This is a genomic window from Antiquaquibacter oligotrophicus, assembly GCF_020535405.1.
GTDB classification, from domain to species: domain Bacteria; phylum Actinomycetota; class Actinomycetes; order Actinomycetales; family Microbacteriaceae; genus Rhodoglobus; species Rhodoglobus oligotrophicus.
On record NZ_CP085036.1, the window covers coordinates 2,561,571 to 2,672,740 of the forward strand.

Here is a 111,170-nt window from a genome sequence, read left to right on the forward strand (position 1 = left end):
CTCGAGTCCGCCGAGCGGGTCATGGTCATGCACGAGGGACAGATCGTCGAGGATGCCCCGGCCCTCGACATCCTGAACTCCCCGCACGACGACTACACGAAGATGCTGCTCTCGCACTACGCCGACCCGCGCGCCGAGGTGGTCGAGCTGCCGGGCTTCGAGGACCGCTCACGGCGCTCCGGCACACCTCGTGCGGCCGGCGCGGTGTTCCCGCCGAGTGTGTCTCCGCGCGAGAAGCGCAGCGATCAGAAGGCGCTTGTGCTCGAGCATGTCACCAAGATCTACCCGCCGCCCCGCCGCGGAGAGAGCGAAGTGGTGGCGGTGGACGATGTGTCCTTCACTCTCGAGCCGGGCGCGTCGCTTGCGCTCGTGGGTGCGTCGGGCTCGGGTAAATCGACGATTGGCAAGCTCATGACAGCGGTCGAGAAGCCGACGAGTGGAAGCATCCGTTTCGGTGACCTCGACGTGGGGAAACTTCGCCGCAGTCGGTTCCGCCGTCTGCACCGCGACGTGCAAATGGTGTTCCAGGACCCGTACGCGGCACTGAACCCTCTGCACACGGTCGAGTACACACTCACGCGGCCGGTCATCAACTTCACCAAGCAGCGTGGACAGGATGCCCGCCGCCGTGTTCTCGAACTACTCGAGATCGTGGGGCTCACCCCCGTTGAGGAGTTCGCCGCGAAGCTTCCCCACCAGCTGTCTGGTGGGCAGCGTCAGCGTGTGGTCATCGCGCGAGCCCTCGCATCGGACCCGCAGGTGATCATCGCCGATGAGCCCGTCTCGATGCTCGACGTGTCGCTGCGCGCCGGTGTGCTTGCTCTGCTCGAGGACCTCCGCGAGCAGTGGGGTGTCTCGATGCTCTACATCACCCACGACCTCCTGTCGGCGCGCATCGTGACCGACAACATCATGGTGCTCAACCAGGGTCGGGTCGTGGAGCGCGGCAACACCGCCGACGTGCTCCGCAACCCGCAGGACGACTACACCGTGCAGTTGCTGGATGCCGTGCCCAACCCCCAGCGGACGCGGGTGGCGTGATGGCGAGCTTCCCGGAAGGCTTCCTGTGGGGGGCCGCGACGGCCGCGCACCAGATCGAGGGCAACAACGTGAACTCCAACTGGTGGGTGCACGAGAACGAGCCAGGCACCACGATCGTGGAGCCGAGCGGTGACGCTGCCGACAGCTACCACCGCTACGGCGACGACATCCGGCTCGCAGCCCAGCTCGGGCTGAACTCGTACCGTTTCTCCATCGAGTGGGCACGCATCGAGCCCGAGCGCGGCATGCTGTCGCGGGCATCCGTCGATCACTACCGTCGTATGGTCGACTCGTGTCTCGAGCACGGTATCGAGCCCATCGTCACGTTGATGCACTTCACGGTGCCGCGGTGGTTCGAGCGTGACGGTTTCTGGCGGGCGCCGGATGCTGCGGACCTTTTCGCTCGCTACACCGAGCTCGCCCTTCCCGTGGTGCAGTCCGGGGTGCGCTACATCTGCACCATCAACGAGCCGAACATCGCCGCGATGCTCGCCGGGGGAGAGAACCCGTCGAACCTGGTCGCCTACGGTCTTCCGAAGCCCGATCTCGAGGTCGCCGATGCCCTGCTCGCATCACACCGCGCCTCGAGGGATGTGCTCTCCCAGTTGTCGCACGTGCACACGGGGTGGACGGTGGCGACGCAGGCGTATGAAGCGGCAGACGAGCCGGGCGCCGAGGAGAAACTGCGCGAGGTCGCCTACGCCAGCGAGGACTGGTATCTCGAAGCTGCGCGCGACGACGACTTCGTCGGCGTCCAGGCCTACACACGAAACATCGTGGGGCCGGAGGGTGTTCGCCCGCCCGCGGACGACGTGGAGAAGACCCTCACCGGATGGGAGTACTTCCCGTTAGCGGCATCCATCGGCGTCCGCAACGCGTGGACGGTAAGTGAGCACACACCCGTGATGGTGACCGAGAACGGCATTGCGACGCAGGATGACGCGCGCCGCATCGACTACACACGAGACGCACTCCTCGCGCTCGCCGACTGTCTCGACGACGGTATCGATCTGCGCGGGTACCAGCACTGGTCGCTTCTCGACAATTACGAGTGGGCGTCCGGGTTCGCTCCGACGTTCGGTTTGATCGGCTGGAACCGGGACACCTTCGAGCGCGAGCCGAAGCCCTCCGCCTACTGGTACGGCGAGGTGGCGCGAGCCGGGGGTCTCTGACCTCAGGGCCGCCCGCTAGCGGTGCTTTCGATAGTGCAGATAAACCACGCCACTATCGAAAGTGCGACTTCCGACGAGGGTCAGCCGCGCCGCGGCGCCAGAGGGAAGGTACCGCGTGCCGCCCCCGACGATGACGGGGAACACCACGAGGTGAAGGTCGTCGATGAGATCGAACGCCTGAGCGGCCAATGTTGGGCCGCCGATAGCGATGTCGCGGCTGGCCGAGTTTTTGAGGTTCTCGAGCCATTCGGTCGTGAACTCGCGCAGAATTGTGGTGCGTGCGGATGCCGGTTCGTCTAGCGTTCGGGACACCACAACCTTGTCGGCGGCCCGCCAGATGGCGCCGTACTGATCGGCGATGGGGTTGTCGGGCGGCGCGGTCTCCCAGTAGACCATCGTCTCGTAGAGCTTGCGGCCGTTGACGTGGGTGCCGATGGTGCGATCGAGGTCATTGGCCAACTGGTGGACGTGTTCGTCGGGCATCGCCCAGTCAAAGTTGCCCTCCTCATCGCTGATGAATCCATCGAGGGAGGTGAATGCCGTGTACACAAGTCGAGCCATGTGAACAGTGTACACATCGCGATATACCCCAAATGGGTGGCACAAAGAGAAATTCTCAGGCTAAACTCAGCTTCACACCCTGCCTTAAACGACATGGAGTTACTTTTTCTATGAAGACTTCCCGCAAGATCGGCGCCTCCGCGGCGGCCGGCATCCTCGCACTCGCCCTTCCGCTCGCCGGTTCAACCGCCGCGTTCGCCGACACCCCCATGGTTGTCGACATCACGGTCAAGATGGACCTGCCCCACAACGCCAGCAGCTCGGGCCCCATCGTCTACGCCGTGACCGGCGTTACCGTGGGCGACGGTCCGGAGCTCACCGCCGCCGACCTCGTCGAGAACCCCTCCGGATGGTGCGGCACGCTCGACGTCGACATCGACAACACCACCAAGGCGATCTACATCTACACCGACACCGAGACCGGCGAGGTGTGCGACTTCCAGACGGTGAGCGTCACGATCACCTCCGACCAGATCGGTTCGGTCACCCTCGTTGAGGACACCCTCTTCGACGAGGAGGAGGAAGTCGACGGTGAGGAGCCGCCGGTTCTGACCAACTCGGAGTATGACGCTGCGTTCGCGGAGCAGGTGAACAACGGCGTGTGGACTTTCGACTACAACGTCGCGACCCCCATCGTGCAGCTCGACTGGGCGACGCTCCCCGTCGAGTTCGAAGGCGAGGAGTACTACCAGTCGCTCGACACCGCCGGTTACACCATCCTCTCGTACGCCGCTCCGGCACCCGCGCCGCCGGCACTCGCCGCGACCGGTAGCGAGAGCCCCGCGCTCATCGCAGGCATCGCAGCCGGCATCCTGCTCCTCGGAGCGGCGGCCGTCACGACGACCGCTATCGCCCGCCGCGCAGGCAACTAGTTCCGCAACGACACAGCGCCCGGCCCCTCGAGGGGCCGGGCGCTGCGTTGTTTAAGCAGCGGAACGTCGCCCGCCCGGCCACCACCACGCCGCGCGGCCGAGCAGGGTCATGATCGCTGGCACGAGCAGAAGACGGATGATGGTGGCGTCGAGGAATACCGCGACCGCCAGCCCCAACCCGAACACTTTGATGACGGGTGTGGGATGCAGAGTAAAACTGAGGAACACGGCAATCATGATGATGGCAGCCGCCGAGATCACGCCTCCCGTCTCGGCGAGACCTCGAGTCACCGCATCCCGAGCCCCTACACCTTTCTTCCAATGCTCCCTCACTGCGGTGAGAAGGAAGACCTCATAGTCCATCGATAGGCCGAAAAGCACGGCAAAAAGCATCATGGGCACATAGGGATCTAGGGGTACGGGGCCGTCGAGACCGAAGAACTCGACGCCGTTCCCTTCCTGGAAAACCCACACGATCACCCCGAAGGCCGCCGAGATCGATAGCAGGTTACACAGGGCGGCCTTTAGGGGCAGTAGCACTGAGCGGAAGGCGATCGCCACGAAAGCCATGGAGGCGACGATCACCGCGCCGATGAGCCACGGGAGTCGTTCGGCGATGCGGTCACTCAAGTCAATTCGAGTCGCGACGGTGCCACCGACATGGGCATCCAGGCCGCTATCGGGGATAACCTCCGACCGCAGTTCATGGACCAGCTCAGCCGTGCTCGCAGAACTCGGACCGCCCTCCGGTACAACACGAACAGTCGTGACGCCGTTGGCTTCGCTGGGTGGATTGACGGATGCTACGTCCGCCCTTTCTCCCACGTCTTCGGCCAGTGCGCTCCAGTCGTCGGTGCTCCCGCCCTCGCCGGCAAGCACGAGCACTCCGTTGTGCCCGGCTCCCCAATGCTCGGCCGTGAGATCGAAGTAGGTTCGCTGATTCGACCCGGGCAGTGTGTTTCCGAGGCTCGACTGCCCGAGCTGCAACATGGCCGCGGGTAGCGAGATGATCGTGAGCAGCACAAGAGCCGCGATTCCGGTGAGCCAGGGTCGGGCGGTCAGCCCTGGTGCGATGCGGTGCCATACGCCGGTGTTGGTGGGCAGCGGCGTTACGGCGCTTCGATCGCGTCGGGGTAGTGTGCGCCGTCCTACCACCGCGAGCACGGCGGGCGTAAGGGTGAGAGTCGCCGCCACAGCAATCAGTACAACGATTGCGGTGGCGAAGCCGAGCCAAGCGACAAACGCGACTCCGGAGATCGCGAGTCCCGTGGCACACGCGGCAACGGTGAGGCCCGCAACCGCGGCGGCCTCGCCGGCGCTGTGAGCCGTGGCCGCTACCGCGGGCACAACGCCAGTGCCGTCACGGAGCGCCGTGCGGAACCGGGAGAGAAGAAAGAGCGAGTAGTCGATACCGACTCCGAGGCCCACCATGACGGAGAGCGTCAGAGCGCTCTCCGAGATCGGAAAGCCGTGGCTCAGCAGCCAGGTGATGCCGACTCCGCCCGCGACCGCGATGACTCCTGTGGCGATGGGGATGAGAGCAGCGAGGGCGGAACCGAGAGCGATGAGGAGCACAACGATCGCCACGGCGACGCCGATGGCTTCGCTATTGATGGTGCCCGCCTTGTCGAGCTGCGATCCGAGTGGAGCTCCGGCGGCAACCGTATATCCAGCATCCCGTGCCGGGTCCAGGGCGTCGTCGACTGCCGCTCGCCAGTCGGCACCTTCCACTTTCGGGTCACCGTCGACGACGAACGCGATCGCGTCGCCATCCTCGGCGATGAGCCCGGTCCGCATGGAGGCGGCGGGGTCGTCCAGCGGGTTGGCGACATCGGAACCGGAGGCGGACATCAGGTCGGCGACGAGCACCTCCACGAGATCGACGTCCTCGGCGATTCCTGCACCCGCGACAATGATCCGACTGCTCGGAGTGGTTTCGCTCTCATCCTCCGTCGTCTCGGATGTCTCGGCGATGAGGTCATTCGCAAGCTGGCTGTCGCTGCCCTCGAGAGTGACCTCTTCCTCAAGCGTGGGACCTAACGCCCATGCGCCACCGAAAAGTGTCGCCACCACGACGACCCATGCGGTGATAACCAACCACGGTCGTTCAGCGCATCGGCGGGCGATGGCCGCTACTGCGTTCTTCATTCTTGTTCTCCCTGTGACGATGGCGTCAGACAGCGGGCGAAGGCGCCCGGGTCATCGGTGATGTGTGGTTTCACCCCGTTGGTTTTTGTCGCGGCGGTCAGCGTGAGCAGGCCGTCCCTCGTAGAGACGCCGCTGATCTTCAAGGGGCCGAAGCGATCGAGCGTGACCCCCTCGCGCAGGAGGGCAGCAGCGGAGCCCTCGCCGAGCATGGCGGCCGCTCGCTCGGGTGGCAGCGCAATTCCGGCGGCAGACAGCGAGTCCGCTCGAAGCGTCCAGCCGTCCTCGGTCTGTTCGGGCGTGAGGAGCACCGTGACGGGGATGGTGAACCCTCGCACCGCGCGCTCGATCGTTACTTCGATCCCGTGCACGGTGGATCGTGCCTGCGCATCATCGATTCCTCCAGCACACGAGACGATCGATTGGAGCGCGGAGTCGTCGATGTCTACCTGGAGATCCACAGAACCGCTCGCCACCTGGATCAGCGCCGGGGTGGGGCCGAGCGAGACCTCGAGTCCGTCACGATCCGATATGCCGGTGGCGAGACGCTGGCTCATGGCAGAACGGGCGATCAGTTCTGCGACGAGGAGCGCGACAACTAAGGTGCCAACCGCGATGGCGATGATCCACATCCGACGACGAGTCATGTCAGCATTTCACTGGTGTCACCTCTCGGCCTGCGGACGAAAGTCTGACGGTTCGCTGACGATGTGGGGGCTCAGGCCGCGAGCGGTAGGACTACCCGCACCGTCGCGCCACGACCCGCGGTCGTGTCAATGCCGACCGATCCGCCATGCCCTTCGACGATGCTACGGACGATGGCAAGGCCGAGTCCGCTGCCCTGAGTTCGATCCCCGGTAACGAAACGCTCGAACACGGAGTCGCTAAGCTCCGGTGGGATGCCCACGCCATCGTCTTCGACGCTCAACACGGCATGTGTTCCGACCGCCTCGAGCGCCACCGCGACCGTGACTCCGTCACCTCCATGCGTGAATGCATTGCTCACGAGATTTCGTACAACCTGTACCAACGAATGCTCGTCGCCGCGAACGACGATGCCCGGCTCGACGCGTGCGCTCAGGCCGTCCACGTCACCTTTGGTGATGAGTCTGTTGACGAGGGCGCTCAGATCGAGCGGTGCGAGTCGGGGTGTGGTCAGCGAATCGGCGCTCGCGAGGGCAGAGAGTTGGTCAACCAGTCGACGCATGCGATGCGATTCCTCGACGATGCTCTCCAAAGCCCTCTCCGTGCGGTCCCCGTCGTCCGGATTTTGGAAGTGCAGCTCCGACCAACCCTGGATCTTGGTGAGCGGTGTCTTTAGCTCGTGGGAGGTGTCTGCCACGAAGTCGCGAAGCTCGCGTTCGGAGCGCTGTCGCCTGACGTCGAGTCGCTGAAGCGCGTCAGCGAGTTCGGCCGTCTCCGAGTAGTCGCGCGCCACGTGGGCGATCCCGACCACATCGTCGTTTTCAACGTGATCGGCGAGGGCGGTGAGGGATCCCGTGGTCCGCGTGATGACGAGCCGAGAAGTGACGGCGACGGCGACAATGACCAAACCGAGGAGAATGAGCTCTGCGAGAAAAAGCGCCCGGATGAGGCGATCAGCTCCTTCCGAGCCCACCCCCACGAGAGCTGACTCCAGTGGAACGTCGGTCCCGTCGCGGAACACCGTTCCAGCCTCGAACTCGATTCGCGTAAACGTGGTGCTTCGACCGGCGAGGTCTACGGTGACAGTGGAATCAGCTACTGCACCACTGACGAGCGGTTCGAGCTGTGAGAGCGGGAGGGTTGCATCCGACGATGCCGCCACGATCTCGCCATCGGAACCCAGCAACACCACAACAGCCGCGATCGGAGCGAGTTTCGTCAGCTGTCGCGCATCCACGACGCGCTGACCACTGTCGACTGTGCCCCAGGTGGAGACCGCTTCGCCAGCCAGTGTTGCGGCCCTGTCGGCGTTTGTGTCGACAACGATGCGCAATCCAATGATGCTCGCGGTACCGACGAGCACAACGACGAGCGCCACTATCGTCATGAGCCGCCACTGCAGGGTACGCACCATCGACCGCGGAGCGCCGTCCCGGGTCATGGTGCCGCCAACCTGAGGCAGTAGCCGAACCCTCGGACCGTGTGCAGGAGGGGAGTGCGGCCGTCGTCAAGCTTTCGTCGCAGGTTCGACATGACCTTCTCGACGACGTCGCTGCGACCGCCGAAATCGTATTTCCAGACGTGTTCAAGGATTTGGTGTCGTGACAGAACGCGTTCGGCGTTCTCCAACAGGTACCGAAGCACTCGAAGCTCAGTGGGTGTAAGCGCCAGCGTGTCACCCGCGCGAACAACACGGTGGGCTGCAAGGTCCATCGTGAGGTCGTCGTACGTCAGGAGATCCGGGTTCGAGGCCGAGGCGGCTCCGCGCCGAAGGACCGCCTCGATGCGCGCGAGAACTTCGCTCACATGGAAGGGCTTGGGGATGAAATCGTCCGCTCCCGCCTTGAGCCCTGCCACGCGTGACTCCAGTTCACCAGCCGCGCTCAGCAAAATGATCGCCGCTCCCGGACTAGCTGTGCGCAGCGGACGGATGAGGTCGAACGCGTCGATCTCGGGCAACCAGCGATCGAGCAGGACAACCTGGAACTCTTCCGCACGCGAGAGAGATAGCGCTTCGGCGGCTGACATCGCGAGACGGACTCTGAACCCTTCGGATTCGAGCAAGTTTTGGAGGAGCAACCCGATGCCGTGGTCGTCGTCGACGACGAGGGCGCTGAGCCCTTCCCGCGACATCTCCGGTTTCACGACTCGATGGTATGTCGCGCGCCTCGTCGGCTACTTCGCTTCCTGCCGGGGCCGGATCACACGCTCGAAGATGAGGATGCCCGCCGCAACGACCGGGATGGCCACGAGTGCTCCGAGGATGCCGCCGAGCGAGGCTCCACCGATTGCGGCGACGATCACGAGTGCTCCGGGAACGGATACGGCCTTCGCCATCACCCGCGGGCTCAGCACGTAGGCCTCGATCTGCATGTAGATGAGCAGAAGTACGGCGAGGATGAGGGCTCCGACGGGGTTCACGAACACGGTCGCGACCACGGCAATTGTGGTGCCCAGAATCGGGCCGACCACGGGAATGAGCGCGCAGACGAAGGCCACAAGCGCGAGCACGATCGGCACGGGGCCACCAACCGCGGTCACGAGAATGAAGGTGACGATCGCGTTAACGAGTGCCAGCAGCAGTTGCCCGGCCACGTATTTGCCGACCGACTGGAGGATCTCGTCGGTCACGGAGCGGAATCCATCACGACGTGAACGGGGTACCGCCTGGTAGACCTTCTCCATCACGAGAGGCAGCGTGAGGGTGAAGTACAACGTCAGCACGGTCACCACAATGACGGCCGTCACTGCTTCCCCGAATCCGGTTCCGATCGCCAGCAGCCCGCCTCCGATCGATAGCCACTGGTTGGGGTCGCTCAGGAACGTTGTGACCTGCGAGGTGAGGTAGCTCACGTCGATGTACGACCCGACGTTTGCCGTCAACCACTGCACCCACGCTTGATCGGGCAGACTCGCCGCCCAGCCGGGCGCTGCCGAGATGAGGTGCGTGACCTCTCGCACGATGACGGGCACAACCGCGAGAGCGATGAGGAAGCCGACAAGGAGCCCGAGCACCACGATGGCGAGCGAGGCCGCCCAGCGTGGGATGTTTCGTTCCGTCGCCCAGCGGATGATCGGTTCCAGCGCGAGCGAGATGAAGTAGGCAACACCCATGTAGATGAGCACGGTCGCGAGCGTTCGTACCGCTCCGATGATGGCGATACCGACACCGACTCCGAGCGCTCCGAGAAGGCCGACAACAAACGGATTGAACAGGATGCGCCTGGCCGGAGCAGTCCCGCGTGCTGGGTCGTGGCGCAGCGCCGTTCCGGCGCGGAGTCGGGGTGACGGTCTCATGGTGAGTGACTCTATCGCCCGCGTCATCCCTCGCGATTCCCCCGCTTCGGGGCGGATGCGACGCGATGTCGGGTTCAGCGCAGCAGTAGCGAGGCGAGCAACGCGATGCCCCAGCTGGCGAGGCTGCCGATGAGGAAGTACTCCGGGTCCTTGCTCGGCGCCTCACCCGTCTTGCGCTTGCGCACACTCCGCGAGAGTTCCGGAAAGCGCACAACTCCCTTCGCTGCCAGAACGCCACCGATCGCGGCGAATTGGCCAGCGGCGGCGAGCCCGAACACCATGAGTCTTTCGAGCGGGCCGATGATGCGGCCACCCTTGAGGTCGCTGGAGTCTTCGCTGAGATCGCTGCGTGCTGAGGACTCGGATGCCAGCACCAACCGCACAACGATGTTGGCGGTTTCGAGCAGCACGAGGCCGCAGCCGAGGAGCAGTACGACGCGGGTCGCATCCACCGGAGCAGCGGACGTCGCGAGCCACTCGTCGAGGGGGCCGGGCGTCGCGACCGAGAGCGAGAGGTAGGCGATACCGGCTAGGGAGACAAGAAGCGCGAGGAGCGGCCAGCGTGTGCTCGCCCGACCGCCGGGGGTTGAGGTGACCCACGCCACGGTGAACACGAAGGGTACGAGCATGACGAGCGGGTCGATGCCCGTGAGCTGAACGCCGAGCACGCCGACCAGGAGGGCGAGGAGGAGGCCACGCAGGGCGCCCCAGCGCTGTCGCCCCCGCGGCAGGCCCCGCGTGGCATCCGCGACGCCGAGCATGGCCAGGTAGTAGCCGAGAAGGATCATGGCGTGTTCTCCCTGATGAGGTGTGTAGAGGCGGTGATGGCCGTGGCCGAACCTTTGGCGAGCGCACGGGAAACGGCTGGTTGGCTGACTCCGAGGGCAGCCGCTGTCTCGTGCTGGGTTTCACCGAGGAGGTGCCCGAGGAGCGCACGTCGGCTGTTGGGTGTTTGGCTGCTGAGGAGCTGATCGCGGCAGATCAGATAGGCGTTGGTGATGGCGGCATCCGCGAGGTGTGTGTGCCCCGGGTCGACATCGATCCAGGTTCGCAGCCAGGGTTCGTCGTCGTTTTCTCGGCGTTGGGCTTCGCCGATGGCGGCGCGGGCGCTCCACCACGCACTGCCGTCTCTGATGGGGGTGGGGCCATCACTGATGTCCCGAGATTCGCCGATTCCGATACCGAAGCGGCAGTCGAGGTCGTCCGGGAGGCTGAGGCGGATGAGAAGGGTAGCGGTGAGCGCGTCGTGGATGCTTCCGTACATCCCCTGGAATTCGTCTCCGACTGTGGGCTGCAGGGGTAATAGCGCGGGGATACGTTCGCCGACCGAGTCGAGTGCGTCCACTATCCGCTGTTGGGCGAGAGCGCGATCGGGGTGGTGTCGTGAGCGCACCAGATCGACGATGACGGCCGCTCCGGTCAGATCGTTCATGACCCAAGTCTAGGTTATATTTCGCAAAATATAACTAAATCAGTAATATTTCACCGAATATAACCATCACTTGAGGCGGACAAAACGCAGCGAGCCGTCCTCTTTGGTCTCGACGGCATCAACCGAGCGCACGAAGTCGGTGAAGGACTTGAACCCCAACTTCTTCTCTCCGAACCCCGCATCGAGACGCTTCATCTGCTGTTTCGCCGATGACGCGTTCACCCATCCGTCGACCGTGTCGGCACGCTGAGCGACACGCAGAGCGCGAACCAGCAACTCGGCAGCGGCATGCTGCGGGTCGGGCGGGGGAGCTGCCGTGGTGACGGGGGCGCTCGCTCGACGACGGGTTGGTGCCTTCGCCACCTCGGGTTGCGGCGCATCCGCGATGGGCGCAGCCGCCACGGCCTTCTCGACGGGCACATCGACCGGCGGCGCAGGGTCCTCCACGAGATCCTCGTAAAAGGAGAACTCATCGCACGCGCTCTTGAAGGCGGCGCTCGTTGAGCCCGTGACCCCCACGCCAACAACAACGCGGCCCATGCGTCGAACCCGCTGGGCGAGCGGGATGTAGTCGCTATCGCCCGCGACGATCACCACGTGACTGATGTCCTCGAGGCGGAACAGATCCTCGACGACGTCGATTGCCAGTCGGATGTCGGCGCCATTCTTCGTTCCCGCAGTGTTGAACAACTGCACAAGGTCGACCGCGCGATCGATGAGTTGCTTCTGGTACCGCGTATTGGCGGGGGCGGCCCAGTCCGCGTAGGCGCGACTGATGGCCACCGCCCCGAACGACGATGCGAAGTCGAGAACCTCGCCGATGTCCACCGTGGCCTGCTGGAGCTTTTCCGCCGCCTTGCCCGCACCGTTGCGAGCTTTGTCCTTGGAGAAACTCCCGCGACCGTGGATGTGGTCGTACTGCGAGATCACGATGTTGTCGAAGTCGATGTAGACCGCGACGCGCGGGTCGAGCTGCTCTGCCATGCTGCCTCCCGGAGGTGTCACTGGGGCAAGTCTGGCACGCCCTCCGCGCTCGCCAAGGCTGCCGCGACGTCGCGCTCGACGAGTTCCGCGTTGATCGCGGCCCCCACCTTGCTGCCCGTACCCATGGAGAGGGGCACGTTCGCAGCCGGGTTCACGGAGTTTCCTGCGGCCCACAGGCCGGGAACACTCGTGCGACCCATATCGTCGACCGCGACGAACTCGGCCCCACCGAAGGGGGCCTGAGCGCTCACCGCCGCTCCCAGCGCTCGGAGGAACCCGTCGCGAGGGGCGCCAGCAGGAGCGGTGAACACGATGTCCACCTCCACCGAGCCTCCATCGACGAGGTCGATCGTGATGGCACCGGAATCCTGCGAGTGCACACGCTCGATGTCCGCATCGACTCGCGTAATACCTCGTGCGTCGAGGGCCCGCAGCGCGACGTCATCGAGGGGGATGCCGCGGCTGAAGTAGGTGACATCCGATGACCACTGCCTCAGTAACTGAACCTGGTGCTGCGCCGGTGTAGTGGCGATCACACCGATGCGCTGGTCGCGCTTCTCCCAGCCGTCACAGTACGGACACACGACGACACCGGTTCCCCAGAGTTCCGCGAGCCCGGAGATGGCGGGCAGCTCGTCGGCGAGGCCGGTTGCCACCATGACGTGCGGTGCGCGGTGGATGCCCGCTGTCGAGGTAACCCGGAAGCCGCCCGAAGACTCGGGGGAGAGGTCGGTGACGTCACCACTCAGTACGACGCCGCCGTAGCCCTCGATGTCACGACGTCCCCGAGCGAGCAGGTCGACGGCCGATGTGCCGTCGTGCCCCAGTACGCCGTGCATGTGAGGTGCAACGCCGTTGCGAGGTTTGCCAGCATCGATCACCAGTACCGACCGGCGCGCTCGGGAGAGCATGAGGGCGGCGCTGAGCCCCGCGGCTCCGCCTCCGATGATGATGGCGTCCCACTTGTCTGTCATGAGACCAGCCTCATTCCTGACCGCGTCGGGAGCAAACGAGATTGCTAAACTGGCAACATGTGGGAGGAGAAGCTTTCCGCCGTCGGACCGCGACTGAGGGAGTTGCGCTCGATGGCAGGGCTCACGCTCGCCGAGGCGTCTGCCGCGACATCCATCTCGGTCTCGACGATCTCCCGACTCGAGTCCGGTCATCGCGGCCCCACCCTCGAGCTCTTGCTGCCTCTCGCCGAGCTCTACGGGGTCGCCCTCGACCAACTCGTGCAGCCGGCGGATGCCCGTGACCCGCGTGTTGTGCAGAAGCCCTTCCAGCGCGGCGACTCCACCATCGTTCCGCTGTCGCGCGCCGGAGCGAAGCTCCAGGCATACAAGCAGGTGCTGCACCCTCGCGGTGGGCAGCCCGTACCCGAGCAGCGCGTACACGAGGGATTCGACTGGTTCTACGTTCTCAGCGGACGGGTGCGGCTGCTCCTCGGACCCCACGATATGGAACTGGGTGTGGGTGAGGTCGCCGAATTCGACACTCGGGTGCCGCACGCGTTCTTCAACCCGGGCACCGAACCGGCGGAGATCCTGACCATCTACGGCAAACACGGAGAGCGCCTGCACGTGCGCGCGAGTACGACGTCCAGCGCGCGTTGAGAAAACGTCCAGCACGGTTCGCCCCCTCTCCGAGTGACAATGGGGTGAACGAGTCAAGGGACGGGGACCCCCATGCCGGTGTTCAAAACCAACGCGCGCATCAAAGCCGATCGCGTCGCGGCGATCGTAGGCGTCGCGAGTTTCGCGGCCGGCCTCACACTCATCGCCTTCGAAACCGTGACCGGGCCGCCGCCCGAGCCCTCCGTCACAACCGTGACGTCGCCCCTGCCGGGTGGGCAAACGACCACGACAACGGACACCACCGCTCCTCCCTTCAACTCGACGTCGGAGCCGCGGGTCACGCACGAGACGTCCGTGACAGAGGGAGCGCCCGCCGTCGTCACCGTCACCTCGGGCGGAGCGAACCCGTGGCTCGGGAGCCCTGCCGCCACCGCCGCCGCGCAACTGCTTCTCGTCACGGCCGCCTCACTCCTGCTCGCCTTGGCGACACGACGTGTGCTCCTCGGTGAGTACGGCGTACACGTCGACGCGACAGGCCCCGGATCGACGGATGCCCGCGCCGACACCATCACGGAGCTCGAGGCCGCGGCCACCAAACACGACGTCGCCGCTGCCCGCGAAACCCCAGACCTGTCGCGCCCCCTCTTCGCAGGACCCTCGGTCAACGACCCACGGCTTCGAGTCCTGCAGCACAGGATCTCGCTGGAACTCGACGTGCGCACCCTCGCGCAGAACAACGACCTGCCGAGCGGGCTCACCATCCCCTACGTCGTCGACTGCCTCGTGGCCGCGAAACGGATGTCGCCGCAGTTGGGATCGGCCGTGGTGGCCCTGAGCGAGATCGGCGAACGTGTCGGGCACGGTGCGACGGTGTCCCTCGACGCGACCACGCTGCTCACCGAGGCGTACTCCGGCGCGTTGGCCAAGGTGGGCGGTCGGATTCGCTGACAGCGGCGTGCAGCACTGACATCCGCTCACTCACTAGGCTGGGCGCATGCCGGGGGAGCGTCGCTGGATCGCGTACAAGAGACACTGGATTCCCGTTGTCGCTCTGGGCCTGGGGCTCGCGGCGACCGCGTGGTGGTTGCTCAGCCCGTGGCCGGCGGCGCTTCTCATCCGAGCGATCTTCGATCAGAACGCTCAGAAGACGGTCGAAGAGATGACACCCTTCGTGCCCGTCACCGGAGTGGACGCTCGACGTGACATCGCCTACGGCACGGGGCCGGACGCAACCTTCGACCTCTTCCGCCCGAGCGGTGCGAGCGAGCCATTGCCCACGGTCATCTGGATTCACGGCGGTGCCTGGATTTCGGGCACCAAAGAGAACGTCGATCCCTACGTTCAGATCATCGCCTCGCACGGCTACACAACGGTCAGCCTCGACTACCCCTACGGGCCAGAGCACCTCTACCCGCGCGGGCTCGAAGACCTCAACGATGCGCTCACCCATCTCGTCGAGAACGCCGACGAGTACGGCATCGACCCCGAGCGTCTCGTCATCGCGGGTGACTCTGCCGGTGCCAATCTGACGAGCCAGCTTGCGGTGCTCACAACCAATCCCCAGTACGCGGACCTGTTGGGCATGGATCCGGCGTTGGGCGCCGAGCAGCTTCGCGGTGTTGTGCTCAACTGCGGCATCTACGACGTCAGTGGCATCCCCAATGCCCCTGGGATCGGTGGCTGGGGGTTCCGTATTGCACTCTGGGCCTACCTCGGAGAACGCGACTGGTCGAGAACGGCCGGGGGTCAGGAAATGTCGACCCTCGACTACGTGACGGAGGACTTCCCGACGACCTGGATCTCGGGCGGCAACGGCGACCCGCTCACCGACACCCAGTCCAAGCCCCTCGCCGACAAACTCGGTGCCCTCGGGGTCGACGTCGAGACGGTGTTCTACCCCGCGGATCACGAGCCGGAACTGCCGCACGAGTACCAGTTCCACCTCGACTATGCGGATGCCCAGTCCGCGCTCACCTCGACACTCGAGTACCTCGATCGCGTCCTTCGCGACTAACGCTGCAGAGGGCGCGACGTCGGAGGTGGCACGTAGCCTGTCGCCGTGCCAGAACCGATCGACTCGTGGTGGCAGCGTCGTCAGCGCTCCAAAGGAGTCGACGTGCCCTACGCGGTGGGCAGTTACCGAACGGACTGGGAGCGATATCCCGTTCTCATTCGCCAGTACCACCCCGACCTCAACGGCGGACTCGCCCTGACCCAGGTTCCGCCCGCGGCCGACGTCTGGTTGCTCTGGCAGTGCGAGGTTGGCCACCTCTTCATTGCCACACCCTGGGAACAACGCCAGCGCCCCGGCACGTCGAGGCGGCGCTCGACCTGGTGTCCGGAGTGCGCGACGGGAGCCGCCCCGAAGCCGATCCGGCAAGAGCCCCGCGTTGTCACGCGGGCCCCGGCGCCCGCGCGCCCGCAGAAACGGCTGTGTCGGCACTCGGAGGCGCCGCGTCATCGGGAGGGCGATGCCTTTGCGAGCGTGTGTGCGCCGGCACGAGCATCCGCGGTCGAGGGTGACCTTCACCAGCGCCTCGCCGACCGGCTTGAGTTCACGGGAGGGATGACGGCCGTGCGCACGCGGCATCCGTTTTTTGATCATCTCGAGGTGTGGCCCGACATCGTCCTGCCCGAGCTGAAGGTGGCAATCGAGTACGACTCGACGGGTCGTGACGGGCTCGAGCACGTGGGCCGCCGCGAACACGTCGACCTGCGCAAGGATCGAGCGGCACGAGCAGTCGGGTGGGAGGTCATCCGTATTCGTTCGGCGAAACTCCAACCCCTCGGCCCACACGATGTGCAGGCCTCGACGGTGAGTGAACGCCTGATCTCGCGCATCATCGACGAGTTGCGTGTGATCCGCGGCGATCTCATCGTCGACTGCTACCTGCGCTGAGCTCGCGGCGTAGCAGCGGTCGCGTCGCAAATCAACCGGGGGCACGAAAGCTCCGCGCGGGGGCCGTCGGCTGGGAGGATGGATGCCATGACGCTGCACATCACGGGCGATCCGGCAGCGGATGCCCTCCTCACCGACAATCCGTTCGCGCTGCTCACCGGCATGATGCTCGATCAGCAGGTGACGATGGAGACGGCCTTCGCCGGGCCGCTCAAGCTGGAGCAACGCCTCGGGCAACTCTCAGCGGCCTCCATTGCGGGTACTGATCCCGATCGTTTGGTTGCCGCCTTCAAAGAATCCCCATCGGTCCACCGTTTCCCGGGTTCCATGGCTGAACGGCTGCAGGCACTCGCGCAGGCGCTGGTCGCCGACTGGGACGGCGATGCTGCCGCACTGTGGACGCGCGGTAACCCGGACGGGGCAGAAGTCTTCCGTCGACTCCGAACGCTGCCGGGATTCGGCGAGCAGAAGTCGAAGATCTTCCTCGCCCTCCTCGGTAAGCAATACGGGTTCACCGGTGAGGGGTGGCGCGATTCATCCAGCCCCTACGGTGACGAGGGAACAACGATGTCGGTGGCCGACATCGTCGACAGTGACTCCCTCGCGAAAGTTCGTGAGACCAAGAAGGCGGCCAAAGCGGCGGCCAAGGCGCGATGAAGGAGCGCATCACGCGACTTATTGCCTGGGTGACCGGGCTCTTCCCCGTGAGAGTGTTCACTCACTTCGGCGAGCGGAATGGACCCGTGCTCGCGGCGGGAATGAGCTATCAGGCACTCTTCGCCGTGTTCGCGGCCGTTTACGTCGGATTCTCCATCGCCGGCATCTGGTTGCTCGGCCAACCGGGCGCGATGGACTCCCTCCTCGCCATCGTCAACTCGACGATTCCCGGCCTCGTGGGGGACGACGGTGTCATCACCCCCGACGATCTTGCGGCCGCGGGCGCCGCGAGTGCCGGCCTGCTCACGTGGACGGGGGCGATCGCCCTCATCGGGCTCATCCTGACCGCGACGGGGTGGATCAGCTTCGCGCGGCTCTCCGTCCGTGCCGTCTTCGGACTACCCCGCGAGACCAGAAACCCGGCGCTCGTCATGGCTCTCGACATCCTTGTCGCCATCGCCGTCGGTGTGCTCCTTCTTGTGGCCTCCGTACTGTCGGTGGCGAGCACCGCGGCGCTCGACTGGGTCTTCGGCGCCATCGGACTTGCCACCGAGAGCATCGGGTACGTGGTGCTGGCACGCGTTATCGGACTGGTGCTCGTTCTTGCGATCAACACTGCCGTTCTGGTGATGTTGTTCCGCTTCCTCTCGAGCGCGGCCGTCGGCTGGCGCTACCTCGTGCGGGGTGCACTTGTTGGCGGGGCCGGGATGCTCGTGCTGCAGCTGGCCAGCTCGCTTCTGGCCAGCGGCGCCTCCAGCAACCCGCTGTTGGCCACCTTCGCCGTGCTCATCGGTCTCCTGCTGTTCTTCCGGCTCCTCAACACCGTGATACTCGTCGCGGCGTCGTGGATTGCCGTTGGTGCGGAAGACCGTCACGAGCAACTCGCGCCCCGGGCATCCGTCGTATCGGACGCCGACGACCTGGTCGCGGCGCGCGCACGCGTCGTGGAGGCTCGGCGCGCATACGCGTCCGCGCCGCTGCTGCGCCGTCGCGGCGCCGCACGGCGGGTGAGACAGGCCGAAGACCGGCTCGTCGACCTCGTCGTTGACGATACGGGTACGCTCGCGGGAGTCAGCTGAACTCGATCACGGCGGAGGGGGACATGAAGCGTCGTGCCTCGGCCCTCGTCTTGTGGGTGAGATCATTGCTGCCCGTTCGGGTCTGGATGAACCTCCTCGACCACAACGGGCTTCTCCTCGCCGCAGGCATGAGCTACCAGGCGCTCTTCGCGGTATTCGCCGCCGTCTACGTCGGTTTCTCGATCGCGGGCATCTGGCTCGCGGGGGACCAACAGACCCTCGAATCCCTTGTTGTCATCGTGAGCACCGCTGTCCCGGGACTTGTAGGCGACAACGACGGCGTCATCCACGTCGACGACATCGTGGCCGGGAGCGCAGCAGGCGCTGGCATCCTCAGCGTCACCGGCGCCATCGCCCTCGTCGGACTCGTCTGGACGGCGATCGGGTGGGTGACGTACGCCCGGTTGGCCGTCAGGGCGGTCTTCGGCTTGGAGCGCGACCGCCGCAACTTTTTTCTCTTGAAGGCCCGTGATCTTGTCGTGGCCTTAGGGCTCGGCGCGCTCCTGCTCGTCGCGGCCGCGCTGTCGGTGCTGAGCACCGCGGCCCTCGACTGGGTTTTCGACTCGGTTGGGCTCAGCACGGCGGGACCGTGGTATCTGCTCTTAGCCCGCGGTTCGGGATTCCTGCTGATTTTTGTCATCAACTCGGCCGTACTGGCAGCGCTGTTCCGCTTCCTCTCGCGTGCGAGCATCCCTTGGCGTCGACTGGCGGGAGGCTCGTTCCTCGGCGGTCTCGCCATGCTCCTCTTGCAGATCGGCAGCTCGGTTCTTGCTGGCAGCGCAACACGCAATCCGCTGTTGGCGACGTTCGCGGTGTTTATCGGTCTGCTGTTGTTCTTCAGGATTTCGGGCCTCATCACCCTCGCGGCCGCGTCGTGGATCGCCGTTGATGCGGGTGATCGCGGGGAGAAGCTCTAGCCTCCGACGTAGTCCTTCAGATGTTTACCCGTCAGGGTCGTCGCCGTCGCGACAAGCTCCTGCGGGGTGCCTTCGAAAACGACCGATCCTCCGTCGTGGCCGGCACCTGGCCCGATATCGATGATCCAGTCTGCGTGTGCCATGACGGCTTGGTGGTGTTCGATGACGATCACGGTTTTGCCGGAGTCGACGAGGCGGTCGAAGAGTCCCAGCATGTGCTCGACGTCGGCCAGGTGCAGCCCGGTCGTTGGTTCGTCGAGCACGTAGATGCCGCCCTTGTCGGCCATGTGGATAGCGAGCTTCAGTCGTTGACGTTCGCCGCCGGAGAGGGTCGTGAGCGGTTGCCCGAGGCTCAGGTAGCCCAGTCCGACATCGGCCATACGCGTGAGGATGGCGTGGGCGGGACCCGAGCCGAAGAACTCCTCGGCCTCGGCCACGGACATGGCGAGCACCTCCGCGATGTTTTTACCGTTCAGTGTGTACTCGAGCACCTGGGGCTGGAACCTTTTGCCACCACACGCTTCGCACACTGTCGCGACGCCCGCCATCATGGCGAGGTCGGTGTAGATGACGCCGTTGCCGTTGCAATTCGGGCAGGCGCCCTCGGAGTTGGCACTGAACAGGGCGGGCTTCACACCGTTCGCCTTGGCAAAGGCGGTGCGGATCGGATCAAGCAGACCGGTATACGTCGCGGGGTTGCTCCGTCGCGATCCGCGAATAGCGGACTGGTCGACGGTGACCACGTTCTCTCCCCGCGGGATCGAACCATGGATGAGAGAACTCTTGCCGCTGCCAGCCACACCGGTCACGACGGTGAGAACACCGAGCGGAATGTCCACATCGACGTTTTTGAGATTGTGACGTGTCGCCCCTCGAATCTCGAGGTAGCCCTGGTGGGTTCGAGGTGTTTCGCGAAGCCGCACGCGATCGTCGAGGTGGCGGCCGGTAAGGGTGTCGCTGGATCGGAGCCCGTCGACCGTACCCTCGTACTGAATTGTGCCGCCGCCAACCCCTGCCCGCGGCCCCAAGTCGATTACGTGGTCGGCGATCGCGATCGTCTCCGGCTTGTGCTCGACCACGAGCACGGTGTTGCCTTTGTCGCGAAGGCGACGGAGGAGGTTGTTCATCCGCTCGATGTCGTGCGGATGCAGCCCGATGGTCGGCTCGTCGAAGATGTAGCTCACGTCCGTCAGAGACGACCCGAGGTGTCGCACCATCTTCACCCGCTGGGCCTCACCACCCGAGAGCGACCCCGAGGTTCGATCGAGGCTCAGGTACCCGAGTCCGATCTCGACCAGCGAATCGAGGGTCTGCTGCAGTGGCGCGAGGAGCGGTCCCACCTGCGGGTCGGAGATGCCGCGAATGAACTCGGCGAGGTCACTCACTTGCATGCGTGAGCAGTCGGCAATGCTTTTTCCGTTGATCTTCGACGACCGGGCAGCCTCGTTGAGCCGGGTCCCCTCGCACTCCGGACACGGTTGGAACGTCACAGCCCGGTCGATGAAGGCGCGGATGTGCGGCTGAACTGAGTCTTTGTCTTTCGACAGGATGCTCTTCTGCACCTTCGGCACGAGGCCTTCGTACGTCATGTTGAAGCCGCTCACCGCGACCTTGACGGGCTCCTTGTAGAGGAAGTCTTGGCGCTGTTGCTCCGTGAAGTCCTTGATGGGAACATCCGCGGGAACAAAACCCGATTCGGTGAAGCCGCGCACCATCCACCCGTCGACGTTGTAGCCGGGAATGGTGATGGCGCCCTCGCTGAGGCTCTTGCTGTCGTCGAACAGCTCAGCGAGGTCGATGTCGGTCACGTGGCCGAGCCCCTCGCATCGTGGACACATGCCCTCCGGTGCGTTGAAGCCGTAGTAGAACGACGGACCGATGTGCGGTTCGCCCAGTCTGCTGAAGACGATGCGCAGCATGGCGTTGACGTCGGTCGCGGTGCCGACCGTGGAGCGCGAGTTCGCTCCCATACGTTCCTGATCGACGATGATCGCGGCACTGAGGTTCTCGAGCGAATCCACGTCGGGGCGACCGAGGCTCGGCATAAATCCCTGTACGAAGGCGGAATAGGTCTCGTTGATGAGACGCTGCGACTCCGCGGCGATGGTGCCGAACACGAGCGAGGATTTACCGGAGCCGGAGACTCCCGTGAAGACCGTCAACCGTCGTTTGGGAATGTCGACCGAGATGTCTCGAAGGTTGTTCTCGCGTGCTCCGCGAACCCGGATGACGTGGTGGCTATCGGCGATCGAGGGGCTGGATTCGTTGGGGGAGTGCGCGATGTTCACGGTGTCCACTCTGCCAGAGGGCGCCGACATCCGGCAGTATCAACCCCACAGCAGGGGGCGCGAGGCAAAGGCCCGCGGGGTGCCGTATTCGATGCGCGCGCCGAACGTGGCTTTTTTGTAGGGCTCGAAGACGGTAGCTGCGGCACCAGCGCGGTGTTCGAGGCGTATCTCCACGGCATCCGAACGCTCCTGCTGGAGACGCGTGTTCATGATGAGCGCAACGCTGCGAGCCTGATCTCGAACCTGCCTGAGGTGGCTCATCGCGGTGCGGATGAGCGATTCGATGTCGGGATGTTTACCAAGACCCGATCTGTCTTGTTCGATCTCGAGAATTCGACCGTCGTCCGTCATGACAATCGCGATGGGGTCGAAGTGCGCGGCTTCGGTCAACCGCGTCCTCGCGAGCCGGATGGAAGTCTCGAGCAGCCTGTCCAGGTCAGCGCGCGCGGCCTCATCGACCGCGTCCCCCCACGACTCCATGTGCACATCGTAGCCAGACACGGACGCCCGGCGCTGGCGACCATTCGGGGCGCAACCCGTCGAGCGGAGGGAGGGGGTGGAGTAGCCTCGGCGAGGTGACCAGCCGTATCGATACTCTCGTCATCCTCGGAGCGGGCGGTGACCTCACCTCACGCCTCCTCCTCCCCGGCATTGCCTCTTACCTCGCGTCGCGCGATGCGCAGTCGGTCGAGATCATCGGGGTCGACCGCGAGGATTTCTCCGCAGCTCAGTGGCATAAGCGGATCTCGACGGCCTTCGCGTCAGCGCCGTCGGCACTCGGCACTCGTGTCGCCGACGCGAGCAGCTACCTGCGAGGGGATGCCACGAACCCCGACGATCTCGCTCGTGTACTCGCCGCGGCGAAAGGCCGCGTGGCGCTCTACTTCGCTCTGCCACCGGCGGTCGCAGAGCTCGCGTGCCGCGCCCTCTCGACGATGACCCTGCCCGCCGGAATCACGCTCGTGCTCGAGAAACCCTTCGGCACCGATCTGCGCTCGGCCGCGGCCCTCAACCGCCTGCTCCAGACGATGGTGCCGGAGAAGCAGATCTTCCGCGTCGACCACTTCCTCGGGAAGTCGACTGTGCTGAATCTCATCGGACTCCGATTCGCCAATCGCATCTTCGAGCCGCTGTTCTCGCGCGACAACGTCGAGAAGGTCGAAATCATCGCTGACGAAAGCCTCGGTCTCGAACATCGGGCAGGCTACTACGACCACGCGGGTGCCTTGGAGGACATGATCCAGAGCCATCTGCTCCTCGTGCTCGCGCTCGCGGCGATGGAGCCACCCGCGAGCCTCGACGCTGAGGATCTTCGCGGTTCCATGGCCCAGGTCCTTCGTGCGACGCGTCCTTGGCGCAAGAACGGAACATCCTCCCGTCGGGCACGCTACGGCGCGGGTAGCGTCGACGGGCGACGGATGCCCGCCTACATCGATGAGGACGGCGTCGACCCGCGCCGCAAGACCGAGACCCTTGCCCAGGTGACGCTCGCGATCGACAACTGGCGGTGGGAGGGTGTGCCGTTCATCGTCCGCTCGGGCAAGGCGCTCGCGGAGTCGCGGCAGGAGGTGATCGTGACGTTCAAGGAGGTCCCGCACCTTCCCGCCGGGCTCACGGGTGTGGCGAGTCCGAGTCGTCTGCGGGTCTCGCTCAAGCCCGCGACACTCGATCTCGACCTCGTGGTCAACGGGGAGGGCGACCCCTTCACTCTCGACCAGTCGATCCTCCACGCCGAGCTCGGCGAGGCGGAGTTGAGCGCCTACGGCGAAGTTCTGGCCGACGTGCTCGAGGGGTCCTCGGTGATCTCGGTGCGTGGCGACGTCGCCGAGCAGTGTTGGCGGATCGTCGAACCGGTCATGAAGGCCTGGAGCAAAGACTTGGTTCCGTTGGAGACCTACCCAGCAGGTTCTCTCGGGCCGTCAGAGTGGTAGTCGGCTAGGCTCGGCTCTATGACGACCGCCGTGCACCGCCTCCTTGCGGCTCTCGGCATCCTCCTCGTCCTCACGGTGACGGCACCGGATGCCGGTGCCGTGGTGTTCGCCGGTGCATCGCTCGCAGTCGCGGCCCTCCTCGCAGCGAACATCGCCGTCGCCGTCCTCGGATCGCGCGAGATCACGGTGGGCTATCGTGCCCGCGCCCACAGGGAGTCCTTTTCGTCGTCACCCGAGCCGAGTCATCCGGCAACTCCCGGACGTACCCGCGCACGAGCCCCGGGAGCTTTCGCCCTGACCGCGTTCTGAGTCCGTCCGAGACGAGAGCGCGGTCCAACGCGACCCTCTCTCCTCTCCGACCCAAGGACTCCCGTGGATCTTTACTCGTTCCCTCCCATCGCCGCCGCCCTTGATGCGGCTCACAGTGTCATCACGTGGCTCATCGCTGCTCTTACACCCTTCGCAGCGGGTGCCGCTCCCACTCTCTCCATCGTTCTCTTGACCGTCGTCATCCGGTCTCTCCTGCTTCCCGCGAGCGTCGCGGCGTTCCGGGGTGACCTGGAGAGGCGTCGGCTCGCTCCGCGTATCGCCGAACTTCGGACCCGCTATTCGAAGAACCCCGAAATGCTTCAGCGCAAGACCATGGAGCTCTACGCGCGGGAGCGCGTGAGTCCCTTCGCCGGGATCCTGCCGCTCCTCATCCAGCTGCCCGTGCTGTCCCTGGTCTACGGACTTTTTGTTCTGCCGACCATCAACGGCCACGCGAACGGATTGCTCGCCGAGACGTTCGCCGGGGTGCCGCTCTCGTCGTCGTTTGTTGGCCTCGTTGGTGGTGGGTCGGATCCTCTTCACCTGGCCGTCGTGGGATCGCTGCTCGCACTCATCGCGCTCGTCGTGTGGCTATCGCGTCGATATGCAGCGCCGATCGCCCCACAACCCGATGTGGCATCGCCCGGCCTCGGTGCAATCACTCGGGTCCTCGGTTTTCTGCCCTTTGTGACGGTCGTCTTCGCCGCCGTCGTGCCACTCGCGGCGACCGTATACCTGGCGACAACAACAACGTGGACGTTCGTCGAACGACAGGTCATGCGCAGGGCCCTGGACCCAAACCGGCGGATGCGCGGCTCCGAATCGACAGCATGACGACCCCATCAGCACCCGTTTCGGCCACTGCGCTGGTCTCCGTGCTCAGCCATCCGGTTGTGGCGTGGGAGTTCGTCACGGGGCTGGATCCCGCGAGTTTTTATCCGTCGTACGGGCCCTTGCCGGCCGTCGTCGGTGTGCGTGACCAGTCGGGCGACTGGACAACCGCCGGGCAGGAACGCACTCTTCTGCTCTCCGACGGTGGGCACGTGGTCGAGCACGTGACGGATGCCGAGTCCCCAACCTTCTTCGCCTACCAACTCAGCGACTTCCAGAGGCTCTTCGGTGTGCTGGTCTCCGGGGCGCGCGCGGAATGGCGATTCGAGAAGACCGCCCACGGCACGCGCATCCTGTGGACGTACTCGTTTTTCGCAAAACCGGGTCGTCGCCTGATCGTCCGCGCGATCGTCAAAGCCTTCTGGTCGCCCTATATGGAGCGGGTACTGCCGGGAATCGCCGCGGCTACGCCGAGCGCATCACGTCGGAGCTGAAAGCGTCGATTCGCGACAACAACCCGGCGATGCGTCCTTCGAGCACCTCGGCGGGGGACGGCTGCATGTCGGACGCCGGAGGCAGGATGCGGATGAGGTGCGAGCACGCCAGATCGGAACAGATGTACGTTCCGATCGTGTTGCCGTCACGGCCAGCTTGGCCGGCCCTCGGGGCGGAGAAGAGCGAAACCTGATCGCTCGGTTGGGTGATCCTGCACAACGAACACATGGCCGGGATGCCCGATCGTAGGGCGGAGTCGGCCTCGCGAAGAACGATGCCGACGGGGCGGTCATCCTTCCAGAACACGACGTAGCCGCGTTGGTGAGCTTGCGGGTCGCGCCACCCGAGGTACTCGCGATGGTCCCACATGACTTCGTGGAGGCCGGGGAGGGGTAGTCGTTCTGTCTCGCCCTGACTGGCGTTGACGAAGCTGGATCTGATGTCCGCTGCGTCTACTGCCTTCACCGCTCCAGCGTAACCGCGACGCGGTAACTATGCAGTCAGTCCCGCCTCGACCATGTCGATGACCCGTTGTGTGGTCGCATCGGCATGGGGGCGGGGGAGCGCACGCAGGGGGCCGTCGATGAGGAGCATTGCGAGGCCGTGGACCGACGACCAGGCCAAAAATTCGGCGCCTTCGCGGCGATGGGGTGGCATCGCGCCCGACGCGACGAGTTCGTCGAGGCTGTCGCCGAGAAGCTCGAACGGGGTTCGGCCGCTGGGGCCCACGCGAGTCGGGCTCGCGGCCTCCTCGAGGTCCGCCGGGACAAAAAACGCCGTGCGGAACATCCCAGGTTCGTCGAGGGCGAATCGCACGTAGGCGCTCCCCACGGCACGCAGGTGTCCGCGTGCGATGTCGACGGGATTCGAGGCTGACACGAGCGCGAATTCAGCATCGATGTGCTCGGCCAGCCGTGCTTGCGCTGCATCAACGACGGCGGCGAGAAGAGCCTCGCGGTCCGCGAAATGGCGGTAGGCGGCATTCGGCGACACCCCGACGCGCCGTGTCGCCTCTCGCAACACCACCGCATCCGGTCCGCCCGTGCTCGCCAGCTCGATGCCCGCGGAGAGGAGGGCTTGCCGGAGATCACCGTGGTGATAGCTGGCGCGCGATGGCGATGGAGTCGACATGGAGTCCCCTCTGGACGGATACCCCATCCTATGCGAGTGTGGACAGTGTTTACATCGAAGGGGATCATCATGCTCGGCACTTCTCCCGCTTTCAGCGGCTTTTCCGTGAACGACCTCGACGCTGCCTACGAGTTCTATTCGGGAGTGCTGGGATTGGACGTGGAGCGGTGGGAGATGGGGTTGCTCAATCTCGCTATCCCCGGAGGCGCGCACGTCGTCATCTATCCGAAGCCCAATCACGAGCCGGCGACCTTCACGGTGCTGAACTTTCCGGTCGACGACGTCGACACGATCGTCGATGCGCTGTCCGGGCGCGGTGTCGTCTTCGAACGCTACGAGGGACTGAACCAGGACGAGAAAGGTATCTCTCGAGGTAAGGCGAGCGGTGAGGGGCCCGATATTGCGTGGTTCACCGATCCTGCCGGCAACATCCTGTCGGTCCTGACGGAGTAGGGCACCGCGTACCGACAGGCGCCGAGTAGCGCGCTGTTCCACCTGCAACACTGGACGCGTGCAACGCGAACTCCTCGGACGACTCCGAGATGACCTGGCGGCGGCGGATTACAGTGTGGACGGCATCCGCGCGCTGTGGGGTGGGGATGCCGCGGCGGCACTCCATCGAGGTCACCGCATCCCCGCTTTACGTGCCCTGCGCGACCAGACGTCGGCTCGTGCAACCCTCGCGTCCGCGTTTGTGCTCGGCCTTCCCGTAGCGCCCGACGAGCTCGACTCTGCCCTCCCGAGCCTCGGGCTGGCGGGAGCCAACACGCTGGGGCTCGTCGATGACGGGGGTGCTCCGCTCCTCGACCTCCGACCGTACAGCGTTGTCGACGGTCAGGGCGTTGCCAGTTGGTGGATCGCGTCCGACCTCGGTGAGCTCGCGCTCGGGCACGCTATCCCGGAGCACCACGTGCTCGGTGTGGGCGGAGCATCCACCACCCTCAGTGGGCTCATGATCGATCGACCTGCGCGATCGGCTCTGGATCTGGGCACCGGGTGCGGGATCCAAGCACTCCACCTGGCCCGGCACGCCGAACACGTCGTCGCTACCGACATTTCTCAGCGAGCCCTGGACCTCGCGGCGATGAATGCCGTGCTGAACGACATCGACTCGATCGAGTTTCGGCTCGGTAGTCTCTTCGAGCCTGTCGTCGGAGAGCAGTTCGACCACATCGTCTCCAACCCGCCCTTCGTGATCACTCCGCGCTCGACTGGGATTCCCGCGTACGAGTACCGCGACGGCGGAATGGTCGGGGATGCACTCGTCGCCACCGTCATCGCGGGTCTGCGGGAGCACCTGCGGCCAGGGGGCTTCGCACAACTTCTCGGCAACTGGGAGTACGGCGCGGTCCCGGGTCTCGAGCGTGCGGGGGAGTGGGCGGATGCCACGAACCTCGCCTACTGGATCGTGGAGCGCGAACGTCAGTCCGCCGCCGAGTACGCCGAGACGTGGATTCGTGATGGCGGCACCGCGGCGGGCCCGGACTTCGACATCTGGTATGACGCCTGGCTCGACGATTTCTCTCGCCGCGGGGTGACGAGCGTTGGCTTCGGGTACCTCGCCTTCCGGGCACCGGAGCAGTCGGGCGCTACGCCGCTGAGGCGCGCGGAGGAGTACGGAGGGCCTCTGGGCGGTTCCCTGGGTGACCACATCCAGCACGTGTTCGCCGCCCACGATTGGCTGGAGACCACCGACCTGCTTCAGGCCACGCTGACCGTCGCGGGCGATGTGACGGAGGAGCGCCACTATTGGCCGGGGGCTGAGGATCCGACGGTGATGCTGCTGCGGCAGGGTTCGGGTTTCGCTCGAAGTGTTCCTGTCGGAACGGCGATTGCGGCCGTCGTCGGCGCGTGTGACGGCGACCTTCCCGTCGGGGTGATTTGTGCGGCCGTGGCCGACCTGATGGGCGTGGATTATGGCCAGTTGACGGCCGAGATTCTGCCCCCACTTCGGGAGCTCGTTGTGACGGGATTTCTACTGCCGTAGCGGTCGTTCTGCTGGCACACTGGTGCGACCTCGCTACCAATGAAGGAGCCTCGTGTCCGCAGCCACACCCACGAACCGTAAGGTCATCGGACTCGCGATCGCTGGTGCGGTCGGCGGCTTCCTTTTCGGGTTCGATTCGTCTGTCGTCAACGGGGCAGTCGATGCCATCCGCAGCGACTTCTCGCTCGGTGCCGCGCTCACCGGTTTCGCCGTGGCCGTCGCCCTCCTCGGCTGTGCCGTGGGCGCCGTGCTCGCTGGCCGCCTGGCCGACCGACTCGGTCGTGTGCCCGTCATGCTCATCGGTTCCGTGCTCTTCATTGCGAGCGCGATCGGAGCGGCATTCGCCGGTGGCGTCGCCGACCTCATCCTGTGGCGTGTGATCGGAGGCCTCGGCATCGGAATCGCGTCGGTGATCGCGCCCGCCTACATCGCCGAGATCTCGCCGTCCGATATGCGCGGGCGCCTCGGTTCGCTCCAGCAGTTGGCGATCACCGTCGGTATTTTCGCGGCGCTCCTCTCCGATGCGGTGTTTGCCGATGCCGCCGGGGGAGCCACCGAGGTCATCGCCGGTCTCGATGCGTGGCGATGGATGTTCCTGGTCGGGGTCGTTCCGGGTGTCGTGTACGGCGTCCTCGCACTCCGGCTTCCCGAATCGCCGAGATACCTCGTGCTCAAGGGACACGAGGCGAAAGCTCGGGTTGTGTTCGAGAAGTACTGGCCAGGGCAGGACGCGGATGCTGCGATCGGAGACATCCGTGACTCCCTCGCCAAGGATGCCGAGGCCAAACGCACCGGAACGCTCCTCTCACCCCGCACGGGCCTGAAACCGATCGTGTGGATCGGCATCGCACTCTCGGTGTTCCAGCAGTTCGTGGGAATCAACGTGATTTTCTACTACTCGACGGAGCTGTGGTCGTCGGTCGGTTTCCCGGAGTCGGCCTCGTTCGGCATCTCGGTGGCGACGGGGATCGTCAACATCGCGGTGACACTCGTGGCGATTGCGCTCGTCGACCGGGTCGGTCGGCGCCCCATCCTTCTCACGGGCTCGCTCGGCATGGCGGTTTCCCTCGGTGTGATGGCTCTCGCCTTCAGCCAAGCGACGGTGACAAGCGACGGCCCGCAGCTCGAGGGTGCCTGGGGGCCCGTGGCCCTCGTTGCCGCAAACATTTTTGTGATCGCCTTCGGAGTGTCGTGGGGACCACTCGTGTGGGTTCTTCTCGGCGAGATCTTCCCGAACTCGATCCGCGCCAAGGCTCTCGGGGTCGCCGCCGGAGCCCAGTGGATCGCCAACTTCGTTGTCACCGTGAGCTTCCCCTCACTCTCCGCCTTCTCGCTACCGCTGACGTACGGTGCGTATGCGATATTCGCCGCACTGTCGTTCCTTTTTGTGCTGCGCCTCATCCCGGAGACGAAGGGAACGAGCCTCGAGGATGCCGACACGCTCCTCGACCGCGGTGCGCGCTCCGGTGGTGCTGATCCGCGTCATACAGTGTCTGCATGACCGACGAGACACCGCAGAAGGACGACACGCCAACAGGCCCGTCGCGCCGAGCCTTCCTACGGTCGGCAGCGGTCGGGGTCGGCGGGTTTGCTGCGGGTGCTGCCGCCGCTGGCGGCATCGCGGCCGCAGTCAACTCGACGCGTGCGCCCGCGGGTTTCGACCCCCTGGAGCCGCGACACGAGCCGGGCTTCGATCATGTCGTGACGGTGATGTACGAGAACCGTTCCTTCGACAACATCCTGGGGTACCTGTACGGGGTTGACGAGAAGTCTGGTTCCTCGGACTTCGACGGACTCGCGCAGGGCAGCTATTCCAATCCCGGGCCACAGGGAGATTCGGTTCCCGCCCACCCGTACAGCGGCAGCACCGACGAGATCATGCGCCACCCCCAGCCCGACCCGGGGGAGACCTACCCGCACGTCAATACACAGCTGTTCGGAATCATCGACCCGAAGACCAACGCCGAGCTCCACGAGCATCCGCTCGCTGCCCCCTACAACGCGCCGAAGCCCGGCGACAAACCCGACATGTCGGGGTTCGTCAAGGACTACATCGTCAACTACAAGCGCATCAAGAAAGGCGCAGACCCCTCATCCGATGAATACGCGGTGGCGATGGGGTCCTTCACGCCAGAGATGTTGCCGGTGTTCAGCGCGATTGCCAAGGGTTTCGCGGTTTTTGACGCCTGGTACTGCGGCGTTCCCTCGCAAACCTTCTGCAACCGGTCGTTTTTTCACGCCTCGACGTCGCACGGTTTCGTCACGAACAAGGATCTGGGCGGTTACGACAAGTGGATCGATGCTCCGGCGGAGCCCACGATCTTCAACCGGCTCGAGGAGGCCGGGCTCAGTTGGCGGGTGTACTACGACGTGGATCAGATGGTCTCGTTCACCGGTGTCCTGCATGCGCCGGTGTTGCAGCAGTACTGGAAGTCCAACTTCCGCAGCATGGAACAGTTCTTCGACGACGTCGAGAAGGGCAATCTTCCGGCCTACTCGTTCATCGAACCTCGGATGGTTTTCAACCACAACGACATGCACCCACCGGTCGGCGTTCTCCGCGAGGGTGATGAGGACGGCGTCGAAGTCTTCAACGGCGCCCTCTCCGACGTACGCGCGGGGGAGGCTCTTCTCCACTCCATCTACTCGGCACTGCGCACCGCTGATTCTGACACCGGCTCCAACGCCATGAACACAGCGCTGCTCGTCACCTTCGACGAGCACGGCGGTACCTACGATCACGTCGCACCCCCGACGGCGGTTCCCCCAACGCAGGACGCTCCGGAAGGGGAGATGGGCTTCCGATTCGACAGACTCGGATGCCGTGTGCCCGCGATCCTCGTGAGCGCCTACACCGCCGCCGGAACGGTCATCCACGACGAAATGCACCACGGCTCGCTTATCGCGTCCCTCAATCGTCTCCACGGCCTGAGCCCCTTGACGAGGCGGGATGCGACGGCCAATACCTTCCTCAATGCGGTGAACCTTTCGACTCCACGGCAGCCGTGGGAATGGCCGATCACCCACCCGCAGTACCTTCCGACAAACCCGGAAAGCGTTCCGCAGCCGAGCGACAAACACAAAAAGCGCGAGCTGTCGGCGCCCGCTCAGGGCTTACTCGGGCTGTTGCTGGCCAAGTACGAACCCGACGTTCCGGTGCCGCAGACGTACGGCGACGCCTACGACGTGCTGGTCAAACACGGTAAGGGTCTGTTCGGCGATCGGGACTAGCACCGCGCATTCACGCTTTTCTCACCATTCACGAAGGCTGCTCTGCGACACTCGTGGTCATGATCCGGCGCCGACACCTGCTTGTGCTCGTCGCCTTCCTCTACATCGGCATGCTCGTGGGGCTCACTTTCGTGCCGGGTGCGACGTCGGGACGTCAGTGGTGGTGGCTTCCCGTAGTCCTCTTTATGCCGGTCGGGTTCCTGCTCACGCTCATGATGGGCCGTCGTCGCTGGTGGGTTGCCATCGGTTTTGGTGTGCTCGGGGCCGCGTGGGTTGAAGCCGCTCAGACCATTTGGATGCCGGACGGTTCGGCATCGGTCCTCGATATCGTGCTTTCCAGCATCGGGGCCGTGCTCGGCGTTGTCATCGGTGTGATCGTGATCTCGGCGCGGCTCGAATCCATTCGTTCACATGCTGTTCCCAGCATCGTCCCGCAGGCTGGAAGTCGGGGAATTCCCCAGGACTAGTTCGAGCCGGCAGGGTGATACCGCCGCGACTCGGTCCCTGTCTGCGCGGTGGCTGTTCGCCACCCTCGCCTGACCGTTCCATGCCGCGATGCATCCCTAGCCGTGTCGTGCGCCGCACCATCGAGGATTTCACGCTTGCCCCAGTACCGCCGTTCCACCCGTGCTCTGCACCGCCGACAGGTGTCCCCCTACGTCGGGTTGCTCTCTCTCAACAAGCGCAGCAGGGCCCTCGCGGCCCTCGCGTGCGCCTACGCCTTCATGAGCATCCCCGCGCTGCCCGCGTCGGCGACACCTGTCGCCCTCGAGACCCGTGCACCAGGCCAGGCATTTCTCGCCCAGGCGTATCTCCCCGTGCCCGCGGTTCGTGACGGGTTCGGCGTGACGGAGTTCTCCCTCGTACAGTGGCCGGTTCCCGCGAACACGACCATGACGAGCGATTACGGCTACCGCAATTGCGCCGGATGCTCGTCAGACCACAAGGGGATCGATTTGACCCCGGGAGACGGTTACCCAATCGAGTCGGTCGCCGACGGCATTGTCGTCGAAGCGGCCGAAGACAGCGGCGGCCTCGGTGTCCACGTGGTCGTTGAGCACAACATCGACGGTCAGGTCGTGCGCACCGTCTACGCCCACATGCGCTACGGATCGATCGCCCACTCCGCGGGAGAAACCGTGGCTCGCGGGGACCAACTCGGACTGGTGGGAAACACCGGCGCGAGCACGGGATCGCACCTGCACTTCGAGGTGATCGTCGACGACGTTCAGATCAACCCGCTGACATGGCTTCTCGAGCACGCTAATAGCTGAATCAAGCAGAATCCTCAGACGGCATCCCTAGAGTGAGAGCGGCGGCACAGCGCCGCCGGATGGAGAACTCTCATGGGATTCCTTGACCGCCTCTTCGGTGCCGAGCCAGCCGAGCAGACCCCACCTCCGCGCCGGCAGCGTAACGACGACGAGATCGCCGTCGAGCGCTATCGTTACCTCCTCCGCACCGCGCCGCCGGAGACGATCGAGCACGTGCACACCGAGGCCTTTGCGAAGCTCACGGATGCTCAGCGCTCCATGATCTTCGACGAGTTGACCGCGAACGCCCCAGCGGGCGAAGCTCCCCGCGGCAACGACGCGCGTTCGCTCGCCCAGTCGGCCACGCGCTCCGAACTGCGCCAGCCTGGCACCATGGAGCGTTCCTTCCAGGGTCCGAGCTTCGGCTCGATGGTCGGCAGCTCCCTGCTCGGCACGATCGCGGGTTACGTCATCGGGTCCGCGATCGTCGGTGCGTTTCTGCCGCCTGCGGATGCTTCAGCCGATGCTGGCGCGGACACCGGTGCCGAGTCGGCCGATGCGGGGGGAGCCGGCGACTCCGGTGACGGTCTCGGCGATTTCGGGGGAGCAGACTTCGGTGGCGATTTCGGCGGCGACTTCGGGTTCTAGTCGCCTCGATCGTGAGCGCCGTGTCATCCCTGATGCGGCCGTGCGCGGCGGTACCCTCGTCCGGTGACCGACGACCGCTACGGACCTGACGTCCTCGCCGGGTTCTCCCGTCGAGGCACCGAGAAGCCGCGTGTTGTGCCGATCTCGCACGGGCTCGTACTCGAGGATCCGGCATCCGGATTCACCGGTGCCGTCGTCACGTTCGGCGGTGGGCTCGTCCATCTCGAGGATCGCGGCGGTGGGGTGCGAACGTTCCCGGCGAGCGCCGAGTTCCTCGTTGACGGCAAACGTGTCACCCTCGGTCGTCCCGTGGCGGCGGCTCCCGCTCAGCGACGGACGGCGTCCGGCTCTTTCGCTGTCGAGGATGCCCGTGCACGTGTTGCACTGCCGAGCCGTATCTACGTCGAGGGTCGCCACGATGCGGAGCTCGTCGAGCGTGTGTGGGGCGACGACCTGCGTGTCGAAGGGGTCGTCGTCGAGTACCTCGAGGGAATCGACCATCTGGAGCGTGTGCTCGAAGACTTCCGCCCCGCTCCCGATCGGCGCGCCGGGGTTCTCGTCGACCACCTCGTTCCCGGGTCGAAGGAGAGCCGCATCGCGGAGGCCGTGCAACGTCGGTTCTCGTCCGTGCTCGTTGTCGGGCATCCGTACATCGATGTCTGGCAAGCGGTGAAACCAGCGCGTCTCGGACTTACGGCGTGGCCGACGGTCGAGCGGGGCACCGAGTGGAAACACGGCGTGTGCGAGGCTCTCGGCTGGCCGCACGCAGACCAGGCCGACATCGCTCGTGCGTGGCAACTCATCCTTTCGAAGGTCGACAGTTACACCGATCTCGAGCCGTCTCTTCTGGCCAGGGTCGAAGAGCTCATCGACTTCGTCACTCTCCCGTGAATGCCCCTTGGCGGGTATGATTCATAGAACTGAATGGATTCCGGGAGAGGGGTGATCGCGTGAAGAAGTACATTGCTGCACTTGTCGCCGTCGCAACCACCTTCGTTCTCTCGGCACTTCCTCTGGCAGCCCACGCTCAGTCGTCCGACGGTTCCAACGAACTCGCGGCCACCGGTAGCGCCTTGGGCGCCTTCGAACTGTTCGTTGGCGGGGCCGGCGCGGTGATGCTTATCGGCGCCACGCTGCTCGTCATCGCGACGCGTCGTCGCGCGCGGGACACGTCAGCTCACTGAGAGGCGCACCGAACCCCGTCGTGTACGGTGGCGCTATGGCCTTGCCCAGCGTGTCCATCGTGATCCCTGCATACAACGAGGAAGACACGATCAGGGCCTGCGTGCTCGCCGCGCTTCATCAAACGGTCGCGGCAACCGAGATCATCGTTGTTGACAACAAGTCGACCGATGGCACCGCCGGTGTCGTGCATGCGCTGCAGGCCACCTACCCCGACGCGCCCATTCACTACCTACGTCAGGACACAACCCAGGGTCTGATTCCCACCCGCAACTTCGGTCTCGACCACGCCACGGGTGACGTGATCGGGCGTATCGACGCCGACTCCGTGCTGGAGCCCACGTGGGTGGAAGCAGTGCAGGCCGTTTTCGCTGACCCGGAGGTCTCGGCATCCACGGGTCCGGTCATCTACTACGACATGCCCTTGCGGCGGTTCGGACACAAAGCCGACGACGCGCTGCGACGTGCGCTCGTGAAGGTCACCAAAGAGTCGCACCTGCTCTTCGGGAGCAACATGGCGATCCGTGCGAGCGCGTGGCGCCAGATACGTCACGATGCGTGCATGGATGCAGCGGACGAACTGCACGAGGACATCGACCTGAGCCTTCACCTCCACGAGCACGGCTTGCGTATCGCGTACTCGTCGGACATGGTCACCGGCATGTCTGCTCGTCGTCTGGACGATTCGCCGCGGGAGTTCTACAACTACGTGATGCGTTTTGAGCGCACCTACGATCGCCACAACGTCCGCTCGCTCACGCTGCGCGCCCCGATGGCGATTTTCCTCTCGGCATACCCCGCATTGAAGGTCATGCGTGAGGTCACGCAGCTCCAGCGGTAGGCGCCGTATCCTCCGTAATCCGGGTGAGGTTTCGACTCTGAGGCAGAACCGAGGCAGACTGGGGGGCGTGCTTCGCCCACTCGCCTTCACCGCGGCCGCCGCTCTCGGCGCGACCATGATGATGCCGGCGATCGCCTTCTCCGAGCCCGAGGACGCCACACTGACTGAGGCTGGGGGGTGGACGCCACCCCCGCAGCGCGTCACCGTGGATGACTACGAGGAGACTCCGCTAGCGCGTGACGGCTACACGGTGGAGATGCCGAAGCCGCCCGAGCCTGACCCCTTGCCCATCGTGTCGGTCACCCCCATCGCCGGTCTGCTCACGACGTGGCCCTGTTCGGCACCCGTCAACGACGGCTTCGGCCCGCGCGGAAGCGGCATGCATAACGGCATCGACATCATGTGCAGTCACGGCACCCAGCTGGTCGCGTCGGCCCCGGGTGTTGTAGTCGAAGTCGAACTCGGGGGCAGCTGGGGTCAGTACATCAAGATCGATCACGGTGGTGTGGCGACCCTGTACTCGCACCTCATCGAAGGCTCACCCACCGTTGCCGTTGGCCAGGTTGTGGCGGCAGGGGAACCGATCGGACTCGTCGGTGACAGCGGAAATGCCTCGGTGGCGCACTGCCACTTCGAGGTGTGGGTCAGCGGCGTGCGCGTCGACCCCATGCCGTGGTTGCCGTAACCTCGCTCCGGTCCGGCTCCTAGAACTTTCGCGTGAAGGGCAGTGGCTTGCGCATGCGGATGAGAAGCAGCAGCGGCACGATCACGTAGGGCAGATTGAACGCGAGAAACTTCGCGGGGTTGCCGGTGCGAAACTCCGGCTCGCCGAAGAACTCGACACCGAAGACGACGATGCCCGTGATTGACGCGATCATCGTCGCGTAGATCACGGCGGGCAGCTGGATCCAGTTCCAACCCTTGATGAGGGCCGGAACGAGCACCAGGTAAAAGAGCATGTACACAAATGCGGACAGCCCCGTGACGATGCGCATCCAGACGGGCGGATGCATAAAGAGTGGGTCTGCGTCGTGCGCGTACCAGTAGTTCGAGTCGACCAGGAAATTGCCCGTGGGCCTGCTGAAATCGACGCCGAGAGTGGGCAGCATATCCGCGATGCACGACGTGACGATGAACAGGGTGAAGAACACCGCGAACACGATGTCGATCGGGCGCGCGCGAAGCGGAAGATTGGGCAGCGTTGCATCCGTCACGGGCACCACACTAGCCCCGCGCCTGGCGCGCGCTGAGGTTTGCCGCGGGCGCGCCTGTTCAGACACCCGCGCCGCATCCAAACCGCGGCGCGGCGAGTGGCGCTGAGCGACGTCCCGCTCTACTGGAGGGCGGGCAGGATCTCGGAGGCGATGTACTCCAGTTGCTCGTGGTCGGCAAAGTCATGCACTTGGAGGTACACGCGTGACACCCCGAGCTCCTGCAACCCACCGAGAACGTCGAGGACTTCGGATGCCGAACCGCCGAACCCGGATGCTCGAAGATCCGAGGTGCTCTGCCCCGTGACATCCGCCCGCCGCGCGAACTCGGCCTCGGTCGGGCCGACCGCCGTCGTGCCCGCAATCGAGAACACCATCGACTCCGGGTCGCGGCCGAGAGCCTCACACGCTTCCCGCACCCGAGCGATGCGTTCCCGGGTGACCTCGGGCTCGGCGCGCCACGAGTTGAACTCGTCGGCGAAACGCGCCGCCAGGGCCGGGGTCTTTTTCGCGCCGGCACCGCCGACGATAAGGGGGACGTGCTGTTGTGTCGGCTTCGGGAGGGCAGGCGAGTCCTCGAGTGTGTAGTGCTCTCCCGCGTAGCTGAATCGTTCACCGACGGGTGTTCCCCACAGCCCGGTGACGATCTCCAGCTGCTCCTCGAACGGCCCGAACCGCTTCCCGGGGAACGGTATGCCGTACTGCCGATGCTCTGCCTCGAACCAACCCGTGCCGAGTCCAAGCTCGACGCGCCCACCCGACATCGCATCAACCTGGGCGACCTCGATGGCGAGGATTCCCGGCAGCCGGAAGGTCGCGGATGACACGAGCGTGCCCAGTCGGATCGTGCTCGTCTCGCGCGCCAGCCCCGCCAACGTCACCCACGAATCGGTGGGCCCGGGCAATGCATCGCGGTGTTTGCTCATCGTCGAGTAGTGGTCTGAGCGGAAGTATCCGCCGAACCCGAGACGCTCGGCGGTGAGCGCGAGCTGTAGCTGATCCTCGTAGCTGGCGCCGTACTGCGGTTCGGTGAAGATGCGGAAGTCCATACATCGAGCCTATGCTTACGTCTCGTACACGGGAGTCCGGTGAGCCGGGCTGAGAGGAAGCTTCTCCAAGCTTCGACCGTCGAACCTGATCTGGATCATGCCAGCGCAGGGAGGCCTCTTGAAACCCGTGCCGTTTCGAACCCGAAAGGCACATCCTTATGTCCGCATCAACCAACCGTTTCCGTTGGCGAGTCGTCGACATCGTCATCGCCGCTGTGATTGGCGTCGCCGCCGGTCTTGTCTTTTTCCTCTGGAACCAGGTTTACAACCCCCTCACCGCACCGCTCGAGGCAGCACTTCCGGGCCTCCAGGCACTCATGTACGGCGTGTGGTTGTTCGCCGGTGTTCTCGGCGGTCTGATCATCCGTAAGCCGGGAGCCGCGCTCTTCACCGAACTCGTCGCCGCGACGGTTTCCGCTCTCCTCGGAGCCTCCTGGGGCCCGCTGACCATCGAAGCCGGTCTCGTGCAGGGACTTGGCGCTGAGCTGATTTTCCTCCTGTTCCTCTACCGCGTGTGGAGCCCGTATGTCGCCGTCCTGGCGGGCGCCGCGGCCGGGCTCGCCATGGGCATCAACGACCTCATCCTCTGGTACCCGGGTGCGACGCTTGGCTTCCAGGTGACCTATGCCGCGTCGGCGATCGCCTCGGGTGCCATCATCGCGGGCCTCGGTTCGTGGCTCATCGCACGCGGTCTGGCGCGCACGGGTGCCCTCGATCGGTTTGCCTCCGGCCGCGAGAACGCCGCGCGCGTGTGACATCCTCGCCGTCAGTCATCCCCACCCCCGTGGTCGCACGGGGGTGGGGATGGCGCCACGCGTCCCGCTTGGCGTGGGCCGTGACCGATCTCGACCTTCGCATCGACGCAGGTGAACGTGTGCTGTTGCTCGGCTCATCGGGCTCCGGTAAGTCGACGCTGCTGCAGGCGATTGCCGGGGTACTCGGAGACGACGAGGGAGAGTCCGTCGGCGAGTTGCTCGTCGGAGGACGCGATCCGCGAGAGGCGCGCGGCACGGTGGGGCTCGTTTTGCAGGATCCCGACTCACAGGTCATGCTCGCGCGCGTTGGCGACGATGTCGCCTTCGGCTGCGAGAACCTCGGCGTGCCGAGGGACGAAATCTGGAACCGCGTGAGCGAGGCCCTCGAAGCCGTTGGGCTCGATGTTCCGCTTGATCACCCGACGACCGCATTGTCCGGCGGGCAGAAGCAGCGGCTTGCTCTCGCTGGCGTGCTCGCCATGCGACCCGGCATCCTCATCTTCGACGAACCGACCGCCAATCTCGATCCCGATGGCGTAAAGCAGGTTCGGGATGCCGTGACACGTGTTGCGGAGACGACGGGCGCGACGCTCGTCATCGTCGAGCATCGGGTCGCCGTATGGCGCGACCTCGTCGATCGGGTTGTTGTCCTGAGCGCCGACGGGGGTGTGCTCGCAGACGGTGCACCGGACCGTGTGCTCGGTGACCGGGGCGCTGAACTCGCGGACGCCGGCATTTGGGTGCCGGAGTTTCCGCCGACGGTTCCGGTGCGACGGCGCGGCGACTCGTCCGTTCTGGAGTCCGCGACCGGCCTCGCTGTAGGGCCCGCGCGGGGGGTCATCGTCGCCGACGAGATCGATCTTCGTGTGGAATCGGGCCGCGTGCTCGCCATCACAGGCGCAAACGGTGCCGGCAAGTCCACACTGGGCCTCACTCTCGGAGGCCTCATTCCCGCGCTCGGAGGAACCCTCGACGCGAGTCCGCTCGCCGGAGGCCTTTCCGCGCAGCCGTATCGCTGGGCCTCGCGCGAGCTGCTCACGAGAGTGGGGACCGTATTTCAGGACCCCGAGCATCAATTCCTCGCCCGGACGGTTCGCGACGAACTGCTTTTTGGTCCCCGCCTTCTCGGATATCCGGATGCCGACCTCGAGGCCATCGCCGATGACCTGCTCGCTCGTCTCCGGCTCGAGAGGCTCCAGCGCGCCAACCCCTTCACCCTGTCGGGCGGCGAGAAACGTCGGCTCTCGGTGGCCACCGTCCTCGCCACGAAGCCACGGATGCTCGTCCTCGATGAACCCACGTTCGGTCAGGATCGCACCACGTGGATCGAACTGGTCGGGCTCCTGAACACTCTCGCCGACGACGGCACAGGTATCGTCGCGATCACTCACGACGCAGAACTCGTGGACTCGATCGCCGACGACGTGTACCGGATGGGGTCCCGATGACTCTCCTCGCCCCGACCCGGGGAACACACGTCGTGCACCGCATCAACCCGGTGACCAAACTCGTGGCGAGCATTCTCGTCAGCATCGCGCTTGTGCTCTCCATCGACTGGGTTTCGGCCACGGTTGCTCTCGCCGCCGAGTTCCTGCTGTTCCCGTTCGCCGGACTCACTCTCGCCCAGTTCTTCCGGCGAACTGCTGCCGTCTGGATCGCGGCCGTACTGGGCGGGTTCACGATCCTGCTCTACGGCAGACCGTCGGGCGAGACCTACGCGCAGTTTCTGCTCGTCCACATCACAGACGGCTCCATCGAGTTGGCCATCGCGACGGTGCTGCGTGTGCTTGCCATCGCCCTCCCGGCCGTTGTGCTCTTCGCGACGGTCGATCCGACGGACCTTGCCGACGGTTTCGCACAGATCTTGCGTCTGCCAGCACGTTTTGTCCTCGGCGCCCTCGCGGGACTGCGGCTCGTGAGCCTGTTCGCCGAGGATTGGCGCAGCCTCGAACGTGCCAGACGGGCACGAGGTGTGGGTGATGGCGGTCGCATCCGTCGATTCCTCAGTCAGGCGTTCGCGCTCCTGGTGCTGGCGATCCGTCGGGGGAGCAAGCTCGCCACCGCGATGGAGGCCCGCGCCTTCGGCGCGCCCGGCCCGCGGACGTGGGCTCGGCGGTCGCGATTGCGCGGTGCGGATGCGGTGCTCCTTGCTCTCGCGGTGGCCGTGGCGGTGGCATCCGTCAGCATCTCGGTAGCGACCGGCTCCTGGAACTTCATCGGGGGTCAGGGCTGATGGATGTCACGCTCATCGACGGGCGCTCAGGCTCCGGTAAATCCGACCTCGCGAGCCTGCTCGTCTCCCTGGACGACCGGTACCAACTCGTTCGCCTCGACGACGTCTACCCGGGGTGGGATGGACTGCTTCACGCCTCACTCGCCGTGCCGCGCATGATCGACACTCTCCAGTGGCAGGCGTGGGATTGGGCTGGCGACCAGCCGGGGGCTCGTCACACCCTCGATCCCGATCGGCCACTCATCATCGAGGGGGTGGGCGCTCTGTCGCGCGAAAGCCGTCGGCGTGCCTCCACAGCACTGTGGCTCGAAGCCGATGACACTACTCGGCGCAGTCGTGCCCTCGCTCGCGATGGCGAGACGTTCCGCCCGCACTGGGAGCGGTGGGCCGCGCAGGAGCGCGCGTTCATCGAGCGCGAGCATCCGCAGAGCCTCGCCGACGTGACCGTCGTAACGGCAGCCGCGGGCTAGATCGTCGAGTCGCCGACCTTCGTCCACACCTGGGTGACCTTGCCACCGCGAGGGTGAATCGTCAGGGCGTCGCCGTCGCACGTGATCTCAAGTCCGACCGAGTCGTCGACGACAAGCGAGGGAAGCTGCCAGGGCGACTCCTCGATGGGGGAGCCGTTTGCTTCGGGCTGCGTGGAGATCGTCATGGCGCTGTCGTCCCACCGGCGAGGGATCGCCACGTCGCCGGAAATGTACGCCGCGCCGGTCACATCGCCCGCGTACTGCTGATTGACCGTCACGGCGAAGTCGCCCGTCACCTGCACGAACAGCGTGAGCTGCATGTCAGCCGTGAGGAGCACGTGGCCCTTCTCGTTCCAGTCGAGTCGCTGTGTGCCCGTGATCTCGACGTTCTCGCCGAGTCCGCGGCGGGCGAACTCTTCTTTCATCTTGGGTGCGTAGTCTGCGACGTCGAGTTCCCAGACGTGCCCGAGCGCACACGCAGCGACACCGGTGAGCGGCTCCGGCTCTCCGCCGGCCTCGAGGAGCGAGCATCCGCTGAGGGCGACGGCGACCGCCACCGAACCTGCCACCAGTGCTGTGCTTCTGCCGAACATGAGACCTCCTCTAAACAGGGTAGTCTCCCTCCCTGGTGCCGACGCGCCACGGTCACGGGTAACCACGACTGCGCTAATCCCAACCTAGCCGGTGAAGCTGATCGTCATCGATTCCGTAAAAATGCGCTATTTCGTGGACGAGTGTTACGTGGATTTGGTCGCGCAGTTCGTCGAGATCCTCCGACACCGACAGGAGCGGCTCGCGGTAGAGGATGATCCGGTCGGGTAGTTCTCCGAAACCGTACGTACCGCGTTCCGTGAGGGCGACACCGTCGTAGAGACCCAGGAGATCGAGCGAACCATCCTCTGGCCGGTCCTCAACAACAAAAACGACGTTGTCGAGTCCGTCGACCATCTCGTCGGGCAGCAGATCGAGTTCCTCGACGACGAGCCGTTCGAAGTCCTCGGAGTTGATGTCCTCCATCAGCCCTCCATGGCGTCGAGGAGCGACCCTTGCACAAAACCGAGCCACTGGTAGATGTCCTGCATGACCTCGTCGTCATGTCCGACATCGTCCGCGGTCTCGATGCCGAGTCGAACAGCGATGATCAGGCGCAGATCGGTCAGCACCGTCAACCACGCTTCGGCCTGAGGCGCGTCGAGCTCGGCAAGTCCGTCGCCAAGCGTCGCCCTGAGGAGACTGGCGTTGGTGACCTTACGAAGTGCGAGGGTTTGCTCCGTGAGCCGGCGGTACTCCGACGACGCATCCGGGTCGTCCCTGTAGGCGTCGGGGAAGAGCCGTCTCAAGGCCGGATCGTCGGATGCCGCGTGCGATCCGTTCATGCCCAACTCATCGGGCGACGCCGGTGCAAGGGGGTTGAGCATCGCGGTCATCTGATCGATGAGTTCACGCAAAACTTCGACCTCTTGCTGTGCAAAGGCGGCGACATAGCGGCCACCCTCCAGTCTGAACGGCATCACGAGAACGCCTTCGACACTGTCGCCCACAGTCCGAAACCGTGCATCGCCTCCACGTGCCGCTCCATCTCCTCGCGCGGCCCCGTCGCGACGACGGCCTTCCCCTCGTTATGAACGAGAAGCATGAGGCGCTCGGCCTCCTCGCGCGGGTAACCGAAGTAGGTCTGGAAGACCCGCGTCACGTAAGGCTGGAGGTTCACCGGGTCGTCCCACACGATCGTGACCCACGGAACGTCGAGGGATACGAGCTCGGAGAGTTCCGTCTCGCTCGACGTCGTAGGCACACACTCTCCCGGTAAAACAGGAAAACGGCCCGGATGACTCGGACCGTTTTCACCTGGGGTGGACGACGGGGCTCGAACCCGCGACATCCGGCTCCACAAGCCAGCGCTCTGCCAACTGAGCTACGCCCACCATGTGGCCCCAATCGGGGCAACCGGATAAGTGTATTACAGCCGCGAGGCGAAAGACTCCACCACGTCAGCGGAGAGTTCTTGAAGGAGCTCGGTCGACGGCCCCGGCTCGCCGACGAAGACCGCGCGGCGGTAGTACTCGAGTTCGCGGATCGATTCGAGAATGTCGGCGAGGGCGCGGTGGCCTCCGTCCTTAGTTGGTGCGTTGAAGTAGACACGCGGAAACCAGTGTCGCGACAGCTCTTTGATGGATGACACGTCGATGCTGCGGTAGTGCAGGTGCGAGTCGACGCGAGGCATGTATTTGGCGAGGAACATGCGGTCGGTACCGATGGTGTTGCCGGCGAGCGGTGCGGTCTTGGGTGTCGGCACGTGGTTGATGATGTACTCGTGCACGGCGAACTCGGCGTCGGCCAACGACATGCCGTGGGGGATCTCCTCCAGCAGTCCGCTCGAGGTGTGCATCTCCCTGACGAAGTCGCTCATGTTGTCGAACGCGGACTGGTCCGGATTGATCACGACACTGAAGCCGGGGTCGACCGCGACAAGGTTGTAGTCGGTGATGACGACGGCAACTTCGACCAACTCGTCCACACCAACATCGAGACCGGTCATCTCGCAATCGATCCAAACGAGCAAATCAGAGTTCGAGGGCATTCCCGCAGTCTATCGGCGGGCGGCGACGCTGATCAGTCGGGGAAGTTTGGCCGAACGCCCGTCACCCGTGGATACTCCGCGCACGCGTCGAGCCACCCACGGCAATGCATGCTGACGCGCCCACTGCGCGAAAGAGAGATCGGCCCTCGGCGGCGCGACCGGGAGGGCCGCAGCGGGCGGTGCGGCGACCTCGTAATACGCGATGCCGAGCGAGTGCGCGGCGCGCGAGGCGAGCAGACGATGGCCGGAGGATGACAGGTGCACACGATCCTCTGACCACATCGACGGCGACTGAAGTTCGCGGATGCCCCACAGATCCAGGGTGAAGGTCTTGTGTTCTCGGGCGATACTCCACAGGTTCGCGTTGTAGACGGCGGCCCGGCCGCGCAGGGGTTTGAGGAAGAACGCGAACCGCGGGTCGAAACACGTGGCAAGGAGAACATCGATACCCGCCGCGCGCAGGGCGGCGACACCCTTTTCGACTTCGGTGGCGAGCGAATCGGGATCGGCGTGTGCTCCCATGAGATCGTTGCCGCCGATGAGGATCGAGACAAGGTCCGCCCGCAGCTCGATCGCTCGGGGAACTTGCTCCTCGACCACGTGGCGAACTCGGCGGCCGCGAACGGCGAGGTTGGCGAACGCGGAGGAAGAGCCGCTGAGGCGCGCGTTGCCGTCGAGGATGATCGCCAACCGGTCCGCCCAACCGAGCCACGGTTCGCCGGCGCCGACAATCGGGTCGCACAGACCCTCGGTGATCGAATCACCGAGAGCTACATACCGATTCCACCCCGACTCCACGGGATCAGTGTCACGCTCGCGGTGCTCCGTGACCAGCGTTTGTGGCGCGGATCACGGAGTGTATACGCAGTGTTCGCTGGCGGTATACCTCTGCCAGTGGTCAGGCCTTTCTGGTAGACCTGAGGCATGTCACACACTCCCGAACTCTCCCACGGCGACGAGTACGTCATCTTCTACAGCGGAGGCCCGTACGACGGCCAGAGCGACACCAGAATCAGCACCGACGGGAGCTGGGACGACGAGGTCACGGTCATTGCCGCGGTCGACGGCAAGGAGACGCAGCTCGTCTACGCCAACCCTGTCGCGCGCGAGGTCGGCGAACAGGTCCAAGTGACCTACTCATGGGATGTCCCCGACAGCGAGCCCCTCGAAGCCCTCGACGAGCGCAACGACGACTAGAGGGAATCTCCGGCACGGGCCGAGAGTTGACGTCGGTATGAAGGTGCTCTTCTTCTCATCGGCGTTCTGTGAGCCGTGTATGGTCACGCGGGGCGTTCTGCGCGAAGTCGAGCGGCTGGTGCCGTCCGCGCGAATTGTGGAGCTGGATGTCGCGGCGCACAGCGACCGCGCGGAGGAGGCGGGCATCCGTTCCACCCCCACCGTTGTGGTGCTCGACAACTCGGACTCCGAGGTGTTCCGCGCGGAGGGGGCGCCCACGGTGAACCAGGTGCTCGTGGCTCTCGCCAAGGCCGTGTGACCTCGCTGCGGTATCGTGTCAACGCCGCCCCCGTAGCTCAGCGGATAGAGCAGGAGCCTTCTAATCTCTTGGTCGCAGGTTCGATTCCTGCCGGGGGCACGCCGTTGGCGTGGCGCCGGCAGGATGAGGTCCTGTTCGTGGGCCCACAACGCCGGTTCCGGTGCGCCGCTTGCGGCGTGCCGGCCGTGTCGTTGGGGAGTCGATTCCTGCCGGGGGCACGCCGTTTAGCGCTGTCACGCCTCGGGGAAGCTGACCCCGGTCATCCGCTCGGATTCCGCCCAGATGCGGCGGGCGTCATCGACGCTTTCAAGACGCGAGTACATCTTTTGCTCCGCAGGTGCGCCGCCGACGTTCCCTGGTCCGCTCGGACCGTAGAACAGTCCTGATTGCGCGTCGGGCGAGGTCGCCGCCATGAGCGCCGGGAGGCCGGCCGTTTCTGGTGTGCCCACAAGGATGCCGAGTGAGGACATCGTACGGATCACCCTCACGCTCATCGTGTCCCTCGGACGTCCCATCTCGGGTCGGGCGGAGAGGAGGCTCGTCGGAGCGATTCCGGGATGCGACAAGTTGCTACTGATTCCCCATCCTCCCGCGCGGCTTTTGCGGTGGAGTTCCATCGCGAAGAGCCCGAACGCGATTTTCGACTGGCGGTAGGCGTCCATGCCGTTGCCGTACGGGGTCTTCTCCCAGTTGAGGTCGTCCCAGTGGATCGAACCTTCATTGGCCGCGACACTCACCTGCGACGTCACGCGCGCATTTCCCGCCCGGAGGGCGGGCAGTAGTCCACCAACGAGGGCGAAATGTCCGAGGTGGTTGGTGCCGAGTTGCAGTTCGAATCCATCGGCTGTTTCTTCACGTCGCGGGGGAGTCATCAGGCCGGCGTTGTTGATCAGGATGTTGATGGGATCGCCCTCTTTCACGATCGTCTCGCTGAACTCTTCGACGGAGTCGAGCGATGCAAGGTCGAGCGGCCTAACCGTGACCTTAGCGCTCGGAGCGGCGGCGAGGATCACGTCACGAGCTGATGCGCCCTTTGCGACGTTTCGGGCGGGCAGGATGACGTCGGCTCCCGCTGCGGCGAGGCGGGTGGCGATGCCCAAACCGATCCCGTCAGTCCCACCGGTGACGATGGCACGGCGGCCGGTGAGGTCCGGAATGTCGATGCTGATGGTTTTGCGAGGCATGGCGTTCTCCTTTGTGGTTGTTCCTCCACCGTGCCGGGTGTGTCGCCGTCTATTCAGGGCCGTCTGAGCCTCGGATTGGCAATCCCAGGCTGGGATGCGCGCGGGCTAGTACAAAGGAGGGAGAAACGAGGAGGGCACGTGGAGATCGATAGAGCAGGGCTCGCGGAGTTTCTCCGCACCCGGCGCGAGGCGCTTCAGCCGGAGGACGTTGGGCTACCTCGCGGTCAGCGCCGGCGCACGAGCGGTCTGCGACGCGAAGAGGTCGCACTGCTGTGCCACATGTCGACCGACTATTACTCGCGACTCGAACGCGAGCGGGGTCCTCAGCCGTCAGAGCAGATGATCGCCTCGATCGCCCAGGGATTGCATCTTTCGCTCATCGAACGCGATCACCTTTTCCGGCTCGCCGGACATCAGCCCCCGGCGCGGTGGTCTAGCGGTGATCACATCGCACCCGGGATGCTCCGCATCTTCGACCGGCTCGGTGATACGCCGGCCGAAATCGTGACCGAGTTGGGGGAGACCCTCCGGCAGACCCCCATGGGTGTGGCGCTCACGGGCGACACCACACGATTCACCGGACCGTCTCGGAGCATCGGTTACCGCTGGTTCACCGACCCTGCCTCCCGCAACTTGTACGCGGAGGAGGACCACGCCCTTCTCAGCAGGCTCTGGACCTCGGGGCTCCGAGAAATCTCGACCCTGCGCGGCCCGGGTTCGCGGGCGGCAGCGTACGTCGAGCTTCTCCTCGCTCAGAGCGAGGAGTTTCGCGAGCTGTGGTCTCGTCATGAGGTCGGCGTGAGGCCGCGCGAGGTCAAGCGATTTGTGAACGCCCAGGTCGGCGAGCTCGAGCTGAGCTGTCAGGTGCTCGTCGACCCGATTCAGTCGCATTCGCTCCTCGTGTACACCGCACAACCCGGTAGCGAGAGCGCCGACAAGCTCGCGCTGCTCCAGGTGATCGGCGCTGAAGACTTGGTGGCGGCCACACGCCCCGAAGACGGCGACACGGCGCTCGGATGATGCGCCGGGCGAGACTCGCATCCGCCGCCGACCTCCCCGTCGCGGCTCATTTGCTCGACGCGTTCAACCGGGAGTTCGACACCCCGACGCCAGGCCCGGCAACGATCGAATCCCGCCTTCGAGAGCTGATCGAGCAGCCAACGACGTTTGTGATCCTGGGTGGCGATCCGGCCTGCTCGGTCGCGGTGGTCACTCTCAGAACAAATCTCTGGTCACACGGTTTCGTTGCGCTCCTCGATGAGCTCTACACCGTTCCGACCGAGCGCGGATTGGGGTGGGGAGGCGCAGTTCTCTCACTCGCTGTGCTGGAGGCGGGGCGACGTGGTGCGCACGAGTTCGAGATCGAGGTCGATGAGCCGGATGTCGACGCTCTGAGGTTCTATGACCGTCACGGCTTTCCGTCACGAGACCCGCAGACGGGGGAACGTGCCCTCGTCATCCGACGAACTCTCTAGACAGTCGCTCTGGGCTTCGTCGGGCGAGATCAGATCTTGGCTGGCTCGAAGGGGGCCGTCTCCTGCTGAGCAGCCCACTCGCGCTGCTTGGTGAGCAGTTCGTCCTCGGTCGCGGACGAGTCGAACTTCCAGGTCGCGAGGTCCTGCGTAAACATCTTGCGGGTTCGTGCCGGCTTGTGGTGCCATGCGACGAGGCCGTCTTGAAGGTTCTTGAGATCCTGCTCGGCTTGGAAGCCGTAGTTCGCCGAATTCTTCTTCATCGAAGAGATGAGGTACGAGGCCCAGTCCGCTGCCTCACTCGCGCCAGCGACGGGAAGAAGTCGAACGCGGACTTCCGCTTCACTCGTCTGCTGCTCGACGTAGAGCTTTTCTTGGGCTGTGAGGCTGCTCCACACCGCGGCTTTGCGAGCGGATGCCGCGAGACCGGCGATAGCCGCCACCTTGGCCTGACGGTCCTGCAGCACCACGAACCGCTTCATGGCACCACGCATGATCAGTCCCGCGATGAGGCCTGCTGCGAGGATCGCCACGAAGGGCAGCACCACGGTCACCATGATGGTCTGCCCCGCATCCGAGGCGAACCAGCGAACAATGTCGTTCCACCACTCCAGCATCATGTCGTCACTGTAACCTCTCCAGTCACAAGGCCATCGTGGCGACACGCGTCAGTAGCGGAAGCAGTCAAACGCGTCGTCGAGGCGCCAGAAGTCGCCGATGGCGAGGAAACGGCGCTGCCGTGCGAGCATCCTCTTGGCGGTGAAGCGGTCCCCTGATGTCGTCGCGTGCCTCTCGATGTACCCGAGTACTTCGCCGTTGGCTCGTACGATTCGCCACAGTCCGTCCCCAAGCGCAACGCTGGAAACCCCAGGTGCTGCTGCGGTCGGTGCAGTGAAATTGAGCGTCGTCACGATGTGTCCTCTCCACAGAATCTTCGTGGTTCGAACATAACTTCGACCACTGACACTGTGAGCTCGTCGACACAGCAACGCGGACGGTTAGCGCAAGCCGGTACCGTGCACCGCGAACGGCTCGATCGCGGCGAGTTCGTCGTCCGTGAGGGCGGCACCGTCCAGTGCGGCGAGGTTGTTCTCGAGTTGGGCCACACTCGAGGCGCCGATGAGGGCAGAAGTCACTTCGGGCACACGCAGAACCCACAGCAGCGCGAGTTGAGCGAGGCTCTGGCCGCGGGCGGCGGCGATCTCGTTGAGAGCGCGGGCGCGCGACAGGTAGACCTCGTCGATCGTGTCGGAGTTCATCCATCGTCCCTCTGCCGCGCGCGAGTCCGACGGAATGCCATCGAGGTAGCGATCGGTGAGCAAACCCTGAGCAAGCGGCGAGAAGACGATGCTTCCCATGCCTAGCTCATCGAGCACGGGAAAGAGGCCGTCCTCAATGTGGCGGTCGAACATGCTGTAACGCGGCTGATGAATGAGGAGCGGAATCTTGTGCTCCGCGAGTGCGGCGGCCGCGGCGCGGGTCTGCTCGGGCGAGTAGTTGGATACGCCCACATACAGAGCGCGGCCGGAATGAACGGCCGTAGCCAGCGCCCCCATCGTCTCCTCGATCGGAGTGTCGGGGTCAGGGCGGTGGGAGTAGAAGATGTCGAAGTAGTCGAGTCCGGTGCGCGCGAGGCTCTGATCGAGGGACGCGAGAACGTACTTTCGCGAGCCCCATTCGCCGTAGGGGCCGTCCCACATGTCGTATCCGGCCTTCGACGAGATGATGAGTTCATCGCGGTACGGGGAGAGGTCTTCGCGCATAACGCGTCCGAAATTGCTCTCCGCGGCTCCGGCCGGTGGGCCGTAGTTGTTGGCGAGATCGAAGTGAGTGACGCCGAGGTCGAAGGCGCGACGGATGATCGAACGCTGTGTCTCGAGGGGGCGATCGTTACCGAAGTTGTTCCACAGGCCCAGGCTGATTTTCGGGAGCTTGAGGCCGCTGCGGCCGACCCTCACATACTCGAGTTGCTCGTACCGATCGGAGGCTGCTTCGTAAACCATTTCCTCAGCCTACGGCGTGATCCTCTCCGCACGATCAGGCTGGTCCAACCTCACTCCCCAGATCAGCGAAGGCCCACTCGGGGCGTCCACGCGGAACGGCAAGCTGTGGGCATCGGATGCCGGGGCGGCTTTCCCGGCACGAGCGCCGCCCCGTGCATCCGTCCACCACAACCAGGAGCGACCATGACTGACACCATCACGCTGACCGGCCTCGTTGGCACTGAACCCAAGCACATCGTGACCAGCGAGGGCCTCGCGATCACGAGCTTCCGGCTGGCCTCGACACAGCGTCGATACGACAAAAACGAGGGTAAATGGGTGGATGCCGACACGAACTGGTACTCGGTGACGTGCTTCCGTCAGCTCGCGATCAACGCCAGCGGTTCGCTCAAGAAGGGGGAGCGGGTAATCGTGACGGGCAGGGTGAAGATCCGCTCCTGGGATACGGGGGAGCGGAGCGGGATGAATGTGGATGTTGAGGCGGAGGCGATCGGACACGACCTTCTCTGGGGTACCACGACCTTCACACGCTCGATGAGCAACTCCGCAACCCCGCGCGAAGCACCGACCTCCGAGGCTCGCACTTCGGATACTCCCGCGACCTCCGCTTCGGCGCCGCAGCAGCACTCGTTCGAACCTGATCTCGTTCAGTCGGTCGAACCCGAACCCGCGTTCTGACATCGCTCCCAGCGTCTCCGCTTTACACTGTTCGAGCGGACGCGCCGCATGAGGAGGTCTCGGATGCCACGACAGGCACAGCGCCTGGCTGCGATCGGAGTGGCATCGCTGGTCGCTCTCACGTTGTCTGCGTGCATCGGTGGTTCACCTGATCCGATGCCCGTGCCCACATCGTCGGGTTCCGGAACACCAACCCCCACACCGACCCCCACACGGATCCCGATCTTCCACCCCACCGGCACGGCCGCGGCGAACCACCTCTTCTTCGACTACGTCAACGAGGACTACTGGGGTCACTACAAGATGGGCCCGGGCGCCGACATCGTCACCAATCTCGCCAACCACGGCTTCAACAAGGCCGATATGGAGGTGACGTACGACACGACGGCGCTCAACATCCCGGCTGACTCGATCATCGTGTCGGTGCGGATGCAGGGCGAATGCCTCATCGGCCAGTTGAGCCCGACCGCCTACACGAGCGTCATCGCACCCGTTCTCGGCACCGGCAAGTGCCTTGTCGGGGTCACACGCCCGATCGACTGGTAGCGACGGGTCGGCTTCGTTCCGCTCCGTAGAATGGAGCAATGGCCGAATACATTCGGTCGCTCCTAGTGCTATTTCGCGGTCCAGTCACGCAGTGACAAGCGAAGCGCCCTCAAGAGGCCACGTCGAGCTGGGTGCCAGACGCCGCTACGTCGCGTCGACGAGTGAATCCTGCCGAGGTCGTCTGTCACCAACACACGACACATGGCTAGGGACTGATCGTTTCGCGTGCGCTCGCTGAACTCGACTGTCAGTGTTGCGGACTCTGCCCAAGCTTTCGGAATCGATCGAGCGTCAAGGTGGCGAGTGAAATCGTCGCGATACTCACTCGCCAACTGTTCAAGGCGACGCGACGAGGGAACTACGTCCCCCGTCATGAGGTCAAAAATGTATGTTGATCGAAGCCGACTTCTGTGCGGGAATCCCAGCACGCCGATGCTCCACAGAACGTGTGCGGTTATTCCGTCGCCTACGTTGTCGAATTCCCTCCGTCGCGCCATGTGGCAATTGTGTCAGTGCACGACCGCAAGAGGATCGGAGTCTGGGGCTGTAGTCGGCTCTCGTAGACTTGACCCCATGGCCGAATACATTTACTCGATGGTCCGCGCCCGCAAGGCGGTCGGTGACAAGCTCATCCTCGATGACGTCACGATGTCCTTCTTCCCGGGTGCGAAGATCGGGGTCGTCGGCCCCAACGGTGCAGGTAAGTCCACGATCCTGAAGATCATGGCGGGCCTCGACACGCCCTCGAACGGTGAAGCTCGGCTGACGCCCGGCTACACGGTGGGCATCCTCATGCAGGAGCCCGAACTCAACGAAGACAAGACGGTTCTCGAGAACGTTCAAGAGGGTGTTGCCGAGATCAAGGCCAAGGTGGACCGTCACGCGGCCATCGGCATGGAGATGGCCGAGCCCGACGCCGACTTCGACGCACTACTCGCCGAGATGGGCACTCTGCAGGAGGAGATTGACGCCGCAGACGCCTGGGACCTCGATTCCCAGCTCGAGCAGGCGATGGATGCTCTCCGCACACCGCCATCGGATGCGATCGTCTCGAACCTTTCCGGTGGTGAGAAGCGCCGCGTCGCTCTCACGAAGCTCCTCCTCCAGAAGCCGGATCTTCTGCTTCTGGACGAACCCACCAACCACCTCGACGCCGAAAGTGTTCTCTGGCTCGAGCAGCACCTCGCGAAGTACCACGGCGCCGTTCTCGCCGTCACCCACGACCGGTACTTCCTCGACCATGTCGCCGAGTGGATCGCGGAGGTTGACCGCGGTCACCTCTACCCGTACGAGGGCAACTATTCGACCTACCTCGAGAAGAAGGCGGCACGCCTGGAGGTGCAGGGCAAAAAGGACGCGAAGCTTGCCAAGCGACTCGCTGGAGAACTCGAGTGGGTTCGCTCCAACGCCAAGGGACGCCAGACCAAGTCGAAGGCACGTCTTGCTCGCTACGAGGAGATGGCGGCCGAGGCCGAGAAGACCAGAGTTCTCGACTTCGAGGAGATCGTGATCCCCGTCGGTCCGCGTCTCGGATCGCAGGTCATCGAGGCGAAGAACCTCAAGAAGGGCTTCGGCGATCGTGTCCTCATCGATGGACTGAGCTTCACGCTGCCGCGCAACGGAATCGTGGGCATCATCGGCCCCAACGGTGTCGGTAAGACGACCCTGTTCAAGACCATCGTGGGCATCGAGCCTCTCGATGGCGGTGACCTCAAGGTCGGCGAGACTGTCGACATCTCCTACGTTGACCAGACCCGCGGGGGTATCGACCCCAACAAGACGTTGTGGGAGGTCGTCTCCGAAGGGCTCGACTACATCCAGGTCGGCAAAACCGAGATCCCGTCTCGCGCCTACGTGAGCCAGTTCGGGTTCAAGGGACCGGATCAGCAAAAGAAGGCCGGTGTCCTCTCCGGTGGCGAGCGCAACCGCCTGAACCTCGCACTCACTCTCAAGCAGGGCGGCAATCTGCTTCTTCTCGACGAGCCGACCAACGACTTGGATGTCGAGACCCTCGGCAGCCTCGAGAACGCCCTCCTGGAGTTCCCGGGTTGCGCGGTCGTGATCACCCACGACCGGTGGTTCCTCGACCGCATCGCGACGCACATCCTCGCCTATGAGGGCACCGAGGAGAACCCGGCGAACTGGCACTGGTTCGAGGGCAATTTCGAGGCGTACGAGGAGAACAAGATCGAGCGTCTCGGTCCGGATGCTGCGAAGCCCAGTCGCATGACGTACCGCAAGCTCACTCGCGATTAGCTCGCTCGGGGCGAGGCCCATTTCTGGGCCTCGCGCGGCTCATCGCCGGGCGCGTCTCGCGCCCGGTTACGAGTTACCCTTCTTCCATGACGCGTCTCCACATCCCGGTGCTGCTTCGGTGGAGCGACTTCGACGCGTACGCCCACGTCAACAACGCGGAGATGCTGCGCATCCTCGAGGAGGCTCGCATCCAGGCTTTCTGGCGCCCGGATGACGGCGGCGAGGGCAATGCGACGGCGATTCTGGATGCTCGGCCCGGTGCCGAGACGATCAGCCTCATCGCTCGCCAGGAGATCGAATACCTGGTGCCGATCCCGTACATGCGCGCCCCGATCGACATCGAGCTGTGGATCGGGCGTCTCGGCGGCGCAAGCCTCGAGGTGTGTTACGAGGTGTATTCGCCCGAGGGCGTCGACCCGCGGGTGCTGTACACGAAGGCAGCTACGACGATTGTCATGGTGCGCGCGGAGACCGGACGCCCGCAGAGGATTGCGGATGAGCAGCGCGAAGCGTGGGCGCCCTACGTGGAGGAGCCAGTCTCCTTCACGAAACGCGGCTAGCGCACCTCGTCGGCCGCCGGAACGCGCACCATTCCTTCTTGCGCGACGCTCGCCACGAGCACTCCGTCTCGTGTGAAGATTCGGCCGAGCGAGAGGCCGCGACCTCCGGTCGCCGAGGGTGATTCCTGGGTATAGAGCAGCCACTCGTCGACCCGGGCAAACCGGTGCCACCACATGGCGTGGTCGAGACTCGCCATCTTGAGTCCCGGTGTCGACCACGGCACACCATGCCGACGGAGGATGGGCTCGAGTATCGAGTAGTCGCTCGCGTAGGCAAGCGCCGCCCGATGGAGGTTCGGGTCGTCGGGTAGCGGCCCGATCGCCTTGAGCCACACCGCTTGATGTGCCACTCGTTCGCCCTCGACGGAGAAGTAGATCGGCGAGGGCACGTGCCGCATCTCGAACGGTCGCTGGGTGGCCCAGAACTGCGCGATGGGATGGTCGACGCCGGCGAGGGATGTCGCAGCGGACGGCACAGACTCCGGGTCTGGTACATCCGTCGGCATGCTCACCTGGTGCTCGAGCCCGGGGTCGTGGTCTTGGAAGGACGCGATCATCGAGAGGATCGGAACACCTTCCTGGTATGCCTGGGTGCGTCGGGTCGAGAACGAGCGTCCGTCGTGGATGCGGTCGACCGCGAACGTGATGGGCAGTTCGACCTTGCCCGGCCGCAGGAAGTACCCGTGCATCGAATGGACGGTGCGGTCCTGTGCCGTCGTGCGCTGGGCTGCGATGAGGGACTGTGCGAGGACTTGCCCGCCGAAGACCCTACCGAGGGGCATCCATTGGCTCGGGCCCGTGAAGATGTCTTCGCTCGTTCGCGCCCCCGTGTCCTGCAGATCGAGTGCAGCGAGCAGGCCAGCCAATGGGTCGTGCATGCCCTGTAGTTTAGAAGACTGATGTCCCGCACTCTCACTCTCGTCGACTCTCTTGCGCTCGGCGATCTTCACGTTTTCCTTGGCCGGGCGATGCGGGTCGAGGACGGCTCGGTCCGTCTCATCGGCGGTTCGGGTGTGCTCGCCGTGTATGTCTCCGTTCTGCATCCGGTTGGTCTCCTCGACGAAAGCCCCACCGTTCTCGGGCTCCGCACGTTCGCGCTTGCCAGCACGGACCAGTTCGACGTTGTGGTGCCTGTACGTTCACTGCTCATGCGCGTCGAGGGTCTTCTCGAGTCCGCTGCCGCGGCAGACATGAGCGAGGGAATCGTCGTCTCGCTGCCGATGGAGGTCAACACGGTCACGTGGGCCGCGATCTCACCGCCCCGTGGCGGTTGGCACGCGCTCGAACCCATCCCGCACGAGCTCGTTGATGCGGCCGCCCGCGCGGGTATCGCCGAGGTGGCGGCCGCCATTCCGACGGGCACGGGGGAGCAGATCGTGCAGCGGGTTCGCACCGAAATCTGGGGACGGCCGATCGAGGGCTACGACCACATTCCGGCTGGCGCCGCTTTTGCCGCGCTGAGCCTCGGGTTCTTGCACGAGGGTGATGTCGTTTCTGTGCACGAATCTGGCCCGTGGACGCGACTGACGACCAAGCGCGGCCACGTGCTTGTCAAGCGACGCTCGTGGAGCATCGCGCGTTGAGCACTACAGCGTCGCGACTTCCACGATCTGGCTGATAAGCGCAACCGTCCACACGACCACGACCACGATCGAAAGAACGATCAGAGCGATGGTCACCCACATGACGGCCGAACCGTGGCCGGTGCGGCGCTTCACGATCACTGATCGTCCGATCGCATAGACGGGCCCGATCACGAGGTTGAGAAAGACGAAGGCCCAGTGGAATGGTTGGGGCACACCCGCCTTCTTCAATTCGCTCCAGTCTTTGTATGCAAAAAAGATGATGAGGACGGTGGAGAGGAGACCCACCAGCATCAAGGAGATGTAGGCGGGCGAGAACAGTAGTTCAAACTGCGCCCGGTCCATCGCTTCGGGGTTCTGCAGATTCTCACGTGTGAACGCCGACCCGACATCGATGAGGGGGAGGAAGGGCACGGTGACGAATGGGAGCACCGTGACGAGCCAGATCCACACGTTGTAGGACTTGGTGCCAGCAGGAGCCTTCAGTTCGCCGCCGGCAGCTGCCGCGGTGTAGGAATCCTGGAAGTGCTCAGTCCACTGAGTGCCGTCCCACCAGCGTTGGCGTCCACTCCCCGCGGGGTCCGGATACCAGGCGGCCGGGACATTCGGCGTCGTTGGGTTGGTCATGGTTCTCCTCCATCGCGTCGAGTACTCCCAGCCTAGGTGTCAAACGGCGGATGCCGCGGCCCGCCCCGCGGTGCGTCCGCTGAAGAGGCATCCCCCGAGGAAGGTTCCCTCGAGTGACCGGTAGCCGTGCATCCCGCCACCACCGAATCCGCTTGCCTCTCCCGCGGCATAGAGGCCGGGCACGGGCGCGCCGCTGGCGTTCAGAGCTCGCGCATCGAGATCGGTTTCGATTCCGCCGAGGCTCTTGCGGGTGAGAATGTGGAGTTTCACGGCAATGAGGGGACCCGCTGACGGGTCCAGGATGCGGTGGGGTGAAGCAACACGGATGAGCTTGTCGCCGCGATAGTGCCGGGCCTGGCGTAGTGCGTTGATCTGGGCATCCTTACCGAAGTCGTTGTCCAGCTGCCGGTCGCGAGCTTCGATCTGTTCACGAACGAGGTCCGCGTCGATCGGAACGTCGGGGGTGAGCGCTTGCATTCCTGCCATCAGCTCACCGATCGTGTCGGCGACAACGAAGTCGACCCCCAGGCGTTTGAAGGCCTCCACGGGCTCGGTGGCGCCCTTGCCCAGGCGTTGGCGAAGCAACTCTCGCACGCTCTTTCCCGTGAGGTCGGGGTTCTGCTCGCTTCCCGAGAGCGCGAACTCCTTCTCGATGATCGATTGGGTCAGCACGAACCAGGAGTAGTCGTAGCCCGTGCTGACGATGTGCTCGAGCGTGCCGAGGGTGTCGAAACCGGGAAAGAGCGGAACCGGCAGGCGCTTGCCGGTGGCGTCCAGCCAGATGCTCGAGGGCCCGGGGAGTATCCGGATGCCGTGCTGAGGCCACACGGGTGCGTAGTTGGTGATGCCCTCGGTGTAGTGCCACATGCGGTCACCGTTGACGAGGCGGGCACCGGCGGACTCGGAGATCGCGAGCATCCGACCGTCCACGTGGGCCGGGACTCCGCTGAGCATCGACGCCGGGGGAGTGTCCATGCGCTTCGGCCACCGTTCGCGCACGAGGTCGTGGTTGCCGCCGATTCCGCCGCTCGTCACGATCGTGGCAGCGGCGCGTTCGTCGAAGTCTCCGACAACGTCGCGGTTGCTCGGCGCTCCGCGCTCCGCGTCATCGGGGGCGAGCACGGCGCCACGAGCGCCGACAACGGCACCGCCCTCGATGATGAGTTCGTCGACGCGGTGTCGAAAGCGAAGCGTCACGAGTCCGCGGTCGACGCCCTCTCGCACAGCGGCGACGAAGGGGGCCAGGATGCCCGGGCCGGTGCCCCACGTGATGTGGAACCGCGGCACCGAGTTGCCGTGACCGCTTGCCGTGTATCCGCCGCGCTCGGCCCAGCCGACCACAGGGAAGAACGAGACCCCGCGCTCGCGCAGCCAGGCACGCTTCTCGCCGGCCGCAAACTGAAGGTAGGCCTTAGCCCACCGCCGCGGCCAAGCGTCCTCGTCGCGATCGAAGCCGGCGCTGCCGAACCAGTCCTGCCGAGCGAGATCGATGCTGTCGCGGATGCCCATACGCCGTTGTTCCGGCGAATCCACGAGGAACAACCCGCCGAAGGACCACCACGCCTGACCGCCGAAGCTCGCCTCGGGCTCTTGTTCGAGGATCGTGACCGATTTGCCAGCCGCAACAACCTCGGCCGCTGCGACCAGACCGGCAAGCCCAGCTCCGATCACGATGACGTCCGTAGAAGCTGGGGTGGCGTTCATGACACAGACTCCCTTGTCGGCGTGCAGGATGCTCTAGCTTAGGCACGTGGACGCTGCTACTCGCACACCTCGATGGCGCAGGATCACCGGAATCGCGATGATCGCGATCGGTGCCGTTGTAGCGCCGGTCGCTCTCGTCTCGGCGTGGGCTGTAGCGGAGTTGACCGACACGGAGACCTTCGTCGACACGTTCGCACCCCTCGGCGCCAGCGACGAGGTCCAGCAATTCCTCTCCGGACGAGTGACGGCTGCGATCGAGGAGCAGATCGACTTCGAAGCGGTGTCGGAATCGATCGTCGGCACCATCGTGCCCACTGACGGTGTCGTGGGCTCTCTCGCTACGACAACGCTGAACGGGGTCGTGGAACAGTCCGTCCGCCAACTCGTCGCCGGAGGAGTGTCCAGGGTCGTCGAATCGGAAGCGTTCTCGACGCTGTGGGAGGAGAGTCTTCGGCTCAGCCATACCGCGATCGTCAGTGCCCTCTCCGGCACGGATGATTCGGCCCTGACTCTCGACGGTGACGGGCGCCTCGGCATCCAGCTCGCGCCCATCATCGAGCGCGTGAAGGGAGCACTCGTCGAGGGAGGCCTCGGCTTCGCGGCCCAGATTCCGGCGAGCGATCGCACCGTCGTGATCGTTCAGTCCGACGCGCTCGCGAACCTGCAGACCGCCTACCGCATCGCCACCGTTGTAGCGTCCTGGTTGCCGTGGTTGGCTCTGGCACTCGTGGCTGGCGGTCTGTTTGTCGCCGGTGCGAGCATCCGTTCGCTCATCCTGTCCGCTGGCGGGGTGGCTGTGGCCATGATCGTCCTGCTTCTGGGCCTCGGAGTCGGTCGAGGCGTCGTGGTTCAGGAGTTCACCGCGGCCGGTGTCCCCGATACGGTGGCGTCGATCCTCTTCGATCAGGTGGTCGGCGGCATTTACGCCGCCTCCGTCACGGTCATCATCGTCGTGTTGCTCATCGCGGGTGCCGCGTGGCTGTTCGGTCCGTTCGACGTGACGGCGCGACTGCGTCGTCGGAGCATCTCCGCCGACGCCACCGAGGGATGACCGAGTCCATGGATCACGCAGACCAGATCGCGCGCGGGAGGGGGTTGCGTGCCCGTGTCCCGCGCAGCTCACTCAGTACGCATCGGCCCGCCGAGCGAGATCCACGGGCGATCATTGACGCTCAGAACACAACGCGAGTGCAGGAACTCGTGCCGTTGCGGCTCGCGCGCATGACCGCCAGCCCGTTCGCTTTCTACCGCGGGACGGCGGCCATCATGGCCAACGACCTCGCGGATGCACCCAGCACGGGCATTCACATCGTCAGCTGCGGGGATGCGCATATCTCCAACTTCGGATTTTTCGCATCACCACAGCGCACGCTCGTGTTCGATCTGAACGACTTCGACGAAGCAGGGGTCGGGCCATGGGAGTGGGATCTGAAGAGACTTGTCACGAGCGTGATCATCGGTGCGAGGGATATCGGCATCGACGAGGCGGTGGCACGCCGGACGGCGTTGGCCACGGCGGCCGCCTATCGTTCGACCCTCCGTGAACTCGTCTCGACGCCGGTTCTCGATCGCTACTTCCGCGTAGCCGACTTGGAACGTATCTCAGCCCGAGTGCGTGGTTCCGCGCGCTCAGTCGTCGAGAAGGCGGCGAGGCAAGCGCGCAAGCGCACATCAGAGCATGCCGTCGCGCGCATGACATCGGTCGACGCCGCGGGACATCGACGGTTTGTGAACGACCCACCCGTCCTCGCCCGTCTTTCCGATGAGGAACGTCGCGAGTTGTCTTACCTCGTCGAACAGTACGCGCGGACGCTGCGTGTGGACGTTGCCATGGCGTTCTCCCAGTACAGGCTGGTGGATGTCGCGGTGCGCGTTGTCGGTGTGGGCAGTGTCGGGACGCGGTGTTTTGTCGCACTCTTCAGCGGACCGTCCGAAGAGCCACTCGTTCTCCAAATCAAGGAAGCTCTGCCGTCTGTTGTGGAGGCATGGGGCGGCATTGGTGCGGGTGGGGCGCAGCACGAGGGTCAGCGGGTCGTGTCCCATCAACGTGTACTGCAGGCCGTGTCCGACCCGTTCCTCGGGTGGATTACCGGGCGAGAGAACCGTCACTACTACGTTCGGCAGTTCCGGGACATGAAGGGTTCCATTGACCTGGATGCTCTGACCCCTGGTCAATTCGGAACCTACGCGTCGGGGTGCGCCATCGTGTTGGCGCGCGCGCATTCGCAGAGCCCGCACGCTCCGTCAATCGCCGGGTACCTCGGATCGTCAGACAGGTTCGATCGGTCGGTGGTGGAGTGGTCATTGGCCTACGCTGACCAGTCGCTGGCCGACTTCCGCGCAGTAGCCGCGTCGTTGTGACTAGCCCCGCGGCCTACTCGTCGAAGGTGTTCACCATCGCGTGCGCTGCGCGGTCCAGGTAGCCCCACAGCGTGGCGTCCTGCAGCGGCGGAAGCTCGAGGCTGTCGACCGCGGCGCGCATGTGCTTCAACCAGCGGTCCCGGGCATCCGGGTTCACCTTGAACGGCAGGTGGCGCATGCGCAGTCGTGGATGACCGCGCTCCTGGCTATAGGTTGTGGGGCCACCCCAGTACTGCTCGAGGAATCCGGTGAGGCGCTGAATTGCGCCTTCCAAATCGTCTTCCGGATACATGGGCCACAGCACGTCGTCGTCGCGCACCCCAACGTAAAACGCTCGAACGAGCTTCTCGAAGGTGGGCCGACCGCCGATCTGTTCCCAGAAGTTGCCGTCGACGGCGTCACCTCCGGCGCCCATGCGGAGAGTGACGGGATTGGGCTCGCGATTACTCACGCTTCTCCTTTGGGTGCTCGGTTCTTTTTGGCGACCTCGTCGAGGCTCGGCCGCGGCTTCTGCCGTGCCGCCTTGGAGCTGCGGAGGCCCGAGGCCCCCTCGAAACCGGTGAGGATGATCGAGTTCAGGGCGGGAAGTCGGATGCCCATCTCATCGAGTGCCTTCTTGAGTCGCCAGCGCAGCTCACGAGCCACATCGTCCTTCGCGGTTGAGCGCGTTTTGACGACGAGCCGTACCACGATCGCTTCCGCCGAGATCGACTCGATGCCCCACAGTGCCGGCTTCTCGAGGATGCGGTGCTTCCACTTTGGGTCGTCGGCCAGTTCTGTTGCGACGTCGAGGATGCGCGCCTCGATCGCCTCGACATCGGAGTCGTACGGCACGGCGAGGTCGATGATGGCTCTCGCCCAGCCGTAGGACATGTTCCCGAGCCGCAGAATCTCACCGTTGCGAACGAACCAGAGTGTTCCGTTCACGTCGCGCACCTGGGTGATCCGGATGCCGACATCCTCCACGACGCCGGTCGCCAACCCCAGATCGACCACGTCTCCGATTCCGAGTTGATCTTCCGCGACGATGAAGATGCCGTTGAGCACGTCGCGCACGATGTTCTGCGCACCGAAGCCGAGACCGGCACCGACCGCGGCGGTGATGAGGGCGAACGCGGCCGTAGCGTCAGGAACCGCAATCGTGAAGATCAGCAGGATCGCAACGCCGACGATGAGCGCGGTCGCGCCGTTGGAGAGCACGCTGCCGAGCGACCGTGTTCGTTGTACTAGTCGTACGGCGGCGAGCGGCGAGGCCTCGAGCTCGCGCGTGTCATCGACTTTGTGCCGCTTCTTCACCCCGGAGACCACACGATTCACCACACGCCGAATGACGAACACCAGGATGATGCGCGCGAGGATCGCAATGACGATCACGGCGGCGATCTGGATCAGTCGCGTGACCGGATCGGGGAGCGATTCAAGAAAGGCAAAAACATCCATCGCCTCAACCCTAACGACGCGAGCTTGTGCGATCGTCAAGCTAAGCTCCGTGCGTGACGCGAGACGAAGTAGCGCTGCGCGAGCACCTTGAGGCAGCCGCGACCCCGGAAGAGCGAGCTCGCATCCTGGGCATCGATCTCGCGGCACTGACTCGGGCGGCTCGGGGTCTCAATGCCCTCTCGATCGCTGTCATTATTGCGGTGCCGATCGCCGTCATCACCCTTGGATTCATGTACATCGGTGATGCGGACCGCGTGACCCTCTATCTCGCAACGGGTCTCCTCTTCGGAGTCGGTGGCGTGATACTCGCGTGGCTGTGCTCGGTTTTCACGGCATCGCGCAGTCTCGTGGTCGCGGTGCTCGGCTCGGTTCTCGCAAATACCGCCCAGCTTCTGATGTTTGCAGCGGGGGCATGGCTTGGCGACAGCACAAGGCCGACACTTGTCGGGTTGCTGGTGGCAGGCGCCTACGCGGCGGCACTCCAGCTGCGGGTACCGGGAGCGATTCGAAGAGTCCTCAACGCCCAGAACCCAAAGCCGGAGACCTTGCTCGCCATCGACTCGTCGTCGGCAAAGTCGATATCCGGCGTCGTCGGCCCAACGCTCCTGGCGGCCTGTTTCACACTCCTCGCGCTTGGCGCCGAAGCCGTGCTCGTCGTGTTCGCGCCAAATCTAATCCTCGTGGCCGTTGCGCTCTCGGCCGTCTTCGCGGTGCTCACTGCCCTCTGGCGCGAGCGACGAGTGAGGACGTACGCGTTGTGGGCCGCCTACGTGGCCATCATTCTTGTCGCCATCTGGCTGGCCACATAGCCCCTAGACCTCGGCGGCGTCTCGGGCCTGGGCGCGCAGCGCGCGTTCCACCCCGGCGAGGTTCTCGATCACCATACGGCGAAGGGCTGGGGTGTCGGGATGCTCGTCGAGCCAGGTCTTCGTGGCATCCACGAGTTCCTGCGACGCGAGCGGGGCCGGGTACAGGCCCTCCACGAAGTGCTCAGCGATCTTGTAGCTGCGGGTTGCCCAGATCTCGTCGAGCGACGCGAAATATGGCTGCACAATCGACTCGACGGCTGACGGATCGTTGACGTGCTGGAAGCCCATCGTGACCGCACGCACGATCGCGTTGCTCAGGGTGTCACTGTCGGCGAGCGACGCGAAGGCTGCGTTTTTCGCGCTGGCGGTCGGCACGGTGGCCCTAACCCGCGCGGCGGCCTGCTGACCGTTCGAGGTGTTGTCCGCCTGCAGCGCTGCCTCGATCTCGGCATCCGGGAGTGCGTTGTTGAGGGCGAGGCCCTCGAGCAGCTCCCAGCGCAGATCGGTGTCCACGTCGAGCCCGTCGAGGGTAATGCTGCCATCGAGGAGCCCGCGCAGAGCCGCGACGTGATCCTCTGTCGACGCGATGTTCGCGAAGAACTTCACAAACTGGAACTGCGCATCGGATGCCGCTGCCGCACCCTTCGCGAGAGACCACAGGCCGTCTCCGACCCGGCCAATCGTGGTGCTCCTCACCGCGGGGTCGACGTAGTACCGCGCCACGGTGGTCAGCTGGGTGAGGGTCGTGCGGATCGTGGTCGACTCTGTCTCTGCGGCGATGTTGTTCAGCACGAGTTGCACGTAGTCGCTCGGCCGGGTCTCGGCGTCGCGCGTGGCATCCCATGCCGCACCCCACACGATGGCACGCGCCAGCGGGTCGTCGATGTCCTCGAGGTGCTGCATCGCCACAGCGAGTGATTCGGCGTCGAGCCGAATCTTGGCGTAGGCGAGGTCCTCGTCGTTGACGAGCACAAGGTCAGGCCGATTCTGGCCGACGAGCTCCGGCACTTCGGTTCGTTCGCCGTCGACGTCGATCTCGACGCGGTGATCTCGCCGCAGCTTGCCGTCCCCGAGGTTGTAGAAACCGATGGCGAGACGGTGCGGTCGGATGGTCGGGTAGTCGGGCTCCGCGGTCTGGAGCACGGCGAACGACGTGATGGTTCCCGCGTCATCCGTCTGGATGGCGGGCCGCAGTGTGTTGACACCAGCGGTCTCGAGCCACAGTTTGCTCCAGCTCGTGAGCTCGCGACCGGAGGTCTTTTCGAGCTCGACGAGCAGGTCGCTGAGCTCGGTGTTCGCGAATTCGTGCTTGCGGAAGTACGCGCCGACACCCGCCATGAACGCGTCGAGGCCGACCCAGGCCACGAGCTGCTTGAGCACCGACCCGCCCTTGGCGTAGGTGATGCCGTCAAAGTTGACCTGGACGTCCTCGAGATCGTTGATAGTCGCGACAACCGGATGGGTCGACGGGAGCTGGTCCTGCTTGTACGCCCAGCTCTTCTCCATCGCCTGGAACGTCGTCCACGCTTCGTTCCACTCCGTGGCCTCAGCTGTGGCGAGGGTTGATGCCCACTCCGCGAACGACTCGTTGAGCCAGAGGTCATTCCACCACTTCATGGTCACGAGATCGCCGAACCACATGTGCGCGAGCTCGTGGAGGATCGTCACGACGCGGCGCTCCTTGATGGCATCCGTCACCTTCGATCGGAACACGTACGTCTCGGTGAAGGTGATCGCGCCCGCGTTCTCCATCGCACCCGCGTTGAACTCGGGCACAAAGAGCTGGTCGTACTTCGCAAACGGGTAGGGGTAGGCGAACTTCTCCTCGTAGAACGCGAAGCCCTCGCGGGTCTTCTCGAAGATGTAGTCGGCGTCGAGGTACTGGAACAGCGACTTGCGTGCGAAAATCCCGAGCGGGATGACACGGCCGTCGCTCGAGGTCAACTCCGAGCGCACCGACTCGTACGGTCCCGCGATGAGGGCGGTGACGTAGCTCGAGAGCACGGGGGTTGGGTCGAACACCCACGTTGCGGTGCCGTCTCCCGCGGGAGCCGGGGCCGGTGTGGGGGAGTTGCTCACCACCGCCCAGTCGGCCGGTGCGGTGATGGTGAACTGGAAGGTCGCCTTCAGATCGGGCTGCTCAAATACCGCGAAAACGCGGCGGGAGTCCGGGACCTCGAACTGGGTGTACAGGTACACCTCGTCGTCCACCGGATCCACGAACCGGTGCAGTCCCTCACCCGTGCGTGAGTAGGCCATGTCGGCCACGACCTCGAGCACGTTCTCCGCTGCAAGCGTCGGGAGTTGGATGCGCGCGCCGTCCGATACCGCCGCGACGTCGAGAGCAGATCCGTTCAAGGTGACGGAGTGCACGGTGTGAGTGATCGCGTCAATAAACGTCGACGCGCCATCCTGGGCGGTGAATCGCACGACCGTCGTGCTTCCGAAGACCTCGGCACCCTTCGTCAGGTCGAGCGACACCTCGTACGACTGAACATCGACCAGGGCTTTGCGCTCCTGCGCTTCGATTCGGGTGAGGTTCTCTCCAGGCACGTGGGTCTCCCTGTCTCGTCGTGGGAGACCAGCCTAACCGTCGACGAGCACCCGATCCGGGGCCTTGGTGCTCGACCGCATGGCTCGTTCGGCGGCCACGATCGAGCGCTCGAGTGCGGCGCGGAGGTGGGCATCCGGACTAGTGACGCACGCCAACGCGATCCCCACCGTCGAGGTGTGCACGATGGCCTCGGCTGAGCGCTGCCAGCCCCGCAGCGACGGTTGCACCCGATCCAGATACGAGTGTGCCCAGCGCTCGACGTCGGGTACTTGGAGGATGGCCTCGATCGCGAGTTCGTGAATGGTGGCATCGCCGGTTCGGCTGGCAAGAGACAACAGGCCGGCTCCGAGCGCACGCTGGCGGTCCATGCTGACGATCGGGAGAGCCTCGGATGCCACGATGAGCGCGATCTCCGCAGAGAAGATCTCACTCCTGGGGTAGAGGCCCACAACGCGCGGCACAAGGAAGAGGAGATCGCCGCGCCGAGCATCCGAGGTGAGGTCGTTGACGTCACGCGCGAGGGATGCCAGCAGGGGATGTGTGCACGCCGGCTTGTCGGACCAGGGCTCGCCGGCCAGATATGACGCGTACTCCATGAAGCACGCGCCCCTCGCCGGATTGCGGTGTCGCCCGGGCGACAGAATCGGCATGAGCTGTGGTGATTCCGACGACAGTTTCACGTTGCCCCCAGTGTTGTGGACCCTCTCTCACCAGTGTCCTCCGCGTAAGGCAGATTGTGAAGTAGCACCACACCAGTGGAGTAGACAACTCTGTCTTTAATGCCTAGGGTATAAAACCACCAACGGGCCGCACCGTTACCACTCACAACACGGAAAGGTGCGGACCTTGAAAGCACGCACGGCGGTCATCGCTGCCATCGCCATCACAAGCCTCGTGGGAATCCTCGGCGCAACCCCAGCCAATGCGGCTGCAGGAGATTGCCCGTCGGGAGATGCCTGCATCTGGCGCGAAGCTGGTTACGTCACGGGCACGAACGGGCGGGATTACATCCGTTTCGCTCAGTCCATCTACAACTACATCCCACAGACCTACCGTGACGGTGGCAGCGGCAACGACACCGCGGACTCCGTCTACAACAACGGGCGCTACGAGTCCGTTCGGTTCTACGAGCACTGGTTCCAGACCGGCCAGTACTTCACTCTGGCCAAGGGAACCGGCGACAACAACCTCAACAACACGACCGGCGCCGTCACCAAGAACTGGCATGACCGCATCTCGTCCGGTTACTTCGCGAGCTTCTGGCCGTGATCCGAGGTCGTCACGAGGCCGCGGCGCTTGTCGCCGCGGCCTCCCTCGTCGCGATCCTGAGTGCCTGCGGTTCCGCGGCAGACGCACCGATCGAGCTGCCGGATCAGAATCGAGCCCTTTGGGTGCAGCCGCTCGATCAGTACATTCCGGCCCACGTTGTCGCGGCTGACTATGCGGAGAATCTGCTCATGCGGCCCTGCATGGAATCCAAGGGATTCGAGTGGAACGTGCCGTGGCGCGACGTTTCGGCGGGGCCGAGTGAAACGGCCAATGAGGCCGGAAGCAGGCTGTTCACTGTCGAGATTGCGCGCCGGTTCGGGTACCACAATGGTCCGAGTCGGGATAGCGGGATGGATGCGTGGCTGCTCTTCATGCAGCAGGAGATCTCTCCGGCGAAGGACCAGGCGATCGACGAGTGCACGGATGTCGCGCGTGAGGAACTGCCCCGTCTGAGCGGTGACACCGAATTGGCGGTCGATCTCGCGGGTGCGGCGTTCAATGGAGCGTTAGAGGACGGAGAGGTCGTTGCCGCGGCGAAGCGCTGGCGCGAGTGTGTGCGCGACTCTGGGGTGCCCGACCTTCCAGATGAGCCCATCGGTATGCCGACCGACTACATCGTGTCCACCTTCAACCTGGACCAGCCGGGGGCTCCAACACCGGGTGAGATCGAGGTCGCCACACTCGATGCAACGTGTCGTGAATCGTCTGGTTACGCCGAGTCGCTCTATCAGGAGGAGTGGGAGCGGCAGGTCACGCTCCTGAAAGACAACGCGGACGCGCTCGACCGGATGCTCGCAACGATCACCGCAAATCGGCGTGACGTGTACGACGCGATTGCCTCGAACGCACCTCATGCTCCGTGATGCGCCTCAGACGCGGCCCGTGGCAGCGCCTGTGACCGCGCGCCGCAGGGCAATCCAGTTCGCCGGTGCCGGCGCTGTGGTCGTCGCTGCGATCGCTTTCGGCTGGGTTCTCGCGGCGCAGTTCACGTCGACCGCCCAAAGGGAATCGGCGGCACAGCCTCCTCCTCCCACCCCGATCACCGTCGAAGTCACCCGCGGCGATCTCACCGACAGCGTCAGTGTCAGCGCGGAGATTGTGAGAGAACACGAGGACATCGTCACAGTCGGTGGTTCTGATGGTCGAACGGTGGTGACCGCGCAGCCGGTGAGCAACGGGGGAACGGCGGGTGCTGGTGCCGTTGTACTGGAGGTCGGCGGGCGGCCGGTGTTTCTTCTGCCCGGAGCGTTTCCCTTCTACCGTGACCTCGTTGCAGGCGCCAGCGGACCGGATGTGTCGCAGCTTCAGAACGGACTCGTCGCTGCCGGGCATCCGCTGACCGTCGACGGCAAACTCGGCCCCGAAACCGTTGCAGCGGTCTCCGCGTTGTACCGCGATGCGGGATACTCTCCGCCCACCGGCGACGTGCCGACGCCAGGCGCGACACCGAGTCAGGGCGCGTCCGCGGCCGCTACGACGCAGTTGTCGGTTCCACCCGAGGAGTTCGCCGTCGCCCGGTCAGTGCCCGCCATCGTCATCTCCACCACGGATGTGGGAGTTGCTCCGGCGGAGGGTGCCCAGATCGAGCTCTCCTCGGGGGCGCTCATCGCGTCGGCCACGGTGCCGCAGGCTGTGGCGGCGAGACTGACCGCGGGTACCGCTGGCGAAGCTGTGCTCGCCGACGGTGTGGCAGGGATGACCGTCTCCGCCCTCGGCGAACCTGACGAGGAGACTGGCGAGAGCACCGTGACCTTCACACCGACGGGATCGATCGACGATTCGCTCGTCGGCACCTCGACGACGATTCGCCTCGATCTCGAGATCGCTGGCAGGGACTCGCTGATCGTGCCAACCCGTTCCGTGATAGCGCAAGGGGAGCGGGATCCCGCCGTCTCCAGGCTCTCTCCCGAGGGGACATTCGAACTCGTACCAGTACGGGAGATCGCAGCTCTCTCGGGGCTGAGTGCCGTCGAGCCCGTCGAACCCGGCGCGCTCGACGCCGGCGACAAGGTGCGGGTGGACCCGTGACGACGCTTTTCCTCCGTGGCATCGAGCGTGTGTTCGCGGGGCCGCCTGCATCAGTGGCGGTGAAGTCGGTCGACCTGGAGCTAGCGCAGGGGGAGTTCCTCGCCATCGAGGGGCCGTCCGGCGGAGGCAAATCGACACTGCTCAACGTCATTGGACTGCTCGATCAGCCCACCGCGGGGGAGTACGACATCGACGGTGTGCCGGTGGACATCCGATCTCCTCGGCGTGCTGCTGAGCTTCGGTCCGGCGTATTCGCGTTCGTTTTCCAGGGATTCCACCTCATGGAGAACCGCCCGGTGCTCCACAGCGTCGAATTGGGATTGCTGTATCGCGGTATCTCCCCGGCGGATCGTCGGGACCGGGCCATTCGAGCGCTGGAGTCAGTTCGACTCGCGCACACCGCTCATCAACGTGCCGCGACACTATCCGGAGGCGAAAAGCAGCGAGTCGCCATCGCGCGGGCCATGGCTGCACAAGCGCCGGTCATCCTCGCCGACGAACCCACCGGAAATCTGGACTCCGTCAACAGTGCCGGCATCGTCGAGAGCCTCCGCGCCGTGAATGCAGCCGGAGCCACGATCGTGCTCATCACACATTCGGCGGAGGTCGCCTCCGCAGCGCCCCGACGTGCCCAGATGCGGGACGGAGTGCTCAGGGAAGCCGCGACGCGGTCGCCGTCGGGAAAGGCAACCGCGCCCGTCCCACCGGGACGACCATCGAAAGTCCGCGCGCTCGATGTGATGCGTGACGCGGCATGGTCCCTGCTCGCTCGGCGGGGACGATCCGCGGGACTCGCCCTCATGGTGGCGCTCGCCGTTGCGTTGGCGGTCGGGTCGCTCGGAATCGCGGCATCCGCTCGATCACAGGTCAGCGACACCTTTGATGCGCACGCCAACCGGGAGGTCGCGGCGGAGTGGAGCCCGTCCGCGTCAGATGGTTCAACCGTGGGGGCGATCGTCGATCGTTTTGTGGACCAGGCGGGGGTGGACTCGGTCGCCGTCATCCAAGACTTCGGCCAGCGCGACGTTCGCGCGACCGTCACTCGGGCGCCGGTGTACGTGAGCGTCCTGGGTGTCGCCGGGGATATCGAGTCTGCTGGTCGGCTCAGGATTCAGCGGGTGGGCGGCGACTTCGCCGAGGGAGCGCTGATCGGAGAGTCTCTCGCCCAGCAACTCGACATCACGCTCTTCGAGGAAGGGCCAGCGATCATCGTTGGAGGTCGAACCGTTCCCGTGGTCGGCGTGATTACGGAGTCTCCCCGCTTGCCCGAACTCATGGGCGGGGTGATCGTGGGTAAGGCCGTGCGCGACGACTGGACCGTCAGTCGGGAACAGGCTCTCGTTGTCACGGCAAGCGGTGCCGCTCGTCAAGTCGCGTCACTCACCCCCGTGATGGTCGACCCCGTCGATCCGGAACGGGTCAGTGTTTTTGCTCCCGTTGACCCGACGACCCTCCGGATCGAGATTGAACAGGACGTGCTCGGTATTCTTCTCGCGTTCACGGCAGTCTCCATCGTGGCCGCGGGAGCAGCGGTGGCCAACTCGATGGTCGTTTCTGTCTTAGAGCGCCGTCGTGAAATCGGACTGCGCAAGGCGGTGGGCGCGCGAGGAGTTCACATCGTGTCCCTTGTGCTGACCGAGGCCGCGATCATCGGTGCGGCCGGCGGACTCGCGGGACTCCTCGTGGGGATGCTGGCGATCCTCACGGTCACGATCGCGCGCGGCTGGGCTCCGGTGTTCGACCTTGCCTATGCACCCGCCGCGATTGTCGGTGGTGTTGTTGTCGGAATGCTCGGCGGAGGTGTCGCCGCCCATCGAGCATCCCGCATCGCACCCAGCGAGGCGCTACAGAACTGATGACGGCGCGGGACAAAAATCGCCCTCGCACCCGAACCCTAAACTGGTGGTCATGCTCATCCACATCGCAACCGATCACGCCGGCCTCGAGCTCAGTGCAGACCTCCAGGCCCACCTTCGCGCAGCAGGGCACGAGGTGGTCGATCACGGACCGACGTCGTACGACCCGCTCGATGACTACCCGTCGTTCTGCATCAACGCGGCCCTTGCCGTTGCGCGCGACCAGGCGGCCGGTGTCGAGTGCCTGGGCATCGTTTTCGGCGGTTCGGGCAACGGCGAGCAGATCGCTGCGAACAAGGTGGAGGGCATCCGTGCGGCCCTCGTCTGGAACGAGTCGACCGCGCTTCTGGCCCGACAGCACAACGACGCGAATGTGATTTCGATCGGGGCCCGCCAGCACACGGTTGATGAGGCGAAGAACTTCATCGATCTGTTCATCGCGGAGCCGTTCTCGGGTGAGGAACGCCACGCGCGTCGCATCAAGCAACTCGCCGAGTACGAGCGCACCGGTCAGATCGCGGGCCATCCGATCGGTGTCTGACGATGCCTGAGGGCCATTCCGTTCACCGCATCGCGCGACAGTTCGGCCTGCATTTCGTCGGGAGGCGCGTGTCGGCGAGTTCGCCGCAGGGGCGTTTTGCCGCGGGTGCTGCCAGGCTCGACGGTCACGAGATGGTCGATGCCAAAGCCGTCGGCAAGCAGATGTTCCTTGAGTTCGACCACCATCTCTGGCTGCGTGTGCACCTTGGCATGTATGGCGCGTGGGACTTCGCTGGCGACATCACGGCCGACGCGACGATCGCCTCCGCTGGCGGTCGTATGGGGCAGACGAACCAACACGGCACCGTTGTGGGAGCCCACGAGGATTCGTTGTCGAGCATCGGTGCCCCCCGGAGGGCGCGGCTCCGGATGGCCGAGCAGGAGAAGCTCGGAGCATCCGTCGAGTCCTTCCCGCCCGAGCCCGTTGGGGCGGTTCGTGTGCGCTTGCTGACGGATGTCACGTGCGCAGACCTGCGCGGACCGACCGCGTGCGATGTGCTCACGCCAGACGAGGTGCTAGCGGTCATCGCCAAACTGGGGCCGGACCCGCTCGTGGACAAGGGCAAAAAGGCCGAGGACCGCTTCACGGCGACGGTGGTGAAGAAGCCGACCCCGATCGGACTGCTCCTGATGGACCAGTCGGTGGTGAGCGGCATCGGCAACGTCTATCGCGCCGAGATGCTCTTCCGCGCACGATTGAATCCCCACACTCCCGGTCGCAACGTTCCGGAAGAGGTCGTTCGCGGGCTGTGGCGGGACTGGGTCAAGCTGCTGCGTATCGGCGTGAAGACTGGTCAGATGCTCACCATGGACGGCTTACGCGGCGCCCGGTACGAGGCTGCGCTCGCCAGCAGGGATGACCGTCACTGGGTTTACCATCGCACGGGTAAGCCGTGCCGAGTGTGCGGAACCCCGATCGTCATGGAGGAGTTCGGGGGGCGCAAGCTCTACTGGTGCCCCGTCGACCAGGCCTGACTTGCCATGGGCGTGACCCGTGGGATGCTGGCAGCATGCGACACACTCCGGGTTACATCACCACCGACCCCGATGAGGTCAAGCGGCTCATTCGCGAGAACCCGTGGGCCACGATCGTTTCCGCGACAAGCGCCGGGCTCGTCGCGAGCCACTACCCGGTTCTGCTCGAGGAGCACGAGTCGGACATCGTTATCGTCAGTCATGTCGGGCGCCCCGACGAGAAACTCCACGAGCTCGGCGAGCGCGAGCTGCTCGTCATCATCCAGGGTCCCCACGGTTACATTTCGCCCGGCTGGTACGAGGAGGGTGACATCGTCCCGACGTGGAATCACGTCACCGCTCACCTCTACGGTGTGCCCGAGATCCTCTCGGAAGAGGAGAACTTCCGAGTGCTGGGGGAGCTCGTCGACCACTTCGAGGAGCCGATGCCCGAGCCTCGCAGCCTGCAGCTCGACGAGGCATCCTCTCGACGGATCGCCAAGGGCACCGTGGGTATCCGCCTTCGTGTGACCCGATTCGATGCACGACTCAAACTCAGCCAGAACAAACCGCCGCTCGTTCGTGAGCGCATCATCGCGGAGTTGCAGGCGGGGGAGACGTACGCCAATCCTGCTCTCGCCCACGAGATGAGCCGAGTGAGCGCCGATGCTCCTCGGTAACGCGCGCCTCGGCGACCGGGACGTCGACGTCAGAATCGAGGCGGGTCGTATCGTCGAGATCGGCCCCATCGGCCGCGGCGACATCGACCTCGACGGGAGGTGGCTGCTTCCTGGGCTGTGGGACGAGCATGTGCACTTCACCCAATGGGCGCTCACGGCGAACCGGCTCGATCTCTCGGGAGCCACGTCCGCGCGAGAGGCTGCCGAGATCGTGCGCGGCGCCGTGGGTCGCGACATGCTCGTCGGCGCCGGCTTCCGGGACGGACTGTGGCCGGATGCCCCCACCGCAGCTCTCCTCGACGCCGCTGCGGGGCCCGTGCCTGTGGTGTTGGTCAGTGCTGACTTGCACGCGGTGTGGCTCAACTCTGCCGCGCTCCGCCAGTTCGGTCTCGCCGATCACGCCACCGGGCTGCTCCGGGAAGATGCGGCGTTCGACGTAACCCGCCGCATCGCCGAGGTCGACGACGCGACCCTCGATTCGTGGGCCCGTGCTGCCGCGCAGGGGGCGGCGGCGCGCGGTGTGGTGGGGATCGCTGATCTGGAGATGTCGTGGAGCCGGGACACGTGGGAGAGGCGCATCGGCGCCGGTCACGACACGCTGCGGGTTCAGTTCGCCGTCTACCCGCAGCACCTCGATCGGGCCATCGATGAGGGACTCAGCACGGGGCTTGTTTTGGACGAGTTGCTCACCGTCGGCGGGTGCAAGGTGCTGACCGACGGTTCGCTCGGCACACGAACGGCGTACACCTATGGCGCCTATCCGGACGGCGGTACCGGCATGCTCACCGTCGAACCGAGCGACCTTCGCGAGATCATGTCCCGCGCGAAAGGCGCGGGCATCGATTCGTGGATCCATGCGATCGGTGACCGCGCCAACACCGTCGCACTCGACGCCTTCGAGTCCACCGGAGCGAGCGGTCGTATCGAGCACGCGCAGCTCCTCCGTTCCGTCGACGTGCCGAGATTCGCACAGTTGGGTGTTGCCGCGAGTGTGCAACCCGAGCACGCCATGGACGACCGCGACCTCGCCGATACCGTGTGGGAGGGGCGCACCGCGGGTCTTTACGCGTTCCGGAGTCTTCTCGATTCCGGGGCACGCCTGAGGTTCGGATCGGATGCCCCGGTTGCCCCGCTCGACCCGTGGCTCGGGATCTCGGCTGCGGTGACCCGCACACGCTGGGGGCGCGAACCGTGGCATCCGGAGCAGAGCGTCACACCGCAGGAGGCATTGGATGCTTCCACACGAACCTCGGTGGCTGTAGGGGAGCCCGCCGACCTCGTCGCGGTCGAAGCGGACCCGTTCGACGCGCAGGGCGCCCACCTGGTCGACATGCCTGTCGCCCTCACGATGCTGGGCGGCCGCATCACCCACGACGCTCTCTAGCGGAACATCATCTTCTCGTAGAGGGTGCGCCCGACCACGTGATCCGTCAGGTCATCCAGACGGATGTCCAACTCGAGGTCGGCGTTGAAGTCGTAGTACATGGGGTGCTCGCCGGCGTGCACAAGTTTCGAAATGCCGTGACGGGGTACCGCCATGTCGAGGGACTCGATGAGCTTCGGGTTCGTTGCCGTCATGGTGATCGAACCGCGATCGGTGTGCCAACTCCACTCCATGCGAGTCGGGTAGGTCTGGTGGCCGGGGCCCGGCACGTCGCCGCTCGTGACGAGGCGGAGCGGGAGTAGGTCATCCGTGACGAGCGTCTGCCCCTTCGCGAGATAGAAGGTCGGGATGTTGATCTCCCCGAACCCCATGAAGCCCTTCGTCGTCATACGCACGTACACGATCGTGTAGTCGCCGACATGGGCCCTGCCCCAGTACCAGTGGTCGAGGAAGGACCCCATGAGGTGGTTGCCCCAGTTGTGGTCGTGGTAGGCGCTGCCTGTCAACTGGGTTGTTGCTCCAGCCTCCGTGATGGCCGCCGTGACCGTGCCGTACGGAACGGGGACGACCCAGGCCAGATAGTGGCTCCTCGCCGAGTCGAAGAAGTTGATGCCGGCACCGGGTCGCCATGACGGCGCGGCGCGGGTGATCGTGACATCCGCGACGAGATCCTCGACCTCGAGATGGAGGTCGTAGGTGGTGAGGTCGCCACGGACCGTGTTCGGCCCGATGCGCACATCGCAGGTGTCCGTCGAAGCGGTGAAGTCACCGGGAGCGAACGTCGGCTCGAGGTGTCGGCGCGTGCCGTCGGGCAGCTGACGGATGACGAGCACCGTCGGCACGAGTGGGCCCGACGGGTCGGTGTGTGGCTTGTTCGAAAACGTGACCACGAGCGTCGAGCCGTCGTCGAACTGACAGTCGAAATACCACCACTCGAAGGTGGAGTCCTCAGCGGCAGCAGCGCGGTAGCCGTCCTCCCACGGTTCGACGACGGACGAGGAAAGCCCCAGTGCCGTCATCCCCTCGGCCTGACTCTTCTCCATGGTCGCCCGGATCTCTGGAGTGTCCGGAATGTCATGTGCCGCCATTGGTGCCCCCTTGCTCAACGGTTCAGCCACAGTATGGCGAGACGACAAAGCCCCGCGTCATCCCCCAATCGGGGCGACGCGGGGCTTCGTGTGAGGTCTTAGCCGGCGAGGTGCGCGAAAAGGAACCAGCGGTCCTTCTCGAGACCGCGCGCGATTTCGATCACCACGTCCTGGCTGACGGGGTCGAGTTCGCCGAGTTCCGTGACGGCGGTGCGGACGGTCACGAGGGTCGCGTCGATCGCAGCGATCACCTCGGTGATCACGGCGTCTGACTGCTGGAAGCCGGCCGTCATCGTTGGGGTTGTCGCCTTGGCGCCTACGGTCTGGGTGCGGGCGTCGATCGGGAGGCCGAGAGCGACGACACGTTCAGCAGCCGTGTCCGCGTACTCGCGAGCGTGGTCAACCACAACATCGAGAAGCTCGTGGACCGCCTGGAAGTTCGCGCCGCGCACGTGCCAGTGCGCCTGCTTGCCGTCGATGGAGAGCGCCGTGAGGTCGGTCACTACCGGCCCGAGGAACTGCGCGACTCCGCTCGCGACATCCGGGTCGCTCGTGGACTGGGGAACTGTCTTGGTTTCGGCCATGGTGTGACTCCCTTACGCGTTCTGTACGTACTACAACGCTACGCACGGTGGCGCATTCCGCAAGCAAGCTGAGGCAACGCTAACCCTGTGGTATTGGGGTAGGAACGGCGGGGGATAACCCCACGGCGAAATCGTGTGGCAGCCGCATTACCGGGGACTCGGCACCCGACGAGGCTGGGAGAATCGAAAGGATCACCATGACCTCCACCCCTTCCGCCGTCGCCACCGCGACCGCTCCCACGCCGGTGCGGCCCAGCTACGGCGAGCGCTGGCGCTCCGTGCCGCGCGAAGTCGCCTATCTTCTTGTCGCCTTCCCGCTCGCGCTCGTGGGCTTCGGCGTGACCATCGGCCTGTTCTCGGCCGGAGCCGGCATGCTCGCGATCCTCATCGGGATCCTGTTTATCGTCGGCGCTCTGTACGTGGCGCGGGGATTCGGCACGGCGAGCCTCGCCCTCCTCCGATTCGCCGGGCGTCCGGCAATCGAGAAACCCGAATGGCAGGATGCCCGGGCAGCGTCGGGCTTCGTCGGCTGGGTCCGTGCGACCCTTGGCAACGGGCACTACTGGCTTTACCTGCTCCACGTCATGGTCGTCGAGTTCTTTATCGCCACCATCACGTGGTCGATCACCGTCACCTGGCTTGCCGTAGGACTCGGCGGCATCAGCTACTGGTTCTGGGATGGGTTCATCCCCGACAGCGATCGGGACTTCTTCCTCGTTCAGTGGATAGTCGAGCGTTTCGGCGGTGAGGTCGCCAACCCGGCGATCGCCGACTCGATTCTCCAGTTCATCTTTGGAGTCATCTTCCTGGCGACGTTGCCCTTCGTCACACGCGGGCTCACGACACTGCACTGGGTTGTGGCACGCGGGATGCTCGGTGCCTTCCGTAGTGACGCGCTCCAGCGTGAAGTGGTGACTCTCAGCCAGGAGCGTGGTGCCGCCGTCTCTGCGGAGGGCCAGTCGCTGCGCAGGCTCGAGCGCGACATCCATGACGGACCCCAGCAGCGCCTGGTGCGGTTGCAGATGGACATCGCCGCCGCCGAGCGCCAGCTCGACACCGACCCGGAGAAAACCAAGAGTCTCCTCGCCGACGCCATGCGTCAGTCGAAGGACGCACTGGAGGAGCTTCGCGCGCTCTCGCGAGGATTCGCTCCGCCGATCCTCCTCGACCGTGGCCTCGTCGCAGCGATCGAATCCGTAGCAATACGAGGTCCGATTGCGGCTCAGGTCACGAACGAACTCCCGGATGACCTCGTGATTCCGCAGGAGATCGAGCGCACCGCCTACTTCGTTGCCGCGGAAGCTCTCACCAACGCAGCCAAACACGCCGGGGCATCCGAGGCGCGAGTCCGTGTCGGAGTGGACGGGGCCTGGCTGACGGTCGACATCTCCGACGATGGATCCGGCGGCGCGACCCTCGTCGACGACCACGGGCTGGCCGGACTCCATGAGCGACTGCGCGGCATCGGGGGAGTGCTGAGCGTTGATAGTCCCGTTGGCGGGCCGACCACCGTCTCCGCCCGCCTCCCGCTCACCTACCCTTGACGCATGAGCACCCGAGTTGTTGTCGCTGATGATTCAGTGCTGCTTCGCGAGGGGCTCGTCCGTGTGCTCGACGAGGCAGGGTTCGACGTTGTCGCTTCCTACGGAAACGCTGACGATCTCCTCGCGGAGCTTGGAGCAACCACGCCCGATCTCGTTGTTCTCGACGTTCGGATGCCGCCAACCTTCCGCGACGAAGGGGTGCGGGCCGCGATCCGAGCGCGGGCAGAGATGCCGCGGGTGGGCATCCTGCTGCTCTCGCAATACGTGGAAGTCGCATACGCGCAAGAGTTGCTCTCCGCGGGCGAAGGGGGAGTGGGCTACCTGCTCAAAGACCGCGTCGCCTCACTGAGCGAACTCAAGGATGCCGTGCAGCGCATCGCAGCCGGCGGCACCGTGCTCGACCCCGAAGTTGTTGCCCAGCTCCTGGGCAGACGCCACAACCCGCTCAGCACACTCACACCTCGCGAACGCGAAGTCATGGCGCTCATGGCGGAGGGTCGCACCAACTCCGCGATCGCCTCGGCGCTCGTCATCGGCACAGGCGCCGTGGAGAAGAACGTGACATCCATCTTCCAGAAGCTGGGGCTGGATGACTCGGGCACAGACCACCGCCGTGTGCTCGCCGTGCTCGCCTGGCTTCAACGCCAGGAGTAGCACGGCGAGACAGGGCTAGGAAGCGAGCCTGCTAGTCGAGTAGCCGAACGCGGTCTGAACCTCGGGGCGCGGGCGCTCGACGCGCTCCGTCCACACGGTTCCGTTCCACCACCGCAGAAGGCCGGAACCGGCGGGGTCCGGGTACCAGCCGAAGGGGGCAAGCGACTCGTTTTCGGGCATGATCGAATCCTCGGGTAAACAGCAGGGTAAGCAATCGGCTTCGGGTAAGCCGTCGGGTGTCCTCATAGTAGAGGACACGATGGGGTACAGACCAAGACCCCCAATGGGGTGACGACGGGGCGCGGCATCCGCTCGGGTACAGTGAGCGTATGAAGATGATCGCGTTCCTCGTCTCCCTGGCACTCTTCATCGGTGGCCTCTACCTCATGGGCATGGCATTCACCGTGGAGGGTCTCGAGTCGGTCCTCTTCATCGCCGGGATTCTCATCACGTCGCTTGGCATCGTGATCCCCGTGCACGTGCTCAAGCGCGTCGACGGCTAACCCGACCAGGTCGTTTTCCGAACGCACAGAACCGTGCGATACCCTCGCCGTATGACAAGGGTGTTGCTCGGAATCGCTTCAGTTCTCCTCCTCGCTGGCTGCACTGCCGGAGGCATGGGAGGCGGTACCACGCCACCCCCGATCGAAGTGCCGCCGGCGCTCCAGACGCCCGCGCCCGTCACCGACGAATGCCGCGACGCGATGGCGGCGTTCGGTGCCGTCCCGGCCGAAGACACGGTGGCCCTCAACGACGCCGGCCTCGCGATCACTGATTCCTGCGCTGGCTGGACCGAGTTCATGGCCGTCGTGAGTGAGAACCCCACCGCCGTTGGCTACGCCACCGCCGAAGAGGTCGACGAGAAGGCTCTCGCCAAGCGCGTGTGCGCCGAGGCGCGTATGGACACGCCGTTCTGCATGTCCGTCGAGCGCGTCGGGTTGCTGTCGGAGTAACTGCGCCATAACGCCAAGTCCCGGGCGTGCGTCAAGCGGGCGATCCGCGCGTGGGCAGTCGTATGTCCGGTTAGCGTTGGCCTATGAGTAATGCGCGCCAGATCACTGACGTGCGTCGCACGCGAACGAGGCGTGTGCTGACTGCAGCCTCGATTCTTGTCATGCCCATGCTTCTTTCTGCGTGCCTGGCATTGCACAGGGTGACGTTCGAGAGTGCGGTCGGAACGTGGGTCTATGAAGAATCGGACGAGTTCTCGACGCTAATCATCCGCCCCGATGGAACGTTCGAAGCCTGGAATTTTCCTGCTGAGTTCATTACCGAAGGTTGGAGCTTCGACACCGATTGGGATGGACGGATTGATTGGGACGACTCTGTAACGGCGCGAGGCACGGTGACGTGGTTCGGACGCGACGACGAGTTCGCGTTTCACTTCGATGAGCCCTCTGATTTTCAAGGCGAGACCCTCTGGGGTTGGATCCGGGTAGCTCGGGGGGAGATTTTCTTCAATGCCGGATACTTTGATTTTCCACATCAATTCTCCTACGTCCGACGGGCGGCCGACGCCGGTGCCCCGCGGATGGCGGATCAGATGTCTCAAACCGGTGCTGTGACGGGAATCCCCTACTGAGCCGCCTCCACGCCGCTTCGCGGCGCGGCGGACTGCTCAGCGGGGGCCCATTCGATTCGCAGTGCTATTGCAGAATGAGGAATGCCCCCGCCTGCGGCAGGGGCATTCCTCATTCTGGAGGGGATGACGGGAATCGAACCCGCGTAATCAGTTTGGAAGACTGAGGCTCTACCATTGAGCTACATCCCCGCGTCGGCTAAACCGCGCGGGTAGCACTCTACCGGAAGAATGCCGGGCCCCTGGCATCCGACGACTCGGCAGAGGGATGCGCTAGCGCGTTACACTGTCCGAGGCCTAAAACCGATCGACGATCGGCGCGCAACTGCGGGGCGTAGCTCAGCTTGGTAGAGCGCCCGCTTTGGGAGCGGGAGGTCGCAGGTTCAAATCCTGTCGCCCCGACACATCGTCACACCAACCACAGGAGAACCACGACGTGAAGACCACCGTTGAGACGCTCAGCCCCACGCGCGTCAAGCTCACCCTCGACGTCACCCCCGAGGACCTCAAGCCGAGCATCGACCACGCCTACGAGCACATCGCGCAGTCGGTGAACATCCCCGGCTTCCGCCGGGGCAAGGTGCCGCCGCAGCTCATCGACCAGCGTGTCGGCCGCGAAGAAGTACTGCAGCACGCCGTCAACGACGGTCTCGACCGTTTCTACCGCGACGCTGCAGCCGAGCAGAAGATCAAGGCCATCGGGCGCCCGCAGGCCGACATCGTCACGTGGCCCGAGATCAAGGACTTCTCTGGCGACCTCGTTGTCACCATCGAGGTGGATGTGCGCCCCGAGGTCGAGCTTCCCGCCTACGACAAGCTGACCCTCACGGTCGACCCGATCGAGGTTTCCGCTGACGACGTCAAGGACGAACTCGACAATCTGCGCAGCCGCTTCGGCACACTCGTCACCGTCGACCGTCCGGCCAAGAGCGGTGACTTCGCGCAGCTCGACCTCACGGCATCCATCGGCGACAACGAGGTGGACTCGGCCACGAGCATCTCCTACGAGGTCGGCTCCGGTGAGCTCATCGAAGGCATCGACGAGGCGCTCGACGGTCTGAGTGCCGGCGAGACCACCACGTTCGAGTCGACCCTCCTCGGCGGAGACCACGAGGGCGAGACGGCCCTCATCACCGTCAACCTCCTCGCCGTCAAGGAGCGCGAGCTGCCGGAGGCCGACGACGATTTCGCCCAGATCGCCAGCCAGTTCGACACCATCAAAGAGCTGAAGGCCGACATCAAGGAGCAGGTGGAGAAGTCGAAGTCCTTCGGTCAGGGTGCCCAGGCGCGTGACCAGATCGTCGACCTCCTGCTGGAGCAGCTCGACATCCCGGTTCCGCCGAAGCTGGTCGAGGACGAGGTGCACCGTCACCTCGAGAACGAGAACCGCCTCGAGGACGACGTTCACCGCGCCGAGGTGCAGGAGTCCAGCGAGAAGACGTTCCGCACCCAGATCTTGCTCGACGCGATCGTCGAGGCCGAGGGTATCAAGGTGGGCCAGAACGAGCTCACCACCTACCTCGTGCAGTCGGCAGCCCAGTACGGCATGGAGCCGGGTGAGTTCATCCAGGTGCTCGACAAGAACGGCCAGATCCCCAGCATGGTCGCCGAGGTTGCGCGGTCGAAGGCGCTGGCCACGGTTCTGTCGAAGGCCAAGGTCGTCGACACGAAGGGCAAGAAGGTGGATGTTTCGGCCTTCACCGCACCACTCATCAGCAACGATGACGACACCTTCATCGAGACCTCGGACTTCGCCGGTGACCCCGGACACCAGCACGACAACGGCAACATGAAGGACTCGCACGGCCGTAAGCCCGGCCACGAGCACTACGGTCACGACCACAGCTAACGTGGCGTAACGTCACCGCTCATGCCCCCGCGCTTCGCTTAGCGTGGGGGCATGACTGTTTCACGCCCCGACAAACACGACCCCGTCACCCTTGGCGAACTCAGCAGGGCGGTGCACGCCGGGAACACCGTGGACGAAGGTTCGGGGGCTATCCGCACGCCGATTGTGCTCGCGAACTCCTACGCACTGCCCGACGACCCCTCGACCATCAGTTGGTCGGGCACCGACGTGCCCCTCTACACACGCAACAGCGGCACAAACCAGCTCGCATTGCAGTCGAAACTCGCCCTCCTCGAGGGAGCCGAGGATGCCGTCGCGCTCGCGAGCGGCGTCGCCGCCCTGCACGCCGTCTTCTTCACCTTCCTCAAGGCGGGTGATCACGTGGTCGTCACCGATCAGGGCTACGAGGCGATCTACAAGCTCTTCACAGACCTCCTGCCCGTGAAGTTCGGCATCGAGGCGACGTTCGTCGACACGTCGGACCTGGATGCAGTGCGCGCGGCACTGCGTCCGACAACGGTGCTCGTGCACACGGAGAGCATCGCCAATCCCACAACGAGGGTTGCCGACATCCGCGCCCTAGCCGACCTCGCCCACGGGGTTGGGGCGCTCCTCACGGTTGACGGCACCTTCGCACCGCCGCCGCTACTGCGCCCACTCGACCACGGCGCCGACCTCGTGGTCCACTCCCTGACCAAGTACATCAACGGTCACGGGGATGCCATGGGCGGATCGGTCGCGGGCAGCCGTGAGTTGATCCAGCGCATCAAGAACGAAGCCATGGTCGATGCCGGCGGCGTGATCAGTCCCTTCAACGCCTGGTTGATCAACCGTGGCTCCGTCACGTTGCCGCTGCGCATTCGTCAGCATGTCGCGACGGCGCAGGTCCTCGCGGAGTTCCTGGATGCCGACTCGAGGGTCGCGTTCGTGGCCTACCCGGGTCTGCCCTCGCATCCGCAGCACGACTTGGCGGGCACCCTTCTGCCGCTGGGGGCTGGCGGCATGATGGCCTTCGCCGTCGAGGGTGACGCAGACACGCAGAACCGGTTCGTTTCGAACCTCAAGCTGATCACCTCAGCCGTGTCCCTCGGTCACGACGAATCGCTCATCGTGCATGTCGGCACGAGCGGGCCGCGAGTTGCGCGATATCCCGAAGTTTTTCGCACCTACGGGCACTTGCGGTTCTCGGTCGGTCTCGAGGATGCCGACGACCTCATCGCCGACCTCAGCGCGGCGCTCGACGCGACGTTCGGCTAGGAGGCCTTGGCCGCCTCAGCTGCCGCCGTAGCGCAGTCGTGTGCCTGCTCCCACGCGAAAGCGAGGAAGGCGCTCGTCTCGATCGGACCCGACTCGCCGCAATCGGCGCAGTAGGGCTCGTATGCCCGGAGTTCGCGGATGTCGATGTCTGCCATACGAGAATCTTCGCCGCATCCACCGACATTCGCCTCTATCCCACGCCCGACTTCGTGAGGTGCCCAGTTCGGTGGGTGTGGTCGGCTTCCAACCCACCGAACTGGGCACCTCACGGGGGAGGACGCCGGGCACGCGGCGCTCTGCCCACGGCGAACAGCCCAGAATGCTCGCCCGCGCTTCGATAGATTCATTGCCAGGTAATAACTGAATGGAGCGCATCACATGGCCGAACCGGCACTGGTCTCATCCGTCTTCGACAGACTGTTGAAGGACCGCATCATCTGGCTCGGATCGGAAGTCCGTGACGAGAACGCCAACGAGATCGCAGCGAAGCTTCTGCTCCTCGCGGCTGAGGACCCGAAGCGCGACATCTCCCTCTACATCAACTCGCCCGGTGGTTCGATCACCGCGGGTATGGCGATCTACGACACGATGCAGTTCGTGCCGAACGACATCGTCACCGTCGGTATCGGTATGGCAGCCTCCATGGGGCAGCTTCTGCTGACCGCTGGCACCAAGGGCAAGCGTTTCATCACGCCCAACGCGCGTGTGCTCCTGCACCAGCCGCACGGCGGTTTCGGTGGAACCGCGAGCGACATCCAGACCCAGGCCCAGCTCATCCTCGACATGAAGCGTCGCCTCGCCGAGATCACCGCCAACGCGACCGGCAAGTCGGTCGAGCAGGTCATCGACGACGGTGACCGCGACCGCTGGTTCACCGCTCAGGAGGCCCTCGAGTACGGCTTCGTTGACCACATCCGTGAGACCGCACTCGACGTGGCCGAGGTCACTGCGGGCGAGAGCAAGTAAGGAAGATCATCATGGAGACCCCCACGTTCGCAGCGGCAGGCAACCTGCCGAACTCGCGCTACATCCTGCCCTCGTTCGAAGAGCGCACGGCCTACGGCTACAAGCGCCAGGACCCGTACGCGAAGCTCTTCGAGGACCGCATCATCTTCCTCGGTGTGCAGGTCGACGACGCGTCGGCCGACGACGTCATGGCCCAGTTGCTCGTGCTCGAGTCGCAGGATCCGGACCGCGACATCGTCATGTACATCAACTCGCCCGGTGGCTCGTTCACCGCGATGACGGCCATCTACGACACCATGCAGTACATCCGTCCGCAGATCCAGACGGTGGTGCTCGGTCAGGCCGCGTCCGCTGCGGCGGTCATCACCGCCGGTGGCACACAGGGTAAGCGTCTCGCACTCCCGAATGCGCGAATCCTCATTCACCAGCCCGCCATCCAGGGTCAGGGTGGTGGACAGGCATCCGACATCGAGATCCAGGCCAACGAGGTGCTGCGTATGCGCACGTGGCTCGAGGAGACGCTCGCGAAGCACTCGAACCGCACCATCGAGCAGGTGAACAAGGACATCGAGCGTGACAAGATCCTGGGCGCCGACGAGGCCGTCGAGTACGGACTCATCGACCAGGTGCTCACGTCGCGTAAGAACGCGCCGGCGGCACTGACCGCCTAAGCATCGTCAATAGCAGAACGGGCCGCTCCTTCGGGGGCGGCCCGTTCTGTATCTATGAGCTGGGCGGTGCGTTCCAGTTGTCGTCATCATCGTTTTTGCCGATTCGCCGGTAGGCGCGGACGGCCAGCAGGATGACCGCGACAGCCGACGCGAGCGCGAGCACGGCGAGCGCGATGAACATCGGTTGGGACATCATGCTCGTTATTCTTCCCCCTCGGTTCGCTCCGGCGCGATGGACTCACCCGCGGTGTCCGAGTCTCCGGATGCCGCGGCCGCCCGTCGCCGGGACCGCGCTACAACCGCGATCACGATGACCGCCACGACCGCTAGGGCCGCGATGCCGACACCCACAAACACGGGTGTGGAATCGGATGCCGCTTCCGGTGCGGCGATGGCCGTCACCTCGGGTTCTGGTTCCTCCGTCGCGTCATCCGGTTCCGCCGGCGTTGTCGGCTCTGCCGTCGGCGTCGGCTCCACACCGGTCTCACCGCAGACGGGGGGTGCCGCGAGGCCCGGGGTGGTCACGGCGCCGTCGGCGGGCGCCCACTCGAAGGGAATTTCGCCGGCGACGACGTGCCCGTCGGCGGAGATCACCTGCCAGAACATGCGGTATTCGCCTGGCTCTCCGAGGGTTGCACCCATCGACATCGTTGAACCGGAGACGGACACACATCCGTCGCCGTAGTACCGCGTTGCGGCGTCGACGACCTGGATCGCGAACCCGTTCGCGTCGCCGGCGAGGTCGAGGAGCAACTCGTTGGCCGTCACCGAGAACTGCTCCGGCACTTCGGCAATAGTCGACCCTTCCGCGGGGGAGGAGGCAACGATGTAGCTGTGCGCCTGCGCGGGGCCCGCAACTCCGAGGGCGAGAGCGCCGATTGCTCCCACGGCGAGCGCTGCCGCGGTCTTTTTGTTCGCGATCCAGGTCATGGGCTACTTCGCTGCCTTCCTGCGAGCCGTGATGCCGAAGGCGAGGCCCGCCGCCCCCACGATAAGCCCGGCGCCTGCGAGGACCCGGGCAAGCACGTCTCCGCTGGCCTCCGTCGAACTGGCGGGAACGGCATCCGCGGCCGCGGTCTCGGCTTCGGCTTCGGATTCTTCGGCGTGACCACCGCCGTGCCCGTGGCCGTCTCCCTCGGCTGCCGTGAGGGTGATCGAGGGAACGTCCTCGCCGACCCAGAGTTCCTGGCCTTCCTCGCAGGTCTGCGTGACGGGGAACTCGACAACGTCTCCCGCCTCACCCATGGGGAGCTTGACGGAGAGCTCGAAGCTGTCTCGGGCATCACTCGGGAGCGGAGTGATCGCGGTGTAGATCACCTGGCTCGTGCGTTCGGACGCATCGTCGGTGGGCGGGTCGAGCGGCACCATGGTGCGGTCGAACGTCCAGAAGGTGTTGCGTGTCGGTGTCACCGAGAGGATGTCCTCGGGGATGTCGATCGTGATGGCGGTTGTCGGCGACGCTTCACACCCGTGCGGAACGCTGAAGGTGATGACGCTGTAGGAGCCAGCTGCCGTGGAGGTGGCACTGGCGGTGATGTGGGCGCTCGCGCTGAGCGGAGCGGAGAGGGCGAGAGCTGTCGCGCCGACGATGACCGCGGCAGCGCTGATGGTGTTCTTGTTCATGGGTGTGTGATCTTTCTGGTCGTTGATGGCGCGCGGGAGTGCGCGCTGATGAACCCGACATCGTGGTCGGGTCTGGAGGGGAAACAGTCGCTGCTAGGCAGCGAAGCGGGCCGCGGGAGGGCCCCTGTACCTCATCGACGAGAAGAGAACGAGAAGGGCGCGACGGATGCCGCGTTCCGCAGCGACGGGCATACGCGCGGGGAATCGCGGCGAGACGTCGACCCACACGCCGAGCAGCCGCGCGACGAAGAGACGCACAACGCGGGCGATCGTCCACACGGCGTGATCGGCGTGGAGGAGAACGATGAGAGTGATGAGGCCCGCGATCACGTGGGCGAGCCACATTCCGCCGGAGTGTCCGTGCGTGTGGAGTACCTCGGGAAGAGCCGCGGCGTGATCGTGTGACGTGATGCCCGCGGGAACGGGCGTGCTTGGGTCGCCCATTCCGCTGAAGATCGCGTGGTACATGACCTGCGTGACGGCGACGGCTGCCGCGAGGCGCAGTGGCGACTGTCGACGCGAGGCGAGGAGACTGCTCGCAGCACCCGCCAAGACGAGCGAGGCGACGATGCCGAACGCCCCGGGGAAGGTGCCGCCGGCGAGTCCGTGTGAGATTCCGGCGGTCACGGTGGCGAACGCCGCGACGATCCACCCGCGAGCGGCACGATCGGCTCGGGTCACGTGGGCGGAGCGGGCATCCGGGCGCATCGTCTAGTCCGAGACCTCGTCGGTCGCGACATCCTCGCGCCGCTGGCGACCGGCGATGGCGATCGCAACGGCGACGACGCCGAGTAGGAGTGCCCCAGCTGCGAGCAGCCGAGAGAGCGGGTCCGCTGCCGTAGCCTCGGCTTCGGTGTGCTGAGCGTCGTGTGTGCCAGCCTGATGGGGAATGACGGCGCCACCGTGGTCATGACCGCCTCCCGCGAGAGCTTCGGTGAGGGTCACACGAGGGGCGTCTTCGCCCACCCATTCCTGCACCGCCCCGTCTTCGCATTCCTGGATCGCATCGAACTCAACGACGTCTCCAACCTGGCCGTCGGGGAGACCGAGCCACAGTTCGAACGAAGCGCGCTGATCTGAGGGGAGAGGGGTGTCTGCCGTGTAGGTGATCGAACTGGTCCGCTCAGTGATGCTCGTCCCTTCCACCTCGGCAGGTTCCACGTCGGAGGAGATGACCCAGTTCCAGTGGGCGGTCGGAGTGACCGCGAGCACGCCATCCGGCATCTCGATCGTCACCGCGGTTGTGCCAGCGCTCTCGCATCCGTGGAGCACGCTGAAGGTGACAACGGAGTACGAGCCGGCGGGTGCCGTTGCGGTCTCCGTGATGACGTGCGCGTTCGCCGGGGCGGCCACCACGAGTGACGAGGCGATGAGCGCGCCAGCAATCAGGGAGAACGTCACTGTTCTTCTCATGGCCACCTCCTCGAGCCGTCGCGGCGGGGTCAATAGTGCCACACACGCGGCGCGCCGTACTCCACGAAGTCCGCGAGGTTCCCGAAACAGTCACAGTTCGGGGTTAGGCTCGGTAGGACGGCATCCGCAGGGGAGAGGAATTCCAGATGGCCCGGATCGGGGAAAGCGCTGATCTCCTCAAGTGTTCCTTCTGCGGAAAGAGCCAGAAGCAGGTTCAGCAACTGATCGCTGGACCGGGCGTCTACATCTGCGACGAGTGCGTCGAGCTGTGCAACGAGATCATCGAGGAGCGGCTCGCCGAGGCGGGCGAAGAGGTCGTCAGCGAGTTCGACCTTCCCAAGCCGCGCGAGATTTACGCGTTCCTCGAGGAGTACGTGATCGGGCAGGAGCACGCCAAGCGCTCGCTTTCGGTCGCCGTGTACAACCACTACAAGCGTGTACGTGCTCGTTCGACGATCACCGCCGCAGAGACCCTCGCTGACGACGTCGAGATCGCGAAGTCGAACATCCTCCTCATCGGGCCGACGGGCTGCGGTAAAACGTATCTGGCGCAGACCCTCGCGCGTCGGCTGAACGTTCCGTTCGCGGTTGCGGATGCCACGGCCCTCACCGAAGCCGGTTATGTCGGTGAAGACGTGGAGAACATTCTCCTCAAGCTCATTCAGGCGGCGGACTACGACGTCAAGCGTGCCGAGACCGGCATCATCTACATCGACGAGATAGACAAGATCGCCCGCAAGGCCGAGAACCCGTCGATCACGAGGGATGTCTCGGGTGAGGGCGTTCAGCAGGCGCTCCTCAAGATCCTCGAAGGCACGGTGGCATCCGTTCCGCCGCAGGGGGGGCGTAAGCATCCGCACCAGGAGTTCATCCAGGTGGACACGACAAACGTTCTGTTCATCGTTGCTGGAGCCTTCGCAGGCCTCGAGGAAATCATTTCCAGCCGCGCTGGCAAAAAGGGCATCGGTTTCGGTGCGCCCCTGCACAGCAAGGGCGACGACATCAACCTCTTCAGTGAGGTTCTCCCGGAGGATCTGCACAAGTTCGGCCTGATTCCCGAGTTCATCGGTCGACTGCCGGTCGTCACCACGGTCACGCCACTCGACCAGGTCGCTCTTATGGAGATCCTGACGAAGCCACGAAACGCGCTCGTGCGTCAGTACCAGCGCATGTTCGAACTCGATGGCGTTGAACTGGAGTTCGAGAAAGACGCACTCGAGGCCATCGCAGACCTTGCAGTGCTCCGCCAGACGGGCGCGCGTGGTCTCCGCGCGATCCTCGAAGAGGTGCTCGGGCCGATCATGTTCGATGTGCCCTCCGACGAGGAGGTCGGTCGTGTTGTCGTGACACGCGCGGCCGTGATGGAGAATGCCGCTCCGACGATTGTGCCGCGGGCAGCGCGCCGGGCGGAGAAATCCGCGTAACTGTGTCGCGGTTTTGTTGCATGACGCAACGAGCCTAAGCTGACCGAATGTTCCAATCGATCTCCGCCGGGTTCGTCGCTGCACTCGCCGGCTTCGCATCATCCTTCGCCCTCGTTATCGCCGCATTCATCGCGGTCGGCGCTACACCTGATCAGGCATCCTCCGGCCTCCTCGCGATCTGTCTCGCGACGGCCGTAGTGAGCACCGTTGGTGCACTCGTGCTGCGTATCCCGCTCGCCATCGCGTGGTCGACGCCGGGTGCAGCGGTGCTCCTTGCCGCAGCCGGCGAGGGCATCACGTTCTCCAACGCGGTCGGCGCGTTCCTCGTGAGTGCCATCCTCATCGTGCTGTGTGGCCTGTGGCCCTGGCTCGGGCGCGCGATCACGAGCATCCCGAAGCCTCTGGCGAGCGCCATGCTCGCCGGTGTCCTGCTGCCGATCTGCCTCGCGCCATTCCAGGCCGTGGCAGAACTGCCGTTCCTCGCGGGGCCTATCGTGCTGACCTGGCTCGTGCTGTACCGGCTCGCACCGCGCTGGGCGGTTCCCGCGGCCATGGTTGTGGCGGTGGTGTGCGTGTTCATTTCGGCGGGCAGTGACTGGTTCACCGGAGCATCCATCGCACCGCAGCTGACCTTTGTCGCGCCGACATTCGACCTCTTCACGATCCTGAGTCTCGGTTTGCCCCTGTTCATCGTCACCATGGCTGGTCAGAACATCCCCGGTTTCACCGTCATGAAGGCCAACGACTACACGGTGCCGCCGCGCTTTGCGCTCGTGGGTACCGGCCTCGGGTCGGCTGGTGCGGCCTTCTTCGGCGGCCACGCCATCAACCTGGGTGCTATCACCGCGGCCATCATGGCGGGGGATGAATCGCACCCCGATCGCTCCAAGCGCTGGATCGCGACCCTCACCAATGGCTTGCTCTACATCCCTCTCGGCCTGGGCGCCGGTGCGGCGGTCGCTCTGGTTAATGCGGCACCCTCGATCCTCATTACGGCAGTTGCCGGTCTCGCCGTGCTCGGTGCGCTCATCTCGAGTGTGGTCGGTGCCCTTGAGGACCCGGAGCACCGCATCACCGCGATTATCACCTTCCTCGTTGTTGCCTCAGGCATCGTCATCGCCGGTATCGGCTCGGCGTTCTGGGGCCTCCTGGCTGGCGGCATCGTGATGTTGTGGCTGGGATGGCGCCGCCGCAAGCCGGAGCCCATCAGCGATGTGGACGGGGACATCGATCCCGACGGCGTTGTGGTCGACCCGACGGAGGACGTCGAGGAGCCGAGCGCCAAATAGCGGAATGGTCGTCGCGGGGCACGGGTTGACCCTCGTATGACCGTTCCCCTTTCTGTTCTCGACCTCGCCTCGGTTTACGAGGGGATGTCGCACACCCAAGCGCTCAGGGACACGATCGCGACTGCTCAGGAGGCGGAGCGGCTCGGGTTCCGTCGCATCTGGGTGGCTGAGCATCACGGGATGCCCGCCGTCGCGTCATCCGCACCGGCCGTGCTCATCGGAGCGATTGCCGACGCGACCTCGACGATTCGTGTCGGGTCGGGGGGCGTCATGCTGCCCAACCATTCCTCACTCGTGATTGCGGAGCAGTTCGGCACCCTCGTGGCGTTGCACGGCGATCGCATCGATCTCGGGCTCGGTCGCGCTCCGGGAACCGATGGGCTGACCGCTGCAGTCTTGCGCCGGGCCGCGCAGGAGTCCGTCGACGACTTCCCGAACCAGGTGATTGAACTTCTCGCGTGGTTCGGCACCATCCCTCCGCTCGACAACGGCATCGGCTCACGCATCGTCGCGGTACCGGGATTGGGCGATTCTCCCGAGCTCTGGCTTCTCGGCTCGAGCGACTTCAGCGCTCGCCTTGCGGGGCTGATGGGGCTTCCCTTCGCCTTCGCTCACCACTTCGCGGGCGGCGCCCACACCCGTGTGGCGTTCGAGATCTACCGCGAGAACTTCACTCCGTCCGTCGTACTACGCGAGCCGCACTCGATGGTCGCTGTTGCTGGGCTCGTCGCCGAGACTGGCGATGAGGCGGAACGGTTGGCGCTACCGAACGGCTTGCTGTTTGTTCGTATGCGCAAGGGGGAGCGACCCGGTCGTATCCCCACACTCGCGGAGGCTGAGTCCTACCCGTGGACGGACGAGGAGCGTACGTGGGTGCGGGAGCGCAACTCCCACCAGGCCATTGGCGACATCGACCACGTGAAGGGTCGCATTGCGTCCCTCGTGACGGAGACGGGAGCCGACGAGGTCATCATCGCGCCACAAGGGCCGGATCTGCAGACCAAGCTCGCCACGTTGCGGGCGGTCGTAGGCTGACACCATGACGAATCAGAATCCGGTTCCTCGCTCGGGCACCCTCACGGGTGTGCGGCGGGCGGCAGTCGTCTTTGTGATCGTCTCGCTGTCGATCGCTGCGCTCCTCGGCATCGTGACGTTGTTCACGGGGGAGTTCGGCGAGATTCAGGCCAAGGTTCTTCTCACGACTCTCCTCACGGCGGGTTTCGCCATCACGTCACTGTGCCACCTTGCTGTCGTCGGCAGGGCGCTGCGGCTCGTCGGCTTCGTCGGCATCGCGGCGTCGTTCGGGGCACTGATCCTCGGCCTCGTGCTGATCTGGGCATCGTGGGATAACTGGAGCGACGGCTGGGACACCACCCTGAAGGCCTTCCTCGTGCTCTCCATCGTCGCGGCGAGCCTTGCCCAGGCCAACCTGCTCCTGCTGCTTGCCTCTCGGCAACAGACGGTGATCCGTGTCGGCCTCATCATCACCCTCGTTGCCGTCGCCCTCGTGGCGCTCCTCGTGACTCTCACGATCGTCTCCGACGGCGAGATTCCGGGCAGGGATGGAGATCTCTACTGGCGTGTGGTCGGGGTTGTCGCCATCCTCGACGTGCTGGGAACGATCGTGCTTCCCGTGCTCGGTCGGGTGCTTCGCGACGGTTCGAGTGCGCTCACGCTCAGGTTCGACGGAGAATTGGCGGCCCGGTTGCGAGCGCGGGCGGACGCGGAGCACATCACCCCCGCAGAGGTCGTCGAACGGCTTCTCGCGAACGAGCGGACGGACTGAGTCAGTCCAGTGCTCGGCGTCGCAGGAGGGGCGCGATGTCGGCGTCGCGCCCTCGGAAGTCCCTGAACGCCTCGAGCGGATCGCGCGAGCCGCCCACGGCCAGCAGTCGCTCGCGGAAACGTTTGCCGTTCTCGAGGGTGAGTCCACCGTTATCCCGGAACCATTCCACGGTGTCGGCGTCGAGCACCTCGCTCCAGATGTAGGAGTAGTAGCCCGCGTCGTATCCGCCGGAGAAGACGTGCGCGAAGTAGGTGCTGCCGTACCGCGTCGGCACGGCGGGGTTGTCGAGTCCGGCATCCGCCAGTGCCGCGCTCTCGAACGCTGCGACATCTGTGACGTCCGCGATCTCGGCGGGGGAGAGACGATGCCAGGCCTGGTCGAGGATTGCCGCGGCGAGGTACTCGCTCGTCGAGAAGCCCTGGTTGAACTCCGCGGAAGCTTGGAGTTTGTGCAGAGCCTCGAGTGGCATTCGCTCGCCGGTCTCGTGGTGAATCGCGTAGTTCTCCAGGACTTCCGGCCAGAGCATCCACATTTCGTTGACTTGGCTGGGGAACTCGACGAAGTCGCGATAGGTGTTGGTGCCGGCGAACTTCGGGTATTCCACGCGGGCGAAGAGCCCGTGCAGCGCATGACCGAACTCGTGGAAGAGCGTTTCGACTTCGTCGAGAGTCAACAGCGTCGGCTCGCCCGCGGCGGGCTTCGGAACGTTGAGGGTGTTTGTGACGACCGCCGGATGCCCGAGCAGCCGTGACGCGGAGCTCAGGGAGTTCATCCACGCGCCACCCCGCTTGCTGTCGCGCGTATACAGGTCGAGCAGGAACAGGCCGACCGCCGTGCCGTCGTTCTCGCGCACCTCGAATGCGCGCACGTCAGGGTGGTACAGGGGGAGGTCCGTTCGTTCGGTGAACGTGATGCCGTACAGCTCCGTCGCGGCAAAAAACACACCGTCGCGAAGTACTCGCTCGGCTTCGAAGTAGGGGCTGAGGGCCGCCTCGTCGACCTCGAAGCGTGCGGAGCGCACCTTCTCGCTGAGGTAAGCCCAGTCGTGGGCCTCCACGGGATACCCGGCGAGGGCTTCGAGGTCTCGCTGTTCTTCCCGTGCGTTTCGTGCCGCGGGTTCCGCGAGTCTGCTGAGCAGGTCCCACACGGTCTCGGGTGTTTTTGCCGTTTCGTCGGCGATGACCCACGCCGCGTGCGAGTCGAACCCGAGCAGCCGCGCACGTTCGGCCCTGACGCGTGCAATATCGAGCACGAGTTCGCGGTTGTCCCAACCTCCGCCGCGCGAGCCGCGTGATCGCGACGCTGTCATGATGCGTTCGCGCACGCCGCGACGTGTGAGACGGGAGAGGTAGGGGTGCCCGGTCGGCAACACGAGAGTCACGAGGTGGCCGTCGAGTCCACGCTCGCGTGCTGCCTCGGCTGCGGCCGAGATCTCTCCTGCGCCAAGCCCGTCAAGTTCTGCGATGTCGGTCACGTGGACGGCAAGGTCGTTGGTGTCCGCGAGGAGGTTCTTCTCGAATCGGGTGCTGAGGGTAGAGAGCCGTTGGTTGTACTCGCGCAGGGCAGTTTTGTCCGCTTCGTCGAGCCCCGCTCCGGCAACGGTGAACTCGATGTAATACCGCTCCACGAGGTACCTCGACTCGGCGTCGAGTGCCAGGTCGTCGAGACGCGAGTGCAGGCTCTCGATGCGCGCGAACAGTCGTGGATCGAGTCGGATCGCATCGGCGTGGTCCGCAAGGCGCGGGGCGAGTTCCTCCTCGAGTTCGTTGATGAAGTCGGTCGAGTCGGCCGACGCGAGCGCGAAAAACACGGTGGCTACCCGTTCTAGCAGCTGACCACTGCGCTCGAGCGGGATCATCGTGTTCTCGAAGGAGGCGGGTTCTGGCTGAGAAACAATGGCCTCGAGCTCATCGAGTTGCTCGGCCATCCCGCGCTCGAATGCCTCGAGGTAGTGCTCGTCGCGGATGTCCGCAAAGGGTGGGAGTTCGAAGGGCAGCTCGCTCGCGCTGAAGAAAGGGTTGGTCACCGACCCAGCGTATGCGTCAGAACGGACGGCTCTATTCTGAGTCTGATGAACGACGAACGGTACACGCACGGCCACCACGAGAGTGTGTTGAGGTCGCACACCTGGCGCACGATCGACAACTCCGCCTCGTACCTTTCTCCGCTGCTCGAGCAGGGCCAGTCCCTCCTCGATCTAGGCTGTGGGCCGGGTACGATCACGGTCGAATTCGCCGATCGCCTCGCCCCCGGAAGGGTCGTCGGCCTGGACGCCGCCGCCGAAGTAATCGAACGAGCGGTAGGGGAGTTCTCTCGCGACAACCTGGAATTTGTGGTGGGCAGCGCCTACGAACTCCCCTTCGCGGATGACACGTTCGACGTCGTCCACGCGCATCAAGTGCTCCAGCATGTCGCGGATCCCGTAGCGGTGCTGCGGGAGATGCGCCGGGTCACCAAGCCGGGCGGTGTCGTGGCCGCGCGCGAGGTCGACTACGCGGGAACGTTCTGGTTTCCGCTTCTCCCCGGCCTCGATGCATGGCTCGCCCTCTACGACCGTGTACACCGCTCCAACGGTGGCGAACCCGACGCGGGCCGTCGTCTCCTGTCCTGGGCGCGCGCTGCGGGTTTCGACACCATCTCGACGGGCGCGAGCATCTGGAACTTCGCGACCCCCGGGGACCGGGAGTGGTGGGGAGGCATGTGGGAGGCGCGTGTGCTCGAGTCGGCGTTCGCGGCGGATGCCCTCGCCAAGGGTTTCGCGACGCCGGACGATCTCGAACTCATCAGTCGCGCGTGGCGCGAGTGGGCCGACGACGCGGACGGGTGGCTCGCGATGCCGCACGGAGAGCTGATCGCGCGCGTGTGAACCGCGTCTAGTCGAGCGGCTCCTCGATCGTCACACCACCGTCGCTGTCGATCCGGATGCTCGTGCCGTCGTCGAGCTCGACAACGGGTCGCCCCTCCAACCACGTGAGGGTCCACCTCCACGTGGAGGTGTCGATGCTGGCAAGGCCCGCCTCGACCTCCCGAATCGCCTCGACCACCGTGTCAGGCAATCGCGCTGGCGGTGGATCGCCCACGGTCCAGCGTGTTCCGAGTTGCATGATGCGCTCCTTCGCAGGTCAGGGTCGGATCTCGTACGTCACCCAGGTCGTTTTCGTCGCGACGCGGTCGTACACGCGCTGGGCTCGTTTGTTGTCGGCAGCGGTGATCCAACGGAGGGTGCCGGGGGTGCCAGCGCCGCGTGCGAGCTCGGCGATGTGCTCGATGAGCGCCGTCGCGTGGCCAGCGCCACGGGCATCCGGACTCACGTACAGGTCGTCGAGGAACCAGTCGCGTCCGCCCGTGAACGTGTCCGGGTGGGAGCGGTAGTGGGCGAGACCGACAACGGTGCCGTCCTGCTCGGCGACGATGGCGTCGATTCCCGTGCCAGCGGTGAGGAGGAGGGCCCAGACGGAATCGAGCACGTCGTCATCGAATTGCGTCTCGTAGAACTCGCCGTAGGCGCGGAAGAGCGAACGCCAGGCGCTCCGGTCGTCCGGGCTCACGGCCCTGATCATGCTGGCTCCTCGGCGAGGACGATGTCGGTCACGGAGATCTCGGTGCCCTCGACAAAAGTGACGTTCGAGATCCGTCCAACGGCACGGAGGTCGCTCATCGCGTCCTCGAGCCTGCCCGGCCCGGTGAGCGTCGCCGACAGCACCTCGGTCTTTTGGGAGGCTTTCGCGTCGGTTTTCGCGCGACGGATGCCGATGAGCGCTTCACTCACGAGCGACAGAAGCCCGTCGGGCTCTCCCGGTGAACCGAGGTCCGCCACGGTGGGCCATGCCGCGGTGTGCACGGAATCCTCGTGGGTCCAGCTCCAGACCTCCTCGGTCGCGAACGGGAGGTACGGCGCAAACAGTCGCAGGAAGACGTCGATGGCCGTTCGCAGAGCGGCGACCGCCGACTCCTGGCCCGAGCCGGTGCTGTAGGCGCGCTCCTTCACGAGTTCGAGGTAGTCGTCGCAGAAGGTCCAGAAGAACTGCTCGGTCGTCTCCAGCGCGCGTGCGTGGTCGAAGTTCTCGAGTGACTCGGTGGCGACCCGCACGACCGACGCGAGTTCGGCGAGCATGTCACGGTCGAGTGGCTCGGTCACGGCATCCAGCGACACGTCGCCGGTGGCAGGGAAGCCATACACGAACTTCGCGGCATTGAGCACCTTAATGGCCAGGCGGCGACCGATCTTGATCTGCTTCGGGTTCTGCGGGTCGAAGGCGGCATCGGTACCGAGGCGTGAGGATGCCGCCCAGTAGCGCACGGCGTCGGAGCCGTGGTCGTCGAGCATCCCCTTGGGGGTGACAACGTTGCCCTTGGACTTGGACATCTTCTTACGGTCGGGGTCGACGATGAAGCCGGAGATGCCCGCGTTACGCCACGGGATGGTGCCGTGTTCGAGTTCGGCGCGCAGCACCGTCGAGAACAGCCATGTGCGGATGATGTCCTGGCCTTGGCTTCGCAGAGCGTAGGGGAAGACGAGGTCGAACAGCTCGGGGTCGGTGACCCAACCGCCGGCGATCTGCGGGGTGAGGGACGATGTAGCCCACGTGTCCATGATGTCGACCTCGCCGACGAAGGTTTTTCCGCGGTCGGCCTCGGTATACCCGGGGGGAACGTCACTCGAGGGGTCGACGGGGAGCGAGTCTTCCGAGGGCACGATGACCGCGCCCTTCCCGCCGTCGGCGTCGAGCTCGTACCAGACGGGGATCGGCACACCGAAGAAGCGCTGGCGCGAGATGAGCCAGTCGCCCGTCAGGCCGCCGACCCAGTTCTCGTAGCGCACGCGCATGTGATCGGGCGTAAAGGAGATCTCCCTGCCAGCGGCCACGAGCTTCTCGCGCAGCGACTCGTCGCGTGCACCGTTGGTGATGTACCACTGGCGCGTCGAGATGATCTCGAGCGGCTTGTCGCCCTTCTCGAAGAACTTGACGGCGTGGGTGATGGGTTTCGGGTCACCGATGAGCTCGCCGGACTCTCGCAGGAGTTCGACGGTGCGTGCCTTCGCGGAGAAGACCGTTTTGCCTGCGAGTTCGGCGTACACGGCCTTCGCGGCATCCGTCTCGATGGCTGCGGGCGGGTCGGCGACAATTCGTCCGTCGGCTCCGATGATCGTGCGGTTCGGGAGGTCGAGCTCACGCCACCAGATGACGTCGGTGACGTCGCCGAACGTGCAGATCATGGCAATGCCCGAGCCCTTGTCCTGCTGGGCCAGGTGGTGCGCGACGACGGGCACCTCGACACCGAAGAGCGGTGTGGTCACGGTGGTACCGAAGAACGGCTTGTAGCGCTCGTCATCGGGATGGGCGACGAGGGCAACACACGCGGCGAGGAGTTCGGGGCGTGTCGTCTCGATTTCGATGTCGCCCTGGCCGTCGGTGCGGTGGAAGGCGACGCGGTGGTATGCCGCCGGCTGATCCTTGTCTTCGAGCTCGGCCTGGGCGACAGCGGTGCGGAAGGTGATATCCCAGAGTGTCGGTGCGTCGGCCTGGTAGGCCTCACCGCGCTCGAGGTTGCGCAGAAATGCACGCTGGGCCGCCGCCTGGGCGTGGTCGCCGATGGTGCGGTAGGTGAGCGACCAGTCCACAGAGAGGCCCAGCTGGCGCCACAGGTCCTCGAACTGCTTCTCGTCCTCGATGGTGAGCTCCTCGCAGAGCTCGATGAAGTTGCGGCGAGAGATCGGCACCTGGTCGGCGGCTTTACCGCTCGAGCCTTCGCCACCCTGCAGCGGCGGAGTGAAGTCGGGGTCGTAAGGCAACGAGGGATCGCAGCGCACACCGTAGTAGTTCTGCACCCTCCGCTCGGTGGGCAGACCGTTGTCGTCCCACCCCATCGGGTAGAAGATCGCCTTGCCGCGCATCCTCTGGAATCGCGTGACGAGGTCCATGTGCGTGTAGCTGAACACGTGGCCGATGTGCAGGCTGCCCGAGGCCGTCGGCGGGGGAGTGTCGACGGCGAACACGGAGTCCTTGCCGCGAGCGAGGGCGTCGGCCCGATCGAACCGGTAGGTGCCCTGGCTTTCCCAGGCGGCCCCCCATTTCTCTTCGAGTCCTTCGAGTGCCGGCTTGTCGGGGATCGCGGACGAGGGCTCGGTCATGGGGGTGCTCCGGTTCGATATGTGCGGCACCGAGTCTGTGCGCGAACGCGAAGGTGCCTGAGTGTGACGGATGCCCACGCTCGGGCATCCCTTGACGCCCTTCGATTCTACGGCTCGTGGGCGGGGGCTCCACCCACGAGTGATCAGCCGGTGTAGCCCGTGTTGGTGACGGTCACCGACTGGGTGACCTTCTCGCCGCCCCCGACGACCGTGAGTGTGTAGACGTGGCTTGCGGCCGGACACGTGTACACAAACGGGTCGTAGCCAGCGGGGAAGTCGGAGGTGTCACCGCTCGGCGGGAGGTTGCTGAAGAACGGTTGGGCCGAAGCATCCGTTGTGTCGATACCGAAGTAGACGGTGTCGACTCGAGAGGTCGACCACGTGATCGTCAGTTGCGGGTCCTGTGTGCCGGGTTCGGCGCACTGGACGGTCGCGGAGCCCACGCTGAAGTTGTTGATGACGGGGCCGGACGGTGGCGGCGGGTCGACCGTTTGTGTGGGGCTGGGGGTCGGTGTCGGAGTGGGGGTCGGCGTTGGCGTCGGCGTGGGAGTCGGGGTTGCTGTCGCGGTTCGGGTCGGCGTGGTGGTGGGCACCGGGCCCGGCTCACCGCCGCGCGTGAGGAGAACGATGAGGATGATGATGAGCGCGAGCAGCAGTGCGCCACCGACCGAGGCAAGGATGATGATGAGTCGCTTCGACTTCGTCTTTTCGGGGTCCTCGGCCAGTCGATGGGCCGCGTGCTCGTGCATCGGTGGCTGCGAGCTCATGATTTCGGTGCGGGCGTCGTCGCCCGCGGCGTCGAATCTCTGGGTGGGTGTGTCGTCGCTCACGGGGTCCCCTCGATGGTGGCGATACCGGCACTACCGGATGCCCCGATCCTAGGGGTGACGCTCCTTCAGAACAATGAGGCGCTCAGACCGAACCGAACCCGGCCACAACGGGCTCGAGAGTGGTCTCCAGGTAGCGGCGGAGGTTGCCCCGCGTTGGACCAGCCGCCGCCCACTCCTGTGTGGCAGCGACGGCGGCCCCGATCGCAGCGATTGCGGCCACTTTCGCCAAGACAGGCGGTGTGGTGGGGGCAAGACGGTCACCGATGAATCCCGCGACGAGGCGGGTGTGTTCGCTCAGCCGTGATACGGCAGCGGACTGGAGTTCTTCCGTGCTGCCGATCGCGGAGTACTGAGTGAGCGCCCACGGCATACGAAGAGGCCCGAGCTCGTCAGACACCGCGAGCAGGGCATCGCGCACCGCTTCGACGGGACGTGGTGCGCTGCTGCGCTCTCGGAGCTCCGAGCGAAGGTGTTCGAGGGTGGCATCGAGGTCGATCCAGAACACGTCGCTTTTGCTCGTGAAGTAGTTGAAGAAGGTGTTACGGCTGACCCCGGCGCGCCGTGTGATCTGCTCGACGGTCGTTCCCGCGTAACCGTTTTCGAGGAACAACTCGAAGGCCGCCTCCTGGAGTGTTTCGCGGGAGGACGCCTGCGGTCGACCACGGGTCGTTGTGTCGGTCACGGCATCCTTTCGACCGGGAATACTGCGGATTACGGATTTATTGTACTGAATCTATATATTTGGACAGAACCCTCCCACGAAGAGAGAAGTACAGCCATGCCCATCAGGTCCCGTCTCGCCCTCGGTGCTGTCATCACCACAGCAGCTCTGGCACTGCTCACGGGGTGCGCAGCCCCGGCAGCCAGTGAGAATCAGACACTCACCTTCGCCATCGAAGGCGCCAACCTCAGTGCCGGCCACATGGATCCGCACTCGAGCCAGCTCGACGTCAGCGCTCTCGTGCAGCGCAACGTACTCGACTCGCTCGTCGCCCAGGACGCGGACGGAACCTTTGTGCCGTGGCTTGCGACCGACTGGGAGATTTCGGATGACCAGCTCGAGTACACCTTCACCCTCCGCGACGACGTGACCTTCCACGACGGCACGCCGTTCAACGCCGACGCCGTCGTCGCGAACTTCAACCACATCACCGACCCGGCAACCGCGTCCGCTCAGGCCGCGAGCATGATCGGATACGCCGAGGACGGCGGTTCCTACGTCGGCACGGAAGCAATCGACGAGTTCACCGTGCGTGTGACGTTTTCGCGCCCCTACGCGCCCTTCCTCTCTGCGGTCAGCACCGCACTCCTCGGCTTCTGGTCGCCTGCCGTGCTTGAGGAGCGGGCCGATGAGCTCAAGACGGGCGGGCCGGACATCTCGGTGGGAACGGGCCCCTTCATCCTGAGCGAGTACGTCCCAGACCAGGAGATCGTCTACACCGCCAACCCCGACTACAACTGGGGGCCTGCAAACGCGGAGCACACGGGCGCGAGCGACATCGACACCCTCACGGTGCGCATCCTCCCCGAGACCTCCGTGCGCACCGGAGCCCTCACGAGCGGCGAAGTCCAGGTCGCGGGCAATGTGACCCCGAGCACCGTGAGCGAGATCGGCGACGGGTTCACCGTCCGCTCGGTCGAGCTGCCGGGCATCCCGTACTCGCTCTACCTCAACGAGACCTACGGTGTCTTCGCCGATGAGCGTGTTCGCGAGGCCTTCTCGATCGGCTTCGACGCGGACGCCGCGGTCGAAAGCATCTTCTTTGGCCAGTACCCGCGAGCCTGGAGCATCCTCGGCCCCACCACGCCGAACTCGTACGACGCCTCTCTCGAAGGATCCTGGCCGTACGACCCCGAGAAGGCTGGCGAACTGCTCGACGCCGCCGGGTGGACCGAGCGCGACTCCGAGGGCTACCGCACCAAGGACGGCGAGCGTCTGAGCGTGCGCTGGATCGCGTGGACACCGATTCCGGACGATCGTGCGGCCCTCGCCGATCTCATCCAGTCCGACCTGCGCGACATCGGATTCGAGGTCGTTCGCGAAGCGCTCGAGCCCGCCGCCTACAACGAGCAGTACGGGCCGAAGACATTCGACCTCACCGACTGGGGTTTCTCGGGTGTCGACGCTGACGCGCTTCGCAGTCACCTGCACACCGATGGGTTCCAGAACGCCTCTCAGGTGAGCGACCCCGAGGTGGATGCCCTGCTCGAGTCGGCCGTCGCGACGAGTGACCCGGCCGAGCGCACAACGCTCTACACCGACGTGCAGCAGTGGAACGCCGAGCACACCGCGATTGTGCCCCTGTACGTGCCGTCGCTCATCACCGCGTACAGCGACAGCGTCGAGGGCCTTCAGTTCGACCTCTACGGAAGGCCGCTCTTCTACGGCGCTAGCGTGAGGTAGTGACCGCAGTCAGCCACCCCCAGCGCGGCGCGGCCGCACGTGTCGCGCTGGGGGTGCTTCGCGCCGTCGGCGGTGTCCTCATCGTGGTGTGGGGTGCCGCGACGGCGGGGTTCATCGCGATCAAGGCGATCCCGGGTGACCCGGTCGACGTCATGCTGGGTGTGCAAGCCCAAGTGAGCGAGTCGGTGCGAGATCAGATCCGCGCCGACTGGGGGCTGAATGACCCGCCCTTCGACCAGTACCTGCAGTATCTGGGCCGCCTCGTCTCGGGCAACCTCGGTGAGTCGTACCAGCTGCGTCAACCCGTCGTCGAGGTTCTCTACTCGGGGCTCGGTCCCACGCTTGCGCTCGCCGGTGCGGCGATCCTGCTCGCGGTGCTCGCCGCGTTTGTCGGTGCCCTGATCGTCCGCGGGCGCGCGGCGAAGGCCGTGGCATCCATCGCCGAACTCATTGTGGTGTCGTCTCCCACTTTCTGGATCGGGCTCGTGCTCATCGCGGTTTTTGCGTTCCAGCTCGGCTGGTTCCCGGTCACCGCCACCCAGGGTCTGCCGGGCCTCGTGCTCCCCGCGGTGACCCTCGCACTGCCTCTCGCGGGCATCATCAGCCAGGTTCTCCGTCAGGGAACGGATGCCGCACTCGCGCAACCCTTCGCCCTGACCGCACGATCCCGCGGCATCGGCCACACCCGCCTCGTGCTGCGCCACACCCTGCGGCACGCGGCGGCGGACACGATCACCCTCACCGGCTACCTGCTCGGCTCGGTGCTCGGTGGTGTGGTTCTCGTGGAGACCGTCTTCGGTCGCAACGGCCTCGGGCGGGTGACGTTACGCGCCATCACCGATCGTGACCTCCCGGTGGTGCTCGGCATCATCGTCTTCACCGCCGCGGTTTTTGCCATCATCAATGCACTCGTCGACCTCTCCTACCGCGCGATCGACCCGCGCCTGAGCGGGCGGGGGACTGCGTCGTGAGCCTCGCGCTGAGTCGTCGTGTTCTCGCCCGTCGTTCGCCCGTCACCGCGACGGTTGTTGTCGCGAGCGCACTGCTGGCCATCCTCGTCGCGGCCGCCCTCGCCCCGTCGCTCTTCACCCCGCTGGACCCGCTGCGCGCGGACGCCGGTGCGTCGCTCCTGCCGCCGAGTCCCGAGCATCCGTTTGGCACCGACCAGTCCGGTCGTGACGTTTTCGCGCGTGTTGTCTACGGTGCGCAGTACTCCCTGGGTGTTGGCCTTGGTGCCAGTGCGCTCGCGCTGATGGCTGGTTTGCTCGTCGGGGTCAGCGCGGGGCTCGCGCCGAAGGTCGTCGATTCGATCCTCGCGCGGGTCATCGCGATTGCCATGTCGTTCCCCGAGTTCCTTCTCGCGCTTATCGTCATCGCGATCATCGGGCCGGGGCAGGGGAGTCTGGTTGCCGCGATCGCGATCGCGACGGCGCCCGTGTATGCGCGGGTAGCCCGATCGCAGACCCTCGTAGTTCGCAACTCGGGATACGTGCGAGCCGCCACGACATTGGGGGTTGCGCCGCCGGTCACGGTGCTTCGGCATGTCGTACCGAACACGCTCGGTCCACTGCTCGTCATGGCGACCATCGGGGTCGGTTCGGCGATCGTGTCCGCGGCGGGCCTCAGCTATTTGGGCTTAGGACCGGCAGCGCCAGCGCCCGAATGGGGCGTGATCCTCGCCGACGGCCGCAACTTCCTCGGCAGCGCGTGGTGGATCACCGTGTTCCCGGGCGTCGTCATCACTCTCACCGTCATCAGCGTGAGTGTCCTCGGTCGGTTTGTTCACAGCAGGACGGGAGGTGCGCGATGAGTGTTCATGTGCGCGGCCTCACCATCACCCTTGACGGCCGGGTGATCGTCGACGGTGTCGATCTGGACGTCGCGCCGGGAGAGTGCCTGGCCATCGTCGGAGAGTCCGGTTCCGGAAAAACGATGACGGCCAACGCTCTTCTGGGACTGACACCGGCCGGTGCGCGGGTCGACGCGGAGACCCTCGAGCTCGCGGGAACGGATGCCCGGCACCTCTCCGACCGGCAATGGCGAGCGCTACGGGGCGGGGCGATCGGTTTGGTGAGCCAGGATGCGCTCGTGTCGCTGGACCCATTGCGTACCGTCGGCCGCGAGGTTGCCGAACCCATCGAAGTGCACAACACGGTGCCTCGAGCGGAGATCGGCGAACGAGTCATCGAACTCCTCGCGCAGGTGGGGGTGCCGGATGCTCCGGTTCGCTCGCGGCAGTATCCGCACGAACTCTCGGGGGGCCTGCGGCAGCGTGCCCTCATCGCTTCGGCGCTCGCCGCAGGACCCAGGGTGCTCATCGCGGACGAACCGACAACCGCGCTGGACGCGACAGTTCAGCGCACGATCCTCGACCTCCTCGCGAAACTCCGAGACGACGGCATCGCGCTCGTGCTCATCAGCCATGACCTCCGCGCCGTCGAGAGGCTCGCAGATCGGGTTGCGGTTATGCGTGATGGTCGCGTGGTGGAGGCGGGTGTCACGGCCGACGTGATGGGGTCGCCGCAGCATCCGTACACACGACATCTCCTAGATTCCGTGCCGACTCCGCGTGAGACGAGCTCCCCGCCGGAGGGCGCGATCGTGCTCGAGGCGCGCGATCTCGTCCGGGACTACGGGATCCAGGGTGGGGGAGCCGTCCGGGCGCTCGACGGGGTGAGCCTCACGGTGAGGGCGGGTTCGACGGTGGGTGTTGTCGGCGAATCGGGGTCGGGCAAGAGCACCCTCGCGCGAATGCTCCTCGCTGCTGAGCAACCGGATGCCGGTGTCGTCCTGCTCGACGGAGCCCCCTGGTCGAGCGATCCCGAACGCCGACGGCGCTCTCGCCGCTCGCGCATCCAACTCATCGATCAGGATCCTTTCGGCTCGTTCGACCCGCGTTTCACTGTCGCCGAGATCATCGGCGAGGCCGTGGTGCTCGCGGGTGATCCCCGCCGAGTGCGGGGCCAGCGGGTGCGGGACCTGCTTGGCCGCGTGGGTCTCGAGCCCGAACTCGCGCGACGCCGGCCGCGCGAGCTTTCTGGCGGGCAGCGGCAACGTGTCGCGATTGCTCGCGCCATTGCCAGGCGCCCGGCCATCCTCGTGTGCGACGAGCCCGTCTCGGCCCTCGATGCACCTATTCAGGCTCGTGTGCTCGAACTTCTCGAGTCGTTGCAGCGCGACCTCGGGCTGGCGATGGTCTTCATTTCGCACGACCTCGGTGTCATCGCCGAGGTGAGCGACGAGATCGTGGTGATGAAGAGCGGGCGTGTGGTGGAGAGCGGACCGGCAACCACTGTGCTCGGTTCTCCCGAACATCCATTCACTCGCGAGCTGATCGCGGCGAGTGGTCTGTGACAGGTTGAGTTCTAATCGAGTTGTTCTAGTGCTAATAGAAGAATAGACTGACGTCGTGCTCATCTCGATCGATCCGGGCTCGTCCCAGCCGCTCTTCGAGCAACTTGCGGCGAGCATCCGTGCCGCGATCGTGTCGGGTGCAATCACCGCAGGCTTCCGCCTACCCGCGGCGCGTGAACTCGCTGATTCGCTCGACATCAACATCCACACGGTGCTCCGCTCGTACCAGGCGCTGCGAGACGAGGGGTTCATCGAACTCCGACGGGGGCGCGGCGCGGTCGTGAGCGACCAAACGGTCGACTATCGCGAACTGAGCGAGCACATCGACTCTCTCGTCCACGAAGCACAACGGCTCGGTCTCACGCCGGGAGCACTCTCCGACCTCATCAGAAAGGCCTGGACATGACCACCGCCCAGTACCTCCGCACGCTCCTCGTCGGAGTGGCACTACCCGCGCTCGTCGGAGTGATCTCCGGCGCGCTTATCGTGACCCAGCTGCCGCATCTTCCCGACCGGGTCGCTGTGCACTGGGGCGTCGATGGGCAGCCAGACGGTTTCGGCACACCCTGGATTCTTGTTGTTCTCCCCGCACTCGCGATCCTCTACTCCGGCTTCGCCCTCGTCGTCACGCGCAGTGCCCGGGCACAGGGCATCACCTGGGCGCAACGCAGCATTCTCGCCATCGGCGTGTTCCTTGCTGTCGTCCTGGGTGCAGCAGGCGCCGGCTCGGCCTACCTGCAGGTCGGGCTCACGGATGCCGCGGCCGCCCCCACCGTTCTGCCCCTCCTCGCGGTGGCTCTCCTGGCCGGCGCGGTCGCCGCCATCGCCGCATGGTTCGCGCTTCCGCGGCATGTCCGACCCGCTGCGATCACGCCGGAGTCAGCACCGCCGCTCGCTCTCGCGTCCACCGAGCGGGTGCTGTGGCTGCAGCGCATCGAGCCCAGTCGCGGCGTCGTAGCGCTCATCGTCGGGGGTCTGGCCCTCGGGCTAACGGCGGGCGGAATCGTGGTGTGGGCGAGCGGCCCGCTACCCAACCTGTTCGTGTGGCTCGGCATCCTCGTGCTCGTCGGGGTCTCGGTGGCCTCGACCATGTTCTGGACCGTTCGTGTCGATGCCAACGGTCTCTCGGTGCGATCGGCACTCGGCGCGCCGCACTTCCGTTACCCTCTCGACGAGCTTGTCTCGGCAGGGGTGACCGATGTTGTGCCCGGCAGGGATTTCGCAGGCTGGGGCATCCGGACCGTCCCGGGTAAACGCACGGGAATCGTGGTTCGGGCTGGCGAGGCGATTGAGGTTCAGCGCACGGGTGGGCGGGTGCTCGTGATCACCGTCGACGACGCTCGACAGGGTGCGTCGCTCTTGAGCGCCCTCATCGCCCGATCGAACGAGCGAATCCAGTAGAATCTCAGGACAGACATCGATCCGGCCATCACCGGGGAGTCTTCGGAAGAACGCCGCTCCGCGGTCAGTAGAACCGAACGGGTAGGCCCGTAATAGCCGTCAGAGCGGTCGCGAGAAGGTGTCGCGGCAAACGGGGTGGTACCGCGGCCGTGAGGTCGTCCTCGTGTGACAGACAGCGCACAGGAGAGACCATGGGTTACCCCCTCAACAGTTCGGACGACGGAGTCGTCCCTTCGCCGCGGTTCCCGGAGATCGAGCGGCGGATCCTCGAGTTCTGGAAGAACGACGGTACGTTCCAGGCATCCATCGACCAGCGCGATGGCGCTCCCGAGTGGGTGTTCTACGACGGACCGCCCTTCGCCAATGGCCTTCCCCACTACGGGCACCTCCTGACCGGCTACGCGAAAGACCTCTTCCCGCGTTACCAGACGATGCGCGGCAAGCAGGTTCATCGGCGATTCGGTTGGGACACCCACGGCCTTCCCGCCGAGCTCGAAGCCATGAAGCAGCTCGGCATCAATGAGAAAGCTCAAATCGAGGAGATGGGTGTCGCCGCGTTCAACGCAGCGGCACGCGAATCGGTGCTTCGGTACACGAAGGAGTGGGAGGCCTACGTCACGCGTCAGGCCCGATGGGTCGACTTCGAGAACGACTACAAGACACTCGATCTGTCGTTCATGGAGAGTGTCATCTGGGCGTTCAAGCGGCTGTACGACAAGGGCCTGGCGTACGAGGGCTTCCGAGTCCTGCCGTATTGCTGGCATGACGAGACCCCGCTCTCCAACCACGAACTGCGTATGGACGACGACGTCTACAAGATGCGCCAGGACCAGGCGGTCACGGTCACGTTCCCGCTCGATGGGCCGAAGGCCGAATCGCTCGGTCTCACCGGTGTCAACGCGCTCGCGTGGACAACCACCCCATGGACGCTGCCCACCAACCTCGCGTTGGCCGTTGGACCCGACATCGAGTACGCGCTCGTGCGCAGCGGCCCCACGGTCGACGGTGCTGCGGAGTACCTGCTCGCCGCCGATACGGTCGGTGCGTACGCGAAGGAACTGGGCTATGAATCGGCGGCAGACGCCGTCGCGGCGATCGAGCGGCGAATTCTCGGTCGCGAGCTCGAGGGCGTGCGCTACGCGCGCCTGTGGGACTACTTCGCCGACACCGAGGTGTGGGGCACGGAGAACGCGTGGCAGATCCTCGTCGCGGATTACGTCGCAACGGGCGAGGGTACGGGAATCGTGCACCAGGCACCCGCATACGGTGAGGACGACCAGATCGTGTGTGCCGACGCTGGCATCCCCGTCATCCTCTCGGTCGACGACGGCGGCAGATTCCTGCCCCTTGTGACGGATGTCGCTGGCCTCCAGGTGTTCGAGGCGAACAAGCCGCTCACCCAGAAGCTCCGGGCGGAGGGTCGCCTGTTCCGGGTAGCGAGCTACGAGCACTCCTACCCGCACTGCTGGCGTTGCCGCAATCCGCTCATCTATAAGGCGGTATCGAGTTGGTTCGTGCGGGTGCCCGAGTTCCGCGACCGGATGGGCGAGCTCAACCAGACGATCAACTGGGTGCCCGACAACGTCAAGGACGGGCAGTTCGGTAAGTGGGTCGGCAATGCTCGCGACTGGTCGATCAGTAGGAACCGTTACTGGGGAAGCCCCATCCCGGTGTGGAAGAGCGACAACCCCGAATATCCGCGTGTCGACGCCTACGGGTCACTCGAGGAGCTCGAGCGGGACTTCGGCCGCCTGCCCCGCAACGCCGACGGTGAGCCGGACCTCCACCGCCCCTTCATCGACGAGTTGACGCGACCGAACCCCGACGACCCGACGGGTCAGTCGACCATGCGCCGCATCCCGGACGTTCTCGATGTGTGGTTCGATTCGGGGTCCATGCCGTTCGCCCAGGTGCACTACCCGTTCGAGAACCAGGACTGGTTCGACAGCCACAGCCCGGCGGACTTCATCGTTGAGTACATCGGCCAGACACGCGGATGGTTCTACGTCATGCACGCGCTGTCGACCGCGCTCTTCGATCGGCCAGCCTTCACCAACGTGATCAGCCACGGCATCGTGCTCGGTTCGGACGGGCAGAAGATGTCGAAATCGCTGCGCAACTACCCGGACGTTTCCGAGGTGTTCGATCGCGATGGTGCCGACGCGATGCGGTGGTTCCTCATGTCGAGTTCGGTCATTCGCGGAGGCAATCTCGTCGTCACGGAGGAGGGCATCCGCGAGGGAGTCCGTCAGGTGCTGCTTCCGCTGTGGAGCACGTACTACTTCTTCACGCTGTACGCGAATGCGTCCGGTCACACGGCGACGTGGCGTACGGATTCGGAGAACCTGCTCGATCGCTACATCCTGTCCAAAACGCGGGACCTCATCGAGGCCGTGACGGCCGATCTCGACGCTCTGGATAGTCCCCTTGCCGCGGAAAAGCTGCGCGATTTCGCCGATGTCCTCACCAACTGGTACGTGCGTCGCAGCCGTGAGCGCTTCTGGGAGGGCGCGGGTTCCGAGGCCTTCGACACGCTCTTCACCGTGCTCGAAACGGTGACTCGGGTAGCCGCACCCCTCATTCCGCTTGTCGCCGAGGAGATCTGGCAGGGACTCACGGGCGGCCGGAGTGTGCACCTCACCGACTGGCCCGATGCCGAGCTCTTCCCGGCGCGCCCGGACCTTGTCGAGCAGATGGATGCCGTGCGCGAGATCGCGTCGGCAGGGCTGTCGCTGCGCAAAACGAGGGGGCTCCGCGTGCGGCTTCCGCTGAGCGGTCTCACGGTGGTGTCGGCCTCCGGACACCTGCCGGATGCCGAGGTCATTCTGCGGGACGAACTCAACCTCAAGTCGGTGCGATTCGAGCCGCTCCGCGAGGACTCGCTCGAGTCCTTCGGGATCACACGCAAGCTCAGCGTCAACGCTCGAGCTCTCGGCCCGCGCATCGGAAAAGAGGTGCAGCGAGTCATCCGGGCTGCCAAGGCAGGTGACTGGACGCTCGACGGTGACACCCTCATTGTCGGCAGTATCGAGCTCGTCGAGGGGGAGTTCGAACTCACACTTGACGCGGCCGATGCCTCGAGTGCTATCGCCTTCCTCGGCGACGGCGGGTTCGTGATCCTCGACACCGAAACCACGCCGGAGTTGGAGGCGGAGGGTCTCGCGCGCGACATCATCCGCGCCATCCAGGACACCCGGAAGGCGGCGGGCCTCGACGTGAGCGATCGCATCGCGCTCTCCGTTTTCGGGACTGAGGGCACCGACATCGCCGCGCTCACGACCCACGCCGAGACGATCGCTCGGGAGACACTCGCGGTGACACGAACGTTCGAGCTCTCGACCAGTCCCGAAACGGCCGCGGCCATCGAGGGTGATGCCGGTGCTCGCCGCACGGTCGTGGGTTCCGGTCAGTACGCGAATGCTGGTGTACTGGTCATCGACGTTGCGAAGTCTGGAGCAGTGAATGTCTGACGAGTACGCGTTCGACGACTCCGAGTTCGCCGAGAACGCGGAACGGGCGTACGAGGAGCTCCTCGAGCGCATCGGTGAGGGGTCGCCCCAGCCGAGGCTGGAGCCGACACGACGTGTGGTCGAACTGCTGGGGGATCCGCAGCGCAGTTACCCGATCATCCACATCACCGGAACCAACGGCAAGACCTCCGTCGCGCGTCTCATCGAGAGCATTCTGCGCGCCTACGGCCTGCGCACAGGACTCGCGACGAGTCCGCACCTCCGTCGCCCCAATGAGCGCATCATGATCGACGGAGAGCCCATCTCCAATCGAGCCTTTGCCGAGAACTGGGCGGATGTCCGGCCCTACATCGACCTCGTTGATGCGGAGTTGCGCGAGTCCGGCGAGGAGCCGCTCACCTATTTCGAGTGCCTCACGGTACTGACGTTCGCCTCTTTCGCCGACGCACCTGTCGATGTCGCGGTCGTCGAGGTCGGCATGGGTGGCGAGTGGGACTCGACCAATGTTGGCGATGGCCAGGTTGCCGTTTTCACTCCCATCGCCCTCGACCACACCCAACGTCTCGGCGCCACGGTTCAGCAGATTGCGCGCACCAAGTCGGGCATCATCAAGCCCGTCGCAGCCGTCGTATCAGCGGCTCAGAGCCCCGAGGCGCTGGGCGAGCTCGAGCGTGCAACCGACCTCACGGAGTCGACGCTGCGTGTTGAGGGCGACGCCTTCGCGTTGGAGAGTTCGACCGTCGCCGTGGGCGGTCAGGTCATCAGTGTGAAGGGGCTCGCGGGGGAGTACCGCGACCTGTTCCTGCCGCTCTACGGCACACACCAGGGACACAATGCGGCACTCGCGATCGCGGCCGTCGAATCATTCCTCGGCAGAGGCAGTCAAGCGCTCGTCGGTGACGTGCTCGAGGAGGGGCTCGCGACGGTCGCCTCCCCTGGGCGTCTCCAGCTTGTCGGCACGGACCCGACGGTGCTCGTTGACGCCGCGCACAATCCGCACGGAGCCCAGGCTCTCGCCGACGCCCTGCGCACCTACTTCACCTTCGACGAGATCGTTGTCGTGCTGGGGGTTCTCTCCGACAAGGACGCGACAGGCATCGTCGAGGCTCTCGCACCCGTCGCGTCGTCCTTCATCGCCACCCAGTCCGAGTCCGATCGTGCGATTCCGGCAGCGGACCTCGCCGACCTCATCTCTCGCGTGGCTCCGGATTCGGCCCTCCAAGCGTTCGAAAGCCTCGAGTTCGCGGTTCAGGATGCCCGTGTCTGGGCAGCTCAGGCTCCGCGTCGTGCGGTCCTGGTCACCGGGTCGATCACCCTCATCGGTGAGGTTCTGGGGCTCTCCGAGGTGGAGGGGTGGAAGTGACCGACGGCGCACCCCGCGCGCCGCGACGAGTTCGAAGCGCCACCGAGTCGCTCCTCGCGATCGCATTGGGCCTCGAGGCGTGTCTCGTCTTTTTTGTCACGCTTACCGTCTACGGGCTGAGAGTTCTCGACCCGGTCGCGGCGTTTGTCGGCGGAGGAGCGTTGCTTGTGCTGCTGGTGCTGACCACGCGCCTCGTGCGCTACCCCTGGGGCGTCGGCCTGGGGTGGTTGCTGCAGGTGGTGCTCATCGCCACGGGCATCCTCGTGCCGATTATGTACGTCATCGGCGCCGGGTTCGCCGCCATCTGGGTTTTCTGTTTCATCAAGGGCCGTTCGCTCGACCGGGCGAAGGCCGCCGTCACCTCACAAGGGAGTACTTCATGACCGTCGAAGAGACACTCGTCCTCATCAAGCCAGACGGGGTTGCCCGCAACCTCACGGGCGAGATCCTCCGCCGCATCGAGGCGAAGGGTTACCAGCTCGTCGACATCCGGATGCTCGAAGCCGACCTCGACCTCCTTGCCGCCCACTACGAGGAGCACCAGGGCAAGCCCTTCTACGAGCCGCTCGTCGAGTTCATGCAGTCCGGTCCGGTGGTCGCCCTGCGTGTTGCTGGCAACCGAGTGATCGAGGGCTTCCGCTCGCTCGCGGGCACCACGGACCCCACAACGGCGGCGCCGGGAACCATCCGAGGCGATCTCGGTCGCGACTGGGGACTGAAGGTGCAGCAGAACCTCGTCCACGGCAGTGATTCCCCGGAGAGTGCGGCGCGCGAACTGGCGCTCTGGTTTTCCTGACGAGCGGA

Annotated in this window: 121 protein-coding genes, 4 tRNA genes and 1 riboswitch (1 of these 126 only partly in view); of the genes, 75 read left to right on the forward strand and 50 right to left on the reverse strand. The window is 65.1% G+C overall.

Features of this window, described 5'->3' with window-relative positions; all coding sequences use genetic code 11:
* On the forward strand, nt 1-1,041 hold the 3' portion of the coding sequence (locus LH407_RS12465) for an ABC transporter ATP-binding protein (protein WP_322133662.1). 648 nt of this gene lie to the left of the window's left edge; the window shows 1,041 of its 1,689 coding nt (coding positions 649-1,689); its start codon lies beyond the left edge, outside the window; it ends in the stop codon at nt 1,039-1,041.
* Complete coding sequence (locus tag LH407_RS12470; RefSeq protein WP_322133661.1) at nt 1,041-2,213, forward strand: glycoside hydrolase family 1 protein; 1,173 nt, start codon at nt 1,041-1,043, stop codon at nt 2,211-2,213. The genes LH407_RS12465 and LH407_RS12470 overlap by 1 nt, the downstream gene beginning before the upstream one ends.
* 15 nt (nt 2,214-2,228) lie before the next feature.
* On the opposite strand, the gene LH407_RS12475 is transcribed toward LH407_RS12470, so the two are convergent.
* Complete coding sequence (locus tag LH407_RS12475; protein ID WP_322133660.1) at nt 2,229-2,774, reverse strand: dihydrofolate reductase family protein; 546 nt, start codon at nt 2,772-2,774, stop codon at nt 2,229-2,231.
* A gap of 110 nt (nt 2,775-2,884) precedes the next feature.
* On the opposite strand from LH407_RS12475, the gene LH407_RS12480 reads away from it, so the two are divergent.
* On the forward strand, nt 2,885-3,646 hold the full coding sequence (locus LH407_RS12480) for a hypothetical protein (protein ID WP_322133659.1): 762 nt from the start codon (nt 2,885-2,887) through the stop codon (nt 3,644-3,646).
* A 51-nt stretch (nt 3,647-3,697) separates the two neighbouring features.
* Here the strand turns inward: LH407_RS12480 and LH407_RS12485 are convergent, their stop codons facing one another.
* The 9 genes from LH407_RS12485 to LH407_RS12525 all read right to left on the reverse strand — a co-directional run bounded on the left by LH407_RS12485 (nt 3,698) and on the right by LH407_RS12525 (nt 13,123).
* On the reverse strand, nt 3,698-5,794 hold the full coding sequence (locus LH407_RS12485) for an MMPL family transporter (protein WP_322133658.1): 2,097 nt from the start codon (nt 5,792-5,794) through the stop codon (nt 3,698-3,700).
* Nucleotides 5,791-6,438: a hypothetical protein gene (locus LH407_RS12490; RefSeq protein WP_322133657.1), complete on the reverse strand. Its 648-nt coding sequence runs from the start codon at nt 6,436-6,438 to the stop codon at nt 5,791-5,793. Before LH407_RS12490 ends, LH407_RS12485 begins: the two co-directional genes overlap by 4 nt.
* A gap of 71 nt (nt 6,439-6,509) precedes the next feature.
* Nucleotides 6,510-7,877, reverse strand: coding sequence for a sensor histidine kinase (locus LH407_RS12495; protein ID WP_322133656.1), 1,368 nt, complete (start codon nt 7,875-7,877; stop codon nt 6,510-6,512).
* Entirely contained in the window at nt 7,874-8,581 is a 708-nt protein-coding gene (locus LH407_RS12500) for a response regulator transcription factor (protein WP_322133655.1), read from the reverse strand. Before LH407_RS12500 ends, LH407_RS12495 begins: the two co-directional genes overlap by 4 nt.
* A 30-nt stretch (nt 8,582-8,611) precedes the next feature.
* A complete protein-coding gene (locus LH407_RS12505; RefSeq protein WP_322133654.1) occupies nt 8,612-9,733 on the reverse strand; it encodes an AI-2E family transporter in 1,122 nt (373 codons plus the stop codon).
* 74 nt (nt 9,734-9,807) lie between these two features.
* Nucleotides 9,808-10,521: a hypothetical protein gene (locus LH407_RS12510; RefSeq protein WP_322133653.1), complete on the reverse strand. Its 714-nt coding sequence runs from the start codon at nt 10,519-10,521 to the stop codon at nt 9,808-9,810.
* Nucleotides 10,518-11,165 carry a SatD family protein gene (locus tag LH407_RS12515; RefSeq protein WP_322133652.1) on the reverse strand — a complete coding sequence of 216 codons (648 nt, stop codon included), beginning with the start codon at nt 11,163-11,165 and terminating at the stop codon, nt 10,518-10,520. The genes LH407_RS12510 and LH407_RS12515 overlap by 4 nt, the downstream gene beginning before the upstream one ends.
* Nucleotides 11,166-11,231: 66 nt before the next feature.
* Nucleotides 11,232-12,149 carry an NYN domain-containing protein gene (locus LH407_RS12520; protein ID WP_322133651.1) on the reverse strand — a complete coding sequence of 306 codons (918 nt, stop codon included), beginning with the start codon at nt 12,147-12,149 and terminating at the stop codon, nt 11,232-11,234.
* Nucleotides 12,150-12,166: 17 nt separating this feature from the next.
* Nucleotides 12,167-13,123, reverse strand: a complete 957-nt coding sequence (locus LH407_RS12525) for an NAD(P)/FAD-dependent oxidoreductase (protein WP_322133650.1) — start codon at nt 13,121-13,123, stop codon at nt 12,167-12,169.
* A gap of 57 nt (nt 13,124-13,180) precedes the next feature.
* Between LH407_RS12525 and LH407_RS12530 the strand changes: the two genes are divergently transcribed.
* The 7 genes from LH407_RS12530 to LH407_RS12560 all read left to right on the forward strand — a co-directional run bounded on the left by LH407_RS12530 (nt 13,181) and on the right by LH407_RS12560 (nt 19,275).
* Nucleotides 13,181-13,762, forward strand: coding sequence for a helix-turn-helix domain-containing protein (locus tag LH407_RS12530; protein ID WP_322133649.1), 582 nt, complete (start codon nt 13,181-13,183; stop codon nt 13,760-13,762).
* A 72-nt stretch (nt 13,763-13,834) separates the two neighbouring features.
* Nucleotides 13,835-14,671, forward strand: a complete 837-nt coding sequence (locus LH407_RS12535; protein WP_322133648.1) for a hypothetical protein — start codon at nt 13,835-13,837, stop codon at nt 14,669-14,671.
* A gap of 46 nt (nt 14,672-14,717) precedes the next feature.
* Nucleotides 14,718-15,737, forward strand: a complete 1,020-nt coding sequence (locus LH407_RS12540; protein ID WP_322133647.1) for an alpha/beta hydrolase — start codon at nt 14,718-14,720, stop codon at nt 15,735-15,737.
* Nucleotides 15,738-15,782: 45 nt separating this feature from the next.
* Complete coding sequence (locus LH407_RS12545; protein ID WP_322133646.1) at nt 15,783-16,622, forward strand: zinc-ribbon domain-containing protein; 840 nt, start codon at nt 15,783-15,785, stop codon at nt 16,620-16,622.
* Nucleotides 16,623-16,709: 87 nt separating this feature from the next.
* Nucleotides 16,710-17,279 carry an HhH-GPD-type base excision DNA repair protein gene (locus tag LH407_RS12550; RefSeq protein WP_322133645.1) on the forward strand — a complete coding sequence of 190 codons (570 nt, stop codon included), beginning with the start codon at nt 16,710-16,712 and terminating at the stop codon, nt 17,277-17,279.
* On the forward strand, nt 17,276-18,358 hold the full coding sequence (locus tag LH407_RS12555; RefSeq protein ID WP_322133644.1) for a YihY/virulence factor BrkB family protein: 1,083 nt from the start codon (nt 17,276-17,278) through the stop codon (nt 18,356-18,358). The genes LH407_RS12550 and LH407_RS12555 overlap by 4 nt, the downstream gene beginning before the upstream one ends.
* Nucleotides 18,359-18,381: 23 nt before the next feature.
* Nucleotides 18,382-19,275, forward strand: coding sequence for a YihY/virulence factor BrkB family protein (locus LH407_RS12560; protein ID WP_322133643.1), 894 nt, complete (start codon nt 18,382-18,384; stop codon nt 19,273-19,275).
* Here LH407_RS12560 and LH407_RS12565 read toward each other — a convergent pair.
* A complete protein-coding gene (locus tag LH407_RS12565) occupies nt 19,272-21,593 on the reverse strand; it encodes an ATP-binding cassette domain-containing protein (RefSeq protein ID WP_407650579.1) in 2,322 nt (773 codons plus the stop codon). The two genes, LH407_RS12560 and LH407_RS12565, sit on opposite strands and share 4 nt — an antisense overlap.
* A 9-nt stretch (nt 21,594-21,602) precedes the next feature.
* Nucleotides 21,603-22,043 (reverse strand): hypothetical protein, encoded by a 441-nt coding sequence (locus LH407_RS12570; RefSeq protein WP_322133641.1) that lies wholly within the window; start codon nt 22,041-22,043, stop codon nt 21,603-21,605.
* 95 nt (nt 22,044-22,138) lie between these two features.
* Here LH407_RS12570 and LH407_RS12575 point away from each other — a divergent pair, with 95 nt between their 5' ends.
* The 4 genes from LH407_RS12575 (at nt 22,139) to LH407_RS12590 (ending at nt 25,128) form a co-directional block, all read left to right on the forward strand.
* Nucleotides 22,139-23,494: a glucose-6-phosphate dehydrogenase gene (locus LH407_RS12575; RefSeq protein WP_322133640.1), complete on the forward strand. Its 1,356-nt coding sequence runs from the start codon at nt 22,139-22,141 to the stop codon at nt 23,492-23,494.
* Nucleotides 23,495-23,512: 18 nt separating this feature from the next.
* Nucleotides 23,513-23,803 carry a DUF6412 domain-containing protein gene (locus tag LH407_RS12580; protein WP_322133639.1) on the forward strand — a complete coding sequence of 97 codons (291 nt, stop codon included), beginning with the start codon at nt 23,513-23,515 and terminating at the stop codon, nt 23,801-23,803.
* Between the two features lie 63 nt (nt 23,804-23,866).
* Nucleotides 23,867-24,637 (forward strand): YidC/Oxa1 family membrane protein insertase, encoded by a 771-nt coding sequence (locus tag LH407_RS12585; protein ID WP_322133638.1) that lies wholly within the window; start codon nt 23,867-23,869, stop codon nt 24,635-24,637.
* Nucleotides 24,634-25,128 (forward strand): SRPBCC family protein, encoded by a 495-nt coding sequence (locus LH407_RS12590; RefSeq protein WP_322133637.1) that lies wholly within the window; start codon nt 24,634-24,636, stop codon nt 25,126-25,128. The genes LH407_RS12585 and LH407_RS12590 overlap by 4 nt, the downstream gene beginning before the upstream one ends.
* Here LH407_RS12590 and LH407_RS12595 read toward each other — a convergent pair.
* A complete protein-coding gene (locus tag LH407_RS12595; protein WP_322133636.1) occupies nt 25,100-25,594 on the reverse strand; it encodes an FBP domain-containing protein in 495 nt (164 codons plus the stop codon). The two genes, LH407_RS12590 and LH407_RS12595, sit on opposite strands and share 29 nt — an antisense overlap.
* Before the next feature lie 27 nt (nt 25,595-25,621).
* Complete coding sequence (locus LH407_RS12600) at nt 25,622-26,260, reverse strand: TetR/AcrR family transcriptional regulator (RefSeq protein WP_322133635.1); 639 nt, start codon at nt 26,258-26,260, stop codon at nt 25,622-25,624.
* 69 nt (nt 26,261-26,329) lie between these two features.
* Here LH407_RS12600 and LH407_RS12605 point away from each other — a divergent pair, with 69 nt between their 5' ends.
* The 11 genes from LH407_RS12605 (at nt 26,330) to LH407_RS12655 (ending at nt 36,087) form a co-directional block, all read left to right on the forward strand.
* Nucleotides 26,330-26,713 (forward strand): VOC family protein, encoded by a 384-nt coding sequence (locus LH407_RS12605; protein WP_322133634.1) that lies wholly within the window; start codon nt 26,330-26,332, stop codon nt 26,711-26,713.
* Nucleotides 26,714-26,771: 58 nt separating this feature from the next.
* Entirely contained in the window at nt 26,772-28,247 is a 1,476-nt protein-coding gene (locus tag LH407_RS12610) for a DUF7059 domain-containing protein (RefSeq protein ID WP_322133633.1), read from the forward strand.
* Between the two features lie 52 nt (nt 28,248-28,299).
* Nucleotides 28,300-29,748, forward strand: a complete 1,449-nt coding sequence (locus LH407_RS12615; RefSeq protein ID WP_322133632.1) for a sugar porter family MFS transporter — start codon at nt 28,300-28,302, stop codon at nt 29,746-29,748.
* Nucleotides 29,745-31,478, forward strand: coding sequence for an alkaline phosphatase family protein (locus tag LH407_RS12620; protein WP_322133631.1), 1,734 nt, complete (start codon nt 29,745-29,747; stop codon nt 31,476-31,478). Before LH407_RS12615 ends, LH407_RS12620 begins: the two co-directional genes overlap by 4 nt.
* Before the next feature lie 59 nt (nt 31,479-31,537).
* Complete coding sequence (locus LH407_RS12625) at nt 31,538-31,945, forward strand: VanZ family protein (protein ID WP_322133630.1); 408 nt, start codon at nt 31,538-31,540, stop codon at nt 31,943-31,945.
* A gap of 135 nt (nt 31,946-32,080) precedes the next feature.
* Entirely contained in the window at nt 32,081-32,752 is a 672-nt protein-coding gene (locus LH407_RS12630; RefSeq protein WP_322133629.1) for a M23 family metallopeptidase, read from the forward strand.
* Nucleotides 32,753-32,824: 72 nt separating this feature from the next.
* Nucleotides 32,825-33,379 carry a hypothetical protein gene (locus LH407_RS12635; protein WP_322133628.1) on the forward strand — a complete coding sequence of 185 codons (555 nt, stop codon included), beginning with the start codon at nt 32,825-32,827 and terminating at the stop codon, nt 33,377-33,379.
* Between the two features lie 63 nt (nt 33,380-33,442).
* Nucleotides 33,443-34,270 carry a DUF3097 domain-containing protein gene (locus LH407_RS12640; RefSeq protein WP_322133627.1) on the forward strand — a complete coding sequence of 276 codons (828 nt, stop codon included), beginning with the start codon at nt 33,443-33,445 and terminating at the stop codon, nt 34,268-34,270.
* Between the two features lie 59 nt (nt 34,271-34,329).
* On the forward strand, nt 34,330-34,563 hold the full coding sequence (locus LH407_RS12645; protein WP_322133626.1) for a hypothetical protein: 234 nt from the start codon (nt 34,330-34,332) through the stop codon (nt 34,561-34,563).
* A 35-nt stretch (nt 34,564-34,598) separates the two neighbouring features.
* A complete protein-coding gene (locus LH407_RS12650) occupies nt 34,599-35,402 on the forward strand; it encodes a glycosyltransferase (protein ID WP_322133625.1) in 804 nt (267 codons plus the stop codon).
* Between the two features lie 67 nt (nt 35,403-35,469).
* On the forward strand, nt 35,470-36,087 hold the full coding sequence (locus LH407_RS12655) for a M23 family metallopeptidase (protein WP_322133624.1): 618 nt from the start codon (nt 35,470-35,472) through the stop codon (nt 36,085-36,087).
* 19 nt (nt 36,088-36,106) lie between these two features.
* Here LH407_RS12655 and LH407_RS12660 read toward each other — a convergent pair whose 3' ends face one another.
* Together LH407_RS12660 and LH407_RS12665 are read right to left on the reverse strand one after the other, a co-directional pair.
* Nucleotides 36,107-36,616 (reverse strand): EXPERA domain-containing protein, encoded by a 510-nt coding sequence (locus tag LH407_RS12660; RefSeq protein WP_322133623.1) that lies wholly within the window; start codon nt 36,614-36,616, stop codon nt 36,107-36,109.
* A 119-nt stretch (nt 36,617-36,735) separates the two neighbouring features.
* Nucleotides 36,736-37,662, reverse strand: a complete 927-nt coding sequence (locus LH407_RS12665; protein ID WP_322133622.1) for an LLM class F420-dependent oxidoreductase — start codon at nt 37,660-37,662, stop codon at nt 36,736-36,738.
* A gap of 18 nt (nt 37,663-37,680) precedes the next feature.
* Nucleotides 37,681-37,791, forward strand: a riboswitch (TPP riboswitch).
* A gap of 29 nt (nt 37,792-37,820) precedes the next feature.
* Between LH407_RS12665 and LH407_RS12670 the strand changes: the two genes are divergently transcribed.
* The 4 genes from LH407_RS12670 to LH407_RS12685 all read left to right on the forward strand — a co-directional run bounded on the left by LH407_RS12670 (nt 37,821) and on the right by LH407_RS12685 (nt 41,120).
* Entirely contained in the window at nt 37,821-38,417 is a 597-nt protein-coding gene (locus tag LH407_RS12670; protein ID WP_322133621.1) for an ECF transporter S component, read from the forward strand.
* An 80-nt stretch (nt 38,418-38,497) separates the two neighbouring features.
* Nucleotides 38,498-39,865 carry an ABC transporter ATP-binding protein gene (locus LH407_RS12675; RefSeq protein ID WP_322133620.1) on the forward strand — a complete coding sequence of 456 codons (1,368 nt, stop codon included), beginning with the start codon at nt 38,498-38,500 and terminating at the stop codon, nt 39,863-39,865.
* Nucleotides 39,862-40,650: an energy-coupling factor transporter transmembrane component T family protein gene (locus LH407_RS12680; RefSeq protein ID WP_322133619.1), complete on the forward strand. Its 789-nt coding sequence runs from the start codon at nt 39,862-39,864 to the stop codon at nt 40,648-40,650. Before LH407_RS12675 ends, LH407_RS12680 begins: the two co-directional genes overlap by 4 nt.
* On the forward strand, nt 40,650-41,120 hold the full coding sequence (locus LH407_RS12685) for a nucleoside/nucleotide kinase family protein (protein WP_322133618.1): 471 nt from the start codon (nt 40,650-40,652) through the stop codon (nt 41,118-41,120). The genes LH407_RS12680 and LH407_RS12685 overlap by 1 nt, the downstream gene beginning before the upstream one ends.
* Here LH407_RS12685 and LH407_RS12690 read toward each other — a convergent pair.
* The 7 genes from LH407_RS12690 to LH407_RS12720 form a co-directional block, all read right to left on the reverse strand.
* On the reverse strand, nt 41,117-41,713 hold the full coding sequence (locus LH407_RS12690; RefSeq protein WP_322133617.1) for a hypothetical protein: 597 nt from the start codon (nt 41,711-41,713) through the stop codon (nt 41,117-41,119). The two genes, LH407_RS12685 and LH407_RS12690, sit on opposite strands and share 4 nt — an antisense overlap.
* A gap of 73 nt (nt 41,714-41,786) precedes the next feature.
* Entirely contained in the window at nt 41,787-42,137 is a 351-nt protein-coding gene (locus LH407_RS12695; protein WP_322133616.1) for a metallopeptidase family protein, read from the reverse strand.
* Nucleotides 42,137-42,631: a DUF2017 domain-containing protein gene (locus tag LH407_RS12700; RefSeq protein WP_322133615.1), complete on the reverse strand. Its 495-nt coding sequence runs from the start codon at nt 42,629-42,631 to the stop codon at nt 42,137-42,139. The genes LH407_RS12695 and LH407_RS12700 overlap by 1 nt, the downstream gene beginning before the upstream one ends.
* Nucleotides 42,631-42,915, reverse strand: coding sequence for an ATP-dependent Clp protease adapter ClpS (clpS, locus tag LH407_RS12705; RefSeq protein ID WP_322133614.1), 285 nt, complete (start codon nt 42,913-42,915; stop codon nt 42,631-42,633). The genes LH407_RS12700 and clpS overlap by 1 nt, the downstream gene beginning before the upstream one ends.
* A gap of 54 nt (nt 42,916-42,969) precedes the next feature.
* Nucleotides 42,970-43,045, reverse strand: a tRNA-His gene (locus tag LH407_RS12710).
* Nucleotides 43,046-43,080: 35 nt separating this feature from the next.
* Nucleotides 43,081-43,701 carry an oligoribonuclease gene (gene orn / locus LH407_RS12715; protein ID WP_322133613.1) on the reverse strand — a complete coding sequence of 207 codons (621 nt, stop codon included), beginning with the start codon at nt 43,699-43,701 and terminating at the stop codon, nt 43,081-43,083.
* A 9-nt stretch (nt 43,702-43,710) separates the two neighbouring features.
* Nucleotides 43,711-44,499, reverse strand: coding sequence for an SGNH/GDSL hydrolase family protein (locus LH407_RS12720; RefSeq protein WP_322133612.1), 789 nt, complete (start codon nt 44,497-44,499; stop codon nt 43,711-43,713).
* Nucleotides 44,500-44,625: 126 nt separating this feature from the next.
* Between LH407_RS12720 and LH407_RS12725 the strand changes: the two genes are divergently transcribed.
* From LH407_RS12725 to LH407_RS12735, 3 genes are all read left to right on the forward strand, one after another.
* Nucleotides 44,626-44,898 (forward strand): OTU domain-containing protein, encoded by a 273-nt coding sequence (locus LH407_RS12725; protein ID WP_322133611.1) that lies wholly within the window; start codon nt 44,626-44,628, stop codon nt 44,896-44,898.
* A gap of 37 nt (nt 44,899-44,935) precedes the next feature.
* On the forward strand, nt 44,936-45,196 hold the full coding sequence (locus LH407_RS12730; protein WP_322133610.1) for a thioredoxin family protein: 261 nt from the start codon (nt 44,936-44,938) through the stop codon (nt 45,194-45,196).
* A 26-nt stretch (nt 45,197-45,222) separates the two neighbouring features.
* A tRNA-Arg gene (locus LH407_RS12735) sits at nt 45,223-45,295 on the forward strand.
* Between the two features lie 134 nt (nt 45,296-45,429).
* Here the strand turns inward: LH407_RS12735 and LH407_RS12740 are convergent.
* Nucleotides 45,430-46,380 carry an SDR family oxidoreductase gene (locus LH407_RS12740; protein ID WP_322133609.1) on the reverse strand — a complete coding sequence of 317 codons (951 nt, stop codon included), beginning with the start codon at nt 46,378-46,380 and terminating at the stop codon, nt 45,430-45,432.
* 138 nt (nt 46,381-46,518) lie between these two features.
* Between LH407_RS12740 and LH407_RS12745 the strand changes: the two genes are divergently transcribed.
* Nucleotides 46,519-47,400 carry a helix-turn-helix transcriptional regulator gene (locus LH407_RS12745; protein ID WP_322133608.1) on the forward strand — a complete coding sequence of 294 codons (882 nt, stop codon included), beginning with the start codon at nt 46,519-46,521 and terminating at the stop codon, nt 47,398-47,400.
* Nucleotides 47,397-47,855, forward strand: coding sequence for a GNAT family N-acetyltransferase (locus LH407_RS12750; protein ID WP_322133607.1), 459 nt, complete (start codon nt 47,397-47,399; stop codon nt 47,853-47,855). Before LH407_RS12745 ends, LH407_RS12750 begins: the two co-directional genes overlap by 4 nt.
* 29 nt (nt 47,856-47,884) lie before the next feature.
* Here the strand turns inward: LH407_RS12750 and LH407_RS12755 are convergent, their stop codons facing one another.
* From LH407_RS12755 to LH407_RS12765, 3 genes are all read right to left on the reverse strand, one after another.
* A complete protein-coding gene (locus tag LH407_RS12755; RefSeq protein WP_322133606.1) occupies nt 47,885-48,472 on the reverse strand; it encodes a hypothetical protein in 588 nt (195 codons plus the stop codon).
* Nucleotides 48,473-48,520: 48 nt separating this feature from the next.
* Nucleotides 48,521-48,763 (reverse strand): hypothetical protein, encoded by a 243-nt coding sequence (locus LH407_RS12760; RefSeq protein WP_322133605.1) that lies wholly within the window; start codon nt 48,761-48,763, stop codon nt 48,521-48,523.
* 87 nt (nt 48,764-48,850) lie between these two features.
* Nucleotides 48,851-49,855, reverse strand: coding sequence for an aldo/keto reductase (locus tag LH407_RS12765; RefSeq protein ID WP_322133604.1), 1,005 nt, complete (start codon nt 49,853-49,855; stop codon nt 48,851-48,853).
* A 183-nt stretch (nt 49,856-50,038) separates the two neighbouring features.
* On the opposite strand from LH407_RS12765, the gene LH407_RS12770 reads away from it, so the two are divergent.
* The 4 genes from LH407_RS12770 to LH407_RS12785 all read left to right on the forward strand — a co-directional run bounded on the left by LH407_RS12770 (nt 50,039) and on the right by LH407_RS12785 (nt 53,895).
* Nucleotides 50,039-50,533 carry a single-stranded DNA-binding protein gene (locus LH407_RS12770; RefSeq protein ID WP_322133603.1) on the forward strand — a complete coding sequence of 165 codons (495 nt, stop codon included), beginning with the start codon at nt 50,039-50,041 and terminating at the stop codon, nt 50,531-50,533.
* A 63-nt stretch (nt 50,534-50,596) separates the two neighbouring features.
* On the forward strand, nt 50,597-51,079 hold the full coding sequence (locus LH407_RS12775; RefSeq protein WP_322133602.1) for a DUF6993 domain-containing protein: 483 nt from the start codon (nt 50,597-50,599) through the stop codon (nt 51,077-51,079).
* A 573-nt stretch (nt 51,080-51,652) separates the two neighbouring features.
* On the forward strand, nt 51,653-53,335 hold the full coding sequence (gene ettA, locus LH407_RS12780; RefSeq protein WP_322133601.1) for an energy-dependent translational throttle protein EttA: 1,683 nt from the start codon (nt 51,653-51,655) through the stop codon (nt 53,333-53,335).
* A gap of 86 nt (nt 53,336-53,421) precedes the next feature.
* Nucleotides 53,422-53,895 carry an acyl-CoA thioesterase gene (locus tag LH407_RS12785; RefSeq protein ID WP_322133600.1) on the forward strand — a complete coding sequence of 158 codons (474 nt, stop codon included), beginning with the start codon at nt 53,422-53,424 and terminating at the stop codon, nt 53,893-53,895.
* On the opposite strand, the gene LH407_RS12790 is transcribed toward LH407_RS12785, so the two are convergent.
* Nucleotides 53,892-54,773 (reverse strand): acyl-CoA thioesterase, encoded by an 882-nt coding sequence (locus LH407_RS12790; RefSeq protein WP_322133599.1) that lies wholly within the window; start codon nt 54,771-54,773, stop codon nt 53,892-53,894. The genes LH407_RS12785 and LH407_RS12790 overlap by 4 nt on opposite strands.
* A gap of 21 nt (nt 54,774-54,794) precedes the next feature.
* On the opposite strand from LH407_RS12790, the gene LH407_RS12795 reads away from it, so the two are divergent.
* On the forward strand, nt 54,795-55,478 hold the full coding sequence (locus LH407_RS12795; RefSeq protein ID WP_322133598.1) for a hypothetical protein: 684 nt from the start codon (nt 54,795-54,797) through the stop codon (nt 55,476-55,478).
* A 3-nt stretch (nt 55,479-55,481) separates the two neighbouring features.
* On the opposite strand, the gene LH407_RS12800 is transcribed toward LH407_RS12795, so the two are convergent.
* Together LH407_RS12800 and LH407_RS12805 are read right to left on the reverse strand one after the other, a co-directional pair.
* Nucleotides 55,482-56,105, reverse strand: coding sequence for a DUF2510 domain-containing protein (locus LH407_RS12800; protein ID WP_322133597.1), 624 nt, complete (start codon nt 56,103-56,105; stop codon nt 55,482-55,484).
* Between the two features lie 39 nt (nt 56,106-56,144).
* On the reverse strand, nt 56,145-57,809 hold the full coding sequence (locus LH407_RS12805; protein WP_322133596.1) for an FAD-binding dehydrogenase: 1,665 nt from the start codon (nt 57,807-57,809) through the stop codon (nt 56,145-56,147).
* Nucleotides 57,810-57,855: 46 nt separating this feature from the next.
* Between LH407_RS12805 and LH407_RS12810 the strand changes: the two genes are divergently transcribed.
* Together LH407_RS12810 and LH407_RS12815 are read left to right on the forward strand one after the other, a co-directional pair.
* A complete protein-coding gene (locus LH407_RS12810) occupies nt 57,856-58,860 on the forward strand; it encodes a hypothetical protein (RefSeq protein WP_322133595.1) in 1,005 nt (334 codons plus the stop codon).
* Nucleotides 58,861-58,904: 44 nt separating this feature from the next.
* Nucleotides 58,905-60,170, forward strand: coding sequence for a DUF2252 domain-containing protein (locus tag LH407_RS12815; RefSeq protein WP_322134933.1), 1,266 nt, complete (start codon nt 58,905-58,907; stop codon nt 60,168-60,170).
* A gap of 13 nt (nt 60,171-60,183) precedes the next feature.
* On the opposite strand, the gene LH407_RS12820 is transcribed toward LH407_RS12815, so the two are convergent.
* Nucleotides 60,184-60,585 carry a globin gene (locus tag LH407_RS12820; RefSeq protein WP_322134932.1) on the reverse strand — a complete coding sequence of 134 codons (402 nt, stop codon included), beginning with the start codon at nt 60,583-60,585 and terminating at the stop codon, nt 60,184-60,186.
* A 32-nt stretch (nt 60,586-60,617) separates the two neighbouring features.
* Nucleotides 60,618-61,610 carry a mechanosensitive ion channel family protein gene (locus LH407_RS12825; protein ID WP_322133594.1) on the reverse strand — a complete coding sequence of 331 codons (993 nt, stop codon included), beginning with the start codon at nt 61,608-61,610 and terminating at the stop codon, nt 60,618-60,620.
* Nucleotides 61,611-61,663: 53 nt separating this feature from the next.
* Between LH407_RS12825 and LH407_RS12830 the strand changes: the two genes are divergently transcribed.
* Nucleotides 61,664-62,419 carry a hypothetical protein gene (locus LH407_RS12830; protein WP_322133593.1) on the forward strand — a complete coding sequence of 252 codons (756 nt, stop codon included), beginning with the start codon at nt 61,664-61,666 and terminating at the stop codon, nt 62,417-62,419.
* Nucleotides 62,420-62,422: 3 nt separating this feature from the next.
* Here LH407_RS12830 and pepN read toward each other — a convergent pair whose 3' ends face one another.
* Both pepN and LH407_RS12840 read right to left on the reverse strand, forming a co-directional pair.
* Nucleotides 62,423-64,972 carry an aminopeptidase N gene (pepN, locus tag LH407_RS12835; protein WP_322133592.1) on the reverse strand — a complete coding sequence of 850 codons (2,550 nt, stop codon included), beginning with the start codon at nt 64,970-64,972 and terminating at the stop codon, nt 62,423-62,425.
* A 33-nt stretch (nt 64,973-65,005) separates the two neighbouring features.
* Nucleotides 65,006-65,569 (reverse strand): hypothetical protein, encoded by a 564-nt coding sequence (locus LH407_RS12840; RefSeq protein ID WP_322133591.1) that lies wholly within the window; start codon nt 65,567-65,569, stop codon nt 65,006-65,008.
* 250 nt (nt 65,570-65,819) lie between these two features.
* On the opposite strand from LH407_RS12840, the gene LH407_RS12845 reads away from it, so the two are divergent.
* From LH407_RS12845 to LH407_RS12880, 8 genes are read left to right on the forward strand one after another with little or no spacing between them, the layout of a single operon-like run.
* Nucleotides 65,820-66,242 (forward strand): peptidase inhibitor family I36 protein, encoded by a 423-nt coding sequence (locus tag LH407_RS12845; protein ID WP_322133590.1) that lies wholly within the window; start codon nt 65,820-65,822, stop codon nt 66,240-66,242.
* Complete coding sequence (locus tag LH407_RS12850) at nt 66,239-67,105, forward strand: hypothetical protein (protein WP_322133589.1); 867 nt, start codon at nt 66,239-66,241, stop codon at nt 67,103-67,105. Before LH407_RS12845 ends, LH407_RS12850 begins: the two co-directional genes overlap by 4 nt.
* A 19-nt stretch (nt 67,106-67,124) precedes the next feature.
* The gene (locus LH407_RS12855) at nt 67,125-68,270 is read left to right on the forward strand and encodes a peptidoglycan-binding domain-containing protein (protein ID WP_322133588.1); all 1,146 of its coding nucleotides are present in this window, start codon (nt 67,125-67,127) and stop codon (nt 68,268-68,270) included.
* Nucleotides 68,267-70,126: an ABC transporter ATP-binding protein/permease gene (locus LH407_RS12860; protein ID WP_322133587.1), complete on the forward strand. Its 1,860-nt coding sequence runs from the start codon at nt 68,267-68,269 to the stop codon at nt 70,124-70,126. The genes LH407_RS12855 and LH407_RS12860 overlap by 4 nt, the downstream gene beginning before the upstream one ends.
* 52 nt (nt 70,127-70,178) lie before the next feature.
* Nucleotides 70,179-70,667 (forward strand): ribose-5-phosphate isomerase, encoded by a 489-nt coding sequence (locus tag LH407_RS12865; RefSeq protein ID WP_322133586.1) that lies wholly within the window; start codon nt 70,179-70,181, stop codon nt 70,665-70,667.
* Between the two features lie 2 nt (nt 70,668-70,669).
* The gene (locus tag LH407_RS12870) at nt 70,670-71,641 is read left to right on the forward strand and encodes an Fpg/Nei family DNA glycosylase (protein ID WP_322133585.1); all 972 of its coding nucleotides are present in this window, start codon (nt 70,670-70,672) and stop codon (nt 71,639-71,641) included.
* Nucleotides 71,642-71,676: 35 nt separating this feature from the next.
* A complete protein-coding gene (locus tag LH407_RS12875; protein WP_322133584.1) occupies nt 71,677-72,300 on the forward strand; it encodes an FMN-binding negative transcriptional regulator in 624 nt (207 codons plus the stop codon).
* Nucleotides 72,287-73,684 carry an amidohydrolase gene (locus tag LH407_RS12880; RefSeq protein ID WP_322133583.1) on the forward strand — a complete coding sequence of 466 codons (1,398 nt, stop codon included), beginning with the start codon at nt 72,287-72,289 and terminating at the stop codon, nt 73,682-73,684. Before LH407_RS12875 ends, LH407_RS12880 begins: the two co-directional genes overlap by 14 nt.
* On the opposite strand, the gene LH407_RS12885 is transcribed toward LH407_RS12880, so the two are convergent.
* Together LH407_RS12885 and LH407_RS12890 are read right to left on the reverse strand one after the other, a co-directional pair.
* A complete protein-coding gene (locus tag LH407_RS12885; RefSeq protein ID WP_322133582.1) occupies nt 73,681-74,772 on the reverse strand; it encodes a hypothetical protein in 1,092 nt (363 codons plus the stop codon). The two genes, LH407_RS12880 and LH407_RS12885, sit on opposite strands and share 4 nt — an antisense overlap.
* Nucleotides 74,773-74,870: 98 nt before the next feature.
* Complete coding sequence (locus tag LH407_RS12890) at nt 74,871-75,356, reverse strand: Dps family protein (RefSeq protein ID WP_322133581.1); 486 nt, start codon at nt 75,354-75,356, stop codon at nt 74,871-74,873.
* A gap of 197 nt (nt 75,357-75,553) precedes the next feature.
* On the opposite strand from LH407_RS12890, the gene LH407_RS12895 reads away from it, so the two are divergent.
* Together LH407_RS12895 and LH407_RS12900 are read left to right on the forward strand one after the other, a co-directional pair.
* The gene (locus LH407_RS12895) at nt 75,554-76,900 is read left to right on the forward strand and encodes a sensor histidine kinase (protein ID WP_322133580.1); all 1,347 of its coding nucleotides are present in this window, start codon (nt 75,554-75,556) and stop codon (nt 76,898-76,900) included.
* 3 nt (nt 76,901-76,903) lie between these two features.
* Complete coding sequence (locus LH407_RS12900) at nt 76,904-77,554, forward strand: response regulator transcription factor (RefSeq protein WP_322133579.1); 651 nt, start codon at nt 76,904-76,906, stop codon at nt 77,552-77,554.
* Nucleotides 77,555-77,569: 15 nt separating this feature from the next.
* On the opposite strand, the gene LH407_RS12905 is transcribed toward LH407_RS12900, so the two are convergent.
* On the reverse strand, nt 77,570-77,734 hold the full coding sequence (locus tag LH407_RS12905) for a DUF2510 domain-containing protein (protein ID WP_322133578.1): 165 nt from the start codon (nt 77,732-77,734) through the stop codon (nt 77,570-77,572).
* Nucleotides 77,735-77,883: 149 nt separating this feature from the next.
* Here LH407_RS12905 and LH407_RS12910 point away from each other — a divergent pair, with 149 nt between their 5' ends.
* The 3 genes from LH407_RS12910 (at nt 77,884) to LH407_RS12920 (ending at nt 79,136) form a co-directional block, all read left to right on the forward strand.
* Nucleotides 77,884-78,057 (forward strand): hypothetical protein, encoded by a 174-nt coding sequence (locus LH407_RS12910; RefSeq protein WP_322133577.1) that lies wholly within the window; start codon nt 77,884-77,886, stop codon nt 78,055-78,057.
* Nucleotides 78,058-78,108: 51 nt separating this feature from the next.
* Entirely contained in the window at nt 78,109-78,507 is a 399-nt protein-coding gene (locus LH407_RS12915; RefSeq protein ID WP_322133576.1) for a hypothetical protein, read from the forward strand.
* An 83-nt stretch (nt 78,508-78,590) separates the two neighbouring features.
* Nucleotides 78,591-79,136 (forward strand): hypothetical protein, encoded by a 546-nt coding sequence (locus LH407_RS12920; RefSeq protein WP_322133575.1) that lies wholly within the window; start codon nt 78,591-78,593, stop codon nt 79,134-79,136.
* A gap of 115 nt (nt 79,137-79,251) precedes the next feature.
* Here LH407_RS12920 and LH407_RS12925 read toward each other — a convergent pair.
* A tRNA-Gly gene (locus tag LH407_RS12925) sits at nt 79,252-79,325 on the reverse strand.
* Nucleotides 79,326-79,461: 136 nt separating this feature from the next.
* On the opposite strand from LH407_RS12925, the gene LH407_RS12930 reads away from it, so the two are divergent.
* The 3 genes from LH407_RS12930 to LH407_RS12940 all read left to right on the forward strand — a co-directional run bounded on the left by LH407_RS12930 (nt 79,462) and on the right by LH407_RS12940 (nt 82,239).
* Nucleotides 79,462-79,535 (forward strand) — tRNA-Pro (locus LH407_RS12930).
* Nucleotides 79,536-79,569: 34 nt separating this feature from the next.
* Nucleotides 79,570-80,982 (forward strand): trigger factor, encoded by a 1,413-nt coding sequence (tig, locus tag LH407_RS12935; RefSeq protein WP_322133574.1) that lies wholly within the window; start codon nt 79,570-79,572, stop codon nt 80,980-80,982.
* A 51-nt stretch (nt 80,983-81,033) separates the two neighbouring features.
* Complete coding sequence (locus LH407_RS12940; protein WP_322133573.1) at nt 81,034-82,239, forward strand: trans-sulfuration enzyme family protein; 1,206 nt, start codon at nt 81,034-81,036, stop codon at nt 82,237-82,239.
* Here LH407_RS12940 and LH407_RS12945 read toward each other — a convergent pair.
* Nucleotides 82,236-82,394, reverse strand: coding sequence for a hypothetical protein (locus tag LH407_RS12945; protein WP_322133572.1), 159 nt, complete (start codon nt 82,392-82,394; stop codon nt 82,236-82,238). The two genes, LH407_RS12940 and LH407_RS12945, sit on opposite strands and share 4 nt — an antisense overlap.
* A 223-nt stretch (nt 82,395-82,617) precedes the next feature.
* Between LH407_RS12945 and LH407_RS12950 the strand changes: the two genes are divergently transcribed.
* Both LH407_RS12950 and LH407_RS12955 read left to right on the forward strand, forming a co-directional pair.
* Entirely contained in the window at nt 82,618-83,205 is a 588-nt protein-coding gene (locus tag LH407_RS12950; RefSeq protein WP_322133571.1) for an ATP-dependent Clp protease proteolytic subunit, read from the forward strand.
* Between the two features lie 11 nt (nt 83,206-83,216).
* Nucleotides 83,217-83,876, forward strand: coding sequence for an ATP-dependent Clp protease proteolytic subunit (locus LH407_RS12955; RefSeq protein ID WP_322133570.1), 660 nt, complete (start codon nt 83,217-83,219; stop codon nt 83,874-83,876).
* 52 nt (nt 83,877-83,928) lie between these two features.
* On the opposite strand, the gene LH407_RS12960 is transcribed toward LH407_RS12955, so the two are convergent.
* The 5 genes from LH407_RS12960 to LH407_RS12980 form a co-directional block, all read right to left on the reverse strand.
* Nucleotides 83,929-84,072: a hypothetical protein gene (locus LH407_RS12960; protein WP_322133569.1), complete on the reverse strand. Its 144-nt coding sequence runs from the start codon at nt 84,070-84,072 to the stop codon at nt 83,929-83,931.
* Between the two features lie 5 nt (nt 84,073-84,077).
* A complete protein-coding gene (locus LH407_RS12965) occupies nt 84,078-84,806 on the reverse strand; it encodes a copper resistance CopC family protein (protein ID WP_322133568.1) in 729 nt (242 codons plus the stop codon).
* 3 nt (nt 84,807-84,809) lie between these two features.
* Nucleotides 84,810-85,499 (reverse strand): YcnI family copper-binding membrane protein, encoded by a 690-nt coding sequence (locus tag LH407_RS12970; protein WP_322133567.1) that lies wholly within the window; start codon nt 85,497-85,499, stop codon nt 84,810-84,812.
* 93 nt (nt 85,500-85,592) lie between these two features.
* Complete coding sequence (locus LH407_RS12975; RefSeq protein ID WP_322133566.1) at nt 85,593-86,207, reverse strand: hypothetical protein; 615 nt, start codon at nt 86,205-86,207, stop codon at nt 85,593-85,595.
* Nucleotides 86,208-86,210: 3 nt separating this feature from the next.
* Nucleotides 86,211-86,912 (reverse strand): YcnI family copper-binding membrane protein, encoded by a 702-nt coding sequence (locus LH407_RS12980; protein ID WP_322133565.1) that lies wholly within the window; start codon nt 86,910-86,912, stop codon nt 86,211-86,213.
* A gap of 146 nt (nt 86,913-87,058) precedes the next feature.
* Here LH407_RS12980 and clpX point away from each other — a divergent pair, with 146 nt between their 5' ends.
* The 4 genes from clpX to LH407_RS13000 are packed head-to-tail and all read left to right on the forward strand — an operon-like array spanning nt 87,059 to nt 91,411.
* Nucleotides 87,059-88,336 (forward strand): ATP-dependent Clp protease ATP-binding subunit ClpX, encoded by a 1,278-nt coding sequence (clpX, locus tag LH407_RS12985; protein WP_322133564.1) that lies wholly within the window; start codon nt 87,059-87,061, stop codon nt 88,334-88,336.
* A gap of 47 nt (nt 88,337-88,383) precedes the next feature.
* Entirely contained in the window at nt 88,384-89,625 is a 1,242-nt protein-coding gene (locus LH407_RS12990) for a benzoate/H(+) symporter BenE family transporter (protein WP_322133563.1), read from the forward strand.
* Nucleotides 89,626-89,661: 36 nt separating this feature from the next.
* Nucleotides 89,662-90,660: an LLM class flavin-dependent oxidoreductase gene (locus LH407_RS12995; protein ID WP_322133562.1), complete on the forward strand. Its 999-nt coding sequence runs from the start codon at nt 89,662-89,664 to the stop codon at nt 90,658-90,660.
* A gap of 4 nt (nt 90,661-90,664) precedes the next feature.
* On the forward strand, nt 90,665-91,411 hold the full coding sequence (locus LH407_RS13000) for a hypothetical protein (protein WP_322133561.1): 747 nt from the start codon (nt 90,665-90,667) through the stop codon (nt 91,409-91,411).
* 1 nt (nt 91,412) lies between these two features.
* Here the strand turns inward: LH407_RS13000 and LH407_RS13005 are convergent, their stop codons facing one another.
* On the reverse strand, nt 91,413-93,437 hold the full coding sequence (locus LH407_RS13005) for a M3 family metallopeptidase (RefSeq protein WP_322133560.1): 2,025 nt from the start codon (nt 93,435-93,437) through the stop codon (nt 91,413-91,415).
* 45 nt (nt 93,438-93,482) lie between these two features.
* Here LH407_RS13005 and LH407_RS13010 point away from each other — a divergent pair, with 45 nt between their 5' ends.
* Complete coding sequence (locus LH407_RS13010) at nt 93,483-94,277, forward strand: methyltransferase domain-containing protein (RefSeq protein WP_322133559.1); 795 nt, start codon at nt 93,483-93,485, stop codon at nt 94,275-94,277.
* 7 nt (nt 94,278-94,284) lie between these two features.
* On the opposite strand, the gene LH407_RS13015 is transcribed toward LH407_RS13010, so the two are convergent.
* The 5 genes from LH407_RS13015 to LH407_RS13035 form a co-directional block, all read right to left on the reverse strand.
* Complete coding sequence (locus tag LH407_RS13015; RefSeq protein WP_322133558.1) at nt 94,285-94,515, reverse strand: hypothetical protein; 231 nt, start codon at nt 94,513-94,515, stop codon at nt 94,285-94,287.
* 18 nt (nt 94,516-94,533) lie between these two features.
* On the reverse strand, nt 94,534-94,971 hold the full coding sequence (locus LH407_RS13020; RefSeq protein WP_322133557.1) for a GNAT family N-acetyltransferase: 438 nt from the start codon (nt 94,969-94,971) through the stop codon (nt 94,534-94,536).
* Nucleotides 94,968-97,544, reverse strand: coding sequence for a valine--tRNA ligase (gene valS, locus LH407_RS13025; RefSeq protein WP_322133556.1), 2,577 nt, complete (start codon nt 97,542-97,544; stop codon nt 94,968-94,970). The genes LH407_RS13020 and valS overlap by 4 nt, the downstream gene beginning before the upstream one ends.
* Nucleotides 97,545-97,687: 143 nt before the next feature.
* Complete coding sequence (locus LH407_RS13030) at nt 97,688-98,374, reverse strand: hypothetical protein (RefSeq protein WP_322133555.1); 687 nt, start codon at nt 98,372-98,374, stop codon at nt 97,688-97,690.
* A gap of 82 nt (nt 98,375-98,456) precedes the next feature.
* Entirely contained in the window at nt 98,457-99,056 is a 600-nt protein-coding gene (locus LH407_RS13035; protein WP_322133554.1) for a TetR/AcrR family transcriptional regulator, read from the reverse strand.
* 96 nt (nt 99,057-99,152) lie between these two features.
* Between LH407_RS13035 and LH407_RS13040 the strand changes: the two genes are divergently transcribed.
* The 10 genes from LH407_RS13040 (at nt 99,153) to ndk (ending at nt 111,162) form a co-directional block, all read left to right on the forward strand.
* A complete protein-coding gene (locus LH407_RS13040) occupies nt 99,153-100,778 on the forward strand; it encodes an ABC transporter substrate-binding protein (protein ID WP_322133553.1) in 1,626 nt (541 codons plus the stop codon).
* A complete protein-coding gene (locus LH407_RS13045) occupies nt 100,778-101,749 on the forward strand; it encodes an ABC transporter permease (protein WP_322133552.1) in 972 nt (323 codons plus the stop codon). Before LH407_RS13040 ends, LH407_RS13045 begins: the two co-directional genes overlap by 1 nt.
* Nucleotides 101,746-102,588, forward strand: a complete 843-nt coding sequence (locus tag LH407_RS13050) for an ABC transporter permease (protein WP_322133551.1) — start codon at nt 101,746-101,748, stop codon at nt 102,586-102,588. Before LH407_RS13045 ends, LH407_RS13050 begins: the two co-directional genes overlap by 4 nt.
* Nucleotides 102,585-104,132, forward strand: a complete 1,548-nt coding sequence (locus tag LH407_RS13055) for a dipeptide ABC transporter ATP-binding protein (RefSeq protein ID WP_322133550.1) — start codon at nt 102,585-102,587, stop codon at nt 104,130-104,132. The genes LH407_RS13050 and LH407_RS13055 overlap by 4 nt, the downstream gene beginning before the upstream one ends.
* A gap of 55 nt (nt 104,133-104,187) precedes the next feature.
* Nucleotides 104,188-104,538: a GntR family transcriptional regulator gene (locus LH407_RS13060; RefSeq protein ID WP_322133549.1), complete on the forward strand. Its 351-nt coding sequence runs from the start codon at nt 104,188-104,190 to the stop codon at nt 104,536-104,538.
* Nucleotides 104,535-105,533, forward strand: a complete 999-nt coding sequence (locus tag LH407_RS13065; protein ID WP_322133548.1) for a DUF1648 domain-containing protein — start codon at nt 104,535-104,537, stop codon at nt 105,531-105,533. Before LH407_RS13060 ends, LH407_RS13065 begins: the two co-directional genes overlap by 4 nt.
* A gap of 191 nt (nt 105,534-105,724) precedes the next feature.
* Nucleotides 105,725-109,003, forward strand: a complete 3,279-nt coding sequence (gene ileS / locus LH407_RS13070) for an isoleucine--tRNA ligase (protein ID WP_322133547.1) — start codon at nt 105,725-105,727, stop codon at nt 109,001-109,003.
* Nucleotides 108,996-110,366 carry a bifunctional folylpolyglutamate synthase/dihydrofolate synthase gene (locus LH407_RS13075; RefSeq protein ID WP_322133546.1) on the forward strand — a complete coding sequence of 457 codons (1,371 nt, stop codon included), beginning with the start codon at nt 108,996-108,998 and terminating at the stop codon, nt 110,364-110,366. Before ileS ends, LH407_RS13075 begins: the two co-directional genes overlap by 8 nt.
* Nucleotides 110,363-110,749: a DUF4233 domain-containing protein gene (locus LH407_RS13080; protein ID WP_322133545.1), complete on the forward strand. Its 387-nt coding sequence runs from the start codon at nt 110,363-110,365 to the stop codon at nt 110,747-110,749. Before LH407_RS13075 ends, LH407_RS13080 begins: the two co-directional genes overlap by 4 nt.
* Nucleotides 110,746-111,162, forward strand: a complete 417-nt coding sequence (gene ndk / locus LH407_RS13085; protein WP_322133544.1) for a nucleoside-diphosphate kinase — start codon at nt 110,746-110,748, stop codon at nt 111,160-111,162. The genes LH407_RS13080 and ndk overlap by 4 nt, the downstream gene beginning before the upstream one ends.
* The last annotated feature ends 8 nt before the right edge of the window (nt 111,163-111,170 follow it).

Coding starts and splice junctions, on each gene's coding strand:
- LH407_RS12530 (WP_322133649.1), top strand. CDS start 13,181: ATGTGGGAGGAGAAGCTTTCCGCCGTCGGACCGCGACTGAGGGAGTTG.
- LH407_RS12520 (WP_322133651.1), bottom strand. CDS start 12,149: ATGGCAGAGCAGCTCGACCCGCGCGTCGCGGTCTACATCGACTTCGAC.
- LH407_RS12480 (WP_322133659.1), top strand. CDS start 2,885: ATGAAGACTTCCCGCAAGATCGGCGCCTCCGCGGCGGCCGGCATCCTC.
- LH407_RS12955 (WP_322133570.1), top strand. CDS start 83,217: ATGGAGACCCCCACGTTCGCAGCGGCAGGCAACCTGCCGAACTCGCGC.
- LH407_RS13020 (WP_322133557.1), bottom strand. CDS start 94,971: ATGATCAGGGCCGTGAGCCCGGACGACCGGAGCGCCTGGCGTTCGCTC.
- LH407_RS12730 (WP_322133610.1), top strand. CDS start 44,936: ATGAAGGTGCTCTTCTTCTCATCGGCGTTCTGTGAGCCGTGTATGGTC.
- LH407_RS12690 (WP_322133617.1), bottom strand. CDS start 41,713: ATGTTCGGCAGAAGCACAGCACTGGTGGCAGGTTCGGTGGCGGTCGCC.
- LH407_RS12470 (WP_322133661.1), top strand. CDS start 1,041: ATGGCGAGCTTCCCGGAAGGCTTCCTGTGGGGGGCCGCGACGGCCGCG.
- LH407_RS12565 (WP_407650579.1), bottom strand. CDS start 21,593: ATGTCGGCGCCCTCTGGCAGAGTGGACACCGTGAACATCGCGCACTCC.
- LH407_RS12885 (WP_322133582.1), bottom strand. CDS start 74,772: ATGGCGGCACATGACATTCCGGACACTCCAGAGATCCGGGCGACCATG.
- LH407_RS12865 (WP_322133586.1), top strand. CDS start 70,179: ATGCTCATCCACATCGCAACCGATCACGCCGGCCTCGAGCTCAGTGCA.
- LH407_RS12880 (WP_322133583.1), top strand. CDS start 72,287: ATGCTCCTCGGTAACGCGCGCCTCGGCGACCGGGACGTCGACGTCAGA.
- LH407_RS12870 (WP_322133585.1), top strand. CDS start 70,670: ATGCCTGAGGGCCATTCCGTTCACCGCATCGCGCGACAGTTCGGCCTG.
- LH407_RS12535 (WP_322133648.1), top strand. CDS start 13,835: ATGCCGGTGTTCAAAACCAACGCGCGCATCAAAGCCGATCGCGTCGCG.
- LH407_RS12790 (WP_322133599.1), bottom strand. CDS start 54,773: ATGCACGACCCATTGGCTGGCCTGCTCGCTGCACTCGATCTGCAGGAC.
- LH407_RS12895 (WP_322133580.1), top strand. CDS start 75,554: ATGACCTCCACCCCTTCCGCCGTCGCCACCGCGACCGCTCCCACGCCG.
- LH407_RS12785 (WP_322133600.1), top strand. CDS start 53,422: ATGACGCGTCTCCACATCCCGGTGCTGCTTCGGTGGAGCGACTTCGAC.
- LH407_RS13065 (WP_322133548.1), top strand. CDS start 104,535: ATGACCACCGCCCAGTACCTCCGCACGCTCCTCGTCGGAGTGGCACTA.
- ndk (WP_322133544.1), top strand. CDS start 110,746: ATGACCGTCGAAGAGACACTCGTCCTCATCAAGCCAGACGGGGTTGCC.
- LH407_RS12900 (WP_322133579.1), top strand. CDS start 76,904: ATGAGCACCCGAGTTGTTGTCGCTGATGATTCAGTGCTGCTTCGCGAG.
- LH407_RS12950 (WP_322133571.1), top strand. CDS start 82,618: ATGGCCGAACCGGCACTGGTCTCATCCGTCTTCGACAGACTGTTGAAG.
- LH407_RS12560 (WP_322133643.1), top strand. CDS start 18,382: ATGAAGCGTCGTGCCTCGGCCCTCGTCTTGTGGGTGAGATCATTGCTG.
- LH407_RS12600 (WP_322133635.1), bottom strand. CDS start 26,260: ATGTCGACTCCATCGCCATCGCGCGCCAGCTATCACCACGGTGATCTC.
- LH407_RS12590 (WP_322133637.1), top strand. CDS start 24,634: ATGACGACCCCATCAGCACCCGTTTCGGCCACTGCGCTGGTCTCCGTG.
- LH407_RS12905 (WP_322133578.1), bottom strand. CDS start 77,734: ATGCCCGAAAACGAGTCGCTTGCCCCCTTCGGCTGGTACCCGGACCCC.
- LH407_RS12555 (WP_322133644.1), top strand. CDS start 17,276: ATGAAGGAGCGCATCACGCGACTTATTGCCTGGGTGACCGGGCTCTTC.
- LH407_RS12910 (WP_322133577.1), top strand. CDS start 77,884: ATGAAGATGATCGCGTTCCTCGTCTCCCTGGCACTCTTCATCGGTGGC.
- LH407_RS12740 (WP_322133609.1), bottom strand. CDS start 46,380: ATGCCTCGCAAAACCATCAGCATCGACATTCCGGACCTCACCGGCCGC.
- LH407_RS13075 (WP_322133546.1), top strand. CDS start 108,996: ATGTCTGACGAGTACGCGTTCGACGACTCCGAGTTCGCCGAGAACGCG.
- LH407_RS12505 (WP_322133654.1), bottom strand. CDS start 9,733: ATGAGACCGTCACCCCGACTCCGCGCCGGAACGGCGCTGCGCCACGAC.
- LH407_RS12805 (WP_322133596.1), bottom strand. CDS start 57,809: ATGAACGCCACCCCAGCTTCTACGGACGTCATCGTGATCGGAGCTGGG.
- LH407_RS12875 (WP_322133584.1), top strand. CDS start 71,677: ATGCGACACACTCCGGGTTACATCACCACCGACCCCGATGAGGTCAAG.
- LH407_RS12980 (WP_322133565.1), bottom strand. CDS start 86,912: ATGAGAAGAACAGTGACGTTCTCCCTGATTGCTGGCGCGCTCATCGCC.
- LH407_RS12940 (WP_322133573.1), top strand. CDS start 81,034: ATGACTGTTTCACGCCCCGACAAACACGACCCCGTCACCCTTGGCGAA.
- LH407_RS12970 (WP_322133567.1), bottom strand. CDS start 85,499: ATGAACAAGAACACCATCAGCGCTGCCGCGGTCATCGTCGGCGCGACA.
- LH407_RS12580 (WP_322133639.1), top strand. CDS start 23,513: ATGACGACCGCCGTGCACCGCCTCCTTGCGGCTCTCGGCATCCTCCTC.
- LH407_RS13010 (WP_322133559.1), top strand. CDS start 93,483: ATGAACGACGAACGGTACACGCACGGCCACCACGAGAGTGTGTTGAGG.
- LH407_RS12995 (WP_322133562.1), top strand. CDS start 89,662: ATGACCGTTCCCCTTTCTGTTCTCGACCTCGCCTCGGTTTACGAGGGG.
- LH407_RS12755 (WP_322133606.1), bottom strand. CDS start 48,472: ATGATGCTGGAGTGGTGGAACGACATTGTTCGCTGGTTCGCCTCGGAT.
- LH407_RS12765 (WP_322133604.1), bottom strand. CDS start 49,855: ATGGTTTACGAAGCAGCCTCCGATCGGTACGAGCAACTCGAGTATGTG.
- LH407_RS12915 (WP_322133576.1), top strand. CDS start 78,109: ATGACAAGGGTGTTGCTCGGAATCGCTTCAGTTCTCCTCCTCGCTGGC.
- LH407_RS12525 (WP_322133650.1), bottom strand. CDS start 13,123: ATGACAGACAAGTGGGACGCCATCATCATCGGAGGCGGAGCCGCGGGG.
- LH407_RS13000 (WP_322133561.1), top strand. CDS start 90,665: ATGACGAATCAGAATCCGGTTCCTCGCTCGGGCACCCTCACGGGTGTG.
- LH407_RS12495 (WP_322133656.1), bottom strand. CDS start 7,877: ATGACCCGGGACGGCGCTCCGCGGTCGATGGTGCGTACCCTGCAGTGG.
- LH407_RS12800 (WP_322133597.1), bottom strand. CDS start 56,105: ATGACCAACCCAACGACGCCGAATGTCCCGGCCGCCTGGTATCCGGAC.
- LH407_RS12515 (WP_322133652.1), bottom strand. CDS start 11,165: ATGAACGATCTGACCGGAGCGGCCGTCATCGTCGATCTGGTGCGCTCA.
- LH407_RS12620 (WP_322133631.1), top strand. CDS start 29,745: ATGACCGACGAGACACCGCAGAAGGACGACACGCCAACAGGCCCGTCG.
- LH407_RS12605 (WP_322133634.1), top strand. CDS start 26,330: ATGCTCGGCACTTCTCCCGCTTTCAGCGGCTTTTCCGTGAACGACCTC.
- LH407_RS13015 (WP_322133558.1), bottom strand. CDS start 94,515: ATGCAACTCGGAACACGCTGGACCGTGGGCGATCCACCGCCAGCGCGA.
- LH407_RS12775 (WP_322133602.1), top strand. CDS start 50,597: ATGCCACGACAGGCACAGCGCCTGGCTGCGATCGGAGTGGCATCGCTG.
- orn (WP_322133613.1), bottom strand. CDS start 43,701: ATGCCCTCGAACTCTGATTTGCTCGTTTGGATCGATTGCGAGATGACC.
- clpX (WP_322133564.1), top strand. CDS start 87,059: ATGGCCCGGATCGGGGAAAGCGCTGATCTCCTCAAGTGTTCCTTCTGC.
- LH407_RS12795 (WP_322133598.1), top strand. CDS start 54,795: ATGTCCCGCACTCTCACTCTCGTCGACTCTCTTGCGCTCGGCGATCTT.
- LH407_RS12570 (WP_322133641.1), bottom strand. CDS start 22,043: ATGGAGTCGTGGGGGGACGCGGTCGATGAGGCCGCGCGCGCTGACCTG.
- LH407_RS12920 (WP_322133575.1), top strand. CDS start 78,591: ATGAGTAATGCGCGCCAGATCACTGACGTGCGTCGCACGCGAACGAGG.
- LH407_RS12975 (WP_322133566.1), bottom strand. CDS start 86,207: ATGCGCCCGGATGCCCGCTCCGCCCACGTGACCCGAGCCGATCGTGCC.
- LH407_RS12820 (WP_322134932.1), bottom strand. CDS start 60,585: ATGGGCGCCGGAGGTGACGCCGTCGACGGCAACTTCTGGGAACAGATC.
- LH407_RS12825 (WP_322133594.1), bottom strand. CDS start 61,610: ATGGATGTTTTTGCCTTTCTTGAATCGCTCCCCGATCCGGTCACGCGA.
- LH407_RS12650 (WP_322133625.1), top strand. CDS start 34,599: ATGGCCTTGCCCAGCGTGTCCATCGTGATCCCTGCATACAACGAGGAA.
- LH407_RS12680 (WP_322133619.1), top strand. CDS start 39,862: ATGACTCTCCTCGCCCCGACCCGGGGAACACACGTCGTGCACCGCATC.
- valS (WP_322133556.1), bottom strand. CDS start 97,544: ATGACCGAGCCCTCGTCCGCGATCCCCGACAAGCCGGCACTCGAAGGA.
- LH407_RS12475 (WP_322133660.1), bottom strand. CDS start 2,774: ATGGCTCGACTTGTGTACACGGCATTCACCTCCCTCGATGGATTCATC.
- LH407_RS12990 (WP_322133563.1), top strand. CDS start 88,384: ATGTTCCAATCGATCTCCGCCGGGTTCGTCGCTGCACTCGCCGGCTTC.
- LH407_RS13055 (WP_322133550.1), top strand. CDS start 102,585: ATGAGTGTTCATGTGCGCGGCCTCACCATCACCCTTGACGGCCGGGTG.
- LH407_RS12540 (WP_322133647.1), top strand. CDS start 14,718: ATGCCGGGGGAGCGTCGCTGGATCGCGTACAAGAGACACTGGATTCCC.
- LH407_RS12840 (WP_322133591.1), bottom strand. CDS start 65,569: ATGGAGTACGCGTCATATCTGGCCGGCGAGCCCTGGTCCGACAAGCCG.
- LH407_RS12945 (WP_322133572.1), bottom strand. CDS start 82,394: ATGGCAGACATCGACATCCGCGAACTCCGGGCATACGAGCCCTACTGC.
- LH407_RS12490 (WP_322133657.1), bottom strand. CDS start 6,438: ATGACTCGTCGTCGGATGTGGATCATCGCCATCGCGGTTGGCACCTTA.
- LH407_RS12625 (WP_322133630.1), top strand. CDS start 31,538: ATGATCCGGCGCCGACACCTGCTTGTGCTCGTCGCCTTCCTCTACATC.
- ettA (WP_322133601.1), top strand. CDS start 51,653: ATGGCCGAATACATTTACTCGATGGTCCGCGCCCGCAAGGCGGTCGGT.
- LH407_RS13040 (WP_322133553.1), top strand. CDS start 99,153: ATGCCCATCAGGTCCCGTCTCGCCCTCGGTGCTGTCATCACCACAGCA.
- LH407_RS12695 (WP_322133616.1), bottom strand. CDS start 42,137: ATGGAGGACATCAACTCCGAGGACTTCGAACGGCTCGTCGTCGAGGAA.
- LH407_RS12485 (WP_322133658.1), bottom strand. CDS start 5,794: ATGAAGAACGCAGTAGCGGCCATCGCCCGCCGATGCGCTGAACGACCG.
- ileS (WP_322133547.1), top strand. CDS start 105,725: ATGGGTTACCCCCTCAACAGTTCGGACGACGGAGTCGTCCCTTCGCCG.
- LH407_RS12770 (WP_322133603.1), top strand. CDS start 50,039: ATGACTGACACCATCACGCTGACCGGCCTCGTTGGCACTGAACCCAAG.
- LH407_RS12750 (WP_322133607.1), top strand. CDS start 47,397: ATGATGCGCCGGGCGAGACTCGCATCCGCCGCCGACCTCCCCGTCGCG.
- LH407_RS12635 (WP_322133628.1), top strand. CDS start 32,825: ATGGGATTCCTTGACCGCCTCTTCGGTGCCGAGCCAGCCGAGCAGACC.
- LH407_RS12725 (WP_322133611.1), top strand. CDS start 44,626: ATGTCACACACTCCCGAACTCTCCCACGGCGACGAGTACGTCATCTTC.
- LH407_RS12550 (WP_322133645.1), top strand. CDS start 16,710: ATGACGCTGCACATCACGGGCGATCCGGCAGCGGATGCCCTCCTCACC.
- LH407_RS12665 (WP_322133622.1), bottom strand. CDS start 37,662: ATGGACTTCCGCATCTTCACCGAACCGCAGTACGGCGCCAGCTACGAG.
- LH407_RS12965 (WP_322133568.1), bottom strand. CDS start 84,806: ATGACCTGGATCGCGAACAAAAAGACCGCGGCAGCGCTCGCCGTGGGA.
- LH407_RS12670 (WP_322133621.1), top strand. CDS start 37,821: ATGTCCGCATCAACCAACCGTTTCCGTTGGCGAGTCGTCGACATCGTC.
- LH407_RS12960 (WP_322133569.1), bottom strand. CDS start 84,072: ATGATGTCCCAACCGATGTTCATCGCGCTCGCCGTGCTCGCGCTCGCG.
- LH407_RS12510 (WP_322133653.1), bottom strand. CDS start 10,521: ATGATCCTTCTCGGCTACTACCTGGCCATGCTCGGCGTCGCGGATGCC.
- LH407_RS12685 (WP_322133618.1), top strand. CDS start 40,650: ATGGATGTCACGCTCATCGACGGGCGCTCAGGCTCCGGTAAATCCGAC.
- LH407_RS12890 (WP_322133581.1), bottom strand. CDS start 75,356: ATGGCCGAAACCAAGACAGTTCCCCAGTCCACGAGCGACCCGGATGTC.
- LH407_RS12700 (WP_322133615.1), bottom strand. CDS start 42,631: ATGCCGTTCAGACTGGAGGGTGGCCGCTATGTCGCCGCCTTTGCACAG.